At 71.6% G+C, this 93,369-nt stretch carries 78 protein-coding genes and 1 pseudogene (1 of these 79 running past the window's edge); 37 read left to right on the forward strand and 42 right to left on the reverse strand.

The window, feature by feature from the left end; all coding sequences use genetic code 11:
- Nucleotides 1-844: the 3' portion of an MFS transporter gene (locus AB0G15_RS04260; protein WP_362835164.1), read on the forward strand. 428 nt of this gene lie to the left of the window's left edge; 844 of the gene's 1,272 nt are visible here — the last part of the coding sequence; the start codon falls outside the window, past its left edge; it ends in the stop codon at nt 842-844.
- A 44-nt stretch (nt 845-888) separates the two neighbouring features.
- Here the strand turns inward: AB0G15_RS04260 and AB0G15_RS04265 are convergent, their stop codons facing one another.
- Complete coding sequence (locus AB0G15_RS04265; protein ID WP_362835166.1) at nt 889-1,125, reverse strand: hypothetical protein; 237 nt, start codon at nt 1,123-1,125, stop codon at nt 889-891.
- 158 nt (nt 1,126-1,283) lie between these two features.
- Here AB0G15_RS04265 and AB0G15_RS04270 point away from each other — a divergent pair, with 158 nt between their 5' ends.
- The 3 genes from AB0G15_RS04270 to AB0G15_RS04280 all read left to right on the forward strand — a co-directional run bounded on the left by AB0G15_RS04270 (nt 1,284) and on the right by AB0G15_RS04280 (nt 4,365).
- Nucleotides 1,284-2,492: a histidine kinase gene (locus AB0G15_RS04270; RefSeq protein WP_362835168.1), complete on the forward strand. Its 1,209-nt coding sequence runs from the start codon at nt 1,284-1,286 to the stop codon at nt 2,490-2,492.
- Between the two features lie 84 nt (nt 2,493-2,576).
- Nucleotides 2,577-3,239: a response regulator transcription factor gene (locus AB0G15_RS04275; protein WP_362835170.1), complete on the forward strand. Its 663-nt coding sequence runs from the start codon at nt 2,577-2,579 to the stop codon at nt 3,237-3,239.
- Between the two features lie 283 nt (nt 3,240-3,522).
- Nucleotides 3,523-4,365 carry an isocitrate lyase/phosphoenolpyruvate mutase family protein gene (locus AB0G15_RS04280; protein WP_362835172.1) on the forward strand — a complete coding sequence of 281 codons (843 nt, stop codon included), beginning with the start codon at nt 3,523-3,525 and terminating at the stop codon, nt 4,363-4,365.
- Nucleotides 4,366-4,381: 16 nt separating this feature from the next.
- Here the strand turns inward: AB0G15_RS04280 and AB0G15_RS04285 are convergent, their stop codons facing one another.
- The 4 genes from AB0G15_RS04285 to AB0G15_RS04300 all read right to left on the reverse strand — a co-directional run bounded on the left by AB0G15_RS04285 (nt 4,382) and on the right by AB0G15_RS04300 (nt 10,490).
- Nucleotides 4,382-6,157, reverse strand: a complete 1,776-nt coding sequence (locus AB0G15_RS04285) for an MOSC and FAD-binding oxidoreductase domain-containing protein (protein ID WP_362835174.1) — start codon at nt 6,155-6,157, stop codon at nt 4,382-4,384.
- A 255-nt stretch (nt 6,158-6,412) separates the two neighbouring features.
- Nucleotides 6,413-6,730 (reverse strand): hypothetical protein, encoded by a 318-nt coding sequence (locus AB0G15_RS04290; protein WP_362681252.1) that lies wholly within the window; start codon nt 6,728-6,730, stop codon nt 6,413-6,415.
- A 401-nt stretch (nt 6,731-7,131) separates the two neighbouring features.
- The gene (locus tag AB0G15_RS04295) at nt 7,132-8,379 is read right to left on the reverse strand and encodes a class I SAM-dependent RNA methyltransferase (protein WP_362835176.1); all 1,248 of its coding nucleotides are present in this window, start codon (nt 8,377-8,379) and stop codon (nt 7,132-7,134) included.
- A gap of 68 nt (nt 8,380-8,447) precedes the next feature.
- Nucleotides 8,448-10,490, reverse strand: coding sequence for an APC family permease (locus AB0G15_RS04300; RefSeq protein WP_362835178.1), 2,043 nt, complete (start codon nt 10,488-10,490; stop codon nt 8,448-8,450).
- Between the two features lie 116 nt (nt 10,491-10,606).
- On the opposite strand from AB0G15_RS04300, the gene AB0G15_RS04305 reads away from it, so the two are divergent.
- Nucleotides 10,607-11,272 carry a TrkA family potassium uptake protein gene (locus tag AB0G15_RS04305; RefSeq protein ID WP_362835180.1) on the forward strand — a complete coding sequence of 222 codons (666 nt, stop codon included), beginning with the start codon at nt 10,607-10,609 and terminating at the stop codon, nt 11,270-11,272.
- Nucleotides 11,272-11,943, forward strand: a complete 672-nt coding sequence (locus AB0G15_RS04310) for a TrkA family potassium uptake protein (protein ID WP_329084000.1) — start codon at nt 11,272-11,274, stop codon at nt 11,941-11,943. The genes AB0G15_RS04305 and AB0G15_RS04310 overlap by 1 nt, the downstream gene beginning before the upstream one ends.
- Nucleotides 11,944-12,123: 180 nt before the next feature.
- Here AB0G15_RS04310 and AB0G15_RS04315 read toward each other — a convergent pair whose 3' ends face one another.
- From AB0G15_RS04315 to valS, 7 genes are all read right to left on the reverse strand, one after another.
- Complete coding sequence (locus AB0G15_RS04315; protein ID WP_362835322.1) at nt 12,124-12,786, reverse strand: DUF3159 domain-containing protein; 663 nt, start codon at nt 12,784-12,786, stop codon at nt 12,124-12,126.
- A gap of 33 nt (nt 12,787-12,819) precedes the next feature.
- On the reverse strand, nt 12,820-13,212 hold the full coding sequence (locus AB0G15_RS04320) for an OB-fold nucleic acid binding domain-containing protein (protein ID WP_344744598.1): 393 nt from the start codon (nt 13,210-13,212) through the stop codon (nt 12,820-12,822).
- 49 nt (nt 13,213-13,261) lie between these two features.
- Nucleotides 13,262-13,945 (reverse strand): DUF3710 domain-containing protein, encoded by a 684-nt coding sequence (locus tag AB0G15_RS04325; protein ID WP_362835182.1) that lies wholly within the window; start codon nt 13,943-13,945, stop codon nt 13,262-13,264.
- 139 nt (nt 13,946-14,084) lie between these two features.
- Nucleotides 14,085-14,528, reverse strand: coding sequence for a dUTP diphosphatase (dut, locus tag AB0G15_RS04330; RefSeq protein WP_362835184.1), 444 nt, complete (start codon nt 14,526-14,528; stop codon nt 14,085-14,087).
- Nucleotides 14,525-15,079, reverse strand: a complete 555-nt coding sequence (locus AB0G15_RS04335) for a PaaI family thioesterase (RefSeq protein ID WP_362835186.1) — start codon at nt 15,077-15,079, stop codon at nt 14,525-14,527. Before AB0G15_RS04335 ends, dut begins: the two co-directional genes overlap by 4 nt.
- An 11-nt stretch (nt 15,080-15,090) precedes the next feature.
- On the reverse strand, nt 15,091-16,302 hold the full coding sequence (locus tag AB0G15_RS04340) for an AI-2E family transporter (RefSeq protein WP_362835188.1): 1,212 nt from the start codon (nt 16,300-16,302) through the stop codon (nt 15,091-15,093).
- Nucleotides 16,303-16,716: 414 nt separating this feature from the next.
- Nucleotides 16,717-19,278, reverse strand: coding sequence for a valine--tRNA ligase (gene valS / locus AB0G15_RS04345; RefSeq protein WP_362835190.1), 2,562 nt, complete (start codon nt 19,276-19,278; stop codon nt 16,717-16,719).
- 82 nt (nt 19,279-19,360) lie between these two features.
- On the opposite strand from valS, the gene AB0G15_RS04350 reads away from it, so the two are divergent.
- Entirely contained in the window at nt 19,361-19,657 is a 297-nt protein-coding gene (locus tag AB0G15_RS04350) for a DUF4235 domain-containing protein (protein ID WP_362835192.1), read from the forward strand.
- A 228-nt stretch (nt 19,658-19,885) separates the two neighbouring features.
- Here AB0G15_RS04350 and AB0G15_RS04355 read toward each other — a convergent pair whose 3' ends face one another.
- From AB0G15_RS04355 to AB0G15_RS04375, 5 genes are all read right to left on the reverse strand, one after another.
- Nucleotides 19,886-21,325, reverse strand: a complete 1,440-nt coding sequence (locus AB0G15_RS04355; RefSeq protein ID WP_362835194.1) for a trehalose-6-phosphate synthase — start codon at nt 21,323-21,325, stop codon at nt 19,886-19,888.
- 55 nt (nt 21,326-21,380) lie between these two features.
- Nucleotides 21,381-22,367, reverse strand: coding sequence for a hypothetical protein (locus AB0G15_RS04360; RefSeq protein WP_362835196.1), 987 nt, complete (start codon nt 22,365-22,367; stop codon nt 21,381-21,383).
- Between the two features lie 81 nt (nt 22,368-22,448).
- A complete protein-coding gene (locus tag AB0G15_RS04365; protein WP_030914836.1) occupies nt 22,449-22,748 on the reverse strand; it encodes a DUF4193 domain-containing protein in 300 nt (99 codons plus the stop codon).
- A 272-nt stretch (nt 22,749-23,020) separates the two neighbouring features.
- Nucleotides 23,021-24,430, reverse strand: coding sequence for a HAMP domain-containing sensor histidine kinase (locus tag AB0G15_RS04370; protein WP_362835198.1), 1,410 nt, complete (start codon nt 24,428-24,430; stop codon nt 23,021-23,023).
- On the reverse strand, nt 24,427-25,080 hold the full coding sequence (locus AB0G15_RS04375; protein WP_362835200.1) for a response regulator transcription factor: 654 nt from the start codon (nt 25,078-25,080) through the stop codon (nt 24,427-24,429). Before AB0G15_RS04375 ends, AB0G15_RS04370 begins: the two co-directional genes overlap by 4 nt.
- Nucleotides 25,081-25,302: 222 nt before the next feature.
- Between AB0G15_RS04375 and AB0G15_RS04380 the strand changes: the two genes are divergently transcribed.
- Nucleotides 25,303-25,467: a hypothetical protein gene (locus AB0G15_RS04380; protein ID WP_362681299.1), complete on the forward strand. Its 165-nt coding sequence runs from the start codon at nt 25,303-25,305 to the stop codon at nt 25,465-25,467.
- Between the two features lie 160 nt (nt 25,468-25,627).
- On the opposite strand, the gene AB0G15_RS04385 is transcribed toward AB0G15_RS04380, so the two are convergent.
- Nucleotides 25,628-26,422 (reverse strand): inositol monophosphatase family protein, encoded by a 795-nt coding sequence (locus tag AB0G15_RS04385; protein WP_362681302.1) that lies wholly within the window; start codon nt 26,420-26,422, stop codon nt 25,628-25,630.
- Nucleotides 26,423-26,576: 154 nt separating this feature from the next.
- Nucleotides 26,577-28,562 carry a S9 family peptidase gene (locus tag AB0G15_RS04390; RefSeq protein WP_362835202.1) on the reverse strand — a complete coding sequence of 662 codons (1,986 nt, stop codon included), beginning with the start codon at nt 28,560-28,562 and terminating at the stop codon, nt 26,577-26,579.
- Between the two features lie 129 nt (nt 28,563-28,691).
- On the opposite strand from AB0G15_RS04390, the gene AB0G15_RS04395 reads away from it, so the two are divergent.
- Nucleotides 28,692-29,657 carry a ferrochelatase gene (locus AB0G15_RS04395; protein WP_362835204.1) on the forward strand — a complete coding sequence of 322 codons (966 nt, stop codon included), beginning with the start codon at nt 28,692-28,694 and terminating at the stop codon, nt 29,655-29,657.
- Between the two features lie 188 nt (nt 29,658-29,845).
- Here the strand turns inward: AB0G15_RS04395 and AB0G15_RS04400 are convergent, their stop codons facing one another.
- Complete coding sequence (locus AB0G15_RS04400) at nt 29,846-31,282, reverse strand: lytic murein transglycosylase (protein ID WP_362835206.1); 1,437 nt, start codon at nt 31,280-31,282, stop codon at nt 29,846-29,848.
- Between the two features lie 125 nt (nt 31,283-31,407).
- Between AB0G15_RS04400 and AB0G15_RS04405 the strand changes: the two genes are divergently transcribed.
- The 3 genes from AB0G15_RS04405 (at nt 31,408) to sepH (ending at nt 35,888) form a co-directional block, all read left to right on the forward strand.
- Nucleotides 31,408-31,833, forward strand: a complete 426-nt coding sequence (locus AB0G15_RS04405; protein WP_362835208.1) for a hypothetical protein — start codon at nt 31,408-31,410, stop codon at nt 31,831-31,833.
- 255 nt (nt 31,834-32,088) lie between these two features.
- Entirely contained in the window at nt 32,089-33,402 is a 1,314-nt protein-coding gene (locus AB0G15_RS04410; RefSeq protein ID WP_362835210.1) for a D-arabinono-1,4-lactone oxidase, read from the forward strand.
- Between the two features lie 599 nt (nt 33,403-34,001).
- A complete protein-coding gene (gene sepH, locus AB0G15_RS04415; protein WP_362835212.1) occupies nt 34,002-35,888 on the forward strand; it encodes a septation protein SepH in 1,887 nt (628 codons plus the stop codon).
- A 57-nt stretch (nt 35,889-35,945) separates the two neighbouring features.
- Here sepH and AB0G15_RS04420 read toward each other — a convergent pair whose 3' ends face one another.
- Both AB0G15_RS04420 and AB0G15_RS04425 read right to left on the reverse strand, forming a co-directional pair.
- Nucleotides 35,946-37,604, reverse strand: coding sequence for a PH domain-containing protein (locus tag AB0G15_RS04420; RefSeq protein WP_362835214.1), 1,659 nt, complete (start codon nt 37,602-37,604; stop codon nt 35,946-35,948).
- Between the two features lie 317 nt (nt 37,605-37,921).
- Nucleotides 37,922-38,557, reverse strand: a complete 636-nt coding sequence (locus AB0G15_RS04425) for a PH domain-containing protein (protein WP_362835216.1) — start codon at nt 38,555-38,557, stop codon at nt 37,922-37,924.
- 242 nt (nt 38,558-38,799) lie between these two features.
- Here AB0G15_RS04425 and AB0G15_RS04430 point away from each other — a divergent pair, with 242 nt between their 5' ends.
- The 17 genes from AB0G15_RS04430 (at nt 38,800) to AB0G15_RS04510 (ending at nt 59,429) form a co-directional block, all read left to right on the forward strand.
- Nucleotides 38,800-39,786, forward strand: coding sequence for an ATP-binding cassette domain-containing protein (locus AB0G15_RS04430; RefSeq protein ID WP_362835218.1), 987 nt, complete (start codon nt 38,800-38,802; stop codon nt 39,784-39,786).
- Nucleotides 39,783-40,592, forward strand: coding sequence for an ABC transporter permease (locus AB0G15_RS04435; RefSeq protein WP_362835220.1), 810 nt, complete (start codon nt 39,783-39,785; stop codon nt 40,590-40,592). Before AB0G15_RS04430 ends, AB0G15_RS04435 begins: the two co-directional genes overlap by 4 nt.
- Before the next feature lie 63 nt (nt 40,593-40,655).
- On the forward strand, nt 40,656-44,039 hold the full coding sequence (locus tag AB0G15_RS04440) for a DEAD/DEAH box helicase (protein ID WP_362835222.1): 3,384 nt from the start codon (nt 40,656-40,658) through the stop codon (nt 44,037-44,039).
- Between the two features lie 15 nt (nt 44,040-44,054).
- Nucleotides 44,055-44,360 (forward strand): pentapeptide repeat-containing protein, encoded by a 306-nt coding sequence (locus AB0G15_RS04445; protein WP_362835324.1) that lies wholly within the window; start codon nt 44,055-44,057, stop codon nt 44,358-44,360.
- Between the two features lie 164 nt (nt 44,361-44,524).
- On the forward strand, nt 44,525-45,091 hold the full coding sequence (locus tag AB0G15_RS04450; protein WP_362835224.1) for a YbhB/YbcL family Raf kinase inhibitor-like protein: 567 nt from the start codon (nt 44,525-44,527) through the stop codon (nt 45,089-45,091).
- Nucleotides 45,092-45,274: 183 nt separating this feature from the next.
- Nucleotides 45,275-46,891: a hypothetical protein gene (locus AB0G15_RS04455; protein ID WP_362835226.1), complete on the forward strand. Its 1,617-nt coding sequence runs from the start codon at nt 45,275-45,277 to the stop codon at nt 46,889-46,891.
- 72 nt (nt 46,892-46,963) lie between these two features.
- On the forward strand, nt 46,964-49,222 hold the full coding sequence (locus tag AB0G15_RS04460) for a bifunctional SulP family inorganic anion transporter/carbonic anhydrase (RefSeq protein ID WP_362835228.1): 2,259 nt from the start codon (nt 46,964-46,966) through the stop codon (nt 49,220-49,222).
- A 68-nt stretch (nt 49,223-49,290) separates the two neighbouring features.
- The gene (locus AB0G15_RS04465) at nt 49,291-50,283 is read left to right on the forward strand and encodes an NAD-dependent epimerase/dehydratase family protein (protein ID WP_362835230.1); all 993 of its coding nucleotides are present in this window, start codon (nt 49,291-49,293) and stop codon (nt 50,281-50,283) included.
- 8 nt (nt 50,284-50,291) lie between these two features.
- Nucleotides 50,292-50,720, forward strand: coding sequence for a VOC family protein (locus tag AB0G15_RS04470; protein ID WP_362835232.1), 429 nt, complete (start codon nt 50,292-50,294; stop codon nt 50,718-50,720).
- A gap of 311 nt (nt 50,721-51,031) precedes the next feature.
- Nucleotides 51,032-52,228: a hypothetical protein gene (locus AB0G15_RS04475; RefSeq protein WP_362835234.1), complete on the forward strand. Its 1,197-nt coding sequence runs from the start codon at nt 51,032-51,034 to the stop codon at nt 52,226-52,228.
- Nucleotides 52,229-52,625: 397 nt separating this feature from the next.
- Nucleotides 52,626-53,798 carry a methyltransferase, FxLD system gene (gene fxlM / locus AB0G15_RS04480; RefSeq protein WP_362835236.1) on the forward strand — a complete coding sequence of 391 codons (1,173 nt, stop codon included), beginning with the start codon at nt 52,626-52,628 and terminating at the stop codon, nt 53,796-53,798.
- Nucleotides 53,799-54,107: 309 nt separating this feature from the next.
- Nucleotides 54,108-54,503, forward strand: a complete 396-nt coding sequence (locus tag AB0G15_RS04485; protein WP_362835238.1) for a hypothetical protein — start codon at nt 54,108-54,110, stop codon at nt 54,501-54,503.
- Nucleotides 54,504-54,600: 97 nt separating this feature from the next.
- Nucleotides 54,601-55,278, forward strand: a complete 678-nt coding sequence (locus AB0G15_RS04490; protein ID WP_362835240.1) for a DUF6766 family protein — start codon at nt 54,601-54,603, stop codon at nt 55,276-55,278.
- A 466-nt stretch (nt 55,279-55,744) separates the two neighbouring features.
- The gene (locus tag AB0G15_RS04495; protein WP_362835242.1) at nt 55,745-56,968 is read left to right on the forward strand and encodes an extracellular solute-binding protein; all 1,224 of its coding nucleotides are present in this window, start codon (nt 55,745-55,747) and stop codon (nt 56,966-56,968) included.
- A complete protein-coding gene (locus AB0G15_RS04500) occupies nt 56,965-57,909 on the forward strand; it encodes a sugar ABC transporter permease (protein WP_362835244.1) in 945 nt (314 codons plus the stop codon). The genes AB0G15_RS04495 and AB0G15_RS04500 overlap by 4 nt, the downstream gene beginning before the upstream one ends.
- Nucleotides 57,906-58,802 carry a carbohydrate ABC transporter permease gene (locus tag AB0G15_RS04505; protein ID WP_362835246.1) on the forward strand — a complete coding sequence of 299 codons (897 nt, stop codon included), beginning with the start codon at nt 57,906-57,908 and terminating at the stop codon, nt 58,800-58,802. Before AB0G15_RS04500 ends, AB0G15_RS04505 begins: the two co-directional genes overlap by 4 nt.
- Nucleotides 58,803-59,012: 210 nt before the next feature.
- Nucleotides 59,013-59,429, forward strand: coding sequence for a CBS domain-containing protein (locus AB0G15_RS04510; RefSeq protein WP_362835248.1), 417 nt, complete (start codon nt 59,013-59,015; stop codon nt 59,427-59,429).
- A gap of 204 nt (nt 59,430-59,633) precedes the next feature.
- Here the strand turns inward: AB0G15_RS04510 and AB0G15_RS04515 are convergent, their stop codons facing one another.
- The 5 genes from AB0G15_RS04515 to AB0G15_RS04535 form a co-directional block, all read right to left on the reverse strand.
- Nucleotides 59,634-60,500 (reverse strand): SDR family oxidoreductase, encoded by an 867-nt coding sequence (locus AB0G15_RS04515; protein ID WP_362835250.1) that lies wholly within the window; start codon nt 60,498-60,500, stop codon nt 59,634-59,636.
- A 268-nt stretch (nt 60,501-60,768) separates the two neighbouring features.
- Nucleotides 60,769-61,758 carry a YihY/virulence factor BrkB family protein gene (locus tag AB0G15_RS04520; RefSeq protein WP_362835252.1) on the reverse strand — a complete coding sequence of 330 codons (990 nt, stop codon included), beginning with the start codon at nt 61,756-61,758 and terminating at the stop codon, nt 60,769-60,771.
- Nucleotides 61,759-61,823: 65 nt separating this feature from the next.
- Complete coding sequence (locus AB0G15_RS04525) at nt 61,824-62,501, reverse strand: DUF3618 domain-containing protein (protein WP_362835254.1); 678 nt, start codon at nt 62,499-62,501, stop codon at nt 61,824-61,826.
- Complete coding sequence (locus AB0G15_RS04530; RefSeq protein ID WP_362835256.1) at nt 62,477-62,878, reverse strand: phage holin family protein; 402 nt, start codon at nt 62,876-62,878, stop codon at nt 62,477-62,479. Before AB0G15_RS04530 ends, AB0G15_RS04525 begins: the two co-directional genes overlap by 25 nt.
- Complete coding sequence (locus tag AB0G15_RS04535; protein WP_362835258.1) at nt 62,875-63,612, reverse strand: hypothetical protein; 738 nt, start codon at nt 63,610-63,612, stop codon at nt 62,875-62,877. Before AB0G15_RS04535 ends, AB0G15_RS04530 begins: the two co-directional genes overlap by 4 nt.
- Before the next feature lie 583 nt (nt 63,613-64,195).
- Here AB0G15_RS04535 and AB0G15_RS04540 point away from each other — a divergent pair.
- Complete coding sequence (locus AB0G15_RS04540; protein ID WP_362835260.1) at nt 64,196-65,656, forward strand: FAD-dependent oxidoreductase; 1,461 nt, start codon at nt 64,196-64,198, stop codon at nt 65,654-65,656.
- Between the two features lie 96 nt (nt 65,657-65,752).
- Here the strand turns inward: AB0G15_RS04540 and AB0G15_RS04545 are convergent, their stop codons facing one another.
- Genes AB0G15_RS04545 through AB0G15_RS04560 form a run of 4 tightly spaced genes read right to left on the reverse strand, consistent with a single transcriptional unit; the run spans nt 65,753 to nt 70,548 of the window.
- Entirely contained in the window at nt 65,753-67,447 is a 1,695-nt protein-coding gene (locus AB0G15_RS04545) for a trehalase family glycosidase (protein WP_362835262.1), read from the reverse strand.
- Between the two features lie 36 nt (nt 67,448-67,483).
- A complete protein-coding gene (locus AB0G15_RS04550; RefSeq protein ID WP_362835264.1) occupies nt 67,484-68,302 on the reverse strand; it encodes a carbohydrate ABC transporter permease in 819 nt (272 codons plus the stop codon).
- Nucleotides 68,299-69,273, reverse strand: a complete 975-nt coding sequence (locus AB0G15_RS04555) for a sugar ABC transporter permease (RefSeq protein WP_362835266.1) — start codon at nt 69,271-69,273, stop codon at nt 68,299-68,301. The genes AB0G15_RS04550 and AB0G15_RS04555 overlap by 4 nt, the downstream gene beginning before the upstream one ends.
- Nucleotides 69,274-69,282: 9 nt before the next feature.
- Nucleotides 69,283-70,548 (reverse strand): extracellular solute-binding protein, encoded by a 1,266-nt coding sequence (locus AB0G15_RS04560; RefSeq protein ID WP_362835268.1) that lies wholly within the window; start codon nt 70,546-70,548, stop codon nt 69,283-69,285.
- Between the two features lie 314 nt (nt 70,549-70,862).
- Between AB0G15_RS04560 and AB0G15_RS04565 the strand changes: the two genes are divergently transcribed.
- Nucleotides 70,863-71,888: a LacI family DNA-binding transcriptional regulator gene (locus tag AB0G15_RS04565; RefSeq protein WP_362835270.1), complete on the forward strand. Its 1,026-nt coding sequence runs from the start codon at nt 70,863-70,865 to the stop codon at nt 71,886-71,888.
- Nucleotides 71,889-71,985: 97 nt separating this feature from the next.
- Here AB0G15_RS04565 and AB0G15_RS04570 read toward each other — a convergent pair whose 3' ends face one another.
- Nucleotides 71,986-73,677, reverse strand: coding sequence for a ricin-type beta-trefoil lectin domain protein (locus tag AB0G15_RS04570; RefSeq protein ID WP_362835272.1), 1,692 nt, complete (start codon nt 73,675-73,677; stop codon nt 71,986-71,988).
- Between the two features lie 823 nt (nt 73,678-74,500).
- On the opposite strand from AB0G15_RS04570, the pseudogene AB0G15_RS04575 reads away from it, so the two are divergent.
- From AB0G15_RS04575 to AB0G15_RS04595, 5 genes and pseudogenes are all read left to right on the forward strand, one after another.
- Nucleotides 74,501-75,088, forward strand: a pseudogene (locus tag AB0G15_RS04575) (hypothetical protein); the annotation flags it as partial.
- Between the two features lie 169 nt (nt 75,089-75,257).
- On the forward strand, nt 75,258-76,607 hold the full coding sequence (locus AB0G15_RS04580) for a PHB depolymerase family esterase (protein ID WP_362835274.1): 1,350 nt from the start codon (nt 75,258-75,260) through the stop codon (nt 76,605-76,607).
- Between the two features lie 172 nt (nt 76,608-76,779).
- Nucleotides 76,780-77,235: a DoxX family protein gene (locus AB0G15_RS04585; RefSeq protein ID WP_362835276.1), complete on the forward strand. Its 456-nt coding sequence runs from the start codon at nt 76,780-76,782 to the stop codon at nt 77,233-77,235.
- Nucleotides 77,236-77,540: 305 nt separating this feature from the next.
- Nucleotides 77,541-78,554 carry an ATP-binding cassette domain-containing protein gene (locus tag AB0G15_RS04590; protein WP_362835278.1) on the forward strand — a complete coding sequence of 338 codons (1,014 nt, stop codon included), beginning with the start codon at nt 77,541-77,543 and terminating at the stop codon, nt 78,552-78,554.
- Nucleotides 78,555-78,759: 205 nt separating this feature from the next.
- Nucleotides 78,760-79,521, forward strand: coding sequence for an ABC transporter permease (locus AB0G15_RS04595; RefSeq protein ID WP_362835280.1), 762 nt, complete (start codon nt 78,760-78,762; stop codon nt 79,519-79,521).
- A gap of 164 nt (nt 79,522-79,685) precedes the next feature.
- On the opposite strand, the gene AB0G15_RS04600 is transcribed toward AB0G15_RS04595, so the two are convergent.
- The 9 genes from AB0G15_RS04600 to AB0G15_RS04640 all read right to left on the reverse strand — a co-directional run bounded on the left by AB0G15_RS04600 (nt 79,686) and on the right by AB0G15_RS04640 (nt 91,266).
- Nucleotides 79,686-81,683, reverse strand: coding sequence for a glycosyl hydrolase family 28-related protein (locus tag AB0G15_RS04600; RefSeq protein ID WP_362835282.1), 1,998 nt, complete (start codon nt 81,681-81,683; stop codon nt 79,686-79,688).
- A gap of 201 nt (nt 81,684-81,884) precedes the next feature.
- Nucleotides 81,885-82,283 (reverse strand): hypothetical protein, encoded by a 399-nt coding sequence (locus AB0G15_RS04605; protein WP_362835284.1) that lies wholly within the window; start codon nt 82,281-82,283, stop codon nt 81,885-81,887.
- A gap of 188 nt (nt 82,284-82,471) precedes the next feature.
- Nucleotides 82,472-83,119, reverse strand: a complete 648-nt coding sequence (locus AB0G15_RS04610) for a response regulator transcription factor (RefSeq protein WP_362835286.1) — start codon at nt 83,117-83,119, stop codon at nt 82,472-82,474.
- Nucleotides 83,110-84,672, reverse strand: a complete 1,563-nt coding sequence (locus AB0G15_RS04615; RefSeq protein ID WP_362835288.1) for a sensor histidine kinase — start codon at nt 84,670-84,672, stop codon at nt 83,110-83,112. The genes AB0G15_RS04610 and AB0G15_RS04615 overlap by 10 nt, the downstream gene beginning before the upstream one ends.
- 362 nt (nt 84,673-85,034) lie before the next feature.
- Nucleotides 85,035-86,336: an ATP-binding protein gene (locus AB0G15_RS04620; RefSeq protein WP_362835290.1), complete on the reverse strand. Its 1,302-nt coding sequence runs from the start codon at nt 86,334-86,336 to the stop codon at nt 85,035-85,037.
- Nucleotides 86,337-86,664: 328 nt separating this feature from the next.
- On the reverse strand, nt 86,665-87,276 hold the full coding sequence (locus AB0G15_RS04625) for an FMN reductase (RefSeq protein ID WP_362835292.1): 612 nt from the start codon (nt 87,274-87,276) through the stop codon (nt 86,665-86,667).
- Nucleotides 87,273-88,355, reverse strand: a complete 1,083-nt coding sequence (locus AB0G15_RS04630; RefSeq protein ID WP_362835294.1) for a CE1758 family FMN-dependent luciferase-like monooxygenase — start codon at nt 88,353-88,355, stop codon at nt 87,273-87,275. Before AB0G15_RS04630 ends, AB0G15_RS04625 begins: the two co-directional genes overlap by 4 nt.
- Before the next feature lie 110 nt (nt 88,356-88,465).
- Nucleotides 88,466-89,026 (reverse strand): NAD(P)H-dependent oxidoreductase, encoded by a 561-nt coding sequence (locus AB0G15_RS04635; protein WP_362835296.1) that lies wholly within the window; start codon nt 89,024-89,026, stop codon nt 88,466-88,468.
- 143 nt (nt 89,027-89,169) lie between these two features.
- Nucleotides 89,170-91,266, reverse strand: a complete 2,097-nt coding sequence (locus tag AB0G15_RS04640; RefSeq protein WP_362835298.1) for a BTAD domain-containing putative transcriptional regulator — start codon at nt 91,264-91,266, stop codon at nt 89,170-89,172.
- 422 nt (nt 91,267-91,688) lie between these two features.
- Here AB0G15_RS04640 and AB0G15_RS04645 point away from each other — a divergent pair, with 422 nt between their 5' ends.
- On the forward strand, nt 91,689-92,654 hold the full coding sequence (locus AB0G15_RS04645; protein ID WP_362835300.1) for an NBR1-Ig-like domain-containing protein: 966 nt from the start codon (nt 91,689-91,691) through the stop codon (nt 92,652-92,654).
- Between the two features lie 119 nt (nt 92,655-92,773).
- On the opposite strand, the gene AB0G15_RS04650 is transcribed toward AB0G15_RS04645, so the two are convergent.
- Nucleotides 92,774-93,369, reverse strand: a 596-nt coding sequence (locus tag AB0G15_RS04650; RefSeq protein WP_362835302.1) for a M23 family metallopeptidase, incomplete at its 5' end; no start/stop codon positions are given.

Here is a 93,369-nt window from a genome sequence, read left to right on the forward strand (position 1 = left end):
GGTCAACGCCGGGCTGGCGGTCGGGGCCGCGCTCGGCGGGGCGGCGCTGCACCTCGACACCCGGGCGGCCTACTTGACGGTTCTCGCGATGGACGCGCTGAGCTTCCTGCTCTCCGCCCTGATCCTGCTCCGCCTTCCCCCGGTGCCGCCCACGGCGTCCGCACCGGCGGGCGAACCGGCGCTGGCGGTGCTCAGGGACAGGCCGTACGCCCTGCTCTCCTTGCTCAACATGGTCACTCTGCTGAACATGCCGCTGCTCAGCCTGGTCATCCCCCTGTGGATCGTCCAGCGGACCGAGGCCCCGAGCTGGACGGTCTCCGCCCTGCTGATCCTCAACACCCTGGGCGTCGTGCTGTTCCAGGTGCGGGTGGCCCGGCGGGTCACGGACCTGGAGAGCGCCGCCGGGTCCGTACGGCGGGCGGGCGCGGTACTGCTCGCCGCGTGCGCGGTGTTCGCCCTGTCGTCGGCCTGGTCCTCGGCGTGGGCCGCCGCGCTCGTCCTGCTCCTCGCGGCCTGCCTGCAGGTGTTCGGCGAGATGGCGCACGCCTCCGGCGCCTGGGAGATCGGGTTCGATCTCGCCCCGGCCGACAGGCAGGGGCAGTACCAGGGCTTCTTCGGGTCCGGCGCGGCGGTCGCCAGGATGCTCGGCCCGTTGCTGCTCACCACGCTGATCCTCACCTGGGGGACCCCGGGCTGGCTGGTGCTCGGCGGCCTGTTCCTGCTGTCCGGCCTCGCCACGGGACCGGCCGTGCGCTGGGCCCTGCGGACCCGGCGGGCGGAGCCGGCCGCCGGGGAGTGTCCGGGTAGCGGAAGCGGCTCCCGGGAGATCGCCGAGACCGGGTGACCCGCCGCGCCGTCCCGCGGGCCGGCTCGTGGACGCCCGGCGGGTCAGCCGCGGCCTCGCCGGGCGACCGCGTCGCCGGCCGTGCCCACCGCGAGGCCGAGGACGATCATGATGACGTAACTGTAGATCTCGTAGCCGCCGGGGACGAGGAAGCGGACGAAGCCCATGAAGTGGATCCAGCCGAACCACTCGTGCAGAAGGCCGCTCGCGCCGCCGACGACGAGGACGAAGCAGATCAGGCCGGACAGGGCCGCCAGGGGGGACTTCGAGGTGGAGGTCATGGCCCGACGGTAGGCGTGCGGCTCCGGGCACCGGATCGGGCTCAAGATGGCCGGGTGGTGACCAAGGTCGGCCGCCGGCGGGCCGGGGGTCGTACTTAAGTATCCGGCCGCGACCTGGATGCCCGGTCGCGGGCGGGGGGCGCGTAGATTTCCGAAGTATGCGCCGCATCCACCGCACCCGACGCGACTGGGCCGCCGACCTGGCGCTGTTCCTCTTCGCCGCCTGCTTCGCCGCCGTCAGCTCGCAGTCCATCCCGATCCCCGAGGACCTCGATCCTGTGTGGCGGGACGCCGACCAGGTGGCCGGCGGGCTGGGGTGCGCGGCGGTGCTCCTACGGCGGCGCTGGCCGGTGTCGCTGGCGGTGACGCTGCTGCTCGCGGGCACCCAGGCGCACTATTTGACCGGCCCGGCGATGGTGGCGGTGTTCACGGTGGCCGCGACCCGGCCGTGGCGGGTCACGGCGTGGGTGGCGGCGCTGGCCTTCGCGCCGCTGCCCGTCTTCCTGTGGCAGATGGCGGAGCTGCCCGAAAGCCGCGCGGACTCGGCGCTGACGTACTTCGCGCTGATCGCCGGGGCCATCGGGTGGGGGCTGTTCCGGCGCTCCCGGCAGCAGCTGATCGCCTCGCTGAGAGAGCGCGCCGAACTGGCCGAGGCGGACGCGGAGTTGCGCGCCGAGTGGGTCCGGCGGGAGACGCGGGAGGAGATCGCTCGCGAGATGCACGACGTGCTCGGCCATCGGCTGTCGCTGCTGAGCGTGCACGCGGGAGCGCTGGAGTTCAACCCGGGCGCGCCCGGGGAGGAGATCGCGCGTGCCGCCGGGGTGATCCGGGAGAGCGCCCACCTGGCCCTGCGTGACCTGCGCGAGGTGATCGGGGTGCTGCGGGCCGGGCCTGAGGAGGGTGAGCGTCCGCAGCCGGAACTGGCGGACCTGGCCCGGCTGGTGGAGGAGGCCCGGGCGACGGGCGGCCGGATCGAGCTGACCGGGCCGCCGGAGGGATTGGCGCCACCGCCCGTGGTGGGGCGTACGGCGTACCGGATCGTCCAGGAGGCGCTGACCAACGCACGCAAGCACGCGCCCGGCGCGGCGGTCGCGGTGGAGGTGACCGGGGGCCCGGCGGGCGGGCTGGCGGTGGAGGTCCGCAACGCGCCGCCGCCCGGACCGGCTCCGGTCTCCGGCGCGGGAGGGAACGGGAACGCGGGCGGGAACGGGGGCGGGGGCGCCGGGCAGGGGCTGATCGGGCTCGCCGAACGGGCCCGCCTGGCGGGCGGTGAGCTGACGGCCGGCCCCGCCGACGGTGGTTTCCGGGTCCACGCCTCACTGCCCTGGCCCGCGCCGGACATCGCGTCCGTCGCGGGCCGGGGCTGAGAAGGGGGACGAGGTGATCCGCGCGGAGAAGGGGGACGAGGTGATCCGCGTCCGTCGCGGGCCGGGGCCGAGGAGGGGGACGAGGTGATCCGCGTCCTGCTGGTCGACGACGACGCGATCGTGCGGGCCGGGCTGCGCCTGATGCTGGGCGGCGCCCCGGACATCGAGATCGTCGCGGAGGCCGCCGACGGGGCGGAGGTGCCCGCTCTGGTCGCCGCGCACGGGCCCGACCTGGTGTTGATGGACATCCGGATGCCGGGCGTCGACGGGCTGGCCGCCACCGAGAGGCTCCGGGTCGGGCCCGGCGCCCCGGAGGTGCTGGTCCTGACCACCTTCCACACCGACGCGCACGTACTGCGGGCGCTGCGCGCCGGCGCGGCCGGGTTCCTGCTCAAGGACACCCCGCCGCAGGACATCGTCACGGCCGTCCGGACGGTGGCCGCCGGGGATCCGGTGCTCTCCCCCGCCGTCACCCGCCGCCTCATCGAGCAGGTGACGGACGGCTCCGGGCAGGACGACCGGGCCGCCGCCGCCCGGGCCCGGCTGGCGCTGCTGGCCGAGCGGGAGCGGGAGGTGGCCCTGGCGATCGGGCGCGGCCGCTCCAACGCGGAGATCGCGCGGGAACTGCACCTGGCGCTGCCGACGGTGAAGACGCACGTGTCACGGATCCTGACCCGGCTGGATCTCAACAACCGGGTCCAGATCGCCCTGCTGGTCCACGACGCGGGCACGCCGGGAGGCCGGTGAGACCACCGCCGGGCGGGCACTCGGAAGTCTCACGCTCCTGCCCGGCCGGCGGCCCGCCGAGCAGGCCCCGCTCGGTGCTGCCCGGAGACCGGTGCCTCGTCACATCGGGCACGCTCGTCTGCCCTCGTCCGGCGGACGGGTGTGCTCGCGTACTCGGAGGGAGAGGCGACCGGTGGCCGTGCCGTCCGACGCGAAGGAGCGGCACCTCCCCCTCCGGTACTCTGCGGCGGCTTCGCGAAATAGGTTTGATCCGGCCTCGGTGCCGTCTGATGGAATGACCGGCATGACCACACCTCGTGACAAGGCCCTGTTGTTCCGCTCGATGCATGTCCCCGGCCGGCCGCTGGTGCTGCCCAATGCCTGGGACGTCGCCTCCGCGCGTATCGTGACGGATGCCGGTGCCGCCGCGGTCGCCACCACCAGCGCCGGTGTCTCGTGGGCCCTGGGCTGTGGAGACGGCGACCACCTGGACCGGGACCGCGCCCTCGACCTGATCGCTCGGGTCGCCGCAGCGGTCGACGTTCCGGTGACGGCCGACGTCGAAAGCGGCTACGCGCCCGACCCCGCGGGGGTGGCCGAGACCGTGCGGGGCGTGCTCGCGGCCGGAGCCGTCGGCATCAATCTGGAGGACTCACTCCGCGCGGGCCCGGCCCCGCTGCGTCCCGTCCTGGAGCAGTCCGAGCGCATCGCGGCCGCCCGTGGTGCCGCGGACAGCGCTGGTGTGCCGCTGTTCGTCAACGCCCGGATCGACACGCACCGCCTGCCGGCCGGGGATCTCACGGTATGGCTGAAGGAAACCCTGGCCCGGGCCGAGGCCTACGTGGCGGCCGGCGCCGACGGGGTGTTCGTTCTCGGGGCTCTGGACGCGGAGACCGTCACGGCGCTCGTGCGTGCGGTGTCCGTGCCGGTGAACGTCCTGGCGGGTCCTGGGACTCTCACCGTGCCCGCGCTCGCGGCGCTGGGCGTGGCTCGCGTGAGCGCTGGATCCTCGATCGCCGAGGCGGCCTACGGGCTGGTCGCACGCGCCGCCCGGGAACTGCTCGCCGACGGCACCTGCGGAACCCTCGAGGGCGGTCTCGGGTACGGCACCCTCAATTCGCTGCTGCTGGCAGAACCTGGCCGCTGAACGGCGGGGCAGGGCGTCAGAGGTCGAGGACGAGGTCCTCGCGGGGTTGCGAGCAGCAGATCAGCGCGTTGCCGTCGGCGGGGGCGTCCACCGGCTCCGGCGAGTAGCCGATCGTGCCGGACAGCAGACCGCTCTCGCAGGCGTGGCAGACCCCGGTACGGCACGACCAGCGGGTCGGCACGTCGCACGCCTCCGCGAGTTCGAGCAGGCTCTCGTAGGCGGGATTCCAGGAGACGGTGAGGCCGCTGCGCGCGAACGTGACGGCGGGCCCGGCTCCCGGTACGCCGACGGGCGGGTGCGGGGGGCGGGCGGCCACCGGGGTCACCCCCGGCGTCAGCGCCGCCTGCGCGCCGAAGACTTCCGTGTGCACGCTCGCGGGAGCGAGTTCGGAGGCGACGAGGGCGGGCGGCAGGTCGCGCATGAAGGCGGAAGGACCGCAAAGGTAGGCGTCGGCGGCGTGCGGGACGCCGAGGCGGCCGAGCAGTCCGACCGACAGCCGTCCCGCGGTGTCGTAGTCGACCCCCCGGCGGTCGCCGGGCGCGGGCCGGCTGTAGCAGACGTGCCCGTGCGCGCGGGGAAGCAGAGCGCGAAGGCCGCCGCTCTCCGCGGCGAACGGGTGTTCCGTGCCGTCGCGCGTGCCGTACAGCCACCACACCTCGCGGGTCGAGCGGGCGGCGGCGAGGGCGTGCAGCATGGCGAGGACGGGGGTCGCGCCGATACCCGCCGAGAGCAGCAGGACCGGGGCGTCGCCTTCTTCCAGGGTGAACGTGCCGCGCGGCGCCGCCGCTTCGAGAAGGTCGCCGACACGCAGGCGGGTGCGGAGGTAGGTGCTGGCGACGCCCCCGGGCTCCTGTTTGACGCTGATCCGGTGGCGACCGGCGTCAGGAGGGCCGGACAGCGAGTAGCTGCGGATGACCGGCGGGCCGCCGCTCTCGGGGCGCAGCCGTACGGTGAGGAACTGGCCCGGCAGGGCGGCGGGCAGCGGTTCCCCGCCGGTGGCCTCCAGGGTCAGTGAGAACACGCTGCGGCTCTCGGCGTCGATCCGGGCGATCCGCAGCGGCCGGAACCCCGGCCAGGCGGGCGGCGGCCCGGCCGCGGCGGGTGTCAGCCCCGGGTTCCCCGCCGGCCCCTTCCTCGCGCCCTCGTCGCCGGGCCGGTCGAGCAGGGCGCGCAGGGACTCCCGCCAGCCATCGCTCAGCGCGGGGACGCGCAGCGCCCGCTCCAGCCGGTCGCGGGGGTGCCCCGGCAGGTAGAGCAGGGCGTCGATCTCCGCGACGGACATCGCCTCCGGGCCGGAGGCGACCTTGACGATCTCGTCGCCCGCCTCCACCCGCCCTTCGGTGATCACCCGGAAGTAGAACCCGGGACGCCGGTGGGACACCAGCAGGGCCGCCATCCGCGGCTCGTCCATCCGCAGACCCACCCGGTAGCAGGTGACCCGGGGCTGGGTGACCTCGAACACCGCCTCCCCGATGCGGTAGCGGTCACCGACGCACACCTCGTCGTCGGGCAGCCCGTCGACCGTGAAGTTCTCCCCGAACTGCCCGTAGACGAAGTCGTCGCGGCCGAGTTCCTCCTGCCAGTGCCGGTAGGAGTCGATCTGGTAGACCAGCACCGCGCGATGCTCGCCACCGTGCCCCCGAAGGTCTCCCTGGCCGTCCCCGTCGACGTTCAGGCGGCGTACCGTGCGTGGCCCGGTCACGGACCGCTTCCACACCCCGGTGTGGACCGTCGTGCCGTGCCACGGGACGTCCCTGGGCAGGCCGACGTTGATCGACAGGAGCGTCGCCACGTGTCCTCCCCCTCACCACGAGGCATCCGGCTCCCTTGCACGATACCTCGTTCTCGCAGGTCAGCCTGGATCTCGCGGCGCGGCCCCCGGTCCTGCGCGCGGCGCGGCCCCGGCCGTACCGGCACCCTTCGCGCCGTGTTCGGGCCGCGTCTCTCCAGGAGACGGCGAAATCCGGGCCGCACATGGTGTGCGGCCCGGATTCCTTTACAAAGTAGATTCAGGCCAGGCCCAGGTCGGGGCCGCCGGCTCCTGCGGCTAACCGAGGTACAGGTGCAGGTCGTTCAGGTTGTTACTCGGGTTGTAGGTGCAGTAGTACCGGATGCCGAGGGTGGGGTTGGACCTCTTGTAGGCCTCCCTGATGCACGTGTTGCAGTCGCTCCAGCTCCTGATGAACCTGCTCGGCGGCCTGGCGCTCGTCGGCAGGCCGCAGCTGTTCGCGGCGATGGAGACGGGACCCGACATCGACGCGGATGCCGACGCCGACGCGGACGCCGGTGTCGCGACGGCGGCCGGGACCAGAAGCGCCGCCGTGCACAGAGCCGCTCCCGTGAGGATTTTCTTCACCAGTGTCATGAACACTCCTACCCAGAGGTGTTTGGAGAACGTGATGACCGTGGCGACCGCCAGGACAGGGATCCTGGGCTTCGGTCGCATACGCTGACCGATCTTCCGCTTTTCCTTTCGGGGTGACCCGAGGTGCGGAACCTAGATAAAAATCACCTTTTTCCGGATTTCCGGCAACCTCTAAGGTTCCAGGGTGGGCCGCCCCGAGTGTCTCGGCCTGGGGGTGCCGCCCACTCCGTCCGCGGGCCCGGGAAGCTCGCCGCCGAGCGGGCCAGCATCGGTGATGACGACGCCCCGCGACCGGATCGATCGCGGGGCGTTTCCATGATCGTGCGCGCTCACGCGCGGCCCACGGGAGGCGCCCTGGGGCTCGACGAAACAGCGTGTGTTGCGTTTCCCCAGGTCAGAACCTAGATCGTCCCGCTGACCAGGTGCGCCACGCACTCCACGTGGTGGGTCATCGGGAAGGCGTCGAAAGCCCGCAGATCGGCGAGGCGGTAACCCCGCTCGGCGAACCAGGCCAGGTCGCGGGCGAGGGTGGCCGGGTCGCAGGAGACGTACACGATCCGGGTCGCCCGGAGGGTGGTGACGCGGTCGACGACGTCGCGGCCCAGCCCGGCCCTGGGCGGGTCGACGACGACCAGGTCGGCGCGCTCGATGCCGAAGCGGTCGAGGGCGTTCTCCACCCGTCCCCTGGCGAAGCGGGCCTGGGGCAGGTCGCGGAGGTTGCGCTCGGCGTCGCGGACCGCCACGGACTCGGACTCGACGCCGAACACGGCCCCCTCGGGACCGACCGCCTCGGCCAGCCCGGCGGCGAACAGGCCGACGCCGCAGTAGAGGTCGAGGGCCCACTCCCCCGGCCGCGGGGCGGCGAACTCCATGACGGCGTCGAGCAGGGTGGCGGCGGCGCCGGGGTGCACCTGCCAGAAGCCGCTGCCGGTGACCTGGAAGTCGCGCTCGGCGACGCGCTCGACGAGATGGTTGCGGCCGTGGACGACGCGGCTGCGGCCCTTGCCCTCGTCGACGAAGACGGCCACGCTCGTGTCGAGGTCGGGCACGGCCACCGTGCGCCGGGGCTTGGGCGCGACCACGACCGCCTGGTCGCCGGTGGTGGAGGCGATGACCTCGACCGAGGAGGCGTTGCGCCAGTTCATGACCTCGGCGCCGACGTTCTCCACCTCGGGGTGGGCGATCAGGCAGGCGTCCACCGGCTCGACGTCGTGGGAGCGGTGGCGGCGCAGGCCCAGGCCGCCCTCGCGGTCGACGGCGAACTGGACGCGGGTGCGCCAGCCGAGCCCGTCCGGGGCTCCGGGGACCTCCTCGACGGTGCCCTTCCAGTCGATCGAGGCCAGGCGCTTGAGCTGCTCGGCCACCACGTCGGCCTTCAGGCGGCGCTGGGCGTCGAGGGAGGCGTGCTGCCAGTCGCAGCCGCCGCAGCGGCCGGGGCCCGCGAACGGGCACGGCGGGGTCACCCGGTCGGCGGAGGGTTCCAGGATCTCGACCGCGTCGGCCCGCAGGAACCGGGAGGTCTCCTCGGTGATCTCGGCGATGACCCGCTCACCGGGCAGCGCGTGCCGCACGAAGACGACCCGGCCGTCGTGGCGGGCGACGCACCAGCCACCGTGCGCAACCGGTCCTACGGTCAGTTCGATGGCCATGGTCGTTGCCCCCAAGGGAAAATCCGTCGTCGGTCGAGCCTCCTCGCGTCAGGAGCGCATACGAAAGGTTATGCCTTGACGTCCTCGTCCCGTGCCGCCTCCTGGCGCGGACGGCGTACGGCGCCCGGCGCGAAGGGCTCGGGGCGGCCCTTGAGCCGGTCGGAGGAGTGCAGCTGCCAGGGCACGCTGATGACCATCACGCCCGGCTGGAACAGCAGGCGGCCCTTCAGCCGCAGCGCGCTCTGGTTGTGCAGGAGGTGCTCCCACCAGTGGCCGACGACGTACTCGGGGATGTAGACGCTCACCACGTCGCGGGGCGAGCGGCGGCGCAGCGACTTGACGTACTCCAGGATCGGCCGGGTGATCTCGCGGTAGGGCGAGTCGAGCATCTTCAGCGGCACCGGGATGCCTCGCCGTTCCCACTCCTCCTGCAGGGCCCTGGCCTCGGGGCCCTCCACCCCCACGGTGATCGCCTCCAGCTTGGAGGGGCGGGTGGCGCGGGCGTAGGCGAGGGCGCGCAGGGTCGGCTTGTGGATCTTGGAGACCAGGACGATGGCGTGGTTGCGCGCGGGCAGCATCGACTCGTCCACCTGGGAGTCCTCGGCGACGGTGAGCTCGGCGGCCACGTTCTCGTAGTGGCGGTGGATGCCCTTCATCATCAGGAACAGCACCGGCATGGCCACGCAGACGATCCACGCCCCGTGGGTGAACTTGGTGACCAGCACCACCACCAGCACCACGCCGGTCATGACGCCGCCGAAGAAGTTGATGGTCCGCGAGCGGTGCATCTGGTGCCGGACCTTCAGGTCGCCCTCGGTCCTCAGGTGCCGGGTCCAGTGCCTGACCATGCCGATCTGGCTCAGCGTGAACGACACGAAGACGCCCACGATGTAGAGGTTGAGCAGGCGGCTGACGTCGGCGTCGAAGCCCCACAGCAGCAGGCAGGCCCCGGCGGCGAGGATCACGATGCCGTTGGAGAAGGCGAGCCGGTCCCCCCTGGTGTGCAGCTGGCGGGGCAGGTAGCGGTCCTGGGCCAGGATCGAGCCGAGCACCGGGAAGCCGTTGAAGGCGGTGTTGGCGGCCAGGAACAGGATCAGCGCGGTGACGGCCGCGATGACGAAGAAGGGGAGCGATCCGTTGCCGAAGACCGCGTCGGCCACCTGGGCGATGATCGGCTGCTGGTAGTAGCCGGGCCCGGCGGGCCTGCCGTCGATGAGGACGTCACGATAGGCGACGGAGGGCTCGGCCACCTTGACCCCCGAGGCGAGCCCCAGGGTGATGATCCCGACGAACATGGTCACCGAGACCAGGCCCATCATCAGCAGGGTGCTCGCGGCGTTCTTGCTCTTGGGCTTGCGGAAGGCGGGCACGCCGTTGCTGATCGCCTCGACGCCGGTGAGGGCGGCACAGCCGGAGGAGAACGCGCGCAGGATCAGGAAGGCCGCCGCGAAGGAGGTCAGGTTCGACTGCTCGGCGATGATCTGGTACTCGGAGGTGGGCGCGTGCAGCTCGTCGCCGAGGACGAGCACCCGGAAACCGCCCCACGCGACCAGGCCGAGGACGGCGAACATGAAGGCGTAGGTGGGGATCGCGAAGGCCGCACCCGACTCCCGGATGCCGCGCAGGTTGACGATCGTCAGCAGCACGACGATGACGATCGCGACCAGCGGCTTGTGCTGGGCGACGTACGGGATGGTGGCGCCCACGTAGTCGACGCCGTTGGCGACCGAGACCGCGACGGTCAGCACGTAGTCGACCATCAGGGCGCTGGCGACGGTCAGGCCCGCGTTCGGGCCGAGGTTGACGGTGGCGACCTCGTAGTCGCCGCCCCCGCTGGGATAGGCGTGCACGTTCTGCCGGTACGACGCCACGACGGTGAGCATCACCACCACGACGGCGACGGCGACCCAGGGGCTGAAGTGGTAGAAGGAGATCCCCGCGAGGGAGAGGATGACCAGGATCTCCTGCGGGGCGTAGGCCACGGAGGAGAGGGCGTCGCTCGCGAAAACGGGCAGCGCGATGCGCTTGGGGAGCAGCTGCTCGTGCAGCTGCGTGCTGCGCAGCGCCCGCCCGATGAAAAGGCGTTTGACAAGGTCCGTCACCTTCGACACGTCTGCAGATGCTAGCCGTTATTACTCGGCCCCACTCACGCGGCACTCCTGGGGCGGTCCATACTGGCTGAATACATCGGGATCAAGATCCGCCTCACAGCGACCGGCGGGGGAGCATGCATATCGTGATCATGGGGTGTGGCCGGGTCGGTTCGACCCTGGCGCACATCCTTGAGGACAGCGGCCACTCGGTCGCGATCATCGACCGTGACCCGCAGGCGTTCCGCCGCCTGCGGGCGGGGTTTCGGGGTCGCAGGGTGACCGGGATCGGCTTCGACCGCGACGTCCTGGAGGAGGCCGGCATCGAGGCCGCGGGCGCCTACGTGGCGGTGAGCAGCGGCGACAACTCGAACATCATCTCCGCCAGGGTCGCCCGCGAGACGTTCGGCGTGGACAACGTCGTGGCGAGGATCTACGACTCCCGGCGCGCCGAGGTCTACCAGCGGCTGGGCATCCCCACCGTGGCCACGGTCCGCTGGACCGCCGACCAGATCCTGCGCCGCGTCCTGCCCGAGGGCGCCGAGCCGCTCTGGCGCGACCCCAGCGGGTGCGTGGTGCTGGCGGAGGTGGCCTACCACCCCGGCTGGATCGGCACCGCGACGAGGGACCTGGAGGCGGCTGCGGGCACCCGCCTGGCGTTCATCAACCGGATCGGCGACACCCTGCTGCCCAAGAACGACTCGGTGGTGCAGGAGGGCGACGTGCTGCACGTCATGGCGGTCGAGACCGACATGGACCGCATCAACAAGGTGCTGTCCGGGGCGCCGGAGGAGGAGCACTGATGCGCGTCACCATCGCCGGCGCGGGAGCGGTCGGCCGGTCGATCGCCGCCGAGCTCCTGGAGAACGGCCACGAGGTCCTGCTCGTCGACATCGACCCCAAGGCCATCAAGATCGATACCGTGCCGCGGGCGGAGTGGCTGCTCGCCGACGCCTGCGAGATCTCCTCGCTGGACGAGGCGGGCCTGGCCGAGTGCCACGTGGTCGTCGCCGCCAGCGGCGACGACAAGGTCAACCTCGTGGTCTCGCTGCTCGCCAAGACGGAGTACGGCGTGCCGCGCGTGGTCGCCAGGATCAACCACCCCAAGAACGAGTGGCTGTTCAACGAGTCGTGGGGCGTCGACGTGGCCGTCTCGACCCCGCGCCTGCTGAGCGCGCTGGTCGAGGAGGCGGTCAGCGTCGGCGACCTGGTACGGCTGATGACCTTCCGCCAGGGGCAGGCCAACCTGGTCGAGCTCACCCTGCCCGAGGACGCGCCGGTCGTCGGCCAGCGCGCCGGCTCGGTGCCGTGGCCCAACGACACCGCCCTGGTCGCGATCCTGCGCGAGGGCCGGGTGCTGGTGCCCACCGCCGACGACCCGCTGGAGGCCGGTGACGAGCTGATGTTCGTGGCCAGCCAGGAGGTCGAGGAGGAGCTGGCCGAGCTCCTGTCCCCGCACCGTACGCCCCGCTGAGCCGGGATCTCCCGCACCGCGCGCCTCTCGCGCCCGCTTCCCCGCCCGGACCGGCCCGGAAGCGGGCGGGAAACGGGAGCGGGCGGGAAACGGAAGCCGGCGGGAGGGCCGCGCCGGCGGTGAACGGGAAAGCCCTCCGCGACGGCGCGGAGGGCGGCGGACCCGGACCGGGCCCCGCGGTCAGGAGACCGCGGGCCGCACCGGGGTCCTGCCCCGGGCCAGGAGCCACACCATGGCGGCGAGCGCCGCAACCTGGAGCGGCCAGCCCATCGCGATCTTGAGGATGCCCAGCTCGGCGACCGCGTCGTTCCCGCCGATCAGGAAGACGGGGAGCTGCGCCGCCACCCGGACCACGCACGGGATCATCAGCAGCCAGGTGAGCCTGGTGCAGAGCTTCACCACGGCCGGATCCGCGCGCCACGCGGTCGGGTCGCCGGTGACGGAGCCGATGAGGAAGCCCACCACCGGCCATCGGGTGACGATCGACAGCAGCATCACCACGGAGTAGCCGGCGTTGTAGAGGATGCCCGGCAGGAAGACGTCCTTCGCCTCGCCGGTGCGGGAGGCGAAGAACGCGCCGATGCCGATGCCGATCAGGCTGTTGACCACGAACTGCGGCGTCGAGCGCTGCACCAGCCGCACGACGAGCAGCAGCACCGCGGCCGAGATGCTGACGATCAGGGACTGCTTCAGGTTGGAGGTGGTGATCCACATGCCGGTGAAGGCGATGGTGGGCACGGCCGCCTCGACGACGCCCCGCACTCCGCCGAAGGCCTTGGCCAGCTGGCTGCGGATCGCGGCCTCGACCGTGTCGTGCGCGGCGGTCTCGCCGGTGGTGGTCATCTTCTCGCTCACCGTCTCGTGATCGTCAATCACTCACGCACCGCCCGCGGGACGCAGCTCATATCTCGGATTGAACATGACTTTGCGGCCATCCTGCACGCTGACGAGTCCTTCCGCCAGCACCAGGCGCCCCGGCTCGATGCCCGCGATCTTCCTGCGGCCCAGCCATATCAGGTCGATCACATCCGAACCATCGTAAAGCTCGGCCTCCAGCGCCGGAGCGCCACCACGAGGACGCAGCGTCACCGTCCGCAGCGTACCGGTCACGCAGAAGCGACGGCGCATACCGCACGAGACGATGGGCGTGGCACCGTGGCGGTCGAGGTCCTGCTGGAGCTCGTCGGCCTCCAATTCGGCCTGACCGGCGGTCAACCGGCGGAAGAATCCCCGCAAACCGCTCTGTTTATGCGGCTCCTGAGAACCCACGGACCTCTCCTTCACACACGAGTCGAACCAGCGTACGCGATCGGGCCCGTCAGCGGATCTCGGCGATCTCGGGTCCCCGGCCGAACGGGTTGAGGTCGGGCACGTCGCCCCCGGCGGCCTGCTGCTCCGCGGCCTGCCTGGCCTCGGGCGGCAGCCGGAGCTCGATCGCCTCCTTGGGGGCCATCGGCTCGTCGCCGCGTACCACGACTATGTCCCGGACGACACCCTCCAGCGTCGCGGCGATCCCTGCGTCCTCCGCGGCCTTCCCGCTGATCACCGCGCGCAGGAACCAGCGTGGCCCGTCGACCCCGATGTAGCGGACCGGCTGCTCGCCGCCCTCCGCGGGGATCCTGGCGGCCAGCTCGACGCCGAACGCCCCCTCCCGCTCCTCGGCGGTGCCCCCGGCGCTCTTGACGCCCTCGGCCAGCTCGGCCCTGACCTCGTCCCAGATCCCGCTCCGCCTGGGCGCCGCGAAGGCGTGCACCTGCAGGGCGCTCCCCTCGAACAGGACCACAGCGCCGACGATCTGGTCACCGGCCAGGTTGAGCTGCACCTCGAAACCGGCGTCGACCGGCAGGCGCATGCCTCCGAGGTCGACCCGCTCCCGCTCGGGATGGGGCTCGTCGGCGTCCCACGGCCCCGACTCCCGCGCGGGGACCTGCTCGACCTCCTGCACCACGGCCTTGGCGGCCTTGGCGGCCGGGGACTTCTCACGGCGGTTACGTCCGAACACTTTCCTCACGCTCCTTGAAGATTCACTGGTCACTCGTCCCCCGCCGGGCGCGGCGGCGGGCGGCCCCGCGGGCCGGAGACGCGCTCCGGTCCCCGATCACCACCGGCCACTTCGCCCCCCTCACCGGGTTCGCTCCCTGTCAGCGGCCGGTGGACCCGAATCCGCCGGCGCCTCGCGCCGATCCCGGCAACCGGTCCACCTCGTGGAACACCGCCTTCTCCACCTTCTGGATCACCAGCTGCGCGACGCGGTCTCCCCTGCGCAGCCGCACGGCGTTCTTGGTGTCGGTGTTGATCAGCGTCACCTTGATCTCGCCCCGGTATCCCGCGTCGACGGTGCCGGGCGCGTTGACGAGCGTCACGCCGTGCCTGGCGGCCAGGCCCGAGCGCGGGTGGACGAACGCGGCGTACCCGTCGGGCAGGGCGATCGCCAGCCCGGTGCCGACCACGGCCCGCTCCCCGGGGAGGAGTTCGACGTCCTCGGCGGCGTGGAGATCCGCGCCCGCGTCGCCCGCGTGGGCGTACGAGGGCGGCGGCAGGCCGGCGTCGAGCCGGTGGATCAACACCTCGACGGTGTGGGTCACGGGTTCACCTCGTACTCGTGGTGCTCGTCGGCGATCGTCTGGATGTCGCCGTGCTTGGCGAAATGTTCCATGGCCACCTCGATGAAGAGCGCCGCGGCCCGCACGGCGACCGGGCCGTCCGGGGAACCGATCCGGCCCTCAGCCTCAAGGTACGCCTTCCTGCCGGACATGCCGTTGCACCAGGCGCGCAGATGCAGGACCGTGCCGACCGGAACCGGCGCGAGATAGTCGGTCTCCAGCCGGCCGGTGACGTAGGGGCGCTGGAAGAGCCACACGGACATGCCGATGACCTCGTCCATCGCCGCGGCGAGCACGCCGCCGTGCGCCAGGCCGGGCGCGCCCTGGTGGGTCTCCTCCACGGTGAACTCGGCGACCACCGTGACCCCGTCAGGGCTGGAGGCGGTCAGGTGCAGGCCGTTCGGGTGTCCGGCGCCGCAGCCGAAGCAGCGGCTGTAGTGGGAGCCGAGCGGGGTGCCGGGAGCGGGCGCGCCGGGAAGCGGCCTCGGGCGGGTCGCATCCGGCGGGGGGGTGGTCAGGGCGGAACGGGTCACGGGGCAGAACGTTACCCCCTGGGCTGCGGTGATTCCTCATTCACCGGCTTTCCCGCCGCACCCGGCGGTGCCGGGCTACCGGGATCACCTGGATCGCCGGGATCAGGGCCGCCGGGATCAGGGCCGCCGGGATCGGGCTGCGGTGGCGCCGGTGGCAGGGCCAGGTGGGAGCCGCCCATGAGCTCGGGCAGCGCCCGGTAGATCACCGCGGCCACCGGCACCGCCACGGCGGCCCCGGCGATTCCCGCCAGGATGCCGCCCACCGCCAGCACCAGGATGATCGCCAACGGGTGGAAGTGGAGCACCCTGCCGACGATCAGCGGCTGGAGCACGTGGTTCTCCAGCTGCTGCTCCACGAGCAGGATGCCGAGGAAGATCAGGGCGTAGATCGGGCCCTTGGCGCCGAGGGTGACCAGGGTGGCCACGGAACCGGCGAAGAAGATGCCGACGATGGGGATGAAGCTGGCCAGGAAGATCATCACCGCGAGCGGCGCCCAGAGCGGCACGCCCATCCCCGCGAGCACGATACCCATGATCACGCCGTGCACTGCGGCCACCGCGACCGTGCCCTGCACGTAGTGCGAGAGCGTCACCCAGGCGGCCCGGCCGGCCATGTCGACGCGGGGCGCGACCTCGCCGAAGCCCTTCAGGAACCACGACCAGATCCGGTCGCCGTCCTTGAGCAGGAAGAACGTCACGAACAGCAGCAGCACGATGGAGGCCAGCACCTCCAGCGCCACCGTGGCGCCGGTGAGGACCGTCTGGGTTATCTGGTTGCGCTGGGTGGTGATCTGCTTGCCGATCTCGTCGACCCAGCTGGTGATCTGGGTCGGCTGCAGGTGCAGGGGCCCGGTGTGGAGCCAGTTCTGCACGGTCTTGACCGTCTGGCGCACCTGGTCGACGAGGCCGGGGAACTCGTCGTTGGCGCGCACCCCGATGATCCAGCCGGTGCCGCCGAGCACGGTGAGCGCGATGATCATCGTGAGCCAGGTCGCGTAGATGGGCCGCATGCCCATCGCCCCGAACCGCCTGGTGAGCGGGAACAGCAGCGCGGTCAGCAGGAGCGCGATGGCCACCGGCAGCACCACGATGCGCAACGTCGCGATGAACTGCGCGAAGTAGAAGACGGCCCAGCCGATGATGATCAGGCAGAGGCTCCACATCGCGATGCGCAGCAACGTGCGAGGCACCAGGCTGGTCAGGCGTTCCCGATCGGAGATCACATAATCCAGACTGTCACGCCGGGAAGGGAAATGCGCGAGGGTTTCGAAGCGCCCCCCAGGGTTTCGAGGCGCTCCCCGCGGATGAGTCCGGGGGACTCCAGCCCGCCCGGACCTGCGGCTACGCGCGGGCCCGCGCCGCGGTTGCCCGGCGGCCGGCCGTCGACGCCCGCCGGGAACGCGCCCACCGGCGGGGGCGGCCGCCCGGCCGGGATCGGCGCCCGCCCGGTCAGGGGCGGGCGCTCACCCGGCTGAGGTCAGCGCTCATCCGGCGGGCGGGAGATCACCCTGTCTTCGAGGTAGCAGCTGCAGTTGCCACATCCTGGCGGCATGCCTGTCCTCCTCTCACCTGTCCTGCCTCGACCGTACGGCAGGATTCCCCGACGGCGAGGACAGATTCGCGTGCGCGCCCGCCGGTCAGGTGAGGGTGACCTCCACCAGCAGGTCCCCCTCGCCCTCCCGGAGCACGAACTCGTCGATGACGCCCGCGCCGCACAGGTCGTCCTGCGCCCGGCGCACGAGGTCGGCCCCCGCGCCGGTGACGGTCAGCCGGGCGACCTCCGCGCGCATGGACAGGCGGGCGTCGGACTTGGCCTTGCGGACCCGGCCGAGGACGGCTGCCACCGCGGGCAGCAGCTCGGGATCGCCTTCCCGCTCGCGCGCCTGGGGCCAGGCGGCCCGGTGCACCGAACCCTCACGCCACCAGGACCACACCTCCTCGGTGACGAAGGGCAGGAACGGGGCGAACAGCCGGAGCATGACGTCGAGCGCCTCGCGCAGCGCCGCGTGCGCCGAACGCGCCGCCGCGCCCGCCTCCCCGTTCCCGTCCTCGGCGTCGTCGTAGGCCCTGGCCTTGACCAGCTCCAGGTAGTCGTCGCAGAACTCCCAGAAGAACCGCTCGGTGCGCTCCAGGGCGCGGGTGTAGTCGTAGCCCTCGAACGCCTCGGTGGCCTCGTGGACCACCTCCGACAGCCTGGCCAGCATCGACAGGTCGATCGGTTCGGTGACCTCCCCGCCGCCCTCGCCCAGGCCCAGGACGAACCGGGAGGCGTTCAGGATCTTGATGGCCAGCCGGCGGCCGACCTTGATCTGGCCGGTGTCGAACGCCGTGTCGGTGCCCGGACGGCCGCCGGCCGCCCAGTAGCGGACCGCGTCGGAGCCGTACTGCTCCAGCAGGCCGAGTGGGGTGACCACGTTGCCCCGGGACTTGGACATCTTCTTGCGGTCGGGGTCGAGGATCCACCCGGAGATCGCGACGTGGCTCCAGGGCAGGGTGCCCTGTTCCAGGTGGGCGCGGACCACGGTGGAGAACAGCCAGGTCCGGATGATCTCGTGGGCCTGCGGGCGCAGGTCCATCGGGAAGACCCGCTCGAACAGGTCCCGGTCGCGCTCCCAGCCCCCGGCGATCTGCGGCGTCAGCGAGGAGGTGGCCCAGGTGTCCATGACGTCCGGGTCCGCGATGAAGCCGCCCGCCTTGCCGCGCTGGTCCTCGGTGTAGCCGGGCGGGACGTCGGTGGACGGGTCGATCGGCAGCGCGGACTCGGGCGGCGCGATCGGCGCGGAACGGTCGGGCTCGCCCTCGTCGTCCAGGGGGTACCACACCGGGATGGGCACCCCGAAGAACCGCTGCCGGGAGATCAGCCAGTCGCCCGCCAGCCCCTGCACCCAGCTGTCGTAGCGGACCCGCATGTGCGGCGGGTGCCAGGACAGCTCCGCGCCGCGCGCCAGGAGCGCGTCGCGCAGGGCGAGGTCGCGCCCGCCGTTGCGGATGTACCACTGGCGGGTGGTGACGATCTCCAGGGGCCGGTCGCCCTTCTCGTAGAACTTCACCGTGCGCCTCACGGCGCGCGGCTCGCCCTCCATGTCGCCCGACGCGCGCAGCAGCTCCACGATCCGCTCGCGGGCGCCGTGCACGGTCCTGCCCGCCAGCTCCGCGTACGGCTCCCGCGGCACGCCCTCGGGCGCGTCCGGCAGCAGCCTGCCGTCCCAGCCGATGACGGCGCGGGTGGGCAGGTCGAGCTCGCGCCACCAGACGACGTCGGTGACGTCGCCGAAGGTGCAGATCATCGCGATGCCCGAGCCCTTGTCCGGCTCGGCCAGGTGGTGGGCGAGCACCGGCACCTCGACGCCGAACAGCGGCGTCCTGACCGTGGTGCCGAACAGGGGCCGGTAGCGTTCGTCGTCCGGGTGGGCGACGAGCGCGACGCAGGCGGGCAGCAGCTCGGGGCGGGTCGTCTCGATCCAGACCCGGTCACCGAACCCCCTGGCCCGCTGCTCCTGCGACAGGCCGAAGCCCAGCCGGTGGAAGGCGCCGGGCCACTCGCGGTCCTCCAGCTCGGCCTGGGCGACGGCGGTGCGGAAGGTGACGTCCCACAGCGTGGGCGCCTGAGCCACGTACGCCTCCCCCCTGTCCAGGTTGCGCAGGAAGGCGCGCTGGGAGGCGGTGCGGGCGGCGTCGCCGATGGTGGCGTACGTCAGCGACCAGTCGACCGACAGGCCCAGGCGGCGCCAGAGCTCCTCGAACACCTTCTCGTCCTCGACGGTGAGCCGCTCGCACAGCTCGATGAAGTTTCCGCGCGAGATCGGGATCTGCCGCTTGGGGTCGGGTCTGGCCGGGGGCTCGAACGAGGGGTCGTAGGCGATGGAGGGGTCGCAGCGCACGCCGAAGTGGTTCTGCACCCGGCGCTCGGTGGGCAGGCCGTTGTCGTCCCAGCCCATGGGGTAGAAGACCTCGCGCCCGCGCATGCGCTGGAAGCGGGCGACGGTGTCGGTGTGGGTGTAGGAGAAGACGTGGCCGACGTGGAGGGAGCCGGAGACGGTCGGCGGCGGGGTGTCGATCGAGTAGATCTCCGCGCGCGTGCGGGACCTGTCGAAACGGTAGGTCCCCTCGGCCTCCCAGCGGCCCGCCCATACGGCTTCCAGGCCATCGAGAGTCGGTTTCTCGGGCATGGGCGCAGAGCGCGGTCGCTGTTGTGTCATGCCTCCCTATGGTATGGCTTCACGCGATGCGGCGCTCGGGGAGACTAGTGTTCTTGGGGCGAACCGCAAACGGGAGGACCACATGGCCGACAAGACCGAGAAGCAGGACATGGCGTGGAGGGCCATCGGCGGCCTCCTGGGCCTCGCCACCGCGTGGGGGGCGAAGAAGGCCATCGGGTTCGCCTGGGAGAAGGCCACCGGCAGGAAGCCGCCCGTCGACAACGAGTCCCTGGAGATCAGCCTCGGCGAGGCGATCGGCTACGCCGTGGTGATGGGGGTCGGCATGCAGGTGACGCAGATCATGGTCGCCCGCACCGCCAGGAAGCGCTACGACGCGTGGAAGGCCGTCAAGGACGCCGCCAGGGACGTCACCACCTGACGGCGACCGCACCGCGGGGGCCGCGCTCCCGCCGTGCCTCGCCGCGCCTCTGCCGTGCCCCCGCTGCGGCGCCGCCGTGCCGCCGCCGCTTCGCACGGCCTGGCGGGAGGCCGGAACGACGCGGTCGCACCGGCCCCCTCCGGGGATGTCGCTCCCCGGCGCGGCGAGGCCCGGAGGGACTCGACCGCGCCGGGGCTCCCCGTGTATCCCGGTGATTTCGGCGAGAGGTCAGGAGGGTTCCGGGGACTCCGACGGCTCCAGGGACAGCTGGGAACCCGGGGACGCCGTGGACCCCGAGGACTCCAGCGAGGTGAGGAACTCCTGCGCCCAGCGGTCCACGTCGTAGGTGGACACCCTCCGGCGCAGTGACCGCATCCGGCGTGACAGGTCGTGCGGGGTGGCCCGCATCGCGGTCAGCATCGCCCGCTTGAGGCCGTCGACGTCGTAGGGGTTGACCATGAACGCCTGGCGCAGCTCGTCGGCCGCCCCGGCGAACTCGCTGAGCACCAGGGCGCCGCGCAGGTCGTTGCGGCAGGCGATGTACTCCTTGGCGACCAGGTTCATCCCGTCGCGCAGCGGCGTCACCACCATCACGTCCGCCGCGAGGTAGAGCGCGGCGAGCTCGTCCCGGCCGTACGACTGGTGCATGTACTGCACGGGCTGCTGCCCGAGCTCCCCCTGCTCGCCGTTGATCCGGCCGACCTGGAGCTCGATCGAGTCGCGCAGCCGCATGTACTCCTCGACGCGTTCCCTGCTCGGGGTGGCGATCTGTACGAACGCCGCCTCACCCGGCTTGATCGCCCCCTCGGAGAGCAGCTCGCCGAACGCCTTCAGGCGCTGGCCGATGCCCTTGGTGTAGTCGAGCCTGTCGACGCCGAGCAGCAGGCACTCGGGGTCGCCCAGCTCCGCGCGGATCTCCCTGGCCCTGGCGATGATGTGCGGCTCCCTGACCAGGGAGTCGAGCTCGCCGAAGTCGACGGAGATGGGGAACGCCCCGGCGCGCACCACCCGGTCCCCCACGTAGATCTCGTGCTTGTGGTGCTGGAGACCGAGCAGGCGGCGGCAGAGCCGGATGAAGTTGGACGCGCCGCCGGGGCGCTGGAACCCGACCATGTCCGCGCCGAGCAGGCCCTCGACGATCTCACGCCGCCACGGCAGCTGGGAGAACAGCTCGACCGGCGGGAAGGGGATGTGCAGGAAGAAGCCGATGCGCAGGTCGGGGCGGAGCTTGCGCAGCATGGCCGGGACCAGCTGGAGCTGGTAGTCCTGGATCCACACGACGGCGTTCTCCGCGGCCTCCTCGGCCGCGGCCTCGGCGAAGCGCTCGTTGACGGTGCGGTAGGCCTCCCAGGTGACCCGGGAGTAGACGGGGGCGGCGACCACGTCGTGGTACAGGGGCCAGAGGGTGGCGTTGGAGAAGCCCTCGTAGTAGAGCTCGACCTCGGATTCGGACAGCGGGACGGGGACGAGCTGCATGCCGTCGTGTTCGAAGGGTTCGAGGTTCTCGTCGGGGGCGCCGTGCCAGCCGACCCAGGCCCCCTCCCTGCGCTGCAGGACGGGGGCGATCGCGGTGACGAGGCCGCCGGGACTGCGCCGCCACATGTCCTCACCGACTCGGTCGACGGGGAGACGGTTGGCGACGATCACAAATGCGCTGCGGCCCAGCACAGATTCCTCCAGGTAGTCGGGAGCTTACTGAATTAACTACCCGTTTGAGAGGTTTCTATGACTTGCCAGGCGGGAGGGCACGGTTGACCCTCAGATCGGCCCGTACGACCTCGCCGAGCTTCTTCGTGGCGGCGCGGTTGAGGAATCCTCCGGCCACGGCGCCGGTGAGGAACGGGCCGAAGGTGGTGAGGTGGCGCCCGAGGGTGCGCATCAGCCTGTTTCGCAGGGCGGTCTTGGCCGCGGTGCCCAGGGCGACGGTCATCGTCCCGGGTGCCATGGGGTCGACGCCGCGCTGCTTGGACCAGGCCATCGCGAAGGCCATGGCCCGCTGGGAGCCGGTGCCCGGCACCTGGATCCCGTACACCTCGTGGAGTTCGGCGATGAGCTTCACCTCGATCGCGGCCACGACGAGGGTCTCGGCCACGAGCTGGGCGGGGGCGGAGAGCAGGAGGGGAGGGGCGGCGAACTCGGCGGCGGCGACGGCCCCGCCGATGGCCCCGACCGCCATGGTCGCCTTGGTCGCGGTGCGTACCAGGTCGTCGGCGAGCGCCTCGGAGGTGAGACCGTGATGATGCTCGGAAAGGGTGTGCAGGTCGCGGATGGGGATGCGGGGCGCCACGGCCATGAACACGTCGGTCAGCCAGCGGCCCCGGCCCTCTCCCGACTCCTTGGCCCTCTTCGCCCCTCGCGCCAGTGATTTCGTGAGACGGCCGAGCAGCCGCCGCCGCTCGGCCCCGTCCATGTCCCCCGGCTCGGCGAGCCTGCCGACGAGTTCGGCCACCTCCTGGTCGGACCGGCCGCCCGCGGCCGTCTCCCGATCGGATCCGTCGTCCACGGGCACTTTCCTGCCGGACCCGTCGTCCGCGGCCGCTCCGTGACCAGGCGCGCCGTCCGCGGGCGCCTCCCGGCCGGCCCCGCCGTCCGCGGCCCCCTTGTGATCGGGACCGTCGTCCGCGGCCACTTCGTGATCAGGCGCGCCGTCCGACTCCCCGGCCGTGGAGTCGTCCGGCGCGGCACCGGTCCGCCTGTTCTCTGACGTCATGTCTCGGAACCTCCTCAAGGCTGTCCTGAGGCCCTACCCATACCTGGAAGAGCACACCTCGGACAGGCCATCGGAATCATCTCAAGCCGCGCATTCCCGGCAGATCTGCTGGCCGTTCTTCTCAACGGCGAGTTGACTGCGGTGGTGCACCAGGAAGCAGCGCGCACAGGTGAACTCGTCGGCCTGACGAGGAATCACCCGGAGCGAGAGCTCCTCATTTGACAGGTCCGCGCCCGGCAGTTCGAGCGATTCGGCGAGATCGGTCTCGTCGATGTCGATGCTGCCCGAGGACTTGTCGGTACGGCGGGCCTGCAGTTCCTGAAGACTGTCCTCGCTGAGGTCGTCGTCGGTCTTGCGTGGGCTGTCGTAATCGGTAGCCATCGGTCTGCTCCATCCCCCTCATCTATCTGTCTGCGCTCACTCGCGCGTGTGTAACGTTCGAGAGGCACGACTTGTGCCCGATCCGCCAGAGAGATTCCTGCTTCGGTACCCTGCCGGAATGGTCACTGAACCTCCCTACACGTGAGGGACGTACTGCCAATGGCCACGGTTAGCCAAATATGGCGTAAACCACAGCATCGGCGGCATGCACCACCGTGTTCGACGGCACATCCAACCACATGTACGGCGTGAACGAGACGCCCCCCGCCGGATCAACGTGACTGAAGTCGCACGGTGACCACCAGACCCCCTCCGTCCCTGGGTATGGCGGTCACGTTGCCCCCGTGGGCGCGCACGACCGCGCGGACGATGGACAGCCCGAGCCCCGCCCCCTTGTCCGAGTCGACCCGGTCGGCGTTGAGCCGCCGGAACGGCTCGAAAAGGCTGTTCACCTCGTACGCGGGCACATGCGGCCCCGTGTTGGCCACCTGAACAACCAAGGCACCCTCCACCATTCCCGTCCTGACCCACAGACGTCCGGAATCGGAGAGATTGTGCTTTATCGCGTTCTCCACCAGGTTGGCCACGCACCGCTCGAGCAGCACCGGATCGCCGACGGTCTCGGCGCTGCGAAGCTCGGGGATCACGGTGACCCCGGCCTCCTCGGCCCGCGCGGCGAGCTGGTCGACGACGGTCTCGGCCACGTCCTTCATGTCCACCGGCTTGCGCACGCTCAGCTCGCGCTCGCTGCGGGCCAGCAGCAACAGGCCCTCGATCAGGCGCTCGTTGCGGGCGTTGACCTCCAGGAGCGTGCGGCCCAGCGCCTTCAGGTCGCCCGACGCCTCCGGATCGCCCAGGGCGATCTCCAGGACCGTCCGGTTGATCGTCAGGGGGGTGCGGAGCTCGTGCGAGGCGTTGGCCACGAACCTTCGTTGTGTGTCGAAGGCCACATTGAGCCTGGTCAGCATCGCGTCGAAGGTGTCGGCCAGCTCCTTCAGCTCGTCGTCGGGCCCCTTGAGGTCGATCCGCTCGTGGGCGAGCGTGGAGCTCGACAGCTTGCGGGCCGTGGCGGTCATCTGCTGGATGGGCTTGAGCGCCCGGTCGGCGACGATGTAGCCGATGATGACGGCCAGGATGCCGACCCCCAGCAGGGCCAGCAGCGAGCGGGCCAGCAGTTCCCGCTGCGCCCCGGAGATCGCGGCGTGCTGCTGCCAGTACCACTGCTGCTTGAAGATGGCCGCCGCCTCCGGCCCCACGAGCTCCCGCAGCTCGTCGTACGGGAAGGGCGGCCACCCTGAGGAGAGCGCCCAGCCCACCATCAGGTAGATCACGGCCATCAACAGGGCGCCGGCGATGAAGAACAGCGCGGCGTAGGTGAGGGTCAGCCGCCACCTGATGCTGAGCCGGTCCACGATCGCCCGCAGCCGGTCCAGCGGGGTCCGCGGCGCCGGGGCGGCACCCACCGGGGGCGGCCCGTCCCACGCGGGCGGGCCGACCGGCGGCGGGGGCCGGTCGGCCGGCCTCTCCTCCCTCTCGGGGGATCCGGACTCCAGCCGCTCGCTCTTCCAGGCGCCCCGCTCGGAGTGGGGGCTGATCATCGGATGGGTCGGCACCGACTCGCGGTTCTCGCCCACCGGGACGAACGTCGGGCGTTCCTCTCCCCCGCCTGCCGGAGTGCTCACAACTTGTACCCGACCCCGGGCACCGTCTCGATCACCTGAGGCTCGCCCAGTTTCTTCCTCAGCGTCATCATGGTGACGCGCACCACGTTGGTGAACGGGTCGATGTTCTCGTCCCACGCCTTGTCCAGCAGGTCCTCCTGGCTGACGACCGCGCCCTCGGCGCGCATCAGCTCCTCCAGGACCGCGAACTCCTTCTTGGTGAGCGCGACCTCACCGCCGTTCCTGGTCACCAGCCGCTTGCCCGGGTCCAGGCGGACCCCCGACCGCTCCAGCACCGGCGGCAGCGCCGGGGCGGAACGGCGGCCCAGCGCCCGCACCCGCGCGACCAGCTCGATGAACACGAAGGGCTTGGCCAGGTAGTCGTCGGCGCCCAGCCCCAGCCCCTCCACCTTGTCGTCGACGTCACCGGAGGCGGTCAGCATGAGGATCCTGGACGCGGTACGGGAGGCCACGAGGCGGCGGCAGACCTCGTCGCCGTGGACCTTGGGCAGGTCCCTGTCCAGGACGATGACGTCGTAGTCGATGTATCCCGTCCGCTCCAGCGCCCCGGCGCCGTCGTAGGCCACGTCCACGGCCATCGCCTCGCGCCGGAGCCCGGTCGCGATCGCGTCGGCGAGCACCCGCTCATCCTCCACCACAAGCACTCGCACGGCTTATGGCACCTCCCGTCACATTCCCTGAGCAACCGCCGGCCCGGCTCCCCATTCTCCCCTCACCACCTGTAAGCACACGGTAAGGCCCTCACGAGAGGGGGCACTCCGTGTGATGTCGGGAACACACAGGTTTAGCTCGTGGTTCACCCTGGGTACAGCCGGTTCCAGTCTCTATCGCGGTACCTTCCGTCCCCATGAGCCCGTGAGAAAGAAGGTGAGATGGGCGAGTTCACCACCACAATCGAACACCGCCTCGACCAGGCACGCAGGAATTTGCAGGAGGCCAGGACCTCCGGCGACGACTACCTCGCCGACACCTTCACCGCCGAGATCGAGGATCTCCACCGTCTGGCCACAGACAACGGCGTCCCCATTCAGCGCTGATGGGAAGGAGCCCCCCGGCCCACCGGCCGGGGGGCTTTTTCGTGCCCTCTTCCCCTCGCCTTCCCCCCGCCCCGTTCCTCTCCCCTCGCCCCGTCGATCGGGAGCCGGGAGCCGGGAGCCCTCACGACCGGGGCGGACGTCCGGGCGGGGGAGCCCGGGGTCAGGCGTCGCGTTCCGGGTCGAGCGGGAGCAGCAGGTCGTGCAGTTCCTCGAACAGGCCGGGTGCCGCGCACAGGGTGAGACCGGGGCCGGCCGGCCTGCCCTCCAGCCCGCCGACCCTGGCCCCCGCCTCCGCGGCGATGAGCCCGCCGGCCCCGTAGTCCCAGTACTGGGGGCCGCGCTCGTAGTAGCCGTCCACCCGCCCCGCCGCCACCGCGCACAGGTCGGAGGCGGCCGAGCCGCCCCTGCGGATGTCGCGCACCCGGGGCAGCACGTGGCGGAGCACCTCCGCCTGCACCTCGCGCCGCCCGCTCTCGTAACCGAACCCGGTGGCGATCAGCGCCCGCTCCAGCGGCACGCCGGTGTTGCAGCTCAGGCGCTCCCCCGCCAGCCACGCGCCCCCGCCCCTGACGGCGGTGAACACCTCGCCGCGGGGCACGACGTTGACCACTCCCGCGATGACCTCGCCGTCCACCTCGACCGCGATGCTGACCGCCCACTCGGGCACCCCGTACAGGAAGTTGACCGTCCCGTCGATCGGGTCGACGACCCAGCGGACCCTGCCGTCGCCGGTGGGACCACCCTCCTCGCCGAGGATCGCGTCGTCGGGCCTGACCGCCTTGATCCTGTCTCGGATGAGCTCCTCCGAGGCCCGGTCGAGGGCGGTCACCACGTCGGTGGGGCTGGACTTGGTAGCCAGCACCTCGGGGCGGGGCGGCCGCTTGGCCAGCAGCATCTCGCCGGCCTCCCTGGCGATCTCCTCCGCCAGCCGGCCGAAGGTCACGGCGCTGTCCACGATCCGCTCCTCACTCGTTCCAACGGATCCACGATGGCACCCGCCGCCCCCATGTGCCCAGCCGGGCGCACCGCATTCCCCGCTCGTCCCGCCCGTCCCCGGGTCCTCCGTGGCCGCTCCCGCCGCACGGCGACCCCCGCTCGCCGCGCCGGGCTCACGACAGCGACTCCGGGCGCTTCCACTCGCGCCCGAGGACGTGCTGGGCGAGGAAGGCCAGGACGGTCTCGTACCAGACGACCGCGTTGCCCGGCTTGAGCACCCAGTGGTTCTCGTCGGGGAAGTACAGGAACTTCGACTCCACCTCCGAGCGCTGCAGGTCCCACCACAGGCGCAGCGCCTCCCCGATGGGCACCCGGTAGTCCTTGTCCCCGTGGACGACCAGCATCGGGGTGGAGATGTTCTCCAGCGACAGGTGCGGGGAGAGCTTCGCGTACAGGCTGGTTCCCGGGGAGCCGAACTCGCGCTGCCAGTACATGGACGCGTCGGTGGTGCCGGCGAACTGGTCGAGGTTCCAGAGCGAGGCGTGGGTGACGATCGCCTTGAACCTGCCGGTGTGCCCGGCGACCCAGTTGGCCATGTAGCCGCCGAACGAGCCGCCCATGGCGGCGGTCCTGGCGGGGTCGACCTGGGGCAGCTCCAGGGCGGCGTCGGTGATCGCCATCAGGTCGGCGTGGGTCCGCGGGCCCCAGTCGGCCCAGCCGCGCCGGATCATGTCCGGTCCGTAGCCGGTGGACAGGCACGGATCAGGCAGCAGCACGGCGTAACCGTGCTGGGCCATGATCCACGGGTTCCAGCGCCAGGACCAGTCGTTCCAGCTGGACAGCGGGCCGCCGTGGATCCACAGCAGGAGCGGGGCGGGGTTCTCCGCCGAGGCGCCCTCCGGCAGCACCAGCCAGGCCCTGATCTCCGCGCCGTCGTCGGCGGTCACGGTGACCTCGGTGAGCGTGCCGGGCAGCTCCGGCTCGGGGGCGGGGGAGGCGAGCTTCCCGACCGTGCCGTCCGGGGCCACCCTGACCGGGGCCGCGGGAGCGTCCACGGCGCTGCGCAGCGCGTAGACGGCCCCGTCGGGCGCGACGTTGAGCGAGGAGTAGGCGGCGTCGTCGGAGGTGAGCCGCTCCGGCGCGGACCCGTCGGCCGGGACCCGGAAGACCGGGCGGCGGCCGCGGTCGTCGGCGGCCACGAACAGCGAGCGGGAGTCGGGTGCCCAGGCGATGTCGGACGGCCAGAGCTCGCCGCCCGCCGGGTGGCCCTCTCCGGTGGCCATGTCGACGATCCACAGGGTGCTCTCGGGGATCCGGTCGATGTCGGCGTGGTTGTTCCTGACGCACGCGACCAGGCGCCCGTCGGGGGAGATCTTGACCGGCCCGTCGAAGTCGTGGTCGTCCGCGGCGGCCAGGACCCGCCGGGCGCCGCCGTCGTCCGTGTCGATGGCGACCAGCTCGAAGCGGAGCTCGCCCCGCGGCATCGGCACGCCCCAGGTCGTCACGACCGTGGAGCCGTCGGGTGTCACGTCGCACGCGCTGTGGCCGGACAGCGCCTTGCCCGGCTGCGGGGTGAGGTCCCTGACCTCGGCCAGCCGCTCGCCGTCGCCCAGGGTGCCCGCGAACAGCCGGGGCTCCCCGGGGCCGAGGTCGTGATCCCAGTAGCGCACCGGGTAGCTCTCGTGCAGGATCGCGCTGATCCCCGAGTCCTTGCGCGTCTTGCGCCGCTCGGCCTCGTCCGCCTCGTCGCCGGGGAGCACGTCGGAGCCGAAGACCACGGTCTTCCCGCCGGTCACGAACCCGGCGATGCCCCCCGGCCTGGAGGCGACCTGCCGGGCCTCGCCACCCGCCGCGGGCAGCAGCCAGAGCGCGGGGACCTCCTCGTCGGTCTCCTTGACGGTCGGGTCGGGCCGGCGCGAGCCGAAGAGCAGGTCGCCGCCCTGCGTGAACGCGGTCCCGGCCTCGCCCTTGACGGATCTGGTCAGCCGGTACGGCCGGCGGCCGTCGAGAGGGATCTCCCACAGGGAGGTCCCGTAGGATCTCCCGTCGGGATCGAGCGCCTGCACCACGCTGACCAGACGCGCTCCGTCGAGGGATAGCCGCAGGGATGCCACCCGCGGCACGCCGACATAATCGCGGATGTCGTTAAATGGGGTCACGGTTTCGAACCTACCTCGGCAATCGTCTCCGAACATGCATCCGAACATGCATCCACAAACCTTGTTGATAACGAACTACTCGAGGTGACCAGGCAAGAGGACACCCCGGCATGCGGTTTGATGAATGCCATGGGGAATTACGACGCGCTTCTCGTCGTCTCGTTCGGGGGACCCGAGAAGCCGGACGACGTGATGCCGTTCCTGGAGAACGTGGTCCGGGGCAGGGGGATCCCGCGCGAGCGGCTGTTGGAGGTCGAGGCGCACTACCAGCGCTTCGGCGGGGCCAGCCCGATCAACCAGCAGTGCCGCGACCTGATCGCGGCCGTGGAGCCGACCGTCGACCTTCCGGTCTACTGGGGCAACCGCAACTGGCATCCCTACCTGGAGGACACGCTCCGCCGGATGGCGTCCGACGGGGTGCGCAGGGCCGCGGCCTTCGTCACCTCCGCCTACAGCTCGTACTCGGCCTGCCGCCAGTACATCGACGACATCGCGCTGGCCAGGGCCGCGGTCGAGGGCGCCCCGGAGGTCGTCAAGCTCCGGCACTACTTCGACCACCCCGGGTTCGTCGCGGCGATGGCCGACCACACCCGCGAGGCCCTGGACCGGCTGCCCGCCGGGCTCCGGGACTCCGCGCGGCTGGTCTTCACCGCGCACAGCATCCCGACCTCGATGGCCGTGACGGCCGGACCCGGCGGCGGGGCGTACGAGGCGCAGCTGCGCCGGGCGGCGGCGCTGATCACCGCCGAGGTGAGCGGCGGCGACAGGGAGTGGGACCTGGTCTGGCAGAGCCGGAGCGGCGCCCCGCACATCCCGTGGCTGGAACCCGACGTCTGCGACCACCTGCTTGAGGTCGACGCCCCGGCGGTGGCGCTGGTGCCGATCGGCTTCGTCTCCGACCACATGGAGGTCGTCTACGACCTCGACGTGGAGGCCGCGGAGACGGCGAGGAAGATCGGCCTGCCGCTGGTCAGGGCGTCCACGGCCGGCACCCACCCGCGGTTCGTCTCGATGGTCGGGGAGCTGCTCGCCGAGCCCGAGCCCGTCGCGTGCGCGGCCACCTGCTGCCCGGCCCCGCCGCGCCGCCGCGGGTGACCGCGCGGCCGGTCGCGGGGCCGTGGGCGGTCGCGCGGCCGCGAGTGGTCGCGGCACGGCCGGTCGCGGGGCCGTAGGCGGTCATGGCACGGCCGGTCACGGGGCCGCGAGTGGTCGCGGGCGCGGTCGGGCACGGCCGGTCACGGGCACGGCCGGTCACGGGTGCTCCGGAGACGGGCGCGGGCGCCTCAGGGGTAGGCGGCGGCGTAGCCGCGGGAGATGCCCATGACCTTGGCGACGTACGACCAGGAGTGGTTGTAGAACCAGACGGCCTTCTCCAGCTTCTTGCCGCCCCGGCCCGCCCCGTTGGCGCACAGGTAGTTGGCCGCGCCGGGGACCGCGTCGTAGGGGTTCCAGATGTCGGCGATGCCGTCGCCGTCGCCGTCCACCCCGTAGGCCTTCCAGGTGGCGGGCATGAACTGCATCGGTCCCTGCGCGCCCGCCGAGGAGGGGCCGTTGTTGCGCCCGTGCGAGCTCTCCACCTGGCCGATCGCGGCCAGGACCGTCCAGGAGAGCCCCGGGCAGACTCCGGCCGCCTTGCGGTAGAGCTCCAGGTAGCTGCCCGGCCTGCCGATCGCGACCCGCCGCACCCGGCCGGCGCCCGCCCTGCCGGTCGTCGCGCCGGTGGTGGGCTTCAGGGTGGGTTTCACCGTACGGGCACCGCCGACGGCGACCACCTGGGAACCCGGGCCCAGCAGCCTGCCCACCCGGGTCCTGAGGACGCCGGCGGCCCTCTCCGAGCTGTGCACGAGCAGCGCCACGCCCGGCAGCAGGCCCAGCCTGCGGCCGGTCTCCTCCCCCACGATGCCGTCCACACCGGGCAGGCCGAACCCGGCGGAGGCCGCGGCCCGGAGCCGGGGGCCGCCGTCCACCTGGTACTCCGAGCCGAGGACCAGTCCGAGGCGGCGTGCCGCCGCGCTGTCGGCGACGAACTCCCCTCTGGCGAGAGCGTTCCAGATCCCCTGCTGTTCGGCGACGGCCCTGGGGGCCCACGCACGGAAGCGGGCCGGATCGACCGCGATGAGGTTGAGCCCGATCCCGGACACCTTGACCGCCCCTCCGTCGAAGGAGTCGACCTTCTGGACGTACTTGAGCCGGGAGATGTCCTCCTTGGTCTGCTCGGTCAGCGTCGAGGGGGAGATCACCAGCAACCTGGGCGGGGTGGAGACGGGTCCGGGAGTTCCCGTCGTCCCCGGTTCGGGGACGGGGGTCCGCCCGGCTTCCGGCCCGGGGGTCGGCCCCGGGGAGGCGGGGTCGCTCGAGCCCGAATCCCGCGGGTCCGGGTTCCGCGGGCCTGAACTCCGCAGGTCCTGGCTCTGCGGGGTCTGGTTCTGCGGATCCTGATTCTGCGGAGCCGGGTCCTCTCCGGCCGGAGCGTCCGGATTCGGCTCGGGGCTCGGGTCCGGGTTCGCCGGGACCGTGGGAGAGCCGGTCACCGGCGCGATCGCCGCCAGGTCCCGGATGCGGGACTCCACGACGGCGCTCTCACCGGAGGCCGCGGAGGCCGCGGGAGCGGAGGGGCGACCGGCGTTGATCACCGCGAGCGCGACGCCGCCGAGGGCGAGAAGGGCGGTCATGACCACTACTACTGGGACGAACAACCGCAACCCGGGAAGACGTGACACCGCGCTCACGTTAGCTCCAACGGACCGTGTCGTGAGCCGTTGCCCGGAAAATCACGTGCCGGTCGGCGGTTCTGTGCGAAATCGTCGGCCCGTTCCACGCGCGCGGGGCGGCAAGGAGACGATCGGTGGCCGGGCCGTACCGGGGGCTCTCCAGCACGCCCGGCGTCAGGGGTTTCGTCGCCGCGGGACTCTTCGGGCGGATACCCATGTCGATGCCCGGCATCGGCGTCATTCTGCTCATCAAGGCGCTCACCGGCTCCTACGCGACGGCGGGCGCGGTCGCGGCCGTCGCCGGCGTCTCCTTGGCCGTCGCGGCCCCGCGGCCGGCCCCGCTGCCGGGGCCTGTCGCGGCCCCGCCGCCGGGGCGCCTGGTGGACAGGTCCGGCCAGGCCAGAGTAGCCATCCCGCCCACCCTGACGCACGGCGCCACGCTGACCGGCATGATGCTCCGCGCCCACCACGGCGCCCCCGCCGGACGCTCTTCGCCACCGGCGTCGCGGCCGGCGCGACCGCGCCCGGCCCGCTCGTGCGCGCCCGCCGGTCGCACCTGACGGCCGGCTCGGGGAGGCCCCGCACGGCGTTCTCCTTCGCCCGGGCCCTGCCGGCCGTGACGATCGGCGTCGGCGGTCCCGCCCGGCTGCGAACCCCTGTCGCCCGGCAGTGGTCGTGAGTATCGTTCATATTCGCTGGCGAACCACACGAACGTGAACCGGCGGCGATCCACCTGATCCCGGGCGGGACTCCCCCACGAGCGGGGCGTCGGCGTCCCCGGACGGCGGGGTGCCGCCCGCGGAGCAGGAGTGACCATGGGCGAGACCTTCCGCAACTGGGCCCGGAACCAGTCCGCCACCCCCGCGGAGGTCCGCGCGCCCGCCTCCGCCGAGGAGGTCGCGCGGGCCGTGCGGGACGCCGCCGCGGCGGGCCGCCGGGTACGCATGACCGGCACCGGCCACTCGTTCACCCCGGTGGCGATCACCGACGGCCTCCTGCTGCGCCCCGGCGCGCTGACCGGGATCCGCGAGACCGGCGACGGCTGGGTGACGGCCGAGGCCGGGACGACGGTCGGCGAGCTCAACCGGGAGCTGCACCGGATGGGCCTGGCCCTGGCCAACATGGGCGACATCGACGCCCAGACCGTGGCCGGGGCCATCCAGACCGGCACCCACGGCACCGGCAGGGACGTCGGCGGGATGGCCGACCAGGTGCTGGCGCTGGAGATGGTGCTCGCCGACGGGGAGATCGTCACGGTCCGCGGCGACGGCGACGGGAAGATCCGCGGGGTGGCCGAGCGGGACCTGTTCGACGCCGCCAGGGTGAGCCTGGGCGCGCTCGGCGTGGTGACCGCGGTGACCTTCCGGGTGGAGCCGGCCTTCCTGCTGCACAGCGTCCGGGAGCCGATGACGCTGACCGCGATCCTCGGCTCCCTCGACGCGCTCGTGGCCGGCAACGAGCACCTCGACTTCTTCTGGCTGCCGCACACCGACACCTGCCTGACCAAGCGCAACAACCGCAGCCCCGGCCCGGCCCGGCCCCCGGCCGCGCTGAAGCACTGGCTCGACAACCACTTCATGGAGAACACCCTGTTCGGCGCGCTGTGCGGGGTCGGCGGACGATACCCGGGCGCCATCCCCCGGCTCAACGCGCTCTCGGCCGCGACGCTGTCGGCCTCGGCCCACACCGACGCTTCGCACCGGGTCTTCACGAGCGTGCGGGAGGTGCGCTTCCTGGAGATGGAGTACGCCATCTCGCGCGAGCACCTCGGCCAGGCCCTCCGCGAGGTCCGCGACCTGCTGGAACGACGGGACTGGAAGATCAGCTTCCCGATCGAGGTGCGGGTCACCCCGGCCTCGGACGCCTGGCTGTCCACCGCCTACGGCAGGGACTCGGCCTATCTCGCCTGCCACGTCTACCGGCCGACACCGAACCCGGCCTACTTCGAGGGCGTCGAGGAGATCATGACGAGGCTCGGCGGCCGGCCGCACTGGGGCAAGCTGCACACCCGCGGCGCGGCCTACCTGGCACAGGTCTATCCCCGTTTCGCTGACTTCCTGGCGGTACGGGATGTTCTTGACCCGGGTCGCACCTTCGCCAACGACCACCTCGACACCGTCCTGGGCTGAGGGACGGCGCCCTGCGGCCCCCCTGCCGCACGGTCCCCGGACCGCGCACCGTTCCCCCGAATCGACCGCTTCTCACCAGCTTTCGGTAAAGGGTGGCGCAAAGGCTCGCTCGAAGAGTGACGCGTCCGCGTGTCCCGCCGTTCCCCGGGCGCGCACGAGGGGCAGATTCGCAGACGCCCGTGCCGTTCGACCCCGAGGGAGTCCGCTGGAGATGACCTTCTCCCGCCGTCCATGTCAGCCGTCGCCGCGTCCCGTCGTCACGGACCGCGACGACCGGCCTCCGCATACCGCCGCAATCGCGGCATACCCATCCTGGACCGGCGGACCGGCCTCACCGCCATCTCCCGGTTCTTGGTGGAAGTCCGCAGCGGTTCCCGGTGTTATCCGTGAGAATCCCTTGAGGACCCCGAAGTTGCTGCTCCAGACCGGTGCCCTGTAATTAGATGAATGGAGCAAATGTGACCGGCGTCACATCGCTGCGAGCCCCATCCAGGAAGGCGATGTTCGGACATGCCGGGTACGGTGCTGGCAGGCAACCGGCACACGCGAGAGACTCAAGGGTCCGGGGGAAGATTGAGCACGACGACGAAGGGACTCGCATGCAGGAGCTCCGACTCGTCGCGGTAAGTGAGGACGGGACCTATCTCGTGCTGGCGACAGCCGGCCGGGGAACCCGGTTCACGCTGCCCGTCGACGACCGGCTCCGTGCTGCCGTCCGCGGCAACTTCTCCCGTCTCGGCCAGTACGAGATCGAAGTGGAGAGTCCGTTGCGCCCCAAGGAGATCCAGGCCCGGATCCGTGCCGGCGAGACCGCGGAGGAGATCGCCAACACGGCGGGAATCCCGGTCGAGCGCGTGCGGTGGTTCGAGGGCCCCGTGCTCCAGGAACGTGAGTACATGGCACAGCAGGCGCAGCGCTGCGCCGTACGCCTGCCCGGCGACTCCGCTCCCGGTCCCACCCTCGGCGACCTGGTCGCCGAGCGGCTGACCCGCCGCGGCGTCCCCGCCGACGAGATCGAGTGGGACTCCGCCAAGCGGGACGACAACATGTGGCGCATCAAGCTCGGTTTCGTGTGGAACGGTCACACGCGCAACGCCGAGTGGCTCTTCGACCCGCGCCGGCGCCACATCACGCCCCACGACGACGAGGCCCTGCGGCTGTCCAGCGGCGAGGACGTCGAATCGTTCGAGGACACCACGGTCACGCCGTTCGTTCCGCGCGTGGCCAAGCTCGCGCCGGTGCCGCCGCTGGCACCCGAGCCGCTGAACCAGCCGCCGGTGGCCTTCCCCTCGGTCCTGCGGCACGAGGCCCCGGTCCAGCCCCGGCCCGCATACGCCCAGGCTGAGCCCTCGGCACCCTCGGCGCCCTCGGCGCCCCCCGCTGCCCCGGCCGCCTACCAGCAGCCGCCCATGCCCCCGCTCCCCGCCGGATACGAGGCGCCGAGGGTGTCGGTGCCGCCGCTGCGCGCTCCCGACCCGGCCGGACACCAGCCGGAAAGGGCCGCCGAGCCCGCCTCCCCCGCGGCCCAGGGTGCCGATCCCGTCACGCGGGTCAGGCCCCCCGAGCCCGTGCTGCCCGAACCCCTCGCCCCGTACCCGCCCCCGTACGAGCCGGCCACCCCGGCCGCGCACGAGCCCGTCACGTACGAGCCGGCCGCGTACGAGCCGGTCACACCGGCCGCGTACGAGCAGATCACCGCCCCGGAGCCGGAGCCCCCGGCGCCCGTCGAGCCGCGGCCCGTCCCGGCGCCGCAGCCCGCCGCGACGGTGGCCGGACCGCCCGCGGTGACCGCGCAGGAACCGGCGCCCGCCGCGCACGGACCCGCCGAGGGGGAACAGGTCGTTGCGCGGGAGCCGTCTCCCGAGCCCGGACCGGCCACTCCCCCCGGGGAGGCGGTCACCGGGCCGGAGCCCGTGGCCGAGCCCGCGGCGGCGAAGGCGCCGGAGGTCGTGCGGGCGCCGGAGGCGGCGAAGACCCCGGAGGTCGTGAAGACTCCAGAGGTCGTGAAGACTCCGGAGGTCGCCGAGGTCGCGAAGCCCTCGCCGCCCCCCGCGGCGGCCACACCCGAGCCGGCCGAGCCCGCTCCGGCCGCCGTCCCGTCCGGCCCCTCCGACCGGCGATCCCCCGCCGCCGGGAAGACCGTCGAGCAGGCTTCCGCGAAAGCGGAGAAGACCGTCGCGGCGAAGGAGACCCCCGCCTCCGAACCCGCGCCGGAGACCGGATCGGCCCAGGAGGGTTCGATAGCTGTACCGGCGGCGCGCGTCAGCGTGGACGAGCGGGCCAAGGCCGAGCCGGGCAGGCAAGAGACACAGGGGGACACGGGGGCAATGCAGGAGACCAAGGTCGAAAAGCCCGCGGCGGAGAAGCCCGCGGAGCCGCCGAAGCCGGCACCGGCTCCGGCGCGGCCTGCCAAGAAGTCCCGGGGACGGCGCGCTTCCGTGCCCACCTGGGACGAGATCATGTTCGGCGCTCGCCGCCAGGACTGACAGCACCGCGTCAGGCGGGGGTGACCGGGACACCGGTCGTCCCCGCCTCGTCGTATGTCAGCCGCCCCCGGCGGCGTCCGGAGCGGTGGGGACGTCAGGAGCGGTGGAGGCGTCCGGGGTGAGGAACGGGGCGAGCCAGGCGGGGGTGACCTCGGCGGCGAAGGCGGGCCCCTCGGCCTCGCCGACGTCGAGGGCCGCGTAGCCGCCGGTGCCCGCCCCCACGCCCGCGGTCACGGTCAGCAGGCCGGCGCGGCGCTGGAACCAGGTCTGGCTCAGGGTCCAGCCGACCACGGCCCGCTCCTCCACCACCGCCTGGGAGCGTCGCAGCGACCCCGACCGGACCGACAGGCGGCTCCCGTCGTACGTGTGGCCGAGGGACCGGTACCGGTCGAGGCCGAGTGGTACGCCCAGCAGCGCGAGGAGCAGGGCGGGCGCCGCGAGCGCCCACCAGAGCCCGGACCACAGCAGGGCGGCCGGCACCGTGCAGGCGGCGATCACCGACCACGGGAAGATCGCCCGGAACAGCCTGCGCCTGCGCGCCGCCGGCGGGTGCGGCCGCAGCCCGGCGGCGATCGGGCCGATCGCCTCGCCCACCACGCCGAGCACGACGTCCCTCGGGGCCACGGGCATCAGCTGGCCCCGGGTCTCCGAGTCGCCGAGACCGGTCACGATCGCCCACGCGCGGCCGAGCCCCGCCCGGCGCTCGGCCGGTCCCTCGACGAACTCGAACCCCCGCACCCTGCGCCGCTCCAGCGACACGCTCCTGCGCGTGATCAGACCGCGCCCGGCGATCAGGTATCCCTCGCCGGCGCGGAGGGTGAAGTCCCAGTTGAACACCGCGTACATGATCACAGCGATCACCGGCATGGCCAGGACCAGCAGCACCGCGGCCGCGATGAGCAGGGGCGGGTGCTGCCAGATCCACTCCCCCGCGCCCACCACGACCCGCCTGTCGATCCTGAACTCGCTGCCCCACTGGAACGCCAGGCCCACGGCACCGGCCACCAGCGCGAACGGGGTCAGCAGGTAGGCGCCGGAGAGGGGGCCGTACGCGAGCCACTTCCTCGGCATCACGAAGAACACCCGGTCGGGGGTCGTGTCGCCCACCTCGTGGCGGGTGGAGGATCCGGCGGCTCCCCTCCGCGACCCGGCGGGCACGCCGGACGTGCCGGACGCACCGGCGGTGAGCTCGGTGGGACCGGAGGCGGCCCCGGCCGCCGAAGCCGCCCCGCGCGCCTGGACACGTCTCGCCGTCCGGGCGCGCGCGTGCCAGAGCAGCACGGCCTTGAGCCGCTCCCCCTCCTCGACGGTGACCCCGTCGAGCTCGCCCTCCTGCTTCTCGTCCCCGCCCGCGCCGGTGTCGATCCGCAGGACGGCGATGCCGAGCAGGCGGTGCAGCGGCGGGGCGCTGACGTCGACGCCGCGGATCCGCTCCAGCGGGATCGTCCGCACCGACCTGCTGATCAGTGACCGGGTGAGTTCCAGCCTGTCGCCGACGATCTGGTAGGTGAAGGTGACCCAGCGCACGGCCGCGAACACGACGGAGCCGACGACGGCCGTGGCCGCCCATCCGAACGACCCGAGGGAGAAACCGCCGAGGAACAGGACACCGGCCAGCGGCAGGAGGAGCGAGGGCAGCATCCTGATCGGATCGGTCAGCAGCACCTTCGGGCTGAGCCGCAGGGGCCTCTCCGTCGGCGTCCTCTCCGCCGGCACGCCTCCCGTCCCCTCCGTACCGGGCGGAACCCGGACCCCTTCCGGTACGGCTCCCGCACCGGCCACGTCACCGCCGTGCGCATGCGGGAGACCCGGCCCGTCACCGCCGGGCACACGCGGGAGACCCGGCCCGTCACCGCCCTGGACGGGCGGGTGGCCCGGCACGCCGCCGGGGGAACCCGGGGCACCGCCGTCGGGGGCGGCCCACGCGCCCGCAGGGGGACCGGCCGGCCCGGCCTGCGGGTCGGAGCCGGCCGGCGGATGCCCGTCAGGCACGTGTGCGGCCGGTGGACGGCTGGAGTCGGAGGAGGATTCGGTCATGTCGCGTCGTCCCTGAGCTCTTCCGCACGGCGGGCGAGGCTCTCGGCCAGCTCGGCGGCGACCTCGTACTCAAGACCCTTGATGGTGGACGAGCCCGCGTGGGAGGCGGTGCGGATCTCGACCGTGGCCAGGCCCAGCAGGCGCTCGAACCAGCCCTGTGCCTTGTCGACCGTCTGGATCCTGCTGACGGGGACGAACACCCATTCCCTGCTGAGCCACCCCGAACGGGCGTAGACGACGTCCCCGCTGAGCTCCCACCGGTGCACGGCGTACCGCCAGAACGGCTCGATGAGCGTGCCGGGGACCAGGAGCAGCACCACCAGCCACGGCAGCCACCGGATGTTGTCGAGCGCCCAGCCCGGCAGCCAGGACCACGGGTCCTCGTCGATCCACCCGGCCAGGAAGAAGGAACCCCCGGCCAGGAGAACGGACCAGAACAGCCCCTCCAGCAACCACAGCACGATGGCCTTGCGGGAGACCGGGTTGGCGGGGGCGCGCAGGGAGACGCCGGTGCGCCCGGGAACGCCGGCGCGGCGCTCACCCGGCAGATCGGCCGCCTTGGCCGTCTTGGCCGCCTTGGCCGCCTTGGCCTCCTCGGAGGCGGCACTGTGCTCATCGGCTCGGTCGCTCACGCTGTCAGCCTAAACGCTCTTGTCCCGGCGGGGCGTTCCGGCCGCGTCACGGTAGGGACTCCTCCGGGCGGGGGGAGGGCGGCCAGGCGGGCCCGGAAACGGGCGCCTCGGCAGGACGTCTCCCGCCGGCCGTTCCCCGGCGATCAATCAGGGTTTCCTCATGTCCGCCCCAGCCGAGGCCCAAAAAGTGTCGGTGCCGCAGTGCATGCTGGAGGTCCGATGATTTCTGAGAGGTGCGGACGATGACCTATGCGATCCAGGCCGAGGGCCTGGTGAAGCGCTACGGGGAGACCCGCGCGCTGGACGGGGTGGATCTCGTCGTGCCACAGGGGCGGCTGCTGGGCGTCCTGGGCCCCAACGGGGCGGGCAAGACCACCGCGGTGCGCATCCTGGCGACCCTGCTGCGTCCCGACGCCGGCACCGCCAGCGTCGGCGGCTACGACGTGATCCGCCAGGCACACCAGGTGCGCTCGCTGATCGGCCTGACGGGCCAGTACGCCGCCGTCGACGAGATGCTCACCGGCGTCGAGAACCTGATGATGATCGGCCGCCTGCTGGGCATGACCCGTGCCGACTCCCGGGCACGCGCGAGCGAGCTGCTGAAGCGCTTCGACCTGTCCGACGCCGGAGGGCGCGCCACCAAGACCTACTCCGGCGGCATGCGCCGCCGCCTCGACCTGGCCGCCAGCCTGGTCGGCCGTCCCCAGGTGCTCTTCCTCGACGAGCCCACCACCGGGCTCGACCCGCGCAGCCGCACCGACCTGTGGAGCGTGGTGCGCGGCCTGATGGCCGACGGCGTCACGGTGCTGCTCACCACCCAGTATCTGGAGGAGGCCGACCAGCTCGCCGACGACATCGTCGTCTTCGACCACGGCAAGGTCATCGCCTCCGGCACCTCCGACCAGCTCAAGGCGACCACCGGTGCCCAGGTCCTGGAGGTGCGCCCCCTGCGGGCCGAGCACCTCGACCTGGTGGGCAAGATCATGGCCGACGTGCTGGGCGAGGCGCCCGACCTCGGCGGGGGCAGGGCCACCGCCCCCGTCCACGACCCCGCCGTCGTCCCCGCGATCGTGCGCCTCCTCGACGACCAGGGCGTCATCGCCTCGGAGCTCGCGCTGCGCAAGTCCAGCCTGGACGAGGTCTTCCTGTCCCTCACCGGCCGCCTGCCGGACGACGAGAGCGCCCCCGACGACGAGGGCACCCCCCGGAAAGAAGAGGCCTTCGCATGACCACGCTGACGACGACCATCCCGCAGGTGGCCGCCAAGCGCGTCACTCCCCTGGCCACGCTGCAGCAGACCACGACACTGGCCTGGCGCAGCCTGGTCCAGATCAAGCACAACCCGTGGGAGCTGCTGGATCTGAGCATCCAGCCCATCATGTTCCTGCTGCTGTTCACCTACGTCTTCGGTGGCGCCATCTCCGGATCCACCGGCGACTACCTGCAGTTCGCCCTGCCCGGCCTGCTCGTGCAGAACGCCCTGTTCTACACGCTGTCCACCGCGATCGGTCTCAACACCGACATCACCAAGGGCGTCTTCGACCGGCTGCGCAGCCTGCCCATCGCCCGCACCGCGCCCCTGTCGGGGCGCATCATCGCCGACACCGTCAAGCAGGTGTGGGCGTTCGCCCTGCTGATCGGTTTCGGCATGGTGCTGGGCTTCCGGGTGACCACCAGCGTCTTCGGCCTGCTGGGTGCGCTGGCCCTGCTGGTCGTGGTCGCCCTGGCGATGTCCTGGATGTCGGTGCTGATCGGCCTGAAGGCCTCCAGCCCCGAGAAGGTGCAGATGATCTCCTTCTCCACGATGATGCCGCTCACCTTCACCAGCAGCGCGCTGGTGCCCTCCGCCACCTTCCCGTCCTGGCTGAAGACCTGGTCGGACATCAATCCCGTCACGCACCTGGCGGACGCCATCCGCGGTCTGCTCATCGGCGGCGACGTCGGCCAGGCGACCTTCTTCTCGCTGCTCTGGGCCGCTGGTTTCGCCGTGGTCTTCGCCCCGCTGGCGATCCGGGCATTCCGCAGCCACGTCTAGTCTGTCGGCAGGCCGGGCTCGGGGGTGACGCCCGCTGCACGACGGAGAACTAGGGGTGGTCGCGTGCTCGTGGTCCATGGCGTGTGGGTGGACGGGTTCATGGGGGTCTGGGCGGAGGACACCGCCCAGACCCCCACGTCTGTCTCCCGCGCGGCCCTGCGCCCGCACCCCTTCGCGGCGTCCACGACCGCGCTGGCCGCCGCCCTCGGTGGCATTTTGGGTGATTTATCAAAAGAAGCCGTGAATGAGGCGCTAAGCGAAGTTTCGGGTGGGGCCCTCCCCCGAGGTGCGGGCGGGGGCCGCGGGGGCGGTACGGGCCTCCAGGGGGTCGCCGCGGGCATCCCTGCCGCCACGGGCGTCCCCTCCGCCGCGCGCGTCCCAGGTGTCACGAACGCCGGGGACATCGCGACCCCGGCGAGCGCCACGGCCGTCGAGGGGGAGCTGGTCGTCCTGCTCCCCGGTTCGGCCTCGGGCCCGCTGCCCTCTCCCGAGTCCGGCCTGGCGAGCCGGGCCCGGAATCCGAAGATCTCCGCCTGGCGGGTCCCCGCCCTGCTGTTCCGTCCGGCCGGCGCGCTCGGCCTGCTCGGCTCGCTGTCGGGCCTCGGCCCCGTCCCCGCCGGTCCCACCGCCGGGAGCGGGGGCGGGACCGAGGATCTCGCGTGGGAGCCCGCCCTCTCACTGCGCTACCTCGCGGTGGTCGCCGAGCACGCTCGCGGCCTGGTCCGGCGCGGCCGGATCCTGCCCCAGCTCGCCTTCGAGGGCGGCGTCCACGCGGCCCGCTGGCGCCCGGTGCTGACCGGCGCCGACCTGGCCGCGCTGCCAGGTCTCGCCGCCGCGATGCCGCCGGTGTGCAGGGCGGCGGTGCGCGAGAGACCGGCGGGAGAGGTGCTGGGCGAGGCTCTGGACGACCTGGTCGACGGCGCGGCGCGGCTGTCGCTGCCCGGCCGCCTGATCCTCGGCAACCGTCCCGGCCCCAAGACCGCCCTGCCCGACCGCTGGCTGTACGCGCTGACCGGCGAGGACGCCTCGCTCCCCGGTGCGAGACAGGACGAGGTCACGGCGCTCGGCGAGGCCCTGACCGGCTGGCTCAGGTCGGCACACGAGCTGGGCGGGCCGGTCAGGGTCTGCTTCCGGCTGATCGAACCCGCCGGCGACGGCGACTCCTGGAGGGTCGAGTTCGGCCTGGCCCCGGCGGACGACCTGGACGCCGTCCCCGGCGGGGGACGCGAAGGCGGCGAAGAGCGCCCGGGAGGCCCGGAACGCGAAGGCGGCGGGGAGCTCCCGGGAGATCGGGAACGCGAAGGCGGCGGGAGCGGCGAGGACGGCGGGACCGGCCGGGGGCGTGCGGACAGCGGGCCCGCCCGGTACCTTTCGGCCGAGCGGATCCGGGCCGGTGAGCGGGCGCCGTGGCTGCCCGAGCGGCCCGAGGAGCTGATCCGCGCCGACCTCGGCCGGGCCGTACGCCTTCATCCCGACCTCTACGTCGCTTTGCGCGCACCCGAGCCGGTCGCCCTGACGGTCGAGACGGCGTGGGCGTTCTCGTTCCTCCGCAACGGCGCGCCCGTGCTCAGGGCGGCGGGATACGGCGTGCGGCTGCCGGCCTGGGCCGGACGGCAGGGGCTGGGCCTGAAGCTGACCACCCGCACGCTCACCGGCGACGGCGAGGGCGGGGGGTTCGGCCTCGGCGGGAGGGTGAGCGTCCGGCTGGACGTCGCCGTCGGCGACCACACGATCGGCGCGGAGGAGCTGGCCGATCTCGCCGGGCTCCGCATCCCCCTGGTACGGGTCAAGGGCCGGTGGGTCGAGCTGGACGACCAGCAGGTCAAGGCCGCCCTGAAGGTGATCGAGCAGCGCGGCCGCGGCGAGAGGACCGTCGCCGAGGTGATCCGCGAGGTCGTGGAGGGCGGCGACGAGAGGCTGCCGCTGATCGCGGTCGACGCGGACGGCCTGCTGGGCGACCTTCTCTCCGGCGAGGCCGACCGCCGTCTCACCCCGGTCGCCACGCCCCGGGCGCTGCGCGGATCCCTCCGCCCCTACCAGGAGCGCGGCCTGTCCTGGCTGAGCTTCCTGTCCGGGCTCGGCCTGGGGGGCATCCTGGCCGACGACATGGGCCTCGGGAAGACGATCTCGACCCTCTCGCTCCTGCTGGCCGAGCGCGAGACCGGCACGCCCGCCCCGACGCTGCTGGTCTGCCCGATGTCGCTGATCGGCAACTGGCAGAAGGAGGCGTCCAGATTCGCCCCGTCGCTCCGCGTCCACGTCCACCACGGCGGCGCGCGCAGGCGCGACGAGGAGCTGGCCGCCGCCGTGCGTGAGGCCGACCTGGTGGTCACCACGTACGGCACCGCGCTGCGGGACCTGGGGGCGCTCGCGGGACTCGGGTGGGAGCGGGTGGTCTGCGACGAGGCGCAGGCGATCAAGAACAGCTCGGCGCAGCAGTCCAGGGCGGTGCGGTCCATTCCCGCCCGCACCCGGCTGGCGCTGACGGGCACGCCGGTGGAGAACCACCTGGCGGAGCTCTGGTCGATCATGGAGTTCTGCAACCCCGGCCTGCTCGGCCCGGCCAGACGGTTCAGGACCCGCTACCAGGAGCCGATCGAGACCCGGCGCGACCCCGACGCCACCGCGGCGCTGAAGCGGGCCACCGGCCCGTTCGTGCTGCGGCGGCTCAAGACCGACCGCTCGATCATCTCCGACCTGCCGGACAAGCAGGAGATGAAGGTCTGGTGCACGCTCACCCCGGAGCAGGCGGAGCTGTACAGGGCCGTGGCCGGCGAGATGCTGGGAAAGATCGACGCCTCCACGGGCATCGAGCGGCGTGGCAACGTGCTGGCGACCATGACGAAGCTCAAACAGGTCTGCAACCACCCGGCCCAGCTGCTGAGGGACGGCTCGCGGCTGGCGGGCCGGTCGGGGAAGCTGGCCCGGCTGGAGGAGCTGGCCGAGGAGATCGTCGAGGAGGGCGACAAGGCCCTGGTCTTCACCCAGTACGCCGCGTTCGGCGCGCTGCTGCAGCCCTACCTGGCCGCCCACCTGGACCGGCCGGTGCTGTGGCTGCACGGCGGGCTGCCCAAGGGCAGGCGCGACGCGCTGGTGGAGCGCTTCCAGAACGACGACGAGCCGATGCTGTTCCTGCTGTCGCTCAAGGCGGCCGGCACCGGCCTGAACCTCACCGCCGCCACCCACGTCGTCCACGTGGACCGCTGGTGGAACCCCGCCGTCGAGGACCAGGCGACCGACCGGGCCTTCCGGATCGGCCAGACCAGGAACGTCCAGGTCAGAAAGTTCATCTGCCTTGACACGCTGGAGGAGCGGATCGACGAGATGATCGAACGCAAGAAGGCGCTCGCCCAGAGCGTGGTCGGCACCGGCGAGGACTGGATCGCCGACCTGTCCACCGACCAGCTGCGCGAGCTGTTCCGGCTCGGTCCCGGGGCGGTGAGCTGACATGGCCGGCACCGGATCCGGCGGCAGGCCGCGGGACGGGCGGACCTCCGGGGAACGAGCTTCCGGGGAACGAACCTCCGACGAACGGGCCTCCGGGAAACGAACCTTCGGGGAACAGTCCCTCGGGGAACAGTCCTTCCAGGAACGGATCGGGGACTTCTACTCCCCCGCCGTCTCCCTGAACCGCCTGCGGCCCCGGCCCGACGTCACCGGGGCCCCGGCAGACCTGCTGCTGCGGGCTCTCGAGCCGCCCGCGGTCAAGGTGCGGCACATCCCGCTCGTCGATCTGCTCAGGAAGCCCTACCGGGAACTGGGCGGTGACTGAGGCCCCGGACCCGGCGGTCCGGGGGGCGGGCGAAACTCGTTTTGGACGTCACTCCAACCCCTTCCGTCCCTCGATTTTCCCATATTTCCGGCTTTTTCCCCGCAGCAGAACCTCGCGATCCGGTCTGCACATCTTCCAGACCCGCGTAGCATCATCGGGCATGGGGCAGCCGAAAACGTCTACACGCCGCCTGCGGCACATCTCGAAGGTGACGGTGGCCGCGGCGCTCGTCGTCATGTCCTCGGGCTGCGGGATGGCGAACGGCATGGCCTCGACCGAACGGTTGCAGCTGGAGCCGATCGCCGTCTCCAGCCCTCAGGTCAGGGACGGCGGCCCCCTGCCGTCCGACTACTCGTGCAAGGGCTCGGCCGGCAACCCGCCGCTCCGCTGGTCTCGCGTGCCGGAGGGAACGGAGTCCGTCGCGATCGTGGTGGACAACAACTCCCGGACCGGCGGCGAGGTGAACTGGGTCGTTTTCGGCATCGATCCGCGGACTAACGAGCTACCGGAGGGTAGCGTCCCGGTGGGAGCCGTCGAAGGGAGCACGACGAGTGGCAAGGTGGGCTATAGCCCTCCGTGCGACACCCAGGAGAACTATCGTTTCACTGTCTACGCGCTGAACGGCAAGGTCGAGCTTCGTAAGGGAACCCTCCTCGACAAGACCTTGAAGAGCATCGCGGACAAGACGATCGCCTGGGGACGGCTCACCGCGGCGCACATCGAGTGACTGGCCAAACACCGGAGGTAGTAATGGTTACCGATTCTTCACTTAGGGTGTGACAACGCTCATAGTGGTCCGACACAATCAGATCCAATGTCCAAGCGCAGGTGATGCATGGGGGCAGGTCGCGTCGATGGCCGCGCGACCTCACCGGCGCCGCTGTAAGGCCATGGCCTTGAGGGTGGTGCAATGATCGCGGTCGTAGTAAGCCTGGTCGCCGTCGTGCTCCTCGTGCTCGTCGTCGTGGCACTGGGAATGCGGTCGATGAACCGCAGGGAGAGCGCACTCCCCGCGGAGCGTCTGCGGGAGATGGCGGAGAAGGAGGCGCTGACTCCGACCATGTCCAGCGACGACTTCGCCACCAGAGAACCGAAGATGAACCATTTCACCCCCGACCTGACCCCGTTCGACGAGCCGAAGCCGCCACGCCAGCCGCGGCCGCCGAGCTCGCGGGGCAAGCGCGGGCTGAACGAGTTCGGCCAGGTGGACGACTACGACGACGACTACTGGACGCGGCTCCAGGCCGACGAGGGCGGTTTCGGAGGGTCCTTGGCGGCGCGGATGGGCGCGAGCCGTCCCGTCGAGCAGGACGACCAGAAGGTCGACGCCGACGCGGTGACCGTGCAGGCTCCGCTGCCGACCAGGCCCCAGCCGTCCCGCGGCGCCCAGCAACGCCCCTCGGCCCCACCGGCCAGGCCCGCCGCCGAACCGGCCGTCGCCTCCGCCTCGCTGCCCTCCGGTCTCTCCGACCTGGTGGGCCCGGTCCAGCCGAACCCGGCTCCCACGGCCGCCTCGCTCGCCGAGCAGAAGACCGTGACCTTCGCGGCTCCCACTCCCGGCGCCTTCGGCGAGGCCCGCCCCGCCCGGGCGAGCTCCCGCCGCGGCGGCAACAGGGCGTCCTCTCAGCCGGCCGCCCAGTCCGCCCAGGGCAACGGCGGCTCGCCCCGGTCCGCCCAGGGCGGCCCGTCCCGGCCCGACCCGCTGAACGACCCGCTCGGCACCTCCTACTCCCGCCGCGGCGCGGGCTCCGCGGCGAACGGCGCGGGCTCCCGGCCCAGCGGCGCCGCCTCCCCGGCGGCCGGCAACGGTGCCCCCGGCGCCCGTCCCGGCCCGACCGGCGGCCGTCCCGGCCCGACGACCGGCGGCAGTGTCAGTGGCACTGCTCCGATGCCCCCCATGGGGCCCACGACCAGCGGCGGCTTCCCCGCCGCGGCCGCTCCCGACCCGCTCGCCGCCTCCTACCGCGCCCCGGCGCAGCCGCCCAAGACCGGCAACCCGGCGGACAACCCGTGGGCTCAGGCCACGAACCCCTCGTCGGGGGGCTGGCCGGCGGCGAACACCGCCGACATCCTCGACGACCCCGGCCCGTCCTACTCCTCCTACCAGACGCCGGTCTACAACGCTCCGCCCGCCGGCTCGTACGAGGTCAGCTCGGGCTGGGCCACCATCGAGGACGACGCGATCACCGGCCCGAGCCCGGCGGTCTCCACCTCGACCGGCCCCTCCCGGACCTTCTCCTCCACCCCGGACCGTCCGGCCGACCCGCGGGGCGGGGCGACGAGCGGATCGCCGGGCGGATACGGCTACGAGCCCCGGCAGGCGAGCCCGGCCAGCCCGGCCGCCTGGCCGGAGCCCGGCACTCCCCACGGGAGTGACGCGGCGAGCTGGCCGAGCTACGGCGAGCTCTACGGCACGGCGCCGGCCCCCGAGGCCGCGGCCACCGGCTCCGACGCACGAGGCCGGGCAAGCTCGCGGGGTAACCACCACCGGGCCCAGGAGCCCGACTACCCCGACTATTACCGCTGATTCTTTCCGCCCTCCGTAAAGGCCTCGGGTAAACGCCCGGATGGCATGGGGCAGCACCGTAAGGTCTGCCCCATGGAGACGGACACGAAGAGCGACGGTGTTCTGACAGCGGGTGGCCTCGCCCCCGTGCTGCGGCATGATCTGCCCGCCTCCCTGGTGGTCTTCCTGGTGGCCGTACCCCTCTCCCTGGGCATCGCGGTCGCCTCGGGAGCGCCGCTGGCGGCCGGACTCATCGCCGGTGTGGTGGGCGGCGTCGTGGCGGGTTTCCTGGGCGGCTCCGTCGTCCAGGTGAGCGGGCCGGCGGCCGGGCTCTCCCTGGTGGTGGCCGATCTCGTGATCACGTACGGCTGGCGGGCCACCTGCATGATCACTCTGCTCGCGGGCGTGCTGCAGCTGCTGCTGGGCCTCTGCCGGGTCGCCCGCTCGGCGCTGGCGGTCTCTCCAGCGGTGGTGCACGGCATGCTGGCCGGGGTGGGCGTGGTGATCGCCCTCGCCCAGTTGCACGTGGTGCTCGGCGGAAGCCCGCAGCGCTCCGCGATCGAGAACCTGATCGAACTGCCCCACCAGATCATCCACAACCACACGCACGCGGTCTTCGCCGGTCTGCTGACCATCGCGGTCCTGGTCGCCTGGACCCGCCTGCCGCAGCAGCTGCGGAACCTCCCGGCGCCGCTGGCGGCCCTGCTCGTCGCCTCGGTGACCGCCTGGGCGCTCAACTGGGAGGTCACCCGGATCGACCTGTCGGCCAGCCTGGACTCCTGGGCCGGGCCCGTCTGGCCCCAGGGCGACTGGCACGGGATCATCGGGGCGGTGCTGCTGGTGGCCCTGCTCGCCGGGGTGGAGTCGCTGCTCTGCTCGGTGGCCGTCGACAAGCTGCACGACGGCAGGCGCTCCGACCTCGACAGGGAGCTCACCGGCCAGGGCGTGGCCAACATGGTGACCGGCGCGCTGGGCGGGCTGCCCGTGGCCGGGGTCATCGTCCGCAGCACCACCAACGTCCGCGCCGGGGCCCGCAGCCGGTGGTCCACGATCATGCACGGGGTCTGGATCCTGCTGTTCGCGGTCGGGCTGGGGTGGATGATCGCGCTGATCCCGATGGAGGCGCTGGCCGCGCTCCTGGTCTTCATCGGCGTGCAGATGGTCAACATGGGGCATCTGCGCAACCTGCGCGGCCACAGCGAGGTCCCGGTGTACGTCGTCACGATGGCCGGGGTGGTGCTGCTCGGCCTCGCCGAGGGCGTGCTGGTCGGTCTCGGGCTCGCCGCGCTGTTCGCGTTGCGCCGCCTCACCCGGGTGACCGTGCGGGCCATGGCCGAGCCCGACGGCCGCTGGCACGTGGTGATCGCCGGCTCGCTGACCTTCCTGGGGGTGCCCACGCTCACCTCGGAACTGCGGGCCATCCCCGCGGGGGCCGCGGTCGACCTCGACCTGAACATCGACTTCATGGACAACGCGGCCTTCGAGGCCATCCACGACTGGCGCAACGAGTACGAGCGCGCCGGCGGGACCGTGAACATCGACGAGATCCACGACGAGTGGTACTCCATGGCGGCCAGCGGGGCCCGGGTGTTCCCCGCCAAGACGCCGCCCCGCGCTCCCGACCGGTGGTGGCTGCCCTGGTCCCACCGGCGGAACGGGCAGCGGACGAGCCGTCAGCCGCTGCTCACCGCCCGGTACGCGCCCCGCGACGACGGCCCCGCGAGTCCCGCCGTGCCCGACCTGCTGGCCGGGGCGCGGGAGTTCCACCGGCGGACGGCTCCGCTGGTCCGTCCCCTCCTGCACGACATGGCCCGCGGGCAGGAGCCCTCGCACCTCTTCATCACCTGCGCCGACTCCCGCATCGTGCCGAACCTGATCACCGCCAGCGGTCCCGGGGACCTGTTCACCGTCCGCAACCTCGGCAATCTGGTACCCCGGCTGGGATCGGTGCCGGCGGACGACTCGGTGGCGGCGGCGATCGAGTACGCCACGGGCTCGCTCAACGTCCGCACCATCACGGTCTGCGGGCACTCGGGCTGCGGGGCGATGGCCGCGCTGCTCAGCGGGGGTGAGAAGGCGGCGGGCCTGCCCGCGTTCGGCCGCTGGATGCGCCACGGCAACCACACGCTGGCGCGGTTCATCTCGGGCGAGAGCGCCGGTGAGGACGACGGGCCGCTGGACCGCCTCTGCCGGGTCAACGTGATCCAGCAGCTGGAGAACCTGCGGACCTACCCGCAGGTGGACCGGCTGTTCCGTGCCGGGCACCTGGAGCTGGTCGGCATGTACTTCGACATCGGCACCGCCCGGGTGCACCTGCTGGAGCATCCTCCGGCCGCGAGCCGTCCGCTCTGAGCGGATGCCTTGCGCCACGGGTGAAAGCCGGTGGTCACGCACCGGCCGGGTGCCCATGATGAGGCGCTATGAGAATACTGATCATCGGCGGCACGGTCTTCGTCGGCCGGGCCATCACGGAAGAGGCGCTGCGGCGCGGGCACGAGGTCACGACGTTCAACCGGGGGCGCAGCGGGGTGGACCTGCCGGGCGTGGAGGCGGTCAGGGGTGACCGTGAGGTGCCGGCCGACCTGGACCGCCTGGTGGAGGGCCGGGAGTGGGACGCCGTCATCGACGTCATGGGCAGGATCCCGAGGGTGGTCGGCGAGTCGGTTCGCCGGCTCAGCGGCCGGGCGGGCCTCTACACGTACATCTCCAGCATCTCGGCGCTCGCCGACTTCCCCGCGAAAGAGTGCGACGAGAGCTCGCCGCGGTACGAGTGCGCGCCGGACGCGGGGCCGGAGGACGGCGAGTACGGCGTGCTCAAGGCGGGGTGCGAGCGGGCGGTGGAGGAGGGCTTCGAGGGCGACGCTCTGATCATCCAGCCGGGTCTCATCCTCGGCCCGTACGAGGACGTGGGCCGCCTGCCCTGGTGGCTGGACCGGATCTCCCGGGGCGGGCGGGTCCTGGCGCCGGGTGACCCGGACCGCGCGATGCAGGTCATCGACGTGCGCGACCTCGCCGCGTTCGTCCTCGACCGCGCCGAGGCCGGGAAGGCCGACCGGTTCCTCGCCGGCGGGGTGCCGGGCAACGTCACCTACGGCGGCTGGCTGGCCGAGTGCCGCGCGGTGACCGGCTCCGACGCCGAGTTCGTCTGGGTCGACGACCGGTTCCTGCTCGACCGGGAGGTGCGGCCGTGGACGGAGTTCCCCGTCTGGGCGCCGGACGGTCCCGAGTTCGCCGCGGTCTGGCTGACGTCGTCGGCGAAGGCCCTCGCGGCCGGGCTGACCTGCCGCCCGGTCGCCGAGACCGTACGCGACACCTGGGCGTGGCTGCGCGACGTCCCTGCGGCGGAGCGGTCGTTCCGCGGGCACGGCATCGATCCGGAGAAGGAGGCCAGAATCCTCGCCGAGTGGGCATAGGGGTTTCCATGGACATCCAGCTCACTTTCGACGCCCACGATCCGCCGTCGCTCGCCGCCTTCTGGGCGGAGGCCCTCGGTTACCGCCTCCAGCCGCCTCCCGAGGGGTTCGGCAGCTGGGAGGCCTGGGCGAACGCCCAGGGCATCCCCGAGGAGCAGCACTCCGACCGGTCCGCCATCGTGGACCCGGCCGAGGGGCGGCCCCGCTTCTACTTCCAGCGCGTGCCCGAGGGCAAGACCGCCAAGAACCGCCTCCACCTGGACGTCAACGTGGGCGGTCCGCCCGGCACGCCGCTGGAGGAGCGCCGCAAGCTCGTGGAGGCGGAGGTGGGACGGCTCGCCGCCCTGGGGGCCGTCGAGGTGCGGACGGTGGAGGAGAACGGCGAGTACTGGACGGTCATGACCGATCCCGAGGGCAACGAGTTCTGCCTGCAGTAAGCATGCATTTCTACGCATACATCGTGCTGGTGGACGCATAGATTCATCGCTGTCCGGCTCCGTCCCCCGAATGCCGGACAGCGGTCCACGCTCCCAGGGCCGGGGGTGGGGGGCGGCCGATTCCGCCCTCCACCCACCTGGGCCCCCGTGCTCGGGCCGACTCACGGGTTCCCGCCCCGGCGCGGGCACGGGGTCCGGCTCCGGCGCGGGCACGGGGTCCGTTCGACGGGCGACGCGGGCCGGTCGCCCGCAGGCGGCGCCTGTTCCCCGGCCGCCTTGACGCCGTATTCGGCGCCGCGGATGATCAACGCATGTTCTCACGCGCGGGCCTCATCGCGGCGGGGTTGCTCACCCTCGGGCTGGTCGGAGCCTGCACCGCCGAGCGGAACCCGGCCGGAGGCCCGTCGTCCCCCACGGCCGCGTCACCGTTTCCCTCCTTGTCGCCGCTCCCGTCGTCGCCGTTCCCCTCGTCATCGCCGTTCCCGTCCCCGCCCGGCACGACCACGCCGCCGTCACACCCGGCCACCGTCCCGCCGGCGGCGGAGCCGGAGCCGATGGAGACGTCCCTGGCGCTGCCCGCGGCGACCTCCCCGCCCCTGCCGGCGACCGGTCCGCCGCGGTTCTTCCTGGCCGCGGGCGTTCCGATCGCACGATTCCCCGAAAGGTCCAAGACGGCGACCTTCACCCCCGTACGCCCCACCGTGCACGACGCCGCGACCGGGGCGCTCCTCGCGTCCGTCCGGCTGCCGCCGGGGGTGCGATCCTCGTGGCAACTGCTGGCCGCGGCACCCGACAACCGCACCTTCCTGCTCTCCGGATGGACCGGACCGGACTCCCCCATCCGGTTCTTCCGCGTCACCCTCGCCGAGGACGGGCAGCCGGGCGATCCGATGCCCGTCCCCGGATTGCGGAGCGATCGGCTGGGCCCCGGGTACGCCCTCGCCCTGAGCCCCGACGCGACACGGCTCGTCTACGCCAAGGCGGTCGCGGGAGGGGTGAGGGTCTCCGTCGTCGACCTCGCCACCGGGCGGCGCCGCGACTGGAGCACGGGCGCGTTCTTCACGGTCAGCGGACTGTCCTGGGCTCCGGACGGCCGTCGGATCGCGCTGGCGGCCGGGAACTGGGGCCTCGGTGTCCTCGACCTCGACCGGCCGGGATCCGATCTGCTGGCCGCCACGCGCCTCGTCAGGCCGCACAGGGGCCTGCCTCCCTTGCATTCGGTGGCCTACACCCCCGACGGAGGTGCCCTCGTCTACTCGGCCGGTCACGCCATAGAGCGCGTACCGGTCGACGGCGGGCAGGCACCGCGGCTCCTCGCCCGGGTGAAGCTGCCGGCCACAGCGTCACTGAGCCTTCCCTTCAGCCTCGACGGAACCGGCCGGTACCTGCTCTACGTGCACCGCTGGCGGAGCTTCCGGATCGATCTCACCGATGGTTCGACCACGCCGCTGCCGAAGAGGATCGGTGAGCGCCCGGGCAGGGGCGGCTCCCCGAACGCCGCCTGGTAACGCCCTCCGCGGCCGGCCCCGGAGGCGAGGCGGTGCCGGCGGGGTGCTTGCCGGGCTCCCCGAATCCGCGTGGATCGGGTACGACGACCTGGCGGGTGGCAACGAGCAGGCCGGCCACGTGCCGGTGGCCGCCCCGGCCCCCGGGCCATCCGCGGAGCAGCACGGTGGGTGGTCCCGCGCCGGCGATGTCGTGGCCGCCACGACCGCCGGCCGGGGATCACGGAACGTGACGGGCGTTGCGCGGCACCCGTATGAGAGGTACCGTCACGGCCCGCGGACCGTGCGCTTTCCCGCCCGATTCCAGCACGGGCGCCGGGGGACGGCGTACCACGGGGACGTTCTACATGTGCGGGGGCATATAACTCAGGGCACTACGCATACGGCACGGAGGTCGGCGATGACTGAGTGGCACGCGTTACGGGAAGAGCTGGTCTCGCAGGTACGCGCGCGGGGCATCAGCGAGATCGTGGCCGACGCGTTGCGGACGGTGCCGCGCCACGTGTTCCTGCCGGAACTCGCGGCGGAGGCCGTCTACCAGGACGACGCGATCGTGACCAAGCGCGACGCGGAGGGCCGCCCGATCAGTTCCTCCTCCCAGCCGGCGATCATGGCCCTGATGCTCGACCAGCTCGGCGTGCGGCCGGGACAGCGGGTGCTGGAGATCGGGACAGGAACGGGCTACAACGCCGCCCTGCTCGCCCATCTGGTGGGACCGGAGGGCCTGGTGGTGAGCGTCGACATCGACCCTGACCTGGTGGCGGCGGCCGGTGGGCACCTGGCGGCCGCGGGCCACCCCGAGGTGAGGCTGGTGTGCGGCGACGGCGCCGAGGGGTTCTCGCCGGAGGCGCCCTACGACCGGGTGATCGCCACCGTCGGCGTGTGGGATCTCGCCCCGGCGTGGCTGGATCAGCTCGCGCCCGGCGGGCGCCTCGTCGCCCCGCTGGACCTGCGGGGGGTGCAGCGCTCGGTGGCGATGGAGCGGGACAACGGGCACTGGACGAGCCGCTCGGTGCTGCCCTGCGGGTTCATGCGGATGCGCGGCCCCTTCGCCGGTCCGGAGACGACGCTGGTGCTGGACCGGGAGTCCGACCTGTCGATCTCGCTGCCCGAGGCGAGCGAGATCGGCGACGTGCTGGGGGCGCTCGACGGGCCCGTGGTCGAGCTGTCCACCGAGATCAGCGCCAGCCTCTCCCAGCTCCTCGACGGGCTGAGCCTGTGGCTCGCGGTGCACGAGCCCCGCTGGTGCACGATCTCGGAGGCGCGGCCCGGGTGGCTGGCCTCGCCCCCGCTCGACATGACGGGCTTCAGGATGGCCGTCGGCATCGTCGAGCGCGACAACCTCTGCCTGCTGGAGCCGTCACCGGACGGGACCCTGATCGCGCGCGGCCACGGGCCGGACAGGATGCGGCTGGCGAGCGAGATGGCCGCCCACATCCAGGCGTGGGACATGGCGGACAGGCCCATGACCTCGGGGCTTCGCATCGACGCCTACCGAGGTGACCCGCCCGACGGCGGGCTGCTCATCCGCAAGCGCCACACCACCCTCGCCCTGTCCTGGAAAGACCTCTGACTCCCGCTCATCCTGTCCTGAAAAATGAGACTTCTCTCGATGCCTGGCCCCTTTCCAGGGAAAGGGAAGATGCCCACGATCATGGCCGGGGACCGGCCGTCCTCCCCACGAGAGAACACGGTCGTCGGCCACGGGCGCCGGTGCCGGTGAGCGTGCGACGCGGCGCGGGCGCGACGGCAAAGACGCCGTCCGCCGGACGCCGAGACGGGTCCGCCGGGTGGATGGCCCCGGCCTGGCATGTCATGACGTGCCGCACGCACCGGTGGGCCACGATGTGATAACCACGGTCCGGTGGGGCAGGAGCGAGGGATGAGATTGCATGACGTGTCGGTGGTCGCGGCCGGGGCGGCGCTGCTGGTGTGTGCGGCGGGGTGCGCGTCCGCGGCCGCGCCTTCCGCTCAGCGGGCGGCGCAGGACTTCTACGCCGCCGTGCAGGGCCGCCAGGTGGAGCGGGCCTGCGCGCTGCTGGCTCCGGAGGCGGCCGAGAGCCTGCGCACCGGGGATCAAAGGTGCGAGACCTCTCTCGGCGGGCTCGACCTGCCGGGCGGGCAGGTGCGGGACGTCGAGGTCTGGGGGGATGAGGCCCGGGTGCGGCTGAGCGGCGACACCGTCTTCCTGCACCGCTTCCCTCAGGGGTGGCGGGTCCGCGGCGCGGGCTGCGCATCTCGCGGCGTTCTCCCCTACGACTGCGAGGTGAGCACCTGACATGCGCTTCATGTTCACCGTCACCGTGGCGATCATCGTGGTCGGGCTGATCTGTTTCTTCGTCATCGGCCTGCTGCGACGCTAGGAAGAAAGGATCATGGTGAGACGCTTCGTCAAGGACAACGGCCTCAGCCTGTTCTTCCTGGTCGCGTTCGCGCTGTCCCTGGTCGGCCAGTCTTTCGCCGGTAACGCCGCCGCCAACGCCGACCGGCTCGCCGAGGGCGGGACGGCGCTGTCGTGGCCGGCCTACGTCACCTCCTCCGACTTCGCCGTCGACGTGGCGGAGAACTGGCAGTCGGAGTACCTGCAGTTCCTGCTGTTCATCCTGGCCACGGTCTGGCTGGTGCAGCGCGGCTCGCCCGAGTCGAAGAAGCCCGGCGCGCAGGGAGAGGAGAGTGACGCCGAGCAGAAGATCGGCCGGCACGCGGCTCCCGACAGTCCGGCCTGGGCCGGGGCGGGCGGGTTACGCCAGGGTCTGTACGGCCGCTCCCTCGGCCTGCTGATGGGGCTGATCTTCGTGTTGTCGTGGCTGGCGCAGTCGGTTGCGGGCACGGCCGCCTACAACGCCCGTCAGCTCGCCCAGCTCCAGGACCCTCTCAGCTGGGGGGAGTACGTCGTGTCGGCCGATTTCTGGAACCGGACCCTGCAGAACTGGCAGTCGGAGTTCCTGGCCGTCCTGTCGATGGTCGTGCTCTCGGTCTACCTGCGCCAGCGCGGATCGCCCGAGTCCAAGCCCGTCGGCGCGCCGCACGAGGCGACCGGTGTGGAAGGCTGATCCCGCTCCACATCGGGCTCTTCCGAGCACGCGTCGCGGGCACCGCTTGATGCCCTTGCCCGCTTGACCGTGTCCTCGAAGGCGCGACCGTGCGATCCATGACGTGGAGGTCGCAATCACCGTCACGGTCGACGGCCCGCCGCGAGGACCGGCGTCTTCGAACCGTTCCGGTGGAACCTCGACGGCGTCTCTTCCCGGCTCGTCCCTGGCCGGGCGGGCCACGCCGCGATTCATGATCATCCCTGTTGCGCCAGGTGGAACCGCATTCCCGTTTGTTTCCCGTTTACCGGGAAGACGGAGCAGATCACCGTTCCCAGGGAGCAGGAAGAAGACGAAGATGCCTGGTCTGCGCATAGGCGAAACGGCCACGGCGGCCGTATTGGTCGGCTGTCTGGCCGCGTGCGGAGGAGTCGGGGCCGGCGGGAAGGCGAGCGGACCAGGTGGAGGGGCGGCGACGCTGACCACGATGGGGTTCGGCCTGCCCGACGAGATCGCCACCGTCCGGGTGGACGCCTTCAAGAAGGCCCGCCCCGACGTGAGGTTGACGATCAACCAGGGCCAGTTCGACGAGCAGGCGTTCCTGTCGGCGGTGGCCTCGGGCAACCCGCCCGACGTCGTCTACCTCAGCCGGGAGCGGATCGGCAGCTACGCGGCCCGCGGCGCCATCCAGCCGCTGGACCGGTGCGTGGCCGAGCAGTCCATCGCGACCGGCGACTTCTACCCGGCCGCCCAGCAGCAGGTGAAGTACGACGGCGCGTGGTACGGCCTGCCGGAGTTCTACAACTCGATCGTACTGGTGGTGAACAACAAGGCGGCCCGGGAGGCCGGAGTGGACCCGGCCCGCATCGACACCTCCGATTGGGACGGGCTGGCCCGGCTGGCCAAAAAGATGACCCGGATCGAGGACGGCAGGATCGAGCGGTTCGGCTTCCACCCGAAACTGCCGGAGTTCCTGCCCCTGTGGGCCAAGGCGAACGGCGCGGACCTGCTCACCGCGGACGGCCGTACCTCCCGGCTGGACGATCCGAAGGTCGCCGAGGCGATGGAGTACGCCGCGCGGCTGGTGGAGTCGCAGGGCGGCTGGAAGAAGCTGAAGGCCTTCACCGACACCTTCGACTACTTCGGGCAGGGCAACCCGTTCGCCAAGGACCAGCTCGGCGCGATGCTCACCGAGCAGTTCGTGGTCAGCGCGATGGCCGGCGTCGCGCCGGACGCGGACATCACGGTGCTGCCGTTCACCGACCGGCAGGGCCGGCCGGTCAACAACGTGGGCGGCAACGCCTGGGTGATCCCCAAGGGCGCCCGCAACTCCGACGCCGCCTGCTCGTGGATCAAGACCATGACCGCGGCCGACACCTGGATCGCGGCGGCCAGGGCCCGCGCGGACAAACGGGCCAGGGAGGGCAAGGTCAACATCGGGACCTACACCGGCAACGCCAGGGCCGATGAGGTGATCTTCTCCGAGGTGGTCAAGCCCAGTGGTCACAAGGCCTACGACGACGCGGTGAAGGCCATCCGCGCCGTACAGGACGCCGGTTTCGTGGTGCCGCAGTCGGCAGCCGCCGCGGAGTTCGCGACCGCCTGGAAGGACGCGGGAACCCGCGTGCTGCAGGGACAGCAGGACACTGCGGCCGCGCTGCGGCAGGCGCAGGCCGAGGCGCAGAAGGCCATCGACCAGGCCACCTCATGACCGTGACCGCCCCCGCACGTCCACGCAGATGGAGGGCCCCGCGCGGCGAGACGCGCTGGGCCTACGTCTTCCTGCTGCCCTGGCTGATCGGGCTGCTCGTCTTCCAGCTGGGGCCGATGATCGCCAGCCTCGCGCTGTCCTTCACCGACTACGACCTGATCGGCGCGCCCCGTTTCACCGGTCTCGGCAACTACACCGCGATGGCGCAGGATCCCAAGGTCGCCCGCGCCGTCGGCAACACCCTGCTGTACACCGTGGTGCACGTCCCGCTGTCGATCGTGCTCGCGCTGGGGCTGGCGCTGCTGCTGAACCGCGTCACGGGCCGGGCCGCCGGCGTGTTCCGGACGATCTTCTACCTGCCGTCCATGACCCCGCACGTCGCGGTCGGCGTGCTGTTCCTGTTCCTGCTGAACGGTCAGGCGGGCGTGGTGAACGGGCTCCTCGGTCTCTTCGGGGTCGAGGGGCCGCAGTGGACGACCGATCCCGACTGGATGCTGGCCGGCATCGTGCTGATGTCGCTGTGGAACCTGGGCTCGACCACGATCATCCTGTTCGCCGCGCTGCGCAACGTCCCGAGCGAGCTCAGCGAGGCCGCGATGATCGACGGCGCCGGTCCCTGGCAGCGGTTCCGGTCGATCACCGTTCCGATGATCAGCGCCGCCCTGTTCTTCGTGGTGATCATCAACACGATCACCTCACTGCAGATGTTCGACCAGGTCTACACGATGTTCTTCGGCAGCCAGAGCTCCCGGGAGGCGTACGGCGACGCCGCGCTGTTCTACGTCGTCTACCTGTTCCAGCAGGCCTTCCAGTTCCTGCACATGGGGTACGCCTCCGCGCTGGCCTGGCTGCTGTTCCTGGTCATCGCGCTCATCACCGCCGTCCAGGTGAAGGTCGGCAACAGGCTCGTCTACTACGAGACCGAGGAGCACAGCCGATGACCGCCGTGCGAGACACCCGGCCCGCCACCGCCGTCTCACCGGCCGCGCCGGACACCGCGGCGAGGCCGACACGCAGGATCTTCTTCCTCACGGTCCTGGCCGCCGCCTCGGCCGTCTTCCTCTACCCGTTCGTGTGGCTGGTCACCGCGTCGCTGAAGCCCCGTGACCAGACGTTCTCCAACCCTTTCCTGCCCTGGCCGGTGCCGTTCCGGCCGGAGAACTACCTCGCGGTCTGGGACGCGGCGCCGATGTTCGCGTGGCTGGTCAACACGCTGGTGGTCGGGGTGACGGCCGCGCTCACCGTGACGCTGTCGAGTGCCTTCGTCGCCTTCGGCTTCGCCTACTTCCGCTTCCCCGGCCGCAACCTGCTGTTCGCGAGCGTGCTGGGCACCATGATGTTGCCCGCCGCGGTCACCCTGGTGCCGACGTACCTCATCTGGAAGTCGGCGGGGCTGACCGGCACGCAGGTGCCGCTGTGGGCGGGCAACCTGTTCGGCTCGGCCTTCTACATCTTCCTGCTGCGCCAGTTCCTGCTCGGCGTGCCCCGCTATGTCTTCGAGGCCGCCCGGGTGGACGGCGCCTCCTACCTCGACCTCTTCTGGCGGATCGCGCTGCCCCTGTCGCGGCCCGCGCTGATCATCGCGTTCGTCTTCGAGCTCAAGGCCAGCTGGTTCGACCTGATGAAACCGCTGATCTATCTGCAGGACCCCGCGCTCTACACGCTGCCCCGCGGGCTGAAGGCGGTCGTCGACCAGTTCTACCAGGGCGGCGACCCGAAATGGGAGATCGTCCTGGCGGCCAGCGTGATCACGACCGTCCCGCTCGTCGTGATCTTCTTCCTCGGCCAGAGGCACTTCCTGCGGGGAATCGCCACCACCGGTCAGCGCGGGTGAGCATCGCGGGAGTCTGAGTGGCGACGAGGACGGCCGCGTCTCCCCCGATCGGCACTGGTTCGCGTTTTGCCTGCTCGTCGTATCGGTGATCAGTTGTCGTCATGTGCCTTCTACTTCGCCGCCGTCGGTGTGGGAACGGAGGCCGGGGGTAGGCGAGCCGACACCAGAACCGCCCGCCCCGGGCGGCGGCAGCGACGAAGGGAGCAGACAATGCCCACGGCACGAGAGATCATGACGCCGGACGCCGAGTGTGCGCGCGCTGAAGAGACGGTGTTGGAGGCGGCAGAGAAGATGGCCCGGCTGGATGTCGGTTCGCTGCCGATCTGCGGCTCCGACGACCGGCTCCAGGGCATGCTCACCGACCGTGACATCGTGGTGAAGGTGCTGGCCGCGGGCAAGGAACCCAAGGCGTGCCAGGTCGGCGAGCTGGGCCAGGGCAAGCCCGTCACCATCGGCGCCGACGACGACGCCCGGGAGATCCTGCGCACGATGGCCTCGCACAAGGTACGGCGCCTGCCGGTCATCGACGGTCACACCCTGGTGGGCATGGTGGCCCTGGCCGACGTGGCCCGCGCCCTGCCCGACGCACCGGTCGGCGACCTCCTGGACGCCCTCACCAGCGACTGAGACGTCCTCACCAGCGACTGAACAGCGCCCCTGACGCAGGAAAGCGGCTCCCCGCCGGGGAGCCGCTTTCCCGTTCAGACGTCCGGCTTCTTGTCCTCGGCCGCCTTCCGGTCCTTCGCGAACCGCTCGCGTGCCTCCCGCCCCCGGCGGTGAGGAGGCTTCTCTCCGTGGCATGACCGCGGAGGCCGCCGTCAGAGGCTCACCTCAGCCGGGCATCGTCTCGCCGCCGACCGGTGCCAGGACTTCCCCGGTGTAGTACGAGGAGAGCTGCTCGGCGGCGAAGAAGACATAGGAGGGAGCGATCTCATCGGGTTGCGCGGCTCGCTTCATCGGTGTCTGCTGCCCGAACTTCTCCACCTTCTCCGCGGGGAAGGTGGCGGGGATCAGCGGCGTCCACACCGGTCCCGGGGCCACCGCGTTCACCCGGATGCCCCGCTCCAGCAGCGTCTGTGCCAGTGAATAGGTGAAGGCGAGGATCGCACCCTTGGTCGCCGAGTAGTCGATGAGCGTCTTGTTGCCGCGAAGCCCGTTGATCGACGAGGTGTTGATGATCGCCGACCCCCGCGGGAGATGCGCCAGCGCCGCCTTGGTGACCCAGAAGTAGCTGCCGATGTTGACCGCGAAGGTCCGCTCCCACTGCTCGTCGTCGAGTTCTTCCAGGGAGTCCACCGGAGACTGGGTTGCGACGTTGTTGACCAGCAGGTCGAGCCCTCCCAGCGCGTCGGCGGCGGTCGCGACGACCTCGCGGCAGTGCCCTGCCACGGCCAGGTCGCCGGGAAGCAGTACGCACCGCCGGCCTTCCTTCTCGACGAGTTCCTTGGTGTGTCCGGCGTCCTCGTGCTCGTTCAGGTAGGCCACGGCCACATCCGCGCCCTCCTTGGCGAACGCCACCGCGACCGCCCGGCCGATTCCGGAATCGCCCCCGGTGATCAGCGCTTTCCGTCCCGACAGCAGGCCGCGGCCGGTGTACGCGCGCATCTCATCCCGGGGCTCCGGGGTCATCGCCCCGCTGTGTCCCGGATACGGCTGTTCCTGCGGCGGCTGCCCGGCGCCTTCTTGGTTGTCCGACATGGCGTGCGCCTACCCGTCACGCTCGGACGCGAACGGCCTTGGAAACCAAAATTTCCTTGGGGACCGGTCCGCCCTCCGACCGGTTCGGTGCCCGGCCGTTCCTCGAACGCCTCGGCCTTGAACGCCTTATCTCGAACGTCCTGTCTCGAACGTCCTGTCCCGAACGCCTCGGCCCGCGAGGGACGGTCTCCCGGAAGGAAGCGTGATGGTCTCCGGAAGGAAGCGGCCCACCTCCCCGAATTCGCGCGGCCCGCGCCTGCGGCGACCTTCAGTCCTCGTCGAACTTACGGGTGTCGCGAGGCTCGACGTAGGGTTCCCGCTCCTCCGGTTGCCCCGCCTCGATGGCCCGTCCGCGGGCGAGTTCGGCGTCGAACTCCACGCCGAGCAGCACCGCGACGTTGGAGATCCACAACCAGATGAGGAAGACGATGACCCCTGACAGGGCGGCGTAGGTCTTGTTGTAGGCGCCGAAGTTGGCCACGTAGAAACCGAACGCGGCGGAGGCGACGATCCACAGCACCACGGCGAGGGTGCTACCGGGGGTGAGCCAGCGAAAGCCCGGTTGGCGGACGTTGGGCGCGGCCCAGTACAGCAGGGCCAGGGTGCCCATCACGATGACGATCAGTACGGGCCATTTGGCGACGCCCCAGACGGTCAGGGCGCCCTGACCGATTCCCAGCACCTTGCCCGCCTGCTCGGCGAGCCCTCCGGTGAACACGACCGCCACCGAACCGGCCGCCATCAGGATCACCAGGACGGTGGTGATGGCCAGGCGCAGCGGCAGGGTCTTCCAGATGGGCCTGCCCTCGGGCATCTCGTACATGACGTTGGCGGCCCGCATGAAGGCGCCGACGTACCCCGAGGCCGACCAGAGCGCGACGGCGATGCCCAGGACGGTGGCGATCCCGGCCGCGCCCTGACTGCTCTGCAAGGCCTGCAGCACGGTGTCGAGGATCTGCCTGGCCGGTCCCGGGGCCAGGGCACCGAGGTTGTCGATGAGCGGCTTGGTGGCGGGCTCGCCGAACAGGCCGAGCAGCGAGACCACGGCCAGCAGGGCAGGGAAGATCGACAGCACCGAGTAGTAGGTCAGCGCTGCGGCCCAGTCGGTCAGGTTGTCCTGCTGAAACTCCTTGGCGGTGCGTTTGAGCACTGCCCACCACGACTGTCCGGGAAGCTCGGCGGGGCTTTCCGGAGCCGCCTGGCCTGCCGCGGCGCGGTCGGAACCGGAGCTCGGACCTCGGGTGTCGTGGCGTGACATGGGGCACCACCTCCGTGGGGGCACCGCCGCCCCCAGGCGATGGGGGCGGCGGTGGTCGAATCCGTCTACTGGTGGCCGGTGGTGGAACGGGCGTGTTCACCCACCTGCTGGGCCTGCTCGCGGGCGTGGTCACCCGTCTTGTGCACGGCCTCCGTGGCGGTCTCCCTGACCTGCTGGGCGGCCTGCTGGGTCGCTTCCCTGGCCTCCTGGCCGAGGGTCTGGGCCGACTCCTGCACGGCCTGCTTGACCGGCTGGATCACTCCGTCGGCCTGCTCCATGAGCTGTTCCGCGGCGCGCTCCTCGGCCTCGGTCCTGGGGATGAGGGCGGCCGCCAGCAACCCGGCACCGAAAGCGATCATCCCGGCCGCCAGCGGGTTGCCCTGCGTGCCGCGCCTCGCCTGCTGCGGCGCGTTCTGGACCACCTCGGCGGCCTGCTGAGCACCGTGCTTGACGGTGTCGGCGGTGTCGGCGGCGACCCCGCGGACGGTGTCGGCGGCGCCGGAGGCCGTGTCACGCACACTGCCCGCGGCGTACGAGGCCTGCCGGCCGACCGTGTGGGCGGCGTGGGACGGGGTGCCCATCACCCGCTCGCGCACCGACCGCAGGCTCCGGCGCACGGTGTCGGTACGGCGCCGTGCGATCCGCACCGGGCTGGTGCGATCGGCCAGACGCTCCACGTCCGCGGCCAGCTCGGCCCGGGTGGCGTTGATCTCGGCCCTTATTTCGTCAGGTCCCGCGCCCATCGCGCATCCTCCTTGAGCGTTTCAACGGTACGTTCCGGCTTGGGGGAGACCTGGCGCAGCCGGGCGCGCCCGGTCACGTACAGGGCCGCGCCGGCCGCCGCCCAGATGACGGCGACGATGAGCGCGGCCCAGCCCAGGTCCATGACGTTTCCCAGGCCGAACATGACGGCCAGCGTCACCAGGACGGCGACCATGTATCCGGCGAATCCCGCGCCGCCGAGCAGGCCGGCCGCCTTACCCGTCTTGGCCGCCTCCTCGCGGATCTCGGCCTTGGCCAGCAGCAGTTCCTGGCGGACCAGTTTGGACAGGTCCGCGCCGATCTCCCCCACCAGCTCTCCCAGCGACGGCTCACGCGCCCCGGGGCCGGGGTGGGTCATCGGAACTCACCGCCCGGGTTCCTCGGTGTGGTGGGCGTCGCGGTGCCCGGGCCGCCGAACTCCTCCTGTGGCGTGACCGGCTGGGTGCGGTACGGCTCGACCGGCGGCTGCGCCAGTGGCTGAGCCGGGACCGTCGCGGGCTGGGTCGAGACCGTCGGCTGAACCGGGGGCGGCGGCACGGTGGCGGACGGAGCGGGGGTGTGGGCACCCGAGCCGTACGAACCGGTGGCCCCCGTACCGGGAGTACTCGGTGAGCCGGTGTTCCCCGTCACCTTGGCGATCCTGCCGATGAGGAAGCCCGCGGCGGCCGCGCCGATCAGGAACGCTCCAGGACGACGGCGCGCGAAGCCCTGGACTTCCTGGGCGACCCCGGCCAGGCCGTGCTGGTCCAGGTAGTCGGCAGCCCGCCGTCCTTGGTCGGCGACCTGCTGTACCACCCCGGAGACCGGCGAGTCGGGCTTGGCGACCTCGTTCATCGAGGCCAGGTCGTCGGCCCACTGGCGGATTCCCTGAGCCGCGCGCCGGCTCTGGTGCTGCGCCTGGTCACCGACCCGGTTCCGCAGTTGGTCGGCCACCTGCCGGGCCTGCTGCCTGGCCTCTCCGGCCACCGCCTGCGTCTGTCCCTTGGCGGTGTCGGCCACCTCCCCGACGGCGGACTTGGCGTGCTGAACCGTGCTTTGGGATTCCTGGCTTCGGTATGGGCGCTCCCCCGCCCCGCTGGAATACTCGCTCATCGATGCCCTCCAAAGGTTGTGCATCTTCGACTGATGCGGCCGATTACCCCCACGCCCCCGCCCCATTCCACGAAATCCCCCTGACCTTTCGAAAGATCTCCAGGTCCCAGGGCTTTTCGGCCACTGAACTGGCTTTGGACGGTTTGGATAATTTTCTGTCACCTTGGCTTATCCGGAGAAGGCGCGTCCGGAGCGCAAAGCGGGGTCTCCGGTCATCTCGCGAAGGCCCCGCGGACCCTGCCCAGGTCTGGACTCACCGAGATGGTGGCAGGCCAGCCTGCCTCAGCGCGTCTTGCGAGCGGCGCGTGACCCATCCCGATCGCAACGCCGCCCGTATCCCGCGGCCTGAGCGCGAAGCGCCGTGCAGGCGGCGGCCGACCTCGCTCCGGGCCGCGCGCATTCGTTTCCGCCTCCGGAAGGAGGCCGTTCTTCCGGCACGCGGCAGGACACCGCCGCGTGCGGCACGAGGGGTGGTCGTTTGCACGTCATTCATCGGGGCAAGCACCCGGCCATGACCATGCAGTCCTATTGGATGGAATCCGCGCCCGGCGTTTCTCATCCGTTTCTCGAACGCGATCTGCGGGTGGACGTCGCCGTGATCGGCGCCGGGATCGCCGGTCTGAGCGCGGCCTGGGAGCTGACCCGGGCGGGCCGTACGGTGGCCGTCCTGGAGGCCGGCCGGGTCGCGGCCGGGGTCACCGGCCACACCACGGCGAAACTGTCGGCCCAGCACACCCTGATCTACGCCGACCTCGCCTCCTCGGCCGGGCCGGAGGCGGCCGGCCTGTACGCCCGCTCCCAGCAGCAGGCGATCGAGCACCTCGCCTCCACCGCGGCCGCCCTCGGCGTCGACTGCGGTCTCGAACGGGTCCCGGCCCTCACCTACGCCGAGTCGGCCGACGACCTCGACCGGCTGCGGGCGGAGGCCGAAGCCGCCGCGCGGGCCGGGCTGCCGGCCTCCTTCGTGACCGAGAGCTCGCTGCCCTTCCCGATCGCCGGCGCGGTACGGGTGGAGAACCAGGCCCAGTTCCACCCTCGCGCCTACCTTCTCGCACTCGCCCAGGCCATGACCGCCTCCGGCGCGCTCGTCTTCGAGGGCACGCGCGTCGTCGGCCTGCAGGAGGGCGATCCCTGTCGCCTCACCACCTCCTCCGGGCTCACCGTCACCGCCCGGGACGTGGTGGTGGCCACGCACTACCCGATCTTCGACCGGGCCCTGCTGTTCGCCCGGATGGAGCCGCATCGCGAGCTGGTCGTCGCCGCCGCCATCCCGGCCGAGCGTGATCCGGGTGCCATGTTCATCACCACCGAGGACAACACCCGTTCGGTCCGCACCGCCCCCTACGGGGACGGACGGCGTCTGCTGATCGTCACCGGCGAGTCCTTCACCCCTGGCGCCGGGCGCGTGAGCGACCGTCTTCGGCGGTTGCGCTCGTGGACCACCGATCGGTTCGGCACGACCGGCTTCACGCACTGGTGGGCGGCCCAGGACAACGACACCACCGACCGCCTGCCCTTCGTCGGCCCCCTGCACGCGGGCGCGCGGCACGCTTACGTCGCCACCGGCTTCGGCGGCTGGGGCATGAGCAACGGCGTGATGGCCGGCGTGCTGCTCAGCACGCTGATCACCGGCGGGGAGTCGCCGTGGGCCCGGTTGTACGATCCCCGGCGGCTGCATCCCGTACGCGAGGCCGGTCCGGCGCTGAAGATGCAGGCCAAGGTCGCCCGGCACTTCGTCGCCGACCGCCTGGCGGCGGGCACCGCCGACGAGGCGGCCGATGTGGCCGCCGGTCAGGCGAAGGTGGTCAAGAGCGGCGGGAAGCGCTGCGCGGTCTACCGCGACGAGGCCGGGAGCCTGCACGCGGTGTCGGCACTGTGCACCCACCTGGGCTGCGTGGTGGCCTTCAACGAGGCCGAACGCGCCTGGGAGTGCCCGTGCCACGGCTCGCGCTTCGACATCGACGGCGCCGTCCTGCAGGGGCCCGCGGTGAACCCGCTGGAACAGGTCGGCCTCATGCCTTCAGAAGGAGAAACGACCGATTGAAACACCTTCGGATGTGAGCGACCCGGGCCGGGCCGGCTGCCGGAACGGTGCCGAGGAGCGAGAAAAGCCGCGGGTCACGGCACCGGTTCGATCGGTTCACGACGCCCGGCGTACGTGGGCGGCGGCCAGGATGAGATACGCGCTGGCCGTCCAGGTGTAGGCGCGATCACGGAGCCCCGTCCCGGTGCGGGCGTCGAAGTTCTCCGCGAACCCCGATTTCTCGCACAGGGCGCGGAACCGGGCGCTGACCTCGTCGGCGAGGACGGTCTGCCCGGCCCTGCGGAGGCCGTCCTCGATCAGGACCGTCGAAGGGGCCCAGATCGGGCCGCGCCAGTAGCCGTCGTCCTGGTAGTGCGGTGAGGTCGGCAGCTCGGTGGCGAGTCCGTACTCGGTCAGGTGGGTCTTGATCCTGGCGGCCAGGGCCGTCTGGACGTGCTGGGGCAGCTCCTCGCCCAGCACGATCGGCATGAGGTCGAGCAGGCTGCTGCTGGTCCAGGTCTCCTGAGAACTCGCGCTCCGGGTGGCGAACCGGTCGTCGCGCCACAGTTGGGCGAGCATCGCCTCGCGCATCCGGTCGGCCGCCTGCGACCAGCGGGCCGCCTCGCCGGGCAGGGAGAGTTCGCCGGCCAGGCGGGCGAGCGTACGCATCTGGAGGACGAGGAACGACGCCAGGTCGGCCGTCTCGACGACGCGTTCGGGCGCGAACGTGGTCGCGTTGTCCCATCCGCTGTCGTTGCCGTGCTGGTAGTGGGCCAGTTCGTGTCCGGGCACGCGCCGGGCGGTGAGCCAGAAGGTGGTCCACCGCTCGAGCAGGCGGTAGACGCCGGCTCGTTCCTCTCCCGGCACCGGCGGGAGATGCCGCAGGACCCAGCCGTGGATGGGTGGCTTGACGAAGTTGTACAGGATCTCGGAATGGGTGATCGAGTCGGGCAGCGCGCCGGCGGCCTCCTGGTGGTCGAAGGGCAGCCGGAACTGGTCCCAGGCCAGCGCGGGCAGGCCCTCGGCGAGGGCGATCGCGTTGAAGCAGTGGTCCCAGCTCCACACCTTGTCCATCCAGTGCTTGGACATCAGCACCGCCGGGCGGGTGACGAACCCCGCCGCGCGTACGGTGGCCGACCACAGCACGTAGACGGCGAGCTCGGCGGCGGGTGTCCGGTCGTCCCGCCAGGGCGCCACGGCGTCGAGGTACTCCTCGTAGTCGCGCCGGGCCGCGCCGGCCACCTGCTCGAAGTCGCGCTCGCTCGTGTACGGGGCGCGGGCGGTCTCGAACTCCTCGATGGCGATCTCCCACGCGTCCCCGTCCCCGGTGACCACGACACCCCGCTCGGTGGCGCCGAGCTCCTGCGCGCCCAGGTGTTCGGTGATCCGCCCGGCCAGGAGCGTGACGCGGTAGCGGCGCCCGGTCTGGTAGACGGTGAAGACCGAGGACCCGTCCCGGGGGTCCTGGAAGAAGTAGGGACCGCTGAACGGCGTCAGGACCGGGTCGGCGGCCAGCAGTCGCAGGCCGGCTCCGCGCCCGCGCACCCGCACGGTGTCGGTGCTCTCGTAGGCGAGGTCGATCCGCCCTGGCTCGCAGTCCCAGGTGAGCCGGTGCGGGGTGGCGGTGACGACGCTGTCGGCGGTGGGGACCAGCCGCAGGATCGGGTGCATGCCGGTCTGGTGGGAGACCAGATGGACGTCCTGGGCGTAGGTGTTCTCGCCGATGACCGGTGAGAAGCCGAACCAGGACCCGCGGAAGCTGAACGGGATTTCCTGCAGGGAGAACACCGGGCCGGTGACGGCGGCGGTCATGAGGAGATGGTCCTTTCGTGTGGGAGGAGAGCCCGGTCAGTCCTTGACGGCGCCCGCGGTCACGCCGGCGGTGACGTAGCGCTGTGCGATGACGAGGAGAACGACGGCGGGTGCCGACGCGACGACGGCGGTGGCCATGATCGCGTTCCACTGCTGGTTGTTGTTGCCGATGTAATGGTAAATGCCCAAGGTGATCGGCTGGTGGTCTCCCCCGCTGTCCAGCGTGCTGGCGAAGATGAAGTCCGACCACGCCCACAGGAACGCGAACAGCGACACCGTGATGATCGCGTTGCGGCTGACCGGCAGGACGATCGACCAGAAGGTCCGCACGGCTCCGGCGCCGTCCACCCGGGCGGCCTGAAGGAGTTCGTGCGGGATGCCCGACATGAACGCGGTGAGGATGAGGACCGCGAAGGGGACCGCGAGGGTGGAGTCGGCCACGATCAGCCCGGGGAGCGTGTTGAGCACGCCGAGGTTGAGGAACATGGCGTAGAAGCCCATCGCCATGATGATCCCGGGGATCATCTGGGCGATCAGCAGCACGAAGCTCAGCGCGCCACCGCCGCGCGGGCGCAGCTTGGCCAGCGAGTACGCCGCCGGGGCCGCGATCGCCAGGGTCAGCAGCACCGTCCCCAGCCCGACCACCAGGCTGACGCCCAGGTAGGGAAGCTGCTGGTCGAGGACCGCGCGGTAGCCGTCCAGGGTGCCGTGCACGGGGAACCACGACGGCGGGCTCTTGCGCATGTCCCGGTCCCGGGTGAACGACACGTTGATCATCCAGTAGACCGGGAACAGCATCACGCCGGTCAGCGCGAGCCCGATCAGGGTCTTCCACCAGCGGCGCGGGGTGCTCACGAGAGGTCCTGCCTTCGCTGGAGGCGGATGTAGAACAACCCGAAGACCAGCGCCATCGCGATCAGGAGGTTGCCGACCGCGGCTCCCGGGCCGAAGGACGGCACCAGGTTCCCGAAACCCAGCCGGTAGGACCAGGTGGCGAACGTGGTGGAGGAGCCGCTCGGCCCGCCCTTGGTCATGATCCAGATGATGTCGAACACCTTCAGCGTGTAGACCAGCCCGAGCAGCAACGTGATCGCCGAGACGGGCCGCAGCAGGGGGAGGGTCACACTCCAGAACCGCTGCAGGCCCGACGCGCCGTCCAGGGCGGCGGCCTCGTAGACGGACGGGCTGATCGACTGCAGGCCGGAGTAGAGGATCACCAGGTTGAACGGGACGCCGATCCAGATGTTGGCGACGATCACCGACCACAGCGACCAGTCCGGCGAGGTCAGCCAGTTGACCGGGCCGGCCCCGAACGCGCCGAGCACCGCGTTGACCACGCCGGAGTCGCTGTTGAGCATCCACGCCCAGGTCGAGGACGACACGATCAGCGGCAGCAGCCACGGCACCAGGAACAGCGCGCGCAACGTCGCCGACAGCGGGAAGTTCCTGACGAAGAACATGGCCAGGGCGAGTCCCACGGTGAACTGGAAGGCCAGTGACACCACGGTGAACACCACGGTCTGCCACAGCGCGGGCCCGAACGTGGCGTCCGTGAGCACCTCGACGTAGTTGGCGAACCCGGTGAAGGGCGCGTCACCCTGGACGAACGAGCGCACCGTGTAGTCGCGCAGGCTCAGCTCCACGTTGCGGAACAGCGGGTAGGCGTAGAACACCAGGAGGTAGACGACGATCGGTACCAGGAAACCCCATGCCGCCCACCGGTCCGGCCCCCGCCGGGCCGCTTTCCGGCGGCCCGATCCGTTCGGGACGGGGCCGCCGCCGGCGGATGACGGGCGCCGGGTGGATGCCTGGGCGATTCGGCTCATGATCCGGGCCTACTGGATCGCGCTCGCCGCCGCGGTCTGCGCGTCGGTCATCGCCTGCTGGGGGCTCTTGGCCCCGCTCAGCGCCGCCTGCACCGCGCCCCACATCGGCTCGGAGATCTTCGGGTACTTGGTGCCGAGGTCGTCGCCGGTGCGGCCCTTGGCCGCCTTGACCGCCTCCACCCACACCTTGAGCTCGGGATTCTCGGTGCTCTGCCGGGTCTGGACCTGGTCGGTGGGCGCGATGTACGACAGCGCCGTCGCCGTGGCGAAGGAGTTGTCGGTGCTGGTCAGGCACGTCACCAGCTTCTGGGAGGTGGCGTAGCGCGCCGTGTCCTGCTGGACGGGGACGCTGACGAACTCGCCGCCGGTGGGCGCCGCCGCGGTTCCGCCGTCCTTGGCCGGCACCGGGATGATCCCGTACTTGAAGCCGATCTCCTTGGCGCCTGCCAGCTGCCAGGTGCCGTTCTCGGCGAAGGCGTAGTCACCGCTCGCGAACTCCTGCCAGCTGGTGGTCTGCGTGTTGTTGATGACCGAGTTCGGGGCGAGCCCCTTCTTCAGCCAGTCGGTCCACAGCGCCACCGCCGACACGCCCTCGGGGGAGTCGAGCTTGGTGAGCTGCGCGCCCGATCCCCAGAACCAGGGCAGGAACTGGAAGCTGCCCTCCTCGGTGCCGATGGCGGAGAACGTGATGCCCTTCTTGCCCGCCGCCTTGACCTTCTCCAGGGCCGCGGTCAGCGACGCCCAGTCCTTGACGGAGGCGATCTCCACCCCGGCCTTGTCGAGCACCGCCTTGTTGTAGTAGAGCGCCAGGGTGTTGGCCCCGATCGGGACGCCGTAGGTGTTGCCGCCGCTCTGCCCGGCCGAGACGAGGTTGGGCGAGATCGCCGAGATGTCGAGCTTGTTCTCCGCGGTCGTGGTCAGCACACCGGCCTCGGCGAGCGTCGACACCACCGGGTTGTCGACGATGAGCACGTCGGGGGCGTTGCCCTGCTGCGCGGCGAGCAGCGCCTTGTTGGTCAGGTCGGTGGTGTCGTAGCCCGTGCGTTCGACCGTCACACCGGCCTGGGTGCCGCAGGTGTCCAGCAGCTTCACCCAGTCGGAGGTCTTGTCGTACTGCGGGTAAGGGTCCCAGATGGAGTACGTTCCGCCGCCCGCCGCCTTGCCGGGGGCCGTCGCGGTGCCCGCGGTGCCCTCGGTGGAGGAGGTGGCCGAACAGCCGGCCAGGAAACTGGCGGCCAGGAGAGCCAGGCCCGCACCGAGTGTGCGCCTGCTCAATCCTGCTGATCTCGGTGCCGACATGGATCCGGCCGTCCTTTCGGGGGCAGGTGATGCGGGGATGGCGAGGTTCGTCGTTCGCACGGTTCCGGCCTCCGTCGACCGGCGTCACGTGCCTGTTTCCGCTTGACGTCGAACCGATTACTCGAATCGGTTCGACTGAACCTAAGGCGATGTCGTATGCACGTCAATGGGTCATCCGGGATATCCTCGCCCGTGAAGCCGTTCTTCCTGGTCAGGTCGTGACTCCTCTAGGCGAATCGATTCCATCTACCATGGGGAGGCGTCGTGGCCGAGTCCGCTGAGGAGTGCCGGTGAACATCGGAGAGATCGCCAGGCGGTCGGGCGTGTCCCGCAGCACGGTGTCGTACGCGTTGAGCGGCAAACGGCCGGTGGCGGAGGCGACCCGGCAGCGCATCCAGGCGATCATCGACGAGCTCGGCTACCGCCCCAACGCCGCGGCCAGAGCGCTCAAGGAGGGCAGGACACGCACCATCGGACTGGTCATCCCCCCGGCCAGCCGGCGCCTCACCGACGCCCAGCTGGGCTTCGTGGCCAGCGTGGTCGACGCCGCCGCACGCGCCGACCTCGACGTGCTGCTCTCGCCGTCCGGCGGGGAACACGACCGCTCGTTCGAGCGCGTGGCCACCGGTGCCCGCGTCGACGGGGTCATCCTCATGGAGATCCGGCTGGAGGACGACCGGGTCACCCGCCTGGCGGAGGTCGGGCTGCCGTTCGTCGGCATCGGCCACACCAGCCGGCCCGACGAGATGACCTGGGTGGACATCGACTACGAGACGTTGATAGCCCGCTGTGTCCGTCATCTGGCCGACCTGGGGCATCGTCACGTCGCCCTGGTCAACCGCTCGGCCGAGCTGGTCGCCGCCGGGTACGGCCCCGGCCATCGGGCGCAGCTCGGCTTCACCCGCGCCGTCGCCGAGCGCGGCCTGGAGGGCGTACAGGTCTGCTGCGCCGACGACGCCCAGGCAGGGCGGGCCTGCGTCGAGAAGCTGCTGGTCACACACCCCGAGCTGACCGCCATCGCCACCATCAACGAGGCCGCCATGCCCGGCATGCAACGCGCGCTGGCGCACGCCCATCTCGCGGTGCCCGGCGATTTCTCGCTCACCGGGGTCGCCGCCCGGCACTGGGCGGAGAACCTGCACCCGCCGCTCACCGCGGCCGACATCCTGGCCGACGAGCTGGGCGCGCACGCCGTCGAGCTGCTCATCCAGCGCATCGCCGATCCCGGTCTCCCGCATCGCCGGCTGCTCGCCGCCCCGCCGATCTCGCTGCGCGAGTCGACCGGACCGGCGCGCCCCCGCGTCAGCCCCGCCTGACCCGCGAGCACCGCGCCTGCCCGCGCCGGCCCGCGGGTCGGCGCGGGCCGGCGCGGCCAGGGCCGCACGGAGTCCGGATCCTTCGCGTGCCGGCGGGTCAGCTGCGCAGGGTCCACTTCTGGCTGCTCGTGCCGGTGCAGGACCACAGCTGGACCTTGGTGCCGTTGCCGGTTCCGAAGTTGCTCGCCTCCAGGCACTTGCCGGACTGCACGCCGGTGACGGTGCCGTCGGCGTTGACGTTCCACTGCTGGTTGGTCCCGCCGTTGCAGTCCCAGATGATCGCCTGGGTGCCGTTGGCGGTGCCCTGCCCGTTGGCGTCCAGGCACTTGTTGCCGTACACCTGCAACTGCTTGGAGGAGGTCAGGGTCCACTGCTGGTTGGTGCCGCTGCCGCAGTCCCACAGGTGGGTCTGGGTGCCGTTGGCGGTGGTCGCGTTCGGGACGTCCAGGCATCGGCCGGCGTTGACGTTGCGCAACACCGACGTCGACCCGTTGCCGGGGCCGGAGGAGGGCGGCAGCAGCGTGATGGTGTAGGAGTCGTCGATGGCGGTGTGCGGCAGGTTGACCGTCGTGCCGTTGCCGGACAGGGTCACCACGGAGTTCTGGACGGTGACCGGAGCCGTGACGGCGCCGCCGCCGTTGTAGGGGATGCGCTCGGCGACGACCCTCACCTGGTTGTTCTCCACGATGCCGCTCGTGGCGTCCAGGCGCCGCAGGTTGACGGCGATGTTGCCGGTCGTGGTGCCGCCGCCGACCAGGATCTTGGCCGACCCGGCCGCCTTGGTGGCGAACGCGTCGTACGAGGCGCTGGGGGTGACGGACGCGACCTGGCCGGTCTGCGAGCCGTAGAAGCGGTAGGCCCACCATTCGCCCTTCGGCTGGTACTGGCCCGCCGAGTTGCGGACGAGCAGGTTGCCGAGGTCGTTGTGCAGGTTTCCGCCGCCCGCCCAGTTGGCGCGCAGGCCGTCGGCGCCGGCCCGCTCCAGGCGGGCGATGTACCAGGACCCGTCGGCGGGGTTCTGCTCGTTGGACGCCCCGTACTCGTTGATCTGGTAGGGGCGCGGGTGCGGAATGCCACGGGAGTTCAGCGTGGTGTCGGCCGCCGCCACGTTGGCCACCGGGTCGCCCGGCAGGGAGTGCCAGCTGATGATGTCGGGGACCACGTTGTTGGCCTTGACGTAGTCGAGGTACTGGTTCCAGAAGGCGTGGCCGGTGGACGGCACGCACGCGCAGCTCGGCCCGACGATGAGCTGCGCCGGGAACGCGGCCCGGATGCGCTGGTAGGTGCGCCGCCACAGCTCGAAGTACTGGGACTGGGGGCGGTTCCAGAACAGCGTGATGTTGGGCTCGTTCCACAGGTCCCACTGCACCGGGGCGCCCGTCGCCCGCACGTCGTCGATCAGGCGGGTGAGGAAGTTGTCGTAGTCCGTCCAGTTGCCGTTGTCGCCGGGGAAGCGCGAGATCGGGTAGCCGTCGGCGCCCCACAGGTCGTGGACGAGCAGGATGAACTCCCCGCCCAGTGACCGGGTGCGCAGCAACTGGGCGCGGGTGGCGTTCCACCGGCGGTCGTACTTGCCCGACACCCAGCCGCCCGGGCCGTCGAGCTGTGCCCCACCGGCCCGCATGTACCGGAACCTCACGTCGGTGAAGAACTGGTCGGGCGGGCCCGACGCGTTCTCGGTCATGCCGTAGATCCAGCCGGAGGCACGGTAGGTCGGGGTGCCGCCACCGGCGGAGAAGTCGACGGCGATGGACTGGTCCGCGGCCTGGGCCGGCGTGGCGGACGTCACGGCGGGACCCGCGACGAGTGCGCCGACGGCGAGAAAGGCGGCGATCGCACGGCGGCTCCTGTGCCGCCTGCCGGGTGCGATGTCCGCATGTGGCTCCTCGGACGGGGAGGGTCCACGTGACGCCTCGGACGGGGAGGGGCGGAGTGGACGGGCCGGGAGCGATGGAGTGGAAGGCCACAGCCGGGCTCGGCGGAGGATGTCGCCAACATTCATCATGGACTCTCCTCACTCGTGGGCGCTGTGCGCACATGTGAGTGGAATGGCTTCGTGGGGGGGAGGGTGGCGCGAAAACCAGGATGTCCGTCATCGAATCGATTCGACCGCAGCCTAGATCTCGCTGTCAGTGATGTCAACAACGTGTGTGACGGAAGTAAACGCACGGTTTCCGGCGCCGCTCACTCCCGCCGGACGCCGACCATCGGCCCCGAGTCGTCAGTGGACGGCGTCCGGCGTGAGCGACAGGAAGGCTCCGGCAGAGGTGCGGTCGTTCCGGGGCAGAACAGACATACCCAGGAGTCCTGCCAAGCGGGCCAATCCAAGAACGCACGCAAGCTCGTTCGCCATTGTGTTGATCTTTTTTATCTCCCAACCTGGGCGTATATCACTGTCAAGAGTGACAATCGCATCGTGGGTGACTCACCTTTCCCAATCAGGAAGGCTTCAGACCCGCAAAATTCGTCGTTCTGACGCGCGATGAGTATGAAACTTTCATCTCTCACACGAGGGCCGCACCTGCCCGCCGTGCCGCCCGCGAGACCAGCCCCGGAAAAGCTCTCCCCGCCTGCCTGTCGAAACGCCGAGACCGTCGCCGCCGCCGGCATGCATGATCATCGCCACCGGCACCGGCCACGGCCGACGCGGGAGGAGCCGCCTTGACAGCGGAGGACCGGCTCCTACCCTGAGGGCCTCACCCGATCGAATCGATACGACCGCACACCGACAGGAGCCAGCGTGCCCCCCATCAAACTGTCGCGGTTACGCAATCGGGCCACTCTGGCCGGAACCGCTCTGCTCGCCGTGGCCCTGCTCTGGCCGGAACCGCTCTGCTCGCCGTGGCCCTGCTCACCCTCTCCCCCGTGACAGAACATCTCGCCCAGGGCCGACGGCACGATCCCGCAGTGCAGAAGGACCTGCTGGGCGCCATCGGCGCCTACCTGAAGCGCAACGGCGAGCCGATCTGCTCCACCCGCGCCTGGACCGCCTACGGCGAGGGCCCCGCGAAGATGGGCGGCGGCAGCTTCGTCGAGCCGCGGGCCGGCACCGCGCAGGACGTCCGCCACACCCGCAGCAAGGACAACACCGTCCTGTACGCGACCGTGCTCGGCTGGCCGGGCTCGACCCTCAACCTCGCCTCGCCGGCCGGTGCCTGGACGTCCCGGACGCGACCACCGCCAACGGGACCAAGGTCCAGTTGCGGTCCTGCACCGGCACGAGCAGCCAGAAATGGAGCCTGCGCAGCTGCCCCTGCGACAGGGCGCCGTCCCCGGCCGCCCACGCCGGTCGGACGGGAGCGGCGGGTCCGACCGGCGTAAGCGGCCGTCACGGGTCGACCGGAAACGAAAGGCAGATGAGTGAAACGCATGATCAGAGCGGTGCTGGCGGCCGTCGTCCTGTGCCTGGCCTCCGCCGGAGCCCTCGCCGGGCTACCGTCGGCGTCCGCCGCGGCCCTGACCCAGGTGACGAATTTCGGAACCAACCCGACGAACCTCAACATGTACGTCTACGTGCCGGACAGCGTCGCGGCACGGCCCGCACTGCTGGTGCTGGTCCACTACTGCGGCGGGTCGGCCGGCACGGTCTTCAACGGCAACGGGCGCGACTACGTGACCGCGGCCGACAGGTACGGGTACGTCGTCGTGCTGCCGGAGGCCACCCGCAGCGAGAAGTGCTTCGACGTGTCCACCCCCGCCGCGCTGCGGCGTGACGGCGGCGGCGACTCCACCGGCGTGATGGCGATGGTCGCCTGGGCGCGGCAGCGCTACAACGTGGACCCGGAGCGGATCGTGGTCAGCGGGTTCTCCTCGGGGGCGATGATGACCAACGTGCTGGCCGCTCAGTATCCGGACGTGTTCGCCGCCGGTTCGGCGTTCTCCGGAGTTCCCGCGGGGTGTTTCGCGACCACGAACGGGTCGCTGTGGAACGGCCAGTGCTCGGGCGGGCAAGTGATCAGGACCGCGCAGCAGTGGGGTGACCTGGCCCGTTCGATGTATCCCGGATACACCGGCCGTCAGCCTCGGATGCAACTGTGGCACGGCAGCACGGACACGACGCTCCACTACAACAACTTCGGCGAAGAGATCAAGCAGTGGACGAACCTGCACGGGCTGAGCCAGACCCCGGCGTTCACCGACCGTCCGCAGTCGAACTGGACCCGGACCAGGTACGGCGTCACCTCGGCCCAGGCCACGGTGGAGGGGATCAGCATCAGCGGGGTCGGCCACCAGCTGCCGATGAGCGGCCAGCTCGCCTATGCCGTCACCTTCCTCGGCCTCGACGGCGGCGGCACCCCCTCGCCCTCGCCCTCGCCTTCTCCCTCGGACGGCACGAGCAGCGCGCTGAAGGGGGTCGGATCGGGACGCTGCCTGGACGTGAGCGGCGCCTCGCAGGCCAACGGCGCACAGACACAGCTCTGGGACTGCAACGGGCAGTCCAACCAGCGGTGGACCTCCACCGGCACCGGTGAACTGCGGGTGTACGGCGGCAAGTGCCTGGACGTCAACGGCGGCGGGGCCGCCGACGGCACCGCGGTGATCATCTGGGACTGCAACGGGCAGAACAACCAGAAGTGGCGCCTCAACGCCGACGGCACCGTCACCGCCGTCGGAAGCGGCAAGTGCCTGGACGTGTCCGGCCACGGCACCGCCAACGGCAGCAGGCTGCACATCTGGACCTGCCACGGCGGCACCAACCAGAAGTGGACCCGAACCTGACCCCCTCCACCCCCGAACCGCGCCGGGTCTCGCGGAGACGTCGACGTACCCCGGGCGACGCCAAATCTTGACAGGGGATCACCAGGACGCGCGCGCGGGCGCGCCCTGGGGCAGCGGCGGTGCGAGGCTGGACGGAGGACCGGCCTCGCACCGCGACCACAGGGGTGATTCGATGAACATCGACCGATTCGGCGGGCCGGTGCTCTCGCTCTTCCGCATGGTGACGGGCTTCCTCTTCCTCTGCCACGGCGTGGCGTCGATGTTCGGCGTCTTCGGCGGCAACCCCGCCACCGGCCAGGCCGTCGACTTCGCGGTCTGGCCCGGCTGGTGGGCCGCGCTGATCCAGGTGCTCTGCGGCGGTCTCGTCCTCGCCGGCCTCCTCACCCGTCCCGCCGCGGTCCTCGCGTCCGGTTCGATGGCGTACGCGTTCTTCGTGGTGCACCTGCCTCAGGAGCTCCTGCCGCTGCGCAACGGCGGTGAGCCTTCGGCGATGTTCTGCTGGTCGTTCCTGCTCATCGCCGTGCTGGGCGCGGGCCCGTGGGCGCTCGACAGCCTGCTCCGGCGCCACCGGGAGGACTCCCCGGAGCCCGGCCCCGCCCATGTCGCCGTGCGTTCCGGGGGGAACTGACCCCCGGAACGCCCGGGGTCCGGCGAGCTCACCGCGGAAATCCGCATCTTTTTTCATCTCTTCGGTGGGATTGGCGAAAAGCCCACGTCAGCGCGGGTGGACCGGTTCGGGACGAGGGCGGGCAGGGGCGTACGGCACGCCGCGCGGGGGCACGTTTCCGCAGGTCAGACAGAACGTGAACATACGTTTCACGTTTGCCAAACCCGGATCGCCTGGTCAAGGATGAAGCATCTCCAGCCGAGCCCCCGACCAGGGGTCTGTTCGGCATGCCATCCACCGCCCGCGCCCACCCCGAGGAGGGGACGATGATCCATGCCCGAGGGCTGACCCGGCGATTCAAGGTGAAGAAGGGAAGCGTCGACGCCGTACGCGGCCTCGACATCGATGTGGAGGCGGGCCAGCTGGTGGCCTTTCTCGGTCCCAACGGTGCCGGGAAGTCCACCAGCCTGCGGATGCTGACCTCTCTGCTCCCGCCGACGTCGGGAACCGCGATCGTCGCGGGTTGCGACGTCGTGTCGGACCCGGCGGGGGTCCGTGCCCGCATCGGGTACGTCGGCCAGAAGAACGGCGCGGGCGAGAACTTCCGCGTCCGCGACGAGTTGGTGACCCAGGCGCGCTGCTACGGTCTGCGCGGGCCGGAGGCGCGCCGGCGGGCCGACGAGATCCTCGGCCTGCTGGACCTGGAGCCGCTGGCCACCCGCAAGCCCGGCACCCTGTCCGGCGGCCAGCGCCGCCGCCTCGACATCGCCCTGGGGCTCATTCACCGGCCCGAGCTGCTGTTCCTGGACGAGCCCTCGACCGGTCTCGACCCGCAGAGCCGCGCCAACATCTGGAAGCACATCCTGCGGCTGCGCGAGCTGCACGGCACGACCCTCTTCCTGACCACCCACTACCTGGAGGAGGCCGACAGCATGGCCGAGCGGGTGGTGATCATCGACCACGGCCGGATCATCGCCGACGGAACGGCCGAGCGGCTGAAAAGCGACCTGGCCGGTGACCGCGTCACGATCACCGTCCACGACGGGACGGCGGCGGCGAGGGCCGCCGGGATCGCCGAGCGGATCGCCGGTCCCGGCGCGGTCGCCGTCGACGGGACGACGGTGCGGCTGCGGGTGCCCCACGCCGGCGCGGCGCTGCCGGAGTGTCTCCGGGCGCTGGAGTCCTCCGGGGTGAAGGTCGGCACCGCCGAGACCGCCCGTCCCACGCTGGACGACGTGTTCCTCGCGCTGACCGGCCGCAGCCTGCGCGAGAGCGACGAGACCGGCGAGCTCCCGGCCGAGACCGGCGGCGGCCTCCCGAACGCCACGAGCGCTGTTTGACCGTCCCCGCCCCGCCCGCCTCCCTCGCGATCCCCCTCCCCGGCCCCGCCTCGCCCGCCTTGCCCGGGCCCGCCTTGTCCGGCGGCTCCCCTCCCTTGCGCCCCCTCCCCGGCCCTGCCTTGCCCGGCGGCTCCCCTCCCTCGCGATCCCCCTCCCCGGCCCCGCCTTGCCCGGCGGCTCCCCCACCGGCCAGAAAGGCCCCACCGTGAACGCGCAGTTCCTCCGTGACACCGGAACCGTCTTCTCCCGCGAGTTCGCCCCCGTGGTGCGCGAACCCCTCGGGCTCCTCTTCACCATGGGCCAGCCGCTGCTCTTCCTGTTCCTGTTCGGCCCGCTGCTCGCGGGAACGGGAAGCCTCGAGGGGCAGGGCTCGCCGTGGCAGTGGTTCGTGCCCGGCATTCTGATCATGATGTGCCTGTCCGGGCCGATGATGGCCGGATACTCCCTGCTGATCGATCTGATCGGCGGTTCGATGGAGCGCATGCTGGTCACCCCGCTGAACCGCACGGCCATGCTGATCGGCCGGACGATGAAGGAGTTCGCCATCCTGCTGGCCCAGGGCACGCTGATCGTCGTCCTCGCGATGCCCCTGGGATTCCGCCCGCACCTGACGGGCATGCTGGCCGGCCTGGCGGTGCTGACCGTGTTCGGGATCGGCCTGGGCGCGCTCTCCTTCGCCCTCGCGATCGCGTCCAGCCCGGGCGGTGACCTGTTCTACGGGGTCACCCAGCTGGTGATGTTCCCGCTGATGCTGCTGTCGGGAGTGCTGCTGCCGGTGGACTCGGGCCCGGGGTGGCTCCGGGCCGTCGCCGCGCTGAATCCGGTCTACTACGTCGTCGAGGCGGAGCGGGCGCTGTTCTCCGGCCGTTTCACGGACGTGTCAGTGCTGTACGGGACGCTCTGCGCCTGCGCCGTCGCCGCGGTGGGCCTGGTGGTCGGCACCAGGTCGATGCGCCGGGGCATCTGACACCCCGATCGCCGATTACCGGTCACCGGTGTGCCCGGCCGCCCGTCGTGGCGACGCGCGCCTCGGCGGTACGGAGAACGGCCGGCCGCCCGGGGAGTCCCGGGCGGCCGGGTGGTCAGGCCGACGACGTCGGAGACGCGCCGCGACGAAGGATCACCGCGGGATCACCACGGGGACGGCGCCGGCGGCGCGACGACCGGCGGGCGGTCGTCGCAGGTGATGGTGTTCGGCAGCATCCACGGGGCGAGCCAGGCTCCGGTGGTGCCGCCCCCGTCGTTGCCGCCGAGGTCCGTCAGCGAGAACTCCGAGCCGGTGGGCGGGAAGTTGAACGAGCCGCAGTTGTTGACGCCGACCGCGCCAACGTTGCGGGCGTCCACGTTCTCGAAGGAGGCCGATCCCTTCACCCGGGCGCTGACCACGGAGGTGCCGGTGCCGTCGACCCTGATGTCCTTGAAGTGGACGTTCGTGATCGAGTAGAGGTCCTTCACGCCCCAGTCGCTGACCAGCATGATCGCGTTGTAGGTGTTGTCGAGGAAGTGGTTCCCGACGACCTGGATGTCCGCCTCGATGTTCTTGTCGAGCGCGTAGAGCCAGATGGCCCCCAGGCCGATGTTCCAGTTCAGCTCGTAGGTGCCGGCCCGGACCGTGGTGTTGTCCTCGATCGACAGTTTTCCGGCGAACGCCTCGGCGCCGAAGCGGGAGCCGACGTGGATGCCGCTGCCCTCGCGGACCGGGTCGGCGACGAGGTTGTTCGAGACGGTGTTGTCCGTGCCGCCGTAGACGGCGATGCCGTTCGCGAGGGTCGGCGTCTGCACGGTGTTCCGGTCGAACGTGTTGCGGGCGTTGGCGATCTTCTCGGACCACAGGGCGAGGCCGTCGTCACCGGTGTTGCGGGTGAAGTTGTTCGACACGACCGAGTCCGTGACACCGCCGTGGAAATTGAGGGCGTCGGCGATCTGGTCGACGATGATGTTGTTCGTGATCTTCAGGTTCCTCATCGGCCCGTCGAACCACATGCCCACCTTGGTGCGGTGGATGTAGAGGCCGTCGACGGTCGAGTCGCTCAGCGCCCCGCCGATGCCGTTCACCTGATCGGTGTCGATGCGCTCGCGGACGTCACCCTCGATCGCGAAGCCGGACAGGTGCACGTTCCTGCTGCCGCCGTCCGCCGCGTCCTTGCCGTAGAAGCCGACGCCGGTGTGCACCGAGCCGTCGGGGGCCGGGGCGGGGAGGGTGACCTCCTTGCCCTTGATGATCGTGTACCAGTTGCCGGCGCCCTCGATCGTCACGTCGTCGACGACGATGTGGCGGTTCACCTGGTAGACGCCCGGCGGGATGTAGACCTTGAGGCGGTTGCGCTTGGCGAAGGCGATCGCCCTGTCGATCGCGTCGGCGGAGTCGCGCCGGCCGAGCGGGTCGGCGCCGAACGCCAGCACGTTCGCCGCGACGAGCCTGACGTGCGGCGCGCCGACGAGCTCGGAGTCGAGCAGGTCGATGACCGTCCACGCCGCGTTGCTCCCGGCCGGGACGGTGAGCCGCACCCTGTCACCCGCGCGGTACGTCCTGCCGAGCAGGAGACGCTGCTCGTCGTAGAAGTGGGTGGGGCGGAACGGCTTGGTGATCGTCGGGGCGGGCGTCGTGGCGCTGGGCACGCAGGCGCACTCGGTGATCCACCAGTCGGGGTGCAGCAGGTCGGCGTCCGGGTCGTTCGTGAACGGATACTGGTTGTACAGCCACGAGTACTGCGACGTGAGGGTCATCACCCTCCTGCCCTTGCCGTTCACCGTGACGTCGAGCGGCGCGGTGATGCCGCCGCCGCCGGGGGCGTCCGGAATGCTGTAGCGCACGGTTATCGCGTTGGCCGTCTTCGGCAGCGTGAACTCGACGTGCCGGCCCGGCGTCAGCCTGACCGCCTTGCGGCCGGACGCCTCCCCCGCCAGCGTGTACGCGGCGCGGTCCGGGCCGATGACCGTGCCGTTCGTCGTGGCGTTCTCCGCCTCCTGTTCGGCGAAGGCGACGTCGGCGCCCCGGCCCGCGACGAGCGACGGGTCGAGGGCGGCGCGCGTCACCACGGGAGCCGGCGCCCCGCCCGTGCCGGCGAGGGCCGGGGCGCCGGGGACGACGGCGAGACCGACAAAGGCCGCGACCACCGCCGCGACCACCGCCGGCGCCCTTCGCGGTGGCCTTCCTGTCCATCTCGCCACAGCTCCTGTGATGCTCCGTGACATCGGATGCTCGTTTCTCTCGGGGGGTGAACACCTGAAGGCACTCGGGGCGGAGCGAACGCCACGAGGGTGAGGTGACAGTAGGACTCCGATGCCTCGTTCCACAAGGTTCCTGCGAAATAGTTTCGTAATCTTGCTTTATAGCTGCGGATACCTCTTAGGTTCTTGCAGCGCTTGTCGTGTGTCGTTGCGGTATCCCGCGCCGGTCGCCAGCAGCCCTGCGGCCACGACGCTGGGAATGATCAGGGCGAGGTGGTTCGCTCCGTCCGCGAAGGCTCCACGCGTGCTGTACGTGCAGAGCGACACCGTCCAGACGGCCGCCGACCAGGCGAGGGCGAATATCATCGCCGGCACGGCGAACCGGCCGCGGAAAGCGGCCGAGGCGGGCAGGAGCACCGTGAGAATCATGTCGGGCACCAGGAACGGGTTCCCGGGGCGTATCGCGTTCGAGGTGACGAAGTAGTAGATCATCGTCCCCGTCAGCGCGACGATCACCCACCGGGCCGTCGTCGTCGCGTTCCTCGTCATGGCGGACATCGCCGTCCTCTCCTCTTGTCCGGGCGATCGGACGTCCCGTCAGAGGCCGGGGACCCCGGACGTCCGAGTCGTCTGACGTCCGAGTGTGCGACGGCGGCACCGGCGCCGGAAGCCGGGCGGCACCCGCCCGGGGCCGTGCTCGCCGCACCCGTGGGGGACGGCTGACCGTCCCCCACGGGTGCGGCCGGTTACGTGTCGAGGTAGCGCAGGACGGCGAGGACCCGGCGGTGGTCGTCGGCGCTCGCCGGCAGTCCGAGCTTGGCGAAGATGCTCGTGCAGTGCTTCTCCACGGTCCGTTCGGCGATGCCGATCCGTTCCGCGACCGCCTGGTTGGTGCGGCCCTCGGCCATCAGCGCGAGGACCTCGCGCTCGCGGCCGGTGAGCGCGCGCAGCGGGTCGTCGGCGCGACCATGGCGGCCGACCAGCTGGTCGATGACGATCGGGTCGAACGCCGAACCGCCGCCGCCCACCTGCCGCACCGACGCCGCGAACCCCGCCAGGTCGGACACCCTGTCCTTGAGCAGGTAGCCGACACCGTGGGCACCGTCGTCGAGCAGTTCGAGGGTGTAGCTGACCCGGACGTACTGGGACAGGACGAGCACCCCGACGCCGGGATGGCGCCGGCGGATCTCCCGGGCCGCCCGCAGTCCCTCGTCGGTCCGGGTGGGGGGCAGGCGGATGTCGACGATGGCCACGTCCGGGCGGTGCCGCGCCACCTCGGTCAGCAGCGCCGTGGAGTCGGCGACGGCCGACACGACGTCGAAGCCGCTCTCGGCCAGCAGCCGGGCGAGCCCCTCGCGCAGCAGCATGTTGTCCTCGGCGATGACTACCCGCATGGCAGCACCGCCTGGACCAGGGTGCCGTCGCCGGCGGGACTGTGCGTCCTGAGGGTTCCGCCGGTGGCCGCCACCCGCTCGGCGAGCCCGCGCAACCCGGATCCGCGGGCCGGGTCGGCCCCGCCGCGGCCGTCGTCGGATATCTCGACCAGCAATCGCCCTCCCCGGTGCTCGACGCGCACCCGTGCCTCCCGCGCGCCGGCGTGCTTGGTGATGTTGGCCACCGCCTCGGCGACCACGTAGTACGCCGTCGTCTCGATCTCCACCGGCAACGGCGCCGGGATCTCGAACGACAGCCGCAGGGGCACCGGCGCGAGCGCGGCCAGTTCCCGGACGGCGCCGCGCAGGCCGCGCTCGGTCAGCATCGGCGGGTGGACGCCCTGCGACAGGGCCCGCAACTCCTCGAGAACGGCCAGCGTGGTGGCCTTCGCCTCGCCGACGAGCGCCCGCGCCTGGTCCGGACGGGTGGTCAGCCTCGACTCCGCCAGGCCGAGCGTCATGGGGATGGACAGGAGCCGTTGCTGCACGCCGTCGTGCAGGTCTCGCTCCAGCCGCCGGCGTTCCGTCTCGGCCGCGCGCAGAACCTGGCCACGCGACTCGGCGAGCTGGTGCAGCCGTGCCCTCAGCTCGGCGGTCAGCCGCTCGTTCGACAGGGCCAGCGCGGCCGCGGCGCAGGCGGCCTCGACCAGCTCGGGGTCGTCCAGCAACACCGGATCGTGCACCAGCAGCGCGAGCGGAGCACCGTCGTGGTCGACGCGTGTCGCCACGCGATCGCCGCCGTCCGGCAGGGGCAGGACCCGGCCGTCGGCGTCCACGTACCGGCTCGACTCCGGCGTCCAGTACCCGACCCGCAGGGTCGGGTCGTGCAGGACCCCGGCCAGGGCTCGCTGGATGCTCACCGGCTGTGAGACGCCGCGAAGGTGGACGACCAGCCCGGCGATCCCGCCGCGGTCGATGCGCCGCCGCAGGAGACCGCCCAGGTACGCCAGCGGGACGGCGGCGAGTGCTCCCTGCATCACCGGTGTCAGACCCTGTACCGCCACACCGGCGATCATCACCGGCTTGAGCGTCACGAACAGCGCCGTCGCCACCACGGTGGCGGCGAACACGGGGTTGAGCGACCGGCGCCGCGTCACGGTGCTGTCACGCCACCGGCTCACCTGCAGGCCCATCACGGCCAGGCCGCTCAGCACGGCCCCGGCCGTCGCGGCGCCCTGGACCACCGCGCTCGACGCGAGGCCGGTCGTGCCCAGCACCGCGACACCGGCCATGCTCAGGTACGCCGTTCCGACGACGGCTCGCGGCAGCCGCGCGCCGAGGCGCCCGGTGGGAAACGCCACCACCAGATGCGCGAGCACCGCCGCCCACGTGCCCGCCAGCGCCGTACGGACACCGCCCGCCGCCGGCAGGGGCGCGAGCCTGGCGAGGAGCCAGAGCAGGCCGATAACGATCATCAACGGCCCGGCCCGGTTGCGGGGCCGTACGCGGATGGCGACCAGACCGGCGCCGATGAAGGCCGCGGCGACACCCGCCGCCGTGACGGCGGTGACCATCCCACCCGCCGGAACAGCGGAAACGGGATCCACGAGGTCGGTGACAGCGGCGATCAGGACCTCCGATCCGTGGCCGGCCCCGGAACCGGGCCGGGCGCGCGACCGCCGAGGGGCCGGGGCCGTGGGGCCGTGGGCGTTGCCACCCGCTCCAGGGTATCGCCCGTCCCACGCTTCCAAGATCGGCTGTGAGCGTTGACGGCGGAGTTCGGGCGATGTGACGATCCGCCGATGCCCGATCTCCACGCCCAGGAGGACATCCGCGGCGAGGACGAGCGGATCCGGCGGGCCCCGCTGACCGCTCTGCCGGCCGTACGAGGAACCGGCGGAGGCGGCGCGGGACGTGGACGGATCAGACGGCTCGGCTACGAGGAGTCGCGAACCCGTTCCGCGGCGTCGTCGTCCGGCGGTGCCTTGTGGAGGCGCAGGACGAAGCGTGCGCCGCCGGAGGGCGAGGTTCCGACCTGGAGCGTCCCGTAGTGGGCGTGGGCGATGCTACGGGCGATGGCGAGGCCGAGGCCCGTGCCCCCGCGGTCGCGGCTGCGGGCCGCGTCCAGCCGGGCGAACCGTTCGAAGATCCGTCCCCGGTCGGCCTCGGCGACGCCTTCCCCGTCGTCGTCGACGATGACCTCGGCGCCGTCGCCGTTCGCCCGCACCTCGACGACCACCGTTTCCCTGGCGTGCCGCTCGGCGTTGTCCAGCAGGTTGGTGACGGCGCGGCCGATCTGGCCGGGCACGACGTCGATGGGCACTTCCGGGGCGAGGACGAGTCGCACCTTCTGCGCATCCGCTCGCCGCGAAACCTCCGCCCGTACCAGCGTCGCCAGATCGACCCTTTCCCGGAGTTCGGGCGGGCTGCACTCGATCTTGGCCAGCAGGAGCAGGTCGGTGATGATCGCCTGCAGCCGGTCGAGGTCGGACAGCGAGTGCGTGAGCAGATCGTTCAGGTCGGTCTCGCCGGGGTGCAGCCGAGCCTCCTCCAGCTGGACGCGGAGCCCGGCGAGGGGGGTGCGCAGCTCGTGGGAGGCGTCGGCGGTGAACTGCCGCTGACGTTCCATGGCACCCTCCAGGCGGGCCAGCGTGCGGTTGACGCTGTCGGCCAGCTCGTGGATCTCGTCATCGCCGGGTGATACGGGCACCCGGCGATCGAGGGAGTTCGCGTTGATCTCGTCGAGTTCGGTGCGAACGGCGGTCACCGGCTTGAGGGACACGGTGACGATCCGGTGGCCGATGTAGGTGATGACGCCGGCGAGCACCGCCATGCCCCCGATGACCGCCGTGGCCAGCCACGGATCGACCAGCGGGGGAACCGTGGGAGAGGCACTGTAGACGATCCACTTCTCTCCCCCCCGATGGGCCCACTGCGCGACCACGAGGTCGCATTCTCCGATGAGGAAGCCACCGCCGCACACGACGGAGGTGGAGACGTTCATGCCGTCGGGGGTGAACGTCGCCATGGGCGGTTTGCCGTACAGGCCCGGGGTCGAGGCGACGACCTTGCCCTTCGAGTCGACGACCTGCAGGTTGCGGGACCGGCGCTGCGCCAGAGGGTAATCCAGCTGGTCCCGCTCTATCTGCACGGCCACGCGGCCGCCGGCGGCGGTGATCTCCTCGATGAGAGAATCGGTGACGAAACGGTTGATCGAGAACATGAGAATCGTGGCCACCAGTGAGCACAGCAAAAGGGCCACCACACCGGTGAACAGAGTGATGCGGGTTGTGATCGAGCTTCGCCGTCTTGTGCTCATCCTCCGGTTCCCCCTGGCCAGTGGACCATATGGGCCACCCGGCCCTGTGAGGGGGGTGGGCGTCGGCGCCTCCGGCGGAGCCCGGGCGGCACCCGGATGGCCGTCTCCCGCGCCCTCCCGGGCCGGAAACGCTCGCCGGGCGGCGGGAGACTCACCGGGCGGCGGGAGAGGAGCCCGCCTCACCTTCGTCGGGGCGCACGGGCCGCGGCCGGGCGCGGCCGGTCACGGGGAAAGCGGGCGCGGCCGGTCAGGGGGAGAGCAGGTCGCTGAAGGGGGCCGGGGACTCGAAGGGGTCGTCGAAGGCGGGCGGGTCGCGGCGGTCGACCTCGCGGGCGAGTTCGGCGGCCGCTCGGTCGACCCGTCTCGCCAGGGGCGCCTCGGTGTCCTCGGCGGCGCCCCAGTCCTCGGGACCGGCGAAGACCCCGGTCGGGACGACCACGGCCCGCAGATAGGAGAAGAGGGGCCGCAGCCCGTGTTCGAGCACCAGCGAGTGCCTCGCCGTGCCGCCGGTCGCGGCGATCAGCACGGGCTTGTCGATCAGCGCGGTGTCGTCGAGCACGTCGAAGAACATCTTGAACAGCCCGTTGTACGACGTGGTGAAGGTCGGCGTCACCGCGATCAGCCCGTCGGCGCGGGCGACCTTCCCGAGCACCCGCTCCAGCTCTTCCGACGGGTATCCGACGATCAGGTTGTTGACCAGGTCGTGGCCGTGGTCACGTACCTCGATCGTCTCGACGTCCGCCTCCGCGCCGAGCCGTTCCAGCTCGCGTCGCGTCGCCTCGGCCAGCCGGTCGGCGAGCAACCGCGTGGACGAGGGCTGCCGCAGGCCGGCGGCCACCACCGCGATGGTGCGCCTCAACGTCCGGCCTCCTTCGCCGCCTTCAGGGAGGCGTGCGTGGGCGCGTCCGGCACGTGCGCGGGCCGGACGGCGGCGAACTCCTTCCGGAGCACCTGAGCGATCTCCCCGAGCTGCTCGATCTGCTCCAGCACGACCGCGCGCGGCACCCCCAGCGCGTCGACGTTGAAGAGCTGCCGCTGGTAGTCGCCGCCGGCGAACTCCCGGAACTCCATCGTCCGCTCGATCACCTGCTGCGGGCTGCCGACCAGCAGGGCGGTGTCCCGCGCCGTCTCCTCCAGCGACGGCCCGCCGCCGTAGACCGGCGAGGCGTCGTAGTACGGGCGGAACTCGCGGATCGCGTCCTGCGAGTTCTTCCGGACGTACAGCTGGGCGGCGAGACCGACGATCGCCTGGTCCGCCGGGCCGTGGCCGTAGTGCTCGAACCGCCGGCGGTACAGCCCGACCATCTGCCGGACGTGCCGCTTCGGCCAGAGCACGTTGTTGTGGAAGAACCCGTCGCCGTAGTACGCGGCCTGCTCGGCGATCTCGGCGCTGCGGATCGAGCCGTGCCAGACGAACGGCGGCACGCCGTCCAGCGGCCGCGGCGTGGAGGTGAATCCCTGCAGCGGCGTCCGGAACCGGCCCTCCCAGTCGACGACCTCCTCCTGCCAGAGCCTGCGCAGCAGCGCGTAGTTCTCGACGGCGAGACCGATCCCGTCCCGGATGTCCTTGCCGAACCAGGGATAGACCGGCCCGGTGTTGCCCCGGCCCATCATCAGGTCGACCCGGCCGTCGGCCAGGTGCTGCAGCATCGCGTAGTCCTCGGCGATCTTCACCGGGTCGTTGGTGGTGATCAGCGTGGTCGAGGTCGACAGGATGATCCGGTTCGTCCGGGCGGCGACGTTGCCCAGGATCGTGGTCGGCGACGAGGGCATGAACGGCGGGTTGTGGTGCTCGCCGATCGCGAAGACGTCGAGCCCGACCTGCTCGGCCAGCTCGGCGTACTCCAGTACCGCCTTGATCCGCTCGCGCTCCGTGACGGGGCGGCCGGTGACCGGGTCACCGACCACGTCTCCCACCCCGAAGATCCCGATTTGCATTTTCATCCCCGTTTTCGGCATTTGTTATTGATCGATCCCCGGCCCGGCCCCGCTCCCCAGGCGGTGCAGGTCGGCCGGGAACACCGCGGCTCCCGCCGAGGTGCCTCGGATCACACCGCCCTGACCGTCGCGAGGGCGTTGCTCCAGGAGACGACCTGGTCGAGCATCGCGTCGACCGCCGCGACGTGGTGCTCGGCGGGGGCGAACTCGGTGTAGTTCCTGAAGTCCGTCATCAGCGACAGCGCGACCTGGGCGCGCACGGTGGCGACCTTCAGCTCGGCCATCACCAGGCGCAGGTGCTCGACGGCGCGGGCGCCGCCGACGGAGCCGTAGCTGACGAAGCCGGCCGCCTTGTCGTTCCACTCCGCGAACAGGAAGTCGATCGCGTTCTTCAGCGCGCCGGAGGTGGAGTGGTTGTACTCGGGCGTGACGAAGACGAAACCGTCGAACGACGCGATCTTCTCCGCCCAGGCCAGCGTGTGCGGCCTGCTGTAGCGACCGGCCGCCGGCGGGAACTCCTCGTCCAGATGCGGCAGCTTGAAATCGGCGATGTCGACCAGCTCGAACTCGGCGTCGTCGCGCCGTCCGGCGATGTCGAGCACCCACCTGGCCACGGCCTCGCCGACTCGGCCGGGACGGGTGCTTCCGATGATGATCGCGATCTTGGGCATGAGGTCCCCTCAGAGGTTGCGCGCGGGCGTCCCGCACCGGCGACGGAGATTCCGCGCCGACTCTGAGCCTGGTACCTCGGCGTGCATTTTTTGTTCACGTTTTGTGCAGGGGCGGCCGCCCCCTACCGACGGGCGGCACGCGCCTACCCGGCTTGACGGCGGCCGGGCTCCCCCAGGCCCGCCTGACCGATCATGCCGGTCAGCCACCGTGCCGTCGCCTCGCCGATCTCGGCGGCCTGCGCGGCGGTCTCCCGCAGGTTCTCCCGCTCCTCCCGCATCCAGGCCCGGGCCGTCCCGGCACCGCCGAACTCCAGCCCGGCCACGCACCCGGGCTCTCCGGGGCCGGGGGCGGGGGCCGGGGTGAGACCGGGAGCGGCGGCCAGCAGGGCGTTGCGCAGCGTGGCCGCGTAGAACCGCGCCAATCTGGCCAGCGCGGCGTGGCAGGCGGCCTCGCCCTCCTCGAGGAAGGCCCGGGAGCAGGCATACTCGCGAATCGGGTGGTGGAAGCGGTAGCGCTCGCCGGCGGTCTCCACGAGGTGAAGATCGGCGAGCGACTCCAGCAGGCTCTCGGCCTTGCGCGACGCCAGGTCGAGCACGGCCGTCGCCGCGGTCAGCGAGAAGTCGGCCGCCCGTGGCACGGCCAGGAGGCGGAGCGCCCAGGCCTGTTTCCGGGGCAGGGCGCGCACCGTGGACTCGTACCTGCCCTCGATCGCCCCGCACTCCTCGAACCCCCACTCCGGGTCGTGGCCGCGGCCGTCCAGCCTTCTCAGCGCGGTCGCCAGGCTCCAGTCCGGCCGCGACGCCAGGCGGGCCCCGACCGCGTGGACCACCTGCGGCAGTCCCGCGGTGAGCTCGTACAGGCCACGGGCCTCGCCGGGCTCCGCCCGGATCCGCGCCGCGCCCAGCATCCGCTCCAGCAACGCGAGTGCCTCCCGCTCCGAGAACGGGTCGAGCTTGGTCCAGCGCGCGTGGGACAGCCCGAACAGCCGCCGCTGGGCGGTGATGACGACCGCCGCCCCGCCGGCGCCGGGCAGGAGCGGCCGCACCCGGTCCACGTCGCGCGCGTCGTCCAGCACCACCAGCGACCGGCGGCCGATGGTCAGCGACCGCCAGAGCGCGGCACGCTCACCGGAGGACTCCGGTGGCCTCTCGACCCCGGCCGCGCGCAGCAGGGCCGCGAGCGGGTCCTCTGACGCGCCCAGGTCGATGAAGAACTGACCGTCCGGGAACTCGCCGGCCAGCCTGTGCCCGAGGTGGACCGCCAGAGTGGTCTTGCCGATGCCGGGAAGCCCGGCGATACCGATCACCGGCACCTGCGTGTCGGAGGCCTCCAGCATCCCGGCCAGCCGGCGCACCTCGCCGGACCTTCCGGTGAACTCCGGCAGGTCGGGCGGCAGTGATCTGAGTGATCTGGGAGTCTCGATCACCGCGGCCCCGGCGTGCCGTGACCCGGCCGCCGCCGGCCCGGCCCGCCCCGGGGTGGCCAGCGAGGGATCCGAGGCCAGGATCCGCCGCTGCATCTCCCGCAACTCCGGCCCCGGATCGAGGCCCAGCTCGTCGGCCAGCAACCGCTGCGTCTCCTGGAACAGCGCGAGCGCGTCCGCCTTCCGTCCCGACCGGTACAACGCCAGCATGAGCAGCTCGCGGGGCCGTTCCCGCAGAGGCTGCTCGATCACCATCGACGCCAGCGAGAAACCGGCCTCCGCGTGCCGGCCCAGCCGGAGGTCGGCGGCGGCCAGGTCCTCGATCGCCGAGAACCGGAGTTCGGTCAGCCGGGTGCGCTCGTTCTCGGGGTACCCGCCCGGCACGCCCGCCAGCGGGGTGCCCTTCCAGAGCTCGAGGGCGGCGCGCAGCTCGGCCGCCTCGGTCTCGTGGTCACCGATCCGCCGGGCGTCGTGAGCGGCCCTGATCCCCCGCTGGAAGTCGGCGAGATCGAGGGACCCGGCCGTCACCGGCAACGCGTAGCCACCGGCCACGGACTCGATCACCACGGCCGTCGAACCGTCCTCCAGGACCCTGCGAAGCCGCGAGACGTAGGACCGGATCATCCCCGCCGCGGCGGACGGCGGCTCCTCACCCCAGATCGCCGAGATCAGCTGGTCCTGCGACGTCACCGCGCCCTCGCGCAGCAGCAGGACGCCGAGGATCGCACGCTGCTGGGGGGTGCCGAGGTTGATCTCGACCTCCCCGCGCCACGCCCGGACCGGTCCGAGCAGCTCCCACCGCAGACCCGCGGTCACCGCGCGCTCGTCTCGCGGACCACCTGGGTGATGAACTCGGTACGTGGACACGCCGCCTCCCGTGAGTCCGCATGCGAATAGTGATGACACCGCCGCGCCCCGGCGGCACACGGCCCCCATAGAACGTCCTGGCCTGCGCTTATCATCCGCCCGCCCACCGGTGGACGTGAAACGCCGGAGCGGGCGGGGTTCCGCCGGCGCGATCCGGACGACGGTTTCGCCGGCAGGTGACCCGGATCCGGCCCGGTGGTGTCGGCCACCTTACTTCGCCCGCCACTGCGGGTTCGAGCTTGAGTAAACACCGTGGGCGCTGTTAGCTTCGCCCGGTGGACGACATGGTTGCACGAACGGAGACGATCGAGGACTTCGCGGCGACTCTGCGAGAACTTCGCAAATCGGTCGGTAACCCACCTTTCCGGGAGATGTCTGGCCGCTCGGGGGCGATCTCGCACACGACGTTGCACGAAGCCACGAAGGGGAACCGGCTCCCGAGTTGGGAGACCACCGTCGAGTTCGTCAAGGCGTGCGGCGCGGACCCGGCCGCGTACCGCGAGCGCTGGGACAGGGCGAACCTGGCGGTCAGATCGGTGGGCGCCGGAGATCCTCCGGTCCGCGCGGGCACCTCGGCGGCCCGTCCGCCCGGCGGACTCGCGGCCTCCGCCCCGGGCGCCGCGGAAGACCGTGCCGTGCACGTCGCCATCGGGTCGCAGTCGCCACGGACGGCCGGTGAGACCCCGGCACCCGCGCCGGCGCCGCCACCGCCGCCGCCCGGCGAGATCGGGGGCGACGTCCGGCCGGCCCTCCCCACACCGGGGGGCCGAGGGCGATTCCGGCTGACCCACCTGGCCGCGGCCGCGCTCGCGGCGGCGGCCGTCGGTGTGGGGACGGCGGTCCTGATCACGGCCACCGTCAATCGCGGCTCCGGGACCGACGGGCGCGGCCCGAGCCCGTCCGGCAGCCCGTCGGAGGACTCGCCGTCGGCGGCCGACTGCCCGGTGAGCGCGACCAACCCGCCGTGGGGCCCGCCCGCGCACAAGGGTGATTCGGCGGTGTTCGTCGGGGACATCACGCTCCCCGACTGCACGCGCGTCGGCCCCGGCCAGACCGCGACCAAGGTGTGGCGGCTCAAGAACGCCGGGACCGTGCCGTGGAAGGGATATTCACTGCATCGCCTCGACCCCCAGCGCCCCGATCAATGCCGGACCGTCTCCGACGTACCGATCAAGGACACGCGCCCCGGGAGGATGGTCGACATCCGGACCGACGTCACCACGCCGAAAAACGAGGGCTTCTGCTACGTGCGGTTCAAGATGATGGACGGTGCGGGACGGGTCGCGTTCCCCGGAGGCCGGCCGCTCAACTTCCAGGTCATCGTCGGCCGGCAGTGATCATGTCCGTGGCGGCGCCGCGGCGGGTCCGGCCCGCCGACGGGCTCCGGTTCCCCGCCGTGCGGCGCACGGCGGGGAACCGGAGGCGGGCGGTCCTCCCCGTCACGGGTCGCGGCGCGTCATCGGATGTTGTAGCCCTGGGAGTTCCAGAACGAGTGCGGGTTCGGGTTGCTCAGCGTCGGGTCGCCGACGCTCTTGGACGCGCGCGTCTGCCGTCCGGGGCGCATCTCGACGTGGGTGTGCGCGGCCCCGCTGGACGACACCCCGCGCCACGCCTCGTCGGCGATGAGCTGGCCGCGCGAGATCTGCTGGCCCACGCGCAGGGATGACTTCGGGGCGGAGTGCAGGTAGATGATCGTCTTGTTCAGCGAGGCGTTGTAGACGGCGATCGTGGAGAGCCCCGACCGGCCGTTGCTCCCGCGCGCGAGGTTGATGATCTGACCGCTCACCAGGGCGTGGACGTCCGAGCCCACCCCGCGGGCGAAGTCGATGCCCTCATGCCGGCCGGGCGTGTTCTTGTAGCCGTCGAAGCCGCTGCTGATGTGGCCGCCACCGGTCTTGTACAGCGCGTACGTCATGTTGACGCGCGTGGACGACGGCGGCGGTGTGGAGCCGCCCAGGAACTGGTGCGAGGCGTTCTGGTTCTTGAGGGTGGCCGTGAGGTTGCCCCGGGCGCCCGCCTTGAAGTCCTGGTAGGTGCCGGTGTGGCCGCTGT

The sequence above is a fragment of the Streptosporangium sp. NPDC023825 genome (assembly GCF_040639575.1).
In the GTDB taxonomy this organism is placed as follows: domain Bacteria; phylum Actinomycetota; class Actinomycetes; order Streptosporangiales; family Streptosporangiaceae; genus Streptosporangium.

Excerpts from the sequence above, each read along its gene's own strand:
- AB0G15_RS04470 (WP_362835232.1), top strand. The coding sequence starts at position 50,292 with ATGGACATCCAGCTCACTTTCGACGCCCACGATCCGCCGTCGCTCGCC.
- AB0G15_RS04535 (WP_362835258.1), bottom strand. The coding sequence starts at position 63,612 with ATGAGCGAGTATTCCAGCGGGGCGGGGGAGCGCCCATACCGAAGCCAG.
- AB0G15_RS04590 (WP_362835278.1), top strand. The coding sequence starts at position 77,541 with ATGATCCATGCCCGAGGGCTGACCCGGCGATTCAAGGTGAAGAAGGGA.
- AB0G15_RS04305 (WP_362835180.1), top strand. The coding sequence starts at position 10,607 with ATGCATATCGTGATCATGGGGTGTGGCCGGGTCGGTTCGACCCTGGCG.
- AB0G15_RS04460 (WP_362835228.1), top strand. The coding sequence starts at position 46,964 with ATGGAGACGGACACGAAGAGCGACGGTGTTCTGACAGCGGGTGGCCTC.
- AB0G15_RS04585 (WP_362835276.1), top strand. The coding sequence starts at position 76,780 with ATGAACATCGACCGATTCGGCGGGCCGGTGCTCTCGCTCTTCCGCATG.
- AB0G15_RS04515 (WP_362835250.1), bottom strand. The coding sequence starts at position 60,500 with ATGTCGGACAACCAAGAAGGCGCCGGGCAGCCGCCGCAGGAACAGCCG.
- AB0G15_RS04495 (WP_362835242.1), top strand. The coding sequence starts at position 55,745 with ATGGGGTTCGGCCTGCCCGACGAGATCGCCACCGTCCGGGTGGACGCC.
- AB0G15_RS04545 (WP_362835262.1), bottom strand. The coding sequence starts at position 67,447 with ATGACCGCCGCCGTCACCGGCCCGGTGTTCTCCCTGCAGGAAATCCCG.
- AB0G15_RS04430 (WP_362835218.1), top strand. The coding sequence starts at position 38,800 with ATGACCTATGCGATCCAGGCCGAGGGCCTGGTGAAGCGCTACGGGGAG.
- AB0G15_RS04295 (WP_362835176.1), bottom strand. The coding sequence starts at position 8,379 with ATGGCCATCGAACTGACCGTAGGACCGGTTGCGCACGGTGGCTGGTGC.
- AB0G15_RS04280 (WP_362835172.1), top strand. The coding sequence starts at position 3,523 with ATGACCACACCTCGTGACAAGGCCCTGTTGTTCCGCTCGATGCATGTC.
- AB0G15_RS04505 (WP_362835246.1), top strand. The coding sequence starts at position 57,906 with ATGACCGCCGTGCGAGACACCCGGCCCGCCACCGCCGTCTCACCGGCC.
- AB0G15_RS04610 (WP_362835286.1), bottom strand. The coding sequence starts at position 83,119 with ATGCGGGTAGTCATCGCCGAGGACAACATGCTGCTGCGCGAGGGGCTC.
- AB0G15_RS04555 (WP_362835266.1), bottom strand. The coding sequence starts at position 69,273 with ATGAGCCGAATCGCCCAGGCATCCACCCGGCGCCCGTCATCCGCCGGC.
- AB0G15_RS04450 (WP_362835224.1), top strand. The coding sequence starts at position 44,525 with ATGGGGCAGCCGAAAACGTCTACACGCCGCCTGCGGCACATCTCGAAG.
- AB0G15_RS04475 (WP_362835234.1), top strand. The coding sequence starts at position 51,032 with ATGTTCTCACGCGCGGGCCTCATCGCGGCGGGGTTGCTCACCCTCGGG.
- AB0G15_RS04510 (WP_362835248.1), top strand. The coding sequence starts at position 59,013 with ATGCCCACGGCACGAGAGATCATGACGCCGGACGCCGAGTGTGCGCGC.
- AB0G15_RS04265 (WP_362835166.1), bottom strand. The coding sequence starts at position 1,125 with ATGACCTCCACCTCGAAGTCCCCCCTGGCGGCCCTGTCCGGCCTGATC.
- AB0G15_RS04435 (WP_362835220.1), top strand. The coding sequence starts at position 39,783 with ATGACCACGCTGACGACGACCATCCCGCAGGTGGCCGCCAAGCGCGTC.
- AB0G15_RS04310 (WP_329084000.1), top strand. The coding sequence starts at position 11,272 with ATGCGCGTCACCATCGCCGGCGCGGGAGCGGTCGGCCGGTCGATCGCC.
- AB0G15_RS04630 (WP_362835294.1), bottom strand. The coding sequence starts at position 88,355 with ATGCAAATCGGGATCTTCGGGGTGGGAGACGTGGTCGGTGACCCGGTC.
- AB0G15_RS04635 (WP_362835296.1), bottom strand. The coding sequence starts at position 89,026 with ATGCCCAAGATCGCGATCATCATCGGAAGCACCCGTCCCGGCCGAGTC.
- valS (WP_362835190.1), bottom strand. The coding sequence starts at position 19,278 with ATGACACAACAGCGACCGCGCTCTGCGCCCATGCCCGAGAAACCGACT.
- AB0G15_RS04465 (WP_362835230.1), top strand. The coding sequence starts at position 49,291 with ATGAGAATACTGATCATCGGCGGCACGGTCTTCGTCGGCCGGGCCATC.
- AB0G15_RS04315 (WP_362835322.1), bottom strand. The coding sequence starts at position 12,786 with ATGACCACCACCGGCGAGACCGCCGCGCACGACACGGTCGAGGCCGCG.
- AB0G15_RS04615 (WP_362835288.1), bottom strand. The coding sequence starts at position 84,672 with ATGGTCACCGCCGTCACGGCGGCGGGTGTCGCCGCGGCCTTCATCGGC.
- AB0G15_RS04580 (WP_362835274.1), top strand. The coding sequence starts at position 75,258 with ATGATCAGAGCGGTGCTGGCGGCCGTCGTCCTGTGCCTGGCCTCCGCC.
- AB0G15_RS04290 (WP_362681252.1), bottom strand. The coding sequence starts at position 6,730 with ATGACACTGGTGAAGAAAATCCTCACGGGAGCGGCTCTGTGCACGGCG.
- AB0G15_RS04485 (WP_362835238.1), top strand. The coding sequence starts at position 54,108 with ATGAGATTGCATGACGTGTCGGTGGTCGCGGCCGGGGCGGCGCTGCTG.
- AB0G15_RS04380 (WP_362681299.1), top strand. The coding sequence starts at position 25,303 with ATGGGCGAGTTCACCACCACAATCGAACACCGCCTCGACCAGGCACGC.
- AB0G15_RS04490 (WP_362835240.1), top strand. The coding sequence starts at position 54,601 with ATGGTGAGACGCTTCGTCAAGGACAACGGCCTCAGCCTGTTCTTCCTG.
- AB0G15_RS04605 (WP_362835284.1), bottom strand. The coding sequence starts at position 82,283 with ATGTCCGCCATGACGAGGAACGCGACGACGACGGCCCGGTGGGTGATC.
- AB0G15_RS04455 (WP_362835226.1), top strand. The coding sequence starts at position 45,275 with ATGATCGCGGTCGTAGTAAGCCTGGTCGCCGTCGTGCTCCTCGTGCTC.
- AB0G15_RS04520 (WP_362835252.1), bottom strand. The coding sequence starts at position 61,758 with ATGTCACGCCACGACACCCGAGGTCCGAGCTCCGGTTCCGACCGCGCC.
- fxlM (WP_362835236.1), top strand. The coding sequence starts at position 52,626 with ATGACTGAGTGGCACGCGTTACGGGAAGAGCTGGTCTCGCAGGTACGC.
- AB0G15_RS04530 (WP_362835256.1), bottom strand. The coding sequence starts at position 62,878 with ATGACCCACCCCGGCCCCGGGGCGCGTGAGCCGTCGCTGGGAGAGCTG.
- AB0G15_RS04360 (WP_362835196.1), bottom strand. The coding sequence starts at position 22,367 with ATGACGTCAGAGAACAGGCGGACCGGTGCCGCGCCGGACGACTCCACG.
- AB0G15_RS04365 (WP_030914836.1), bottom strand. The coding sequence starts at position 22,748 with ATGGCTACCGATTACGACAGCCCACGCAAGACCGACGACGACCTCAGC.
- AB0G15_RS04395 (WP_362835204.1), top strand. The coding sequence starts at position 28,692 with ATGGGGAATTACGACGCGCTTCTCGTCGTCTCGTTCGGGGGACCCGAG.
- AB0G15_RS04525 (WP_362835254.1), bottom strand. The coding sequence starts at position 62,501 with ATGGGCGCGGGACCTGACGAAATAAGGGCCGAGATCAACGCCACCCGG.
- AB0G15_RS04410 (WP_362835210.1), top strand. The coding sequence starts at position 32,089 with ATGGGCGAGACCTTCCGCAACTGGGCCCGGAACCAGTCCGCCACCCCC.
- AB0G15_RS04350 (WP_362835192.1), top strand. The coding sequence starts at position 19,361 with ATGGCCGACAAGACCGAGAAGCAGGACATGGCGTGGAGGGCCATCGGC.
- AB0G15_RS04270 (WP_362835168.1), top strand. The coding sequence starts at position 1,284 with ATGCGCCGCATCCACCGCACCCGACGCGACTGGGCCGCCGACCTGGCG.
- AB0G15_RS04645 (WP_362835300.1), top strand. The coding sequence starts at position 91,689 with ATGTCTGGCCGCTCGGGGGCGATCTCGCACACGACGTTGCACGAAGCC.
- AB0G15_RS04500 (WP_362835244.1), top strand. The coding sequence starts at position 56,965 with ATGACCGTGACCGCCCCCGCACGTCCACGCAGATGGAGGGCCCCGCGC.
- sepH (WP_362835212.1), top strand. The coding sequence starts at position 34,002 with ATGCAGGAGCTCCGACTCGTCGCGGTAAGTGAGGACGGGACCTATCTC.